This is a genomic window from Streptomyces sp. NRRL B-1347, assembly GCF_000720325.1.
GTDB lineage: Bacteria > Actinomycetota > Actinomycetes > Streptomycetales > Streptomycetaceae > Streptomyces.
The window spans coordinates 1-115,343 of sequence record NZ_JOJM01000015.1; the positions used below are offsets into that span (position 1 = coordinate 1).

At 72.5% G+C, this 115,343-nt stretch carries 88 protein-coding genes, 3 pseudogenes and 1 riboswitch (1 of these 92 running past the window's edge); of the genes and pseudogenes, 57 read left to right on the forward strand and 34 right to left on the reverse strand.

The annotated features are described in order from the left end of the window. The 6 genes and pseudogenes from glgB to IG74_RS0115440 form a co-directional block, all read right to left on the reverse strand. The coding region (gene glgB, locus IG74_RS0115415) for a 1,4-alpha-glucan branching enzyme (RefSeq protein WP_107058941.1) at positions 1-2,407 on the reverse strand (2,407 nt) is incomplete at its 3' end. A 47-nt stretch (positions 2,408-2,454) separates the two neighbouring features. Then, positions 2,455-3,906, reverse strand: coding sequence for a maltokinase N-terminal cap-like domain-containing protein (locus IG74_RS0115420; RefSeq protein WP_030676136.1), 1,452 nt, complete (start codon positions 3,904-3,906; stop codon positions 2,455-2,457). Positions 3,907-4,052: 146 nt separating this feature from the next. After that, positions 4,053-5,699 carry an alpha-amylase family glycosyl hydrolase gene (locus tag IG74_RS0115425; protein ID WP_030676139.1) on the reverse strand — a complete coding sequence of 549 codons (1,647 nt, stop codon included), beginning with the start codon at positions 5,697-5,699 and terminating at the stop codon, positions 4,053-4,055. Position 5,700: 1 nt separating this feature from the next. After that, positions 5,701-7,739 (reverse strand): annotated as a pseudogene (locus tag IG74_RS45870) (alpha-1,4-glucan--maltose-1-phosphate maltosyltransferase); the annotation flags it as partial. Positions 7,740-8,029: 290 nt separating this feature from the next. Next, positions 8,030-9,199, reverse strand: a complete 1,170-nt coding sequence (locus IG74_RS0115435) for a S8 family peptidase (RefSeq protein WP_030676142.1) — start codon at positions 9,197-9,199, stop codon at positions 8,030-8,032. 311 nt (positions 9,200-9,510) lie between these two features. Then, the gene (locus IG74_RS0115440; RefSeq protein ID WP_030676145.1) at positions 9,511-10,722 is read right to left on the reverse strand and encodes a S8 family peptidase; all 1,212 of its coding nucleotides are present in this window, start codon (positions 10,720-10,722) and stop codon (positions 9,511-9,513) included. Positions 10,723-11,130: 408 nt separating this feature from the next. Here IG74_RS0115440 and IG74_RS0115445 point away from each other — a divergent pair, with 408 nt between their 5' ends. The 5 genes from IG74_RS0115445 to glgP all read left to right on the forward strand — a co-directional run bounded on the left by IG74_RS0115445 (position 11,131) and on the right by glgP (position 20,492). Next, complete coding sequence (locus tag IG74_RS0115445) at positions 11,131-11,598, forward strand: nuclear transport factor 2 family protein (RefSeq protein ID WP_030676161.1); 468 nt, start codon at positions 11,131-11,133, stop codon at positions 11,596-11,598. A gap of 392 nt (positions 11,599-11,990) precedes the next feature. After that, entirely contained in the window at positions 11,991-12,506 is a 516-nt protein-coding gene (locus IG74_RS0115450) for a hemerythrin domain-containing protein (protein WP_051854921.1), read from the forward strand. A gap of 139 nt (positions 12,507-12,645) precedes the next feature. Beyond that, a complete protein-coding gene (locus tag IG74_RS0115455; protein ID WP_158857630.1) occupies positions 12,646-15,282 on the forward strand; it encodes a protein kinase domain-containing protein in 2,637 nt (878 codons plus the stop codon). Between the two features lie 43 nt (positions 15,283-15,325). Further along, a complete protein-coding gene (locus IG74_RS0115460; RefSeq protein WP_051854922.1) occupies positions 15,326-17,710 on the forward strand; it encodes a protein kinase domain-containing protein in 2,385 nt (794 codons plus the stop codon). Positions 17,711-17,834: 124 nt separating this feature from the next. Continuing rightward, on the forward strand, positions 17,835-20,492 hold the full coding sequence (gene glgP / locus IG74_RS0115465; protein ID WP_030676173.1) for an alpha-glucan family phosphorylase: 2,658 nt from the start codon (positions 17,835-17,837) through the stop codon (positions 20,490-20,492). A 70-nt stretch (positions 20,493-20,562) separates the two neighbouring features. Here the strand turns inward: glgP and IG74_RS0115470 are convergent, their stop codons facing one another. From IG74_RS0115470 to glgX, 7 genes are all read right to left on the reverse strand, one after another. Next, positions 20,563-22,203, reverse strand: a complete 1,641-nt coding sequence (locus IG74_RS0115470; protein ID WP_030676176.1) for a M4 family metallopeptidase — start codon at positions 22,201-22,203, stop codon at positions 20,563-20,565. Between the two features lie 286 nt (positions 22,204-22,489). Next, positions 22,490-24,169, reverse strand: a complete 1,680-nt coding sequence (locus IG74_RS0115475; protein ID WP_030676178.1) for a M4 family metallopeptidase — start codon at positions 24,167-24,169, stop codon at positions 22,490-22,492. A 315-nt stretch (positions 24,170-24,484) separates the two neighbouring features. Further along, positions 24,485-26,305 (reverse strand): ABC transporter ATP-binding protein, encoded by a 1,821-nt coding sequence (locus IG74_RS0115480; RefSeq protein WP_420709900.1) that lies wholly within the window; start codon positions 26,303-26,305, stop codon positions 24,485-24,487. Next, entirely contained in the window at positions 26,296-28,068 is a 1,773-nt protein-coding gene (locus IG74_RS0115485) for an ABC transporter ATP-binding protein (RefSeq protein WP_030676192.1), read from the reverse strand. Before IG74_RS0115485 ends, IG74_RS0115480 begins: the two co-directional genes overlap by 10 nt. 347 nt (positions 28,069-28,415) lie before the next feature. Then, the gene (locus IG74_RS0115490; RefSeq protein WP_051854924.1) at positions 28,416-29,801 is read right to left on the reverse strand and encodes a carbohydrate-binding protein; all 1,386 of its coding nucleotides are present in this window, start codon (positions 29,799-29,801) and stop codon (positions 28,416-28,418) included. Between the two features lie 176 nt (positions 29,802-29,977). Further along, positions 29,978-30,931, reverse strand: a complete 954-nt coding sequence (locus IG74_RS0115495) for a LysR family transcriptional regulator (RefSeq protein ID WP_030676200.1) — start codon at positions 30,929-30,931, stop codon at positions 29,978-29,980. 55 nt (positions 30,932-30,986) lie between these two features. After that, on the reverse strand, positions 30,987-33,290 hold the full coding sequence (gene glgX / locus IG74_RS0115500) for a glycogen debranching protein GlgX (protein ID WP_030676203.1): 2,304 nt from the start codon (positions 33,288-33,290) through the stop codon (positions 30,987-30,989). A gap of 208 nt (positions 33,291-33,498) precedes the next feature. Between glgX and IG74_RS0115505 the strand changes: the two genes are divergently transcribed. The 6 genes from IG74_RS0115505 to IG74_RS0115530 all read left to right on the forward strand — a co-directional run bounded on the left by IG74_RS0115505 (position 33,499) and on the right by IG74_RS0115530 (position 40,161). Then, complete coding sequence (locus tag IG74_RS0115505) at positions 33,499-34,728, forward strand: L,D-transpeptidase (protein ID WP_037825474.1); 1,230 nt, start codon at positions 33,499-33,501, stop codon at positions 34,726-34,728. A 176-nt stretch (positions 34,729-34,904) separates the two neighbouring features. After that, the gene (locus IG74_RS0115510) at positions 34,905-36,146 is read left to right on the forward strand and encodes a L,D-transpeptidase (protein ID WP_030676210.1); all 1,242 of its coding nucleotides are present in this window, start codon (positions 34,905-34,907) and stop codon (positions 36,144-36,146) included. Between the two features lie 144 nt (positions 36,147-36,290). Beyond that, complete coding sequence (locus IG74_RS0115515) at positions 36,291-37,061, forward strand: enoyl-CoA hydratase/isomerase family protein (protein WP_030676213.1); 771 nt, start codon at positions 36,291-36,293, stop codon at positions 37,059-37,061. Positions 37,062-37,325: 264 nt separating this feature from the next. Next, positions 37,326-37,829: an ATP-binding protein gene (locus IG74_RS0115520; protein WP_030676216.1), complete on the forward strand. Its 504-nt coding sequence runs from the start codon at positions 37,326-37,328 to the stop codon at positions 37,827-37,829. 374 nt (positions 37,830-38,203) lie between these two features. Then, on the forward strand, positions 38,204-38,965 hold the full coding sequence (locus IG74_RS0115525) for a polysaccharide deacetylase family protein (RefSeq protein ID WP_030676219.1): 762 nt from the start codon (positions 38,204-38,206) through the stop codon (positions 38,963-38,965). Beyond that, positions 38,965-40,161, forward strand: coding sequence for a YncE family protein (locus IG74_RS0115530; RefSeq protein WP_030676222.1), 1,197 nt, complete (start codon positions 38,965-38,967; stop codon positions 40,159-40,161). The genes IG74_RS0115525 and IG74_RS0115530 overlap by 1 nt, the downstream gene beginning before the upstream one ends. Positions 40,162-40,314: 153 nt before the next feature. Here the strand turns inward: IG74_RS0115530 and IG74_RS0115535 are convergent, their stop codons facing one another. Further along, complete coding sequence (locus tag IG74_RS0115535; RefSeq protein ID WP_030676224.1) at positions 40,315-40,974, reverse strand: GNAT family N-acetyltransferase; 660 nt, start codon at positions 40,972-40,974, stop codon at positions 40,315-40,317. Between the two features lie 82 nt (positions 40,975-41,056). Between IG74_RS0115535 and IG74_RS0115540 the strand changes: the two genes are divergently transcribed. Then, a complete protein-coding gene (locus IG74_RS0115540) occupies positions 41,057-41,272 on the forward strand; it encodes an EF-hand domain-containing protein (protein ID WP_030676228.1) in 216 nt (71 codons plus the stop codon). Between the two features lie 52 nt (positions 41,273-41,324). On the opposite strand, the gene leuA is transcribed toward IG74_RS0115540, so the two are convergent. Beyond that, positions 41,325-43,052, reverse strand: a complete 1,728-nt coding sequence (gene leuA, locus IG74_RS0115545) for a 2-isopropylmalate synthase (protein ID WP_199818835.1) — start codon at positions 43,050-43,052, stop codon at positions 41,325-41,327. Between the two features lie 104 nt (positions 43,053-43,156). Here leuA and IG74_RS0115550 point away from each other — a divergent pair, with 104 nt between their 5' ends. Next, on the forward strand, positions 43,157-43,873 hold the full coding sequence (locus tag IG74_RS0115550; RefSeq protein WP_030676233.1) for a FadR/GntR family transcriptional regulator: 717 nt from the start codon (positions 43,157-43,159) through the stop codon (positions 43,871-43,873). Here IG74_RS0115550 and IG74_RS0115555 read toward each other — a convergent pair. Beyond that, the gene (locus tag IG74_RS0115555) at positions 43,870-44,421 is read right to left on the reverse strand and encodes a glycoside hydrolase family 25 protein (protein WP_030676237.1); all 552 of its coding nucleotides are present in this window, start codon (positions 44,419-44,421) and stop codon (positions 43,870-43,872) included. The two genes, IG74_RS0115550 and IG74_RS0115555, sit on opposite strands and share 4 nt — an antisense overlap. Before the next feature lie 183 nt (positions 44,422-44,604). On the opposite strand from IG74_RS0115555, the gene IG74_RS0115560 reads away from it, so the two are divergent. Beyond that, positions 44,605-45,489 carry a phosphatidylinositol-specific phospholipase C gene (locus tag IG74_RS0115560; RefSeq protein WP_030676240.1) on the forward strand — a complete coding sequence of 295 codons (885 nt, stop codon included), beginning with the start codon at positions 44,605-44,607 and terminating at the stop codon, positions 45,487-45,489. A gap of 11 nt (positions 45,490-45,500) precedes the next feature. On the opposite strand, the gene IG74_RS0115565 is transcribed toward IG74_RS0115560, so the two are convergent. The 4 genes from IG74_RS0115565 to gcvT all read right to left on the reverse strand — a co-directional run bounded on the left by IG74_RS0115565 (position 45,501) and on the right by gcvT (position 50,022). Beyond that, positions 45,501-46,886: an L-serine ammonia-lyase gene (locus tag IG74_RS0115565; protein WP_030676243.1), complete on the reverse strand. Its 1,386-nt coding sequence runs from the start codon at positions 46,884-46,886 to the stop codon at positions 45,501-45,503. A gap of 193 nt (positions 46,887-47,079) precedes the next feature. Beyond that, a complete protein-coding gene (gene glyA / locus IG74_RS0115570) occupies positions 47,080-48,342 on the reverse strand; it encodes a serine hydroxymethyltransferase (RefSeq protein ID WP_030676246.1) in 1,263 nt (420 codons plus the stop codon). Between the two features lie 25 nt (positions 48,343-48,367). After that, positions 48,368-48,745: a glycine cleavage system protein GcvH gene (gene gcvH, locus IG74_RS0115575; RefSeq protein WP_030676249.1), complete on the reverse strand. Its 378-nt coding sequence runs from the start codon at positions 48,743-48,745 to the stop codon at positions 48,368-48,370. Positions 48,746-48,888: 143 nt separating this feature from the next. Continuing rightward, on the reverse strand, positions 48,889-50,022 hold the full coding sequence (gene gcvT, locus IG74_RS0115580; RefSeq protein ID WP_030676253.1) for a glycine cleavage system aminomethyltransferase GcvT: 1,134 nt from the start codon (positions 50,020-50,022) through the stop codon (positions 48,889-48,891). Between the two features lie 175 nt (positions 50,023-50,197). Then, positions 50,198-50,300, reverse strand: a riboswitch (glycine riboswitch). Positions 50,301-50,434: 134 nt separating this feature from the next. Between gcvT and IG74_RS0115585 the strand changes: the two genes are divergently transcribed. The 10 genes from IG74_RS0115585 (at position 50,435) to IG74_RS0115630 (ending at position 61,614) form a co-directional block, all read left to right on the forward strand. Then, positions 50,435-51,199: an AAA family ATPase gene (locus tag IG74_RS0115585; RefSeq protein WP_234334339.1), complete on the forward strand. Its 765-nt coding sequence runs from the start codon at positions 50,435-50,437 to the stop codon at positions 51,197-51,199. 71 nt (positions 51,200-51,270) lie between these two features. Beyond that, positions 51,271-52,056, forward strand: a complete 786-nt coding sequence (locus tag IG74_RS0115590) for an enhanced serine sensitivity protein SseB (protein WP_030676259.1) — start codon at positions 51,271-51,273, stop codon at positions 52,054-52,056. A 195-nt stretch (positions 52,057-52,251) separates the two neighbouring features. Further along, positions 52,252-53,028, forward strand: a complete 777-nt coding sequence (locus tag IG74_RS0115595; RefSeq protein WP_030676262.1) for an enhanced serine sensitivity protein SseB C-terminal domain-containing protein — start codon at positions 52,252-52,254, stop codon at positions 53,026-53,028. 393 nt (positions 53,029-53,421) lie between these two features. Further along, a complete protein-coding gene (locus IG74_RS0115600; protein WP_030676265.1) occupies positions 53,422-54,426 on the forward strand; it encodes an ABC transporter permease in 1,005 nt (334 codons plus the stop codon). A 102-nt stretch (positions 54,427-54,528) separates the two neighbouring features. Further along, complete coding sequence (locus tag IG74_RS0115605) at positions 54,529-56,301, forward strand: ABC transporter substrate-binding protein (protein WP_030676268.1); 1,773 nt, start codon at positions 54,529-54,531, stop codon at positions 56,299-56,301. Between the two features lie 165 nt (positions 56,302-56,466). Next, positions 56,467-57,468, forward strand: coding sequence for an ABC transporter permease (locus IG74_RS0115610; protein ID WP_030676272.1), 1,002 nt, complete (start codon positions 56,467-56,469; stop codon positions 57,466-57,468). Continuing rightward, a complete protein-coding gene (locus IG74_RS0115615) occupies positions 57,465-58,562 on the forward strand; it encodes an ABC transporter ATP-binding protein (protein ID WP_030676275.1) in 1,098 nt (365 codons plus the stop codon). Before IG74_RS0115610 ends, IG74_RS0115615 begins: the two co-directional genes overlap by 4 nt. Positions 58,563-58,618: 56 nt before the next feature. Then, the gene (locus tag IG74_RS0115620) at positions 58,619-59,899 is read left to right on the forward strand and encodes an ABC transporter ATP-binding protein (RefSeq protein ID WP_051854933.1); all 1,281 of its coding nucleotides are present in this window, start codon (positions 58,619-58,621) and stop codon (positions 59,897-59,899) included. Positions 59,900-60,023: 124 nt separating this feature from the next. Beyond that, on the forward strand, positions 60,024-60,686 hold the full coding sequence (locus tag IG74_RS0115625; protein WP_030676279.1) for a trimeric intracellular cation channel family protein: 663 nt from the start codon (positions 60,024-60,026) through the stop codon (positions 60,684-60,686). A gap of 67 nt (positions 60,687-60,753) precedes the next feature. Continuing rightward, on the forward strand, positions 60,754-61,614 hold the full coding sequence (locus IG74_RS0115630; protein WP_030676282.1) for a thioesterase family protein: 861 nt from the start codon (positions 60,754-60,756) through the stop codon (positions 61,612-61,614). A gap of 324 nt (positions 61,615-61,938) precedes the next feature. Here IG74_RS0115630 and IG74_RS0115635 read toward each other — a convergent pair whose 3' ends face one another. From IG74_RS0115635 to IG74_RS0115645, 3 genes are all read right to left on the reverse strand, one after another. Further along, positions 61,939-62,982, reverse strand: a complete 1,044-nt coding sequence (locus tag IG74_RS0115635; RefSeq protein ID WP_030676285.1) for a YeiH family protein — start codon at positions 62,980-62,982, stop codon at positions 61,939-61,941. Then, positions 62,982-63,557, reverse strand: coding sequence for a cysteine dioxygenase family protein (locus tag IG74_RS0115640; RefSeq protein WP_030676288.1), 576 nt, complete (start codon positions 63,555-63,557; stop codon positions 62,982-62,984). Before IG74_RS0115640 ends, IG74_RS0115635 begins: the two co-directional genes overlap by 1 nt. Before the next feature lie 120 nt (positions 63,558-63,677). After that, positions 63,678-64,583, reverse strand: a complete 906-nt coding sequence (locus IG74_RS0115645) for a LysR family transcriptional regulator (protein WP_030676292.1) — start codon at positions 64,581-64,583, stop codon at positions 63,678-63,680. Between the two features lie 212 nt (positions 64,584-64,795). Here IG74_RS0115645 and IG74_RS0115650 point away from each other — a divergent pair, with 212 nt between their 5' ends. Continuing rightward, positions 64,796-65,764 (forward strand): helix-turn-helix transcriptional regulator, encoded by a 969-nt coding sequence (locus IG74_RS0115650; RefSeq protein WP_030676295.1) that lies wholly within the window; start codon positions 64,796-64,798, stop codon positions 65,762-65,764. Here the strand turns inward: IG74_RS0115650 and IG74_RS0115655 are convergent. Both IG74_RS0115655 and IG74_RS0115660 read right to left on the reverse strand, forming a co-directional pair. Next, positions 65,758-66,624 carry an alpha/beta fold hydrolase gene (locus tag IG74_RS0115655; RefSeq protein ID WP_030676298.1) on the reverse strand — a complete coding sequence of 289 codons (867 nt, stop codon included), beginning with the start codon at positions 66,622-66,624 and terminating at the stop codon, positions 65,758-65,760. The genes IG74_RS0115650 and IG74_RS0115655 overlap by 7 nt on opposite strands. An 11-nt stretch (positions 66,625-66,635) precedes the next feature. Continuing rightward, positions 66,636-67,280, reverse strand: a complete 645-nt coding sequence (locus tag IG74_RS0115660; RefSeq protein WP_030676301.1) for a TetR family transcriptional regulator — start codon at positions 67,278-67,280, stop codon at positions 66,636-66,638. A 164-nt stretch (positions 67,281-67,444) separates the two neighbouring features. Between IG74_RS0115660 and IG74_RS52740 the strand changes: the two genes are divergently transcribed. The 3 genes from IG74_RS52740 to IG74_RS0115675 all read left to right on the forward strand — a co-directional run bounded on the left by IG74_RS52740 (position 67,445) and on the right by IG74_RS0115675 (position 69,302). Then, positions 67,445-67,597: a hypothetical protein gene (locus tag IG74_RS52740; RefSeq protein WP_030676304.1), complete on the forward strand. Its 153-nt coding sequence runs from the start codon at positions 67,445-67,447 to the stop codon at positions 67,595-67,597. Positions 67,598-67,738: 141 nt separating this feature from the next. Continuing rightward, positions 67,739-68,047 (forward strand): hypothetical protein, encoded by a 309-nt coding sequence (locus IG74_RS0115670; protein WP_030676307.1) that lies wholly within the window; start codon positions 67,739-67,741, stop codon positions 68,045-68,047. An 85-nt stretch (positions 68,048-68,132) separates the two neighbouring features. After that, the gene (locus tag IG74_RS0115675) at positions 68,133-69,302 is read left to right on the forward strand and encodes a cysteine desulfurase family protein (protein ID WP_030676309.1); all 1,170 of its coding nucleotides are present in this window, start codon (positions 68,133-68,135) and stop codon (positions 69,300-69,302) included. Here the strand turns inward: IG74_RS0115675 and IG74_RS0115680 are convergent. Next, entirely contained in the window at positions 69,295-70,014 is a 720-nt protein-coding gene (locus tag IG74_RS0115680; protein ID WP_051854926.1) for an N-acetylmuramoyl-L-alanine amidase, read from the reverse strand. The two genes, IG74_RS0115675 and IG74_RS0115680, sit on opposite strands and share 8 nt — an antisense overlap. A 61-nt stretch (positions 70,015-70,075) precedes the next feature. Between IG74_RS0115680 and mnmA the strand changes: the two genes are divergently transcribed. From mnmA to IG74_RS47940, 3 genes are all read left to right on the forward strand, one after another. Further along, positions 70,076-71,212, forward strand: a complete 1,137-nt coding sequence (gene mnmA, locus IG74_RS0115685) for a tRNA 2-thiouridine(34) synthase MnmA (RefSeq protein ID WP_030676313.1) — start codon at positions 70,076-70,078, stop codon at positions 71,210-71,212. A 64-nt stretch (positions 71,213-71,276) separates the two neighbouring features. Beyond that, complete coding sequence (locus IG74_RS47935; RefSeq protein ID WP_051854927.1) at positions 71,277-72,008, forward strand: hypothetical protein; 732 nt, start codon at positions 71,277-71,279, stop codon at positions 72,006-72,008. Continuing rightward, on the forward strand, positions 72,002-72,733 hold the full coding sequence (locus IG74_RS47940) for a hypothetical protein (RefSeq protein WP_158857632.1): 732 nt from the start codon (positions 72,002-72,004) through the stop codon (positions 72,731-72,733). Before IG74_RS47935 ends, IG74_RS47940 begins: the two co-directional genes overlap by 7 nt. Positions 72,734-72,778: 45 nt before the next feature. Here the strand turns inward: IG74_RS47940 and IG74_RS0115700 are convergent, their stop codons facing one another. Then, entirely contained in the window at positions 72,779-73,750 is a 972-nt protein-coding gene (locus IG74_RS0115700; protein WP_030676319.1) for an NADP-dependent oxidoreductase, read from the reverse strand. Between the two features lie 116 nt (positions 73,751-73,866). On the opposite strand from IG74_RS0115700, the gene IG74_RS0115705 reads away from it, so the two are divergent. Then, the gene (locus IG74_RS0115705; protein ID WP_051854929.1) at positions 73,867-74,886 is read left to right on the forward strand and encodes a GlxA family transcriptional regulator; all 1,020 of its coding nucleotides are present in this window, start codon (positions 73,867-73,869) and stop codon (positions 74,884-74,886) included. On the opposite strand, the gene IG74_RS0115710 is transcribed toward IG74_RS0115705, so the two are convergent. Further along, complete coding sequence (locus IG74_RS0115710; RefSeq protein ID WP_030676324.1) at positions 74,853-75,194, reverse strand: DUF427 domain-containing protein; 342 nt, start codon at positions 75,192-75,194, stop codon at positions 74,853-74,855. The two genes, IG74_RS0115705 and IG74_RS0115710, sit on opposite strands and share 34 nt — an antisense overlap. Before the next feature lie 144 nt (positions 75,195-75,338). Between IG74_RS0115710 and IG74_RS0115715 the strand changes: the two genes are divergently transcribed. The 4 genes from IG74_RS0115715 to ligA all read left to right on the forward strand — a co-directional run bounded on the left by IG74_RS0115715 (position 75,339) and on the right by ligA (position 79,965). Beyond that, a complete protein-coding gene (locus IG74_RS0115715) occupies positions 75,339-75,878 on the forward strand; it encodes a TIGR00730 family Rossman fold protein (RefSeq protein ID WP_030676328.1) in 540 nt (179 codons plus the stop codon). A gap of 169 nt (positions 75,879-76,047) precedes the next feature. Beyond that, positions 76,048-76,737 (forward strand): SDR family oxidoreductase, encoded by a 690-nt coding sequence (locus IG74_RS0115720; protein WP_030676331.1) that lies wholly within the window; start codon positions 76,048-76,050, stop codon positions 76,735-76,737. Next, entirely contained in the window at positions 76,734-77,750 is a 1,017-nt protein-coding gene (locus tag IG74_RS0115725; RefSeq protein ID WP_030676333.1) for a methionine synthase, read from the forward strand. The genes IG74_RS0115720 and IG74_RS0115725 overlap by 4 nt, the downstream gene beginning before the upstream one ends. A gap of 31 nt (positions 77,751-77,781) precedes the next feature. After that, positions 77,782-79,965 (forward strand): NAD-dependent DNA ligase LigA, encoded by a 2,184-nt coding sequence (ligA, locus tag IG74_RS0115730; protein WP_030676337.1) that lies wholly within the window; start codon positions 77,782-77,784, stop codon positions 79,963-79,965. A 283-nt stretch (positions 79,966-80,248) separates the two neighbouring features. Here the strand turns inward: ligA and IG74_RS52080 are convergent, their stop codons facing one another. Next, positions 80,249-80,404, reverse strand: coding sequence for a hypothetical protein (locus IG74_RS52080; RefSeq protein ID WP_158857634.1), 156 nt, complete (start codon positions 80,402-80,404; stop codon positions 80,249-80,251). A gap of 432 nt (positions 80,405-80,836) precedes the next feature. Here IG74_RS52080 and IG74_RS0115735 point away from each other — a divergent pair, with 432 nt between their 5' ends. After that, a complete protein-coding gene (locus IG74_RS0115735) occupies positions 80,837-82,918 on the forward strand; it encodes a putative bifunctional diguanylate cyclase/phosphodiesterase (protein WP_037825507.1) in 2,082 nt (693 codons plus the stop codon). 43 nt (positions 82,919-82,961) lie between these two features. Here the strand turns inward: IG74_RS0115735 and IG74_RS47945 are convergent, their stop codons facing one another. Beyond that, the gene (locus tag IG74_RS47945) at positions 82,962-84,287 is read right to left on the reverse strand and encodes a glycosyltransferase 87 family protein (protein ID WP_158857636.1); all 1,326 of its coding nucleotides are present in this window, start codon (positions 84,285-84,287) and stop codon (positions 82,962-82,964) included. A 415-nt stretch (positions 84,288-84,702) separates the two neighbouring features. Between IG74_RS47945 and gatC the strand changes: the two genes are divergently transcribed. The 11 genes from gatC to IG74_RS54675 all read left to right on the forward strand — a co-directional run bounded on the left by gatC (position 84,703) and on the right by IG74_RS54675 (position 98,491). Then, the gene (gene gatC / locus IG74_RS0115745; protein ID WP_016642027.1) at positions 84,703-84,999 is read left to right on the forward strand and encodes an Asp-tRNA(Asn)/Glu-tRNA(Gln) amidotransferase subunit GatC; all 297 of its coding nucleotides are present in this window, start codon (positions 84,703-84,705) and stop codon (positions 84,997-84,999) included. A 6-nt stretch (positions 85,000-85,005) separates the two neighbouring features. Continuing rightward, complete coding sequence (gene gatA, locus IG74_RS0115750) at positions 85,006-86,508, forward strand: Asp-tRNA(Asn)/Glu-tRNA(Gln) amidotransferase subunit GatA (RefSeq protein ID WP_030676349.1); 1,503 nt, start codon at positions 85,006-85,008, stop codon at positions 86,506-86,508. Further along, complete coding sequence (locus tag IG74_RS0115755; protein WP_030676354.1) at positions 86,505-86,750, forward strand: membrane protein; 246 nt, start codon at positions 86,505-86,507, stop codon at positions 86,748-86,750. Before gatA ends, IG74_RS0115755 begins: the two co-directional genes overlap by 4 nt. Positions 86,751-86,768: 18 nt before the next feature. Next, entirely contained in the window at positions 86,769-88,286 is a 1,518-nt protein-coding gene (gene gatB / locus IG74_RS0115760) for an Asp-tRNA(Asn)/Glu-tRNA(Gln) amidotransferase subunit GatB (protein ID WP_267885564.1), read from the forward strand. 259 nt (positions 88,287-88,545) lie between these two features. Beyond that, positions 88,546-90,642, forward strand: a complete 2,097-nt coding sequence (locus IG74_RS0115765; protein WP_107058945.1) for a phosphocholine-specific phospholipase C — start codon at positions 88,546-88,548, stop codon at positions 90,640-90,642. Between the two features lie 320 nt (positions 90,643-90,962). Further along, positions 90,963-93,182 (forward strand): MMPL family transporter, encoded by a 2,220-nt coding sequence (locus IG74_RS0115770; RefSeq protein ID WP_078868798.1) that lies wholly within the window; start codon positions 90,963-90,965, stop codon positions 93,180-93,182. 26 nt (positions 93,183-93,208) lie between these two features. Continuing rightward, a complete protein-coding gene (locus tag IG74_RS0115775) occupies positions 93,209-93,766 on the forward strand; it encodes a GNAT family N-acetyltransferase (protein WP_030676363.1) in 558 nt (185 codons plus the stop codon). A 35-nt stretch (positions 93,767-93,801) separates the two neighbouring features. Next, positions 93,802-94,458, forward strand: coding sequence for a hypothetical protein (locus IG74_RS0115780; RefSeq protein ID WP_030676366.1), 657 nt, complete (start codon positions 93,802-93,804; stop codon positions 94,456-94,458). Positions 94,459-94,611: 153 nt separating this feature from the next. Continuing rightward, complete coding sequence (locus IG74_RS0115785; protein WP_030676369.1) at positions 94,612-94,809, forward strand: hypothetical protein; 198 nt, start codon at positions 94,612-94,614, stop codon at positions 94,807-94,809. Positions 94,810-94,876: 67 nt separating this feature from the next. Beyond that, the gene (locus IG74_RS0115790; RefSeq protein ID WP_051854931.1) at positions 94,877-97,957 is read left to right on the forward strand and encodes a helix-turn-helix transcriptional regulator; all 3,081 of its coding nucleotides are present in this window, start codon (positions 94,877-94,879) and stop codon (positions 97,955-97,957) included. A 96-nt stretch (positions 97,958-98,053) separates the two neighbouring features. Then, positions 98,054-98,491, forward strand: coding sequence for a DUF6191 domain-containing protein (locus IG74_RS54675; protein WP_234334340.1), 438 nt, complete (start codon positions 98,054-98,056; stop codon positions 98,489-98,491). 13 nt (positions 98,492-98,504) lie between these two features. Here the strand turns inward: IG74_RS54675 and IG74_RS0115800 are convergent, their stop codons facing one another. Continuing rightward, the gene (locus IG74_RS0115800) at positions 98,505-99,659 is read right to left on the reverse strand and encodes a PQQ-dependent sugar dehydrogenase (RefSeq protein WP_030676375.1); all 1,155 of its coding nucleotides are present in this window, start codon (positions 99,657-99,659) and stop codon (positions 98,505-98,507) included. Positions 99,660-99,876: 217 nt separating this feature from the next. Next, positions 99,877-100,869, reverse strand: a complete 993-nt coding sequence (locus tag IG74_RS0115805; protein ID WP_030676379.1) for an aldo/keto reductase — start codon at positions 100,867-100,869, stop codon at positions 99,877-99,879. A gap of 126 nt (positions 100,870-100,995) precedes the next feature. On the opposite strand from IG74_RS0115805, the gene IG74_RS0115810 reads away from it, so the two are divergent. The 6 genes from IG74_RS0115810 (at position 100,996) to serA (ending at position 111,537) form a co-directional block, all read left to right on the forward strand. Then, positions 100,996-101,946 carry a 2-hydroxyacid dehydrogenase gene (locus IG74_RS0115810; protein ID WP_030676382.1) on the forward strand — a complete coding sequence of 317 codons (951 nt, stop codon included), beginning with the start codon at positions 100,996-100,998 and terminating at the stop codon, positions 101,944-101,946. Between the two features lie 834 nt (positions 101,947-102,780). Next, entirely contained in the window at positions 102,781-105,846 is a 3,066-nt protein-coding gene (locus tag IG74_RS0115815) for a putative bifunctional diguanylate cyclase/phosphodiesterase (RefSeq protein WP_234334342.1), read from the forward strand. Positions 105,847-106,109: 263 nt separating this feature from the next. Beyond that, positions 106,110-107,972, forward strand: coding sequence for an acetolactate synthase large subunit (locus IG74_RS0115820; protein WP_030676388.1), 1,863 nt, complete (start codon positions 106,110-106,112; stop codon positions 107,970-107,972). 44 nt (positions 107,973-108,016) lie between these two features. Then, positions 108,017-108,541 carry an acetolactate synthase small subunit gene (ilvN, locus tag IG74_RS0115825; RefSeq protein ID WP_030676392.1) on the forward strand — a complete coding sequence of 175 codons (525 nt, stop codon included), beginning with the start codon at positions 108,017-108,019 and terminating at the stop codon, positions 108,539-108,541. A gap of 86 nt (positions 108,542-108,627) precedes the next feature. Then, on the forward strand, positions 108,628-109,626 hold the full coding sequence (gene ilvC / locus IG74_RS0115830; RefSeq protein ID WP_030676395.1) for a ketol-acid reductoisomerase: 999 nt from the start codon (positions 108,628-108,630) through the stop codon (positions 109,624-109,626). A 306-nt stretch (positions 109,627-109,932) separates the two neighbouring features. Next, positions 109,933-111,537, forward strand: a complete 1,605-nt coding sequence (gene serA / locus IG74_RS0115835) for a phosphoglycerate dehydrogenase (RefSeq protein ID WP_030676398.1) — start codon at positions 109,933-109,935, stop codon at positions 111,535-111,537. A 127-nt stretch (positions 111,538-111,664) separates the two neighbouring features. Here the strand turns inward: serA and IG74_RS0115840 are convergent. Continuing rightward, positions 111,665-111,922: pseudogene (locus IG74_RS0115840) on the reverse strand (MFS transporter); the annotation flags it as partial. Here IG74_RS0115840 and IG74_RS54680 point away from each other — a divergent pair. Then, positions 111,920-112,201: pseudogene (locus IG74_RS54680) on the forward strand (hypothetical protein); the annotation flags it as partial. The pseudogenes IG74_RS0115840 and IG74_RS54680 overlap by 3 nt on opposite strands. On the opposite strand, the gene IG74_RS0115845 reads toward IG74_RS54680, so the two are convergent. After that, positions 112,187-113,356 (reverse strand): PucR family transcriptional regulator, encoded by a 1,170-nt coding sequence (locus IG74_RS0115845; RefSeq protein WP_030676405.1) that lies wholly within the window; start codon positions 113,354-113,356, stop codon positions 112,187-112,189. The pseudogene IG74_RS54680 and the gene IG74_RS0115845 sit on opposite strands and share 15 nt — an antisense overlap. 259 nt (positions 113,357-113,615) lie before the next feature. Between IG74_RS0115845 and IG74_RS0115850 the strand changes: the two genes are divergently transcribed. Both IG74_RS0115850 and pruA read left to right on the forward strand, forming a co-directional pair. Then, positions 113,616-114,542, forward strand: a complete 927-nt coding sequence (locus tag IG74_RS0115850) for a proline dehydrogenase family protein (RefSeq protein WP_030676407.1) — start codon at positions 113,616-113,618, stop codon at positions 114,540-114,542. Between the two features lie 55 nt (positions 114,543-114,597). After that, positions 114,598-115,343, forward strand: partial view of an L-glutamate gamma-semialdehyde dehydrogenase gene (gene pruA, locus IG74_RS0115855; RefSeq protein ID WP_030676411.1) — the 5' portion only. The gene runs 886 nt beyond the window's last position; 746 of the gene's 1,632 nt are visible here — the first part of the coding sequence; it begins with the start codon at positions 114,598-114,600; its stop codon lies beyond the right edge, outside the window.

The following is a 115,343-nucleotide window of genomic DNA, read 5'->3' on the forward strand; positions in this document are numbered from 1 at the left end:
GGGTGGGGGTGGGTTTGAGGGGGTCGGGGTTGAGGACGTTGCCGCCGCCGTAGGCCGCCGCGTCCGTGTTGAGGACCTCCTGCCACGCCGTGAAGTCGCCCGGCACCCCGACCCGGTACTCGTGCCGGACCACGGGGGAGAAGTGGGAGAGGCACAGGAGCGGCGAGGTGCCCTCGGTGCCGTACCTCAGGAAGGCGAAGACGTTGTCCTCGGCCGCGTCGCCCGCCACCCAGGCGAACCCGCCGGGCTCCGTGTCCCGCTGCCAGAGGGCGGGCTCGGCCCGGTAGCGGGAGTTGAGGTCGCGGACCAGGTCGCGCACGCCCCGGTGGTCCGCCTCCGCCCCGTACGCCGGATCGAGCAGCCACCAGTCGGGCCCGTGGCCCTCCGACCACTCCGCGCCCTGCGCGAACTCCTGCCCCATGAAGAGCAGCTGCTTGCCGGGGTGGGCCCACATGAAGCCCAGGTACGCGCGGTGGTCGGCCCGCCGCTGCCACCAGTCGCCCGGCATCTTCGACACCAGGGACCGCTTGCCGTGCACGACCTCGTCGTGGGAGATGGGCAGCACGTAGTTCTCGCTGTACGCGTACACCATCGAGAACGTCATCTCGTGGTGGTGGTGCTTGCGGTGGACGGGGTCCTTCGACATGTAGCCGAGGGAGTCGTGCATCCAGCCCATGTTCCACTTCAGGCCGAAGCCGAGGCCGCCGAAGCCGCCGGGGCCGACGTGATGGGTGGCGCGGGTGACGCCGTCCCAGGCCGTGGACTCCTCGGCGATCGTGACCACGCCGGGCGACCTGCGGTACACGGTGGCGTTCATCTCCTGGAGGAAGGACACCGCGTCCAGGTTCTCGCGGCCGCCGTGCACGTTCGGCGTCCACTCGCCGTGCTCGCGCGAGTAGTCCAGGTACAGCATGGACGCGACGGCGTCCACGCGGAGCCCGTCGATGTGGTACTCCTCGCACCAGTAACTGGCGTTGGCGACGAGGAAGTTGCGCACCTCCGCCCGGCCGTAGTCGAATTCGAGGGTGCCCCAGTCGGGGTGTGCCGCCCGCGCCGGGTCCGCGTGCTCGTACAGCGGCCGCCCGTCGAACTCCGCGAGCGCCCAGTCGTCGCGCGGGAAGTGCGCGGGCACCCAGTCCATGAGCACGCCGATCCCGGCCCGGTGCAGCGCGTCCACCAGGTACTTGAAGTCGTCGGGGGTGCCGAGCCGGGCCGTCGGCGCGTAGAAGCCGGTGACCTGGTAGCCCCAGGACCCGCCGAAGGGGTGCTCGGCGACCGGCATCAGCTCCACGTGCGTGAAGCCCAAGTCAGCGACGTAGGCAGGGAGTTGCTCGGCCAGCTGACGGTAGGTGAGGCCCGGGCGCCAGGACGGCAGGTGCACCTCGTACACCGAGAAGGGCGCCCGGTGCACCGGCGTCTCCTGGCGCCGCCGCAGCCACTCCTCGTCCCGCCACACGTGGTGCGAGGCGTGCACGACGGAGGAGTTCGCCGGGGGCACCTCCGTGCGCCGGGCCAGCGGGTCCGCGCGGAACGTCATGCTGCCGTCGGGCCGCGTGATCTGGAACTTGTACAGCTCGCCCGCGCCGACCGAGGGCACGAACAGCTCCCACACGCCGCTGCCGCCAAGGGACCGCATGGGGAAGCCCGCGCCGTCCCAGTAGTTGAAGTTCCCGACGACCCGGACGCCGAGTGCGTTCGGCGCCCACACGGTGAAGCGGGTGCCGATGACGCCCTGGTGCGTCATCGGGTGCGCCCCGAGCGCCTCCCACAGCTGCTCGTGCCGCCCCTCGCCGATCAGGTGCAGGTCGAACTCGCCGAGCGCGGGCAGGAACCGGTACGCGTCGTGGGTGTCCCACTCCGTGTCGTCGTACGTGATGTGCAGGCGGTAGTCATCGGGGACGGCGCGCAGCGGCAGGACGGCGGAGAAGAAGCCGTCGCCGTCGTCGAGCAGCGGGGCGCGCAGGTCCCCGGCGACGGCGGTCACGGAGCGCGCGTACGGCCGCAGGGCGCGGAACGCCACCCCGCCGGGCACGGCGTGCGCGCCGAGCACCCCGTGCGGGTCGTGGTGCGTGCCGGTCAGGAGCCGGACGCGGTCGGGCTCGGGGACGGGCGATGGGGCCGGTGTCCGCGGTGCCTCCGGTGCCTCTGGTGTCTCCGGTGACCTCTCGGGGGGAGGCGCCACCGCCTTCGCCGAGGCCGTCCGCTTCGCGGCGGTCGTCTTCTTGGCCGCCGCCGCCGCCGCCGTCGTCGTCTTCTTCTTCGGCCGGGCGGGCTTCGCGGACTTCGCCTCCTTGGCCGTCTTGGTCGCCTTGGCCGTCTTGGTCTGCTTGACCGGCGGCTTGCGCGGGGGGGTGACCTCCGGGTCGGGTTCGTTCTGCGGGGCGGAGGAAGGGGGACGGCGGGTCACGGAGGAGGCCTCCTGTCCGAAGGGAAGGGGAGCAGGCGCATGGGGGTTCAGCGGACGTCGTCGGGGCGGCAGGGCGCGCCGGTGGAGCGCCGCGGGCCCGCGGCGTCCGCGGCGAGCTGGTCGAGGGCGGCCAGCGGGACCGGCAGCCAGTCGGGGCGGTGGCGGGCCTCGTAGACCGCCTCGTAGACCGCCTTGTCGGTCTCGTGGGCGCGGAGCAGCACCGGCTCGGTGCGCGGGTCGCGGCCCGCGACGTCGGCGTAGCCGGTGCAGTACGCGGCCCGGCAGGCGTCCGCCCAGCTGGGGGACCACGGGCGGTAGGAGCGGGCGGCGTAGTCGAAGGAGCGCAGCATGCCCGCGACGTCGCGGGCCGCGGGCTGCGGCATGCGGCGCTCGGCGAGCGGCCGTGCGGGCTCGCCCTCGAAGTCGATGAGGTACCAGCCGCCGGACGGCGCCCGCAGGCACTGGCCCAGGTGCAGATCGCCGTGGACGCGCTGGGCCGTCCACGCGGTGCCGCTGTGGGTGCCGAGGTCGGCGAGCGCCTGGTACGCGGTGCGCAGCGCGGGCTCGTACGGGCGCAGGGCGGGCACCGCGCGGGCGGCCGCCTCCAGGCGCTCCGTCATGCCACGGGCGAGCAGCTCCACCTGGGCGCGGCCGAGCGAGACGGTGGGAAGGGCCGCGGCGAGCGCCGCGTGCACCTCGGCGGTGGCGCGGCCGAGCGCCCGCGCCTCGGCGCCGAAGTCCTCGCCCTTGGCGAGTGCTTGCAGGGCCAGCTCCCAGCCGTCGCAGGCGCCGCGCACGTACGGCTGGAGGACGCCGAGGACCAGCGGCTCGTCGACGCCGTCGGCCGTCAGCCAGGCGGCGGGCGAGGGCACGCGGGCGCAGTCCTGCCGGGCGAGGGCGAGCGGCAGCTCCAGGTCGGGATTGACGCCGGGCACCACCCGGCGGAACAGCTTCAGTATGAACGCGTCGCCGTACACGAGGGAGGAGTTGGACTGCTCGACGCTGCACGTGCGGGGGGCCAGCGAGGGCGGTATCTCGGTGTGCTCGGCGCGGGCGAAGCGCAGCACGCCGAGCCGCCCTGGCAGCCGCAGGCGCTCCAGGAGCAGCCCGGTCAGACGCGGGTCGAGCAGCGCCTCGTACACGGTCCTGCCCGCCAGGGCCCCCTGGGTGACGTGGCCGATGAGCGCGGGCGCGAGCGGCGGCGGCAGCTCGGCCCGCACCCCTATCAGGAGCTGGTAGCAGTCGGCGGGCAGCTCGTGCTCGGCGGCGGCGTCCGGGCTCGCGAGCAGCGGCTGGCGCACCCGGATCAGCAGGTGCAGCAGGCCGAGTTCCGCCCCGGGCGGCAGCAGTTCCGTGGCCGCCACAAGCTCGAAGCCCGTGACGGGCCGGCCCTTGCCCGCGAACCACCGCTGGCGCGGCAGCCAGCCGCGAAGGAGTGGGTCGAGCGACGCGATCAGCGCGCCTGCGTCGGCACTGGGGCGGGTGGCGGCTTCCGACATGGTGTCGTGTCCTTTCCGCGCCCTCGACGGGGGAGGTCAAGGGGAGGTGCCGGGGGTGCCGGGCAAGGGACGTGCCGTGGGCGAGTGCCCGGTGCGGCGTGACTCACGCCCGCCGCGGGCGGGTTCACAGCACTGTCACGGCGACCTTACGCCGGGTCCTCACGCAGCCGGAACCAGTAGAAGCCGTGCCCCGCGAGGGTGAGGAGGTACGGCAGTTCACCGATGGCCGGAAAGCGCACGCCACCGATCAGTTCGACCGGATGGCGGCCGTTGAAGACCCGCAGGTCCAGCTCGGTCGGCTGGGCGAAGCGGGAGAAGTTGTGCACGCACAGGACGAGGTCGTCGCCGTCCCCGCCGTCGGGGCCGGTGGACGGCGCCTCCCGCAGGAAGGCGAGAACGGCCGGATTCGACGAGGCAAGTTCGGTGTACGAGCCGAGGCCGAACGCCGGGTTCTGCTTGCGGATCTCGATCATCCGGCGGGTCCAGTGCAGCAGCGACGACGGCGAGGACATGGACGCCTCGACGTTCGTGACCTGGTAGCCGTAGACCGGGTCCATGATCGTGGGCAGGTAGAGACGGCCCGGGTCGCAGGACGAGAAGCCCGCGTTGCGGTCCGGCGTCCACTGCATGGGGGTGCGCACCGCGTCGCGGTCGCCGAGCCAGATGTTGTCGCCCATGCCGATCTCGTCGCCGTAGTAGAGGATCGGCGAGCCGGGCATGTTGGCGCGCATGCGCGGGTCCTTGGCGTACTCCGCGTACATGTAGTCGCGCTCCTCGTCGGTGACCATCTCCAGGGTCAGCTCGTCGTGGTTGCGCAGGAAGATGCCCCACTGACAGCCGGAAGGGATGCGCGGCGTCTTGGCGAGGATCTCCGAGACGGGGTAGCGCGACTCGCGGCGCACGGCCATGAAGATGCGCGGCATCACCGGGAAGTGGAAGGCCATGTGGCACTCGTCGCCGCCGTGCTCGAAGTCGCCGAAGTAGTCCACGACGTCCTCGGGCCACTGGTTGGCCTCGGCGAGGAGCACGGTGTCCGGGTAGTGGGCGTCGATCTCGGCGCGCACCCGCTTGAGCAGGTGGTGGGTGCGGGGGAGGTTCTCGCAGTTGGTGCCCTCCTCCGCGTACAGGTAGGGCACCGCGTCGAGCCGGAAGCCGTCGATGCCGAGGTCGAGCCAGAACCGCAGGGCGGAGATGATCTCGTCCTGGACGGCCGGGTTCTCGTAGTTGAGGTCCGGCTGGTGGGAGAAGAAGCGGTGCCAGTAGTACTGCTTGCGCACCGGGTCGAAGGTCCAGTTGGAGGCCTCGGTGTCGACGAAGATGATCCGGGCGTCCTGGTACTGCTTGTCGTCGTCCGCCCAGACGTAGTAGTCGCCGTAGGGGCCCTCGGGGTCGTTGCGCGAGGCCTGGAACCACGGGTGCTGGTCGCTGGTGTGGTTCATCACGAAGTCGATGATCACGCGCATGCCGCGCTGGTGGGCGCAGTCCACGAACTCCACGAAGTCCGCGAGGTCGCCGAACTCGGGCAGGACCGCCGTGTAGTCCGACACGTCGTAACCGCCGTCGCGCAGCGGCGACTTGAAGAACGGCGGCAGCCACAGGCAGTCCACGCCCAGCCATTGCAGATAGTCCAGCTTGGCGGTGAGGCCCTTGAGGTCTCCGATGCCGTCGCCGTTGCTGTCCTGGAAGGAGCGGACCAGGACCTCGTAGAAGACGGCGCGCTTGAACCACTCCGGATCGCGGTCCTTCGCGGGAGTGTCCTCGAAGGTGTCCGGGACGGGCTCGTTGACGATCATGTGTGGGTGACCCTCCGATCAGCGGTAGGACGGTCGCAGGACGAGTACGTGCGCGGGCGTGACGCCCGGATCCAGGCGCACGTAGTTGGCCCTGCCCCAGTGGTAGGTCTCGCCGGTGAGCTCGTCGCGCACCGGCACGGACTCGTGCCAGTCCAGGCCGAGCTGTGGCATGTTCAACGAGACCGTCGCTTCCTGGGTGTGGTGGGGGTCGAGGTTCACGACCACCAGAACCGTGTTCGAGCCGCCGGGGTGGCGCACGGTCTTGGAGTACGCGAGCACCGCGTCGTTGTCCGCTTCGTGGAAGTGCAGGTCACGCAGTTGGCCGAGGGCCGCGTTGGCGCGCCTTGCCGCGTTGAGCTTGGTGATGAGGGGCGCGAGGGAGCGGCCCTCGCGCTCGGCGGCCGCCCAGTCGCGCGGGCGCAGCTCGTACTTCTCCGAGTGCAGGTACTCCTCGCTGCCGGGGCGCAGCGGGACGTTCTCGTACAGCTCGAAGCCGCTGTAGACGCCCCAGGTCGGGGAGAGCGTCGCGGCGAGCACCGCGCGCACCGCGAAGGCGGGCGGCCCGCCGTCCTGGAGGTAGGCGTGCAGGATGTCCGGCGTGTTCACGAAGAAGTTGGGCCGCAGGTAGTGCGCGGTCTCGGTGGACAGCTCGACGAGGTAGTCGGTCAGCTCCCGCTTGTCGTTGCGCCAGGTGAAGTACGTGTACGACTGGTGGAAGCCGATCGCGGCGAGGGTTCGCAGCATCGCGGGCCGCGTGAACGCCTCGGCGAGGAAGAGGACGTCCGGATCCGTGCGGTGGATGTCGGCGAGCACCTCCTCCCAGAACGCGACGGGCTTGGTGTGCGGGTTGTCCACGCGGAAGACGCGCACGCCGTGCCCCATCCAGAAGCGCAGCAGCCGGATCGTCTCGGCGGTGATGCCCGCCGCGTCCCGGTCGAAGTGGAGGGGGTAGATGTCCTGGTACTTCTTCGGCGGGTTCTCCGCGTACGCGATGGAGCCGTCCGCGCGGTGGGCGAACCAGTCGGGGTGCTTCTCCACCCACGGGTGGTCGGGCGAGCACTGGAGGGCGAAGTCCAGGGCGACTTCGAGGCCGAGGCGGCCCGCCTCGCGCACGAACGCGTCGAAGTCGTCGAGGGTGCCGAGGTCCGGGTGCACGGCGTCGTGGCCGCCCTCGGGGGAGCCGATCGCCCAGGGCACGCCGACGTCGTGCGGCCCGGCCGACAGGGAGTTGTTCGCGCCCTTGCGGAAGGTGCTGCCGATGGGGTGGACGGGCGGCAGATAGACGATGTCGAAGCCCATGCCGGCGATCGCCGGGAGCCGCCGCGCCGCCGTGCGGAACGTCCCGGACACGGGCGGCTCGCCCGCGCGGACCACCGCGCCCTCGGAGCGCGGGAAGAACTCGTACCAGGAGCCGAAGAGGGCGCGCTCGCGGTCCACCCGCAGCGGGAAGTCCTCGGTGGAGGTGAGCAGCTCGCGCAGCGGATGGGCGGCGAGCACGGCGTCCGCGTCCGGGGTGAGCGCCCCCGCGAGCCGGGCGGAGGGCGCCCGCGCCGGGTCGCGCAGCGCCTCGACGGCGGCCCGCAGGGGGCCGCGCAGCTCGGCGGGCGCCCCGGCGGCGGCGCGCTCGTAGAGCCGGGAGCCCTCCAGGAGGACCAGGTCGGTGTCGATGCCCGCGGGTATCTTGATCTCCGCGTGGTGGCGCCAGGTCGCCAGGGGGTCGCTCCACGCCTGCACGGCGAACGACCAGTCGCCGAGGGCGTCCGGGGTGACGTCGGCGCCCCACCGGTCGGTGCCGGGCGCCAGCTCGCGCATCGGGGTCCAGGGCCCGGCGCGCCCGGCCGGGTCCCGCAGCACCACGTTCGCGGCGACCGCGTCGTGGCCTTCGCGGAAGACGGTGGCGCTGATCTGGAACGTCTCGCCGACGACGGCCTTGGCGGGACGCCGGCCGCCGAGCACCACGGGCTCGACGGCGAGGATGGGGATCCTTCCGGTGACCGGCACGGAGGTGAACTCCCTTACGTCCTTGCGGGGTTCGGGCATGACCGCTCCTGTTCCGCGTGTGCGTGGGCGGATTCTGGCTGTGGAGGGGTTCCGCGGGTGCGTGTGCACTCAGCCGCGCCGGGAGCGTGCACGCGCGTACCGGTGGAGCCTTCCCACGCTTCTTGGGTGGGCAATCCGGCGCTTTGTTAACTACTCGCGCGTAACGGCAGGCACAAGACCGGTCACAGCGAGACCGGGTGACCCGGCCGTCCCGCCGCGGCACACGACGAACCCCCGGCAGGCGAGGTGCGCCTGCCGGGGGCGGTGGTGCGGTGGTGACTGCGCGACGGCTACGACTTGACCTGGAGCAGTCGGTTGGGTGAGCCGGGGCCCACGTTGGTGAGCCGGTTTTTCGCGGACCGGTTGACGAGCATCCGCATCACCTCGGACGGCGGCGCGGAGCGCTTGTCGGCGAGGTACAGGGCCGCGGCCCCGGCGACGTGCGGCGCCGCCATCGACGTGCCGGAGAGCGTCGCGGTGGCGTTGTCGTTGGCGTTGGACGCCGACTTGATGGCCACGCCCGGCGCGAACAGGTCCACGCTGAGGCCGTAGTTGGAGAAGGCGGGCTTGGCGTCGCCGCGGTCGGACGCCGCGACGGTGAGCGCCTCGGCGACGCGCGCGGGCGAGGTGCCGCTCGCGGGCTGGCCGGAGTTCCCGGCCGCGACCGAGTACGTCACCCCGGACGCGATGGAGTTCCGCACGGCCTGGTCGAGCGTCGCGTTGGCGCCGCCGCCGAGGCTCATGTTCGCCACGGCGGGCTTGCGGGCGTTCCTGGTCACGAAGTCGATGCCCGCGATGACGCCGGACAGCGTGCCCGAGCCCTGGTTGTTGAGCACGCGCACGCCCACGACCCTGGCCTTCTTGGCGACGCCGTACTTCGTGCCCGCGATGGACCCGGCCACGTGCGTGCCGTGCCCGTTGCCGTCCTCGGCGATCGGGTCGTTGTCGACGAAGTCGAAGCCGGAGCGGGCGCGCCCGCCGAAGTCCTTGTGCGTGTTGCGCACGCCGGTGTCGATGACGTAGACGGTGACGCCCGCGCCCGCCGAGTTCGGGTAGCGGAACGTCCTGTCGAGCGGCAGCTTGGCCTGGTCGATGCGGTCCACGCCCCAGGCCGGCGGGTTGACCTGCTTGCCGTCCGCGTGGAGCGTGATGTCCTCGGTGACCGAGCTGACCGACGGGTCGGCGGCGAGAGCCTTCGCCTCCGCCGAACTTGCCTTCACCGCGAAGCCGTTGAGGGCCGAGCGGTAGGTGTGGCTGATCTTCGCGCCGTACTCGTCGGCGATGTCCCTGCCGTCCGCGGACGCCGCGCGGGTGTCCGACTTCAGGGTCACGATGTAGCCGTGCTCGGCGGCGCCGGGCGCGGCCTGCGACGACGGGGCCGCGACGGCGAAACCGCCGACGAGAGCGACGACCGTGATGGCCGAGACCCGCCGTATACGACGCGTGTGTGACAACTGCATGTGCTGGTTCCCTCCCCATTGGACGCGACCTTCCCTCCCCTGGGAAGCGGCCGAGTGCTGGGCCGCATCAGGTCGCGTTGTCCTGGAAGCGTGGCCTGCCCGGGTGAACCTCAACAAGCCTGTACGACAACGGGGAACCCGCGTTAACCCGTTCGGGGCGAGCCCTGCGGTAGGCGTACACGTGCAACTTGAGCGAAAGCGTGGAGAGGCGCCTGAGGACTTAGGTGGCGCTTGGGTGCCGGGTCGCGCAGAGTTACGACCCGGACCCCCGGCAGGGGCTGAGGATTCCCGCCGGGGGCAGCCGGTACCGGCTACTTAACTTGGAGCAGTCGGTTCGGCGAGCCCGCGCCGATGCCCGACAGCTTGTTCTTGGCCGACCGGTCGGTGAGCCACTTGCCGACCTTGGCGGGCTTGGCCGTGCGGTGGTCGGCGAGGTACAGGGCCGCGACCCCGGCGACGTGCGGCGCCGCCATCGACGTGCCGGAGTACGTGGCCGTGGCCGTGTTGCTCGTGTTGGACGCGGACTTGATCGCCACGCCCGGCGCGAACAGGTCGAGGCGCGAGCCGTAGTTGGAGAACGACGGGCGCTTGTCGCGCCGGTCGGACGCCCCGACCGTCAGGGCCTCCTTGACCCGGGCGGGCGAGGAGTTCGTCGCGGGCTCGCTCTCGTTGCCCGCCGCCACGGAGTACGTGACGCCGGACGCGACGGACTTGCGCACCGCGGCGTCAAGCGGCGCGAAGGCCGGGGTGCCGATGCTCATGTTGGCGACGGCGGGCTTGCGCGCGTTCCTGGTCACCCAGTCGACGCCCGCGATGATCCCGGCGAGGGTGCCGCCGCCCTCCGAGTCGAGCACGCGCACGGCCACGATCTTGGCCTTCTTGGCGACGCCGTACTTCGTGCCCGCGACGGTTCCGGCCACGTGCGTGCCGTGGCCGTTGGCGTCCTGGGCGACGGGGTCGTTGCCGATGAAGTCCCAGCCGGAGCGGGCCCGTCCGCCGAAGTCCTTGTGCGAGGTGCGCACGCCGGTGTCGATGACGTAGACGGTGACGCCCGCGCCCTTCGTCCGCGGCGCGGTGTACGACTTGTCGAGCGGCAGGTTCTTCTGGTCGATGCGGTCCAGACCCCACGACGGCGGGTTCGGCTGCCGCGCCGCGGCCTGCGGCGCCGCGGCCCGCGCGCCCAGGTCCACGTGGATCTTCCGGTCCGCGACCACGTCGGCGACCGACGGGTCGGCCGCGAGCCGGCGCGCCTCGGCGGCGGTGGCCCGCACGGCGTAGCCGTTGAGCGCCGCGCTGTAGGTGCGCTGGATGCGCGCGTCGTACTTCTCGGCCACGTCCTTGCCCGCGCCGGACGTGGACTTCGTGCCCGGCTTGAGCGTCACGATGTACGTGCCGCTGCGGCTCGCGTCCCCGGAGCCCGGTGCGGCGTGCGACGGCGGGGTCACGGCGGCCAGCAGGCCCACCGTGGCGACGGCCGCGACGGCCCCCGCCCGACGCCGTCCTCTGATGCGTTGCAGTTCCATGTACTGCGTTCCCTCCCCTGGAAACGGCTGGTGTCACGACGCCCTGTGCGCGCTGTGCGGTCGCAGGCGTGCTGGGCAGCGTCTCGTGTGCGGGTGAACGGTCACAAGCCGTGGAGCGGGGCGGAATCGGTCATATCGCCCGCCTTTTGGCTGGTTACGGCTCAACCCAAGTTCAGGCTTGGAAGCATGCTAGTAAATCCGAGGATTGACTTGGGATTTTCGCCTCCCCGATGATCAGTGAGGGCCCCGGGCGGCAACCCGCCCCGCCTTCGCCGGAGTCCGGACACCGGCGGGGGACGGGCGGGTGCCGACCCACCCGCACGACGCGGCCCGGCGGGTGTCCCGTGCGCCGAGGTGGACGTCCGAGGACCGCCAGCGCGCGGCCCCGCGGCGGGCCACCCTCGCCGCATGACCACCACGCCGCGCACCGACGCCCGCTCCGTGCTGACCGCCATGTACGCCGCCGAGACCCGCTATCTGGCCGCGGGCGGCCCCGGCCGCGCCTCCTTCGCCCCGCTCGCCCCCCACTTCGCGCCCGACGTCGTCCTGCACCAGGCGGCCGCCCTGCCGTACGGCGGCACGTGGCGCGGGCACTCCGGCCTCGAGCGGTTCTTCCTCGCGATGGCCGACACCTGGGCGGAGTTCGACATCGTGCGGCAGGAGTTCCTCGCGTCCGGCGGTGACGGCGGCGGCAGTGGCGGCACCGGCGGGCGGCAGACCGTCGTCGTGCACAGCGACATCCGCGCCCGCGCCCGGGCCACCGGGCGCCCGCTCGCCTTCCCGATCCTCCAGACCATCACCGTCGAGGAGGGCAGGATCCGCGAGGTCCGGCCGTTCTACTGGGACACGGCGGCGATCGCGGAGGCCTGCCGCTGAGCGGCGCGGCGCCGGTTCCGCGTTGACAGGGCGCGGGACCGGCGTCTGTAATGGTCCGCGTGCCGCGTGGCTTGGGCCAAAGAGCAGTGGGCAGGCCTTCGACCGGGCGAGCACTTCACCAAGGGACATGACCTTGCGTTCACTTCGTATCGCGTCGCCGCGCTGCGGCTGACGCGGCCGCGTACCCGGCGTAGCCCCGTACCCGAGGGAACGGCACGACGCCGTACCCGCCGGAACGGCACAGCCCCGTACCCGACGTAGCCGCGACCGCGTACCCGCGCCCGTCTCCCGGGCTCTGGGCCGCGCCCGCGCACCACCTTCACCTCTTCACCGCGTCCGCCGGTCCGTCACGCACGCGCGGACGCGCCACCCTGTCTGGAGACCCCATCCGCATGTCCACGCCCACGCCCACCGGCACCCCGCGCCCCCGCGAGGTCCGCACCCTCGCCGACAAGCTCCTGGAGGTCCACGACTGGCTGCGCGAGCAGCTCGGTCACCTCCGCGCCGAGGCCACCGCGCACCTCGCCGCCCGCGCCGCCCACCAGGGCCCCGGCGCACCGCCCGCGCCCGGCCTCGGCCTGCAGATCAGGCAGCGCTGCCTGGAGTTCTGCGACGCGCTCACCTTCCACCACACGGGCGAGGACGAGCACGTCTTCCCCGGGGTCCTCGAACACCACCCCGACCTGCGCGAACCCCTCGCCCGGCTCGGCGTCGAACACCGCGAGATCGCCCGCCTCAAGGAGCGCGTCCTCGCCCTGCTCGACGACGTCACGACCGCGGAGCCCGAGGCGTTCCTCACGGAGTTCGACGCCCTGGCGCGGCGCCTCACCGCCCACCTGGACCACGAGGAGGGCTGGCTCGTGCCGGTCCTGGCCGACGTGCCGTTCCCGCCCGGCCCGCCCGCCTGACTGCCGAACCCCCGGTGAACCGAGTAATCTGCCGGGGCGTTTCGTGAGGTGACGGCGTACGGCCGCCCGCGTCCAGCAGGGACGCGGCAGCAGCCGGGGCGACAAGGGCACAGGGGGACGGGGCGGGATGATCGGCCAGTTGAGGGACTCGTCCCCACGCAGGACGGGTCCGTACGAGACCGTCGCGCGGCTCGGCGCGGGCGGCATGGGCGAGGTCTTCCTCGCCGTGCCGCACGCAGCGTCCGCCGCCCCGGAAGGCCCCCGCGCCCCGTACGACCCGGACGGCCTCGTCGCCGTCAAGGCCATCCGGCGGGACGTCGTGGGCGAGCCCGCCTTCCGGGCCCGCTTCCGGCGCGAGATCGCCGTCGCCCGCTCCGTCGCCAGCCCGTACGTCGCCCGGCTCGTCGACGGTGACGCCGACGCCGAACAGCCCTGGCTCGCCACGGAGTACGTCGCAGGCCTCACCCTCGCCGAGGCGGTGCGGCGGCACGGCCCGCTGCCCGTGCCCGCCGTCGCCGCGCTCGGCACCGCCATGGCCGGGGCCCTCGCCGCCGTGCACGCGGCCGGGGCGCTGCACCGCGACCTGAAGCCCGCCAACGTCCTCATCGGCCCGGAAGGGCCGAAGCTCATCGACTTCGGCGTCGCCCGCATCCCCGGCGCCACCACCATGACCTCCACCGGCCTTCTCGTCGGCACCCCCGGCTTCATGTCGCCCGAACACGTCGCGGGCGGACGGCACGTGGTGGCCGCGTCCGACGTCTTCTGCCTCGCCTCCGTCCTGGTGTACGCGGCCGTCGGGCGCGACCCGTTCGGCGACGGGCCCGTGGCCGCCGTCCTGTACCGGGTCTCGCGCGCCGAGGCCGAACTCGACGACGTACCGGCGGAGTTGCGCGAGGTCCTTGCCGACTGCCTGGTCGTGGACGCGGCGGCGCGGCCGGGGCCCGAGGCGCTCGCCGAACGCCTCGCGGGCCTCGCCGGTGCGGGCCTCGCCGGTGCGGACGGCGCCGGTGCGGACGGCGCCTGTGCGGACGGTGTCGACTTCGCGTGGCCCGCGCCCGTCCAGGAGGCCATCGACGAGGTGCGGCGCGACGTCGCGCAGCTGTGCGCCGCCGGGCGGCCGCTGCTGCCCCTGCCCGCGCCGCCCGCCGCTCCGCCGGGTCAGGAGCCCACGCCCACCTGGTCGCCCACCGCCCTGAACGCCCCGGCCGCACCGGGCAGTCCGGCCGCCCACGAGCTGCCCACGATGGGGGCGGCCGCGCCCGCCGCTGCCACCGTGCCGGGGGCGCCCCGGCGGCGCGGCCGCCGCGCCGCGTTCGCCGTGGTCGCCGCCGTCGCCGTGGCCGGGGGTGCCGCCGGTGCCCTGCTCGCGCTGTTCGGCCCCGACTCGGGCTCCGGCTCCGGGGACGACGGTGCGCAGGGCGGCCCGGCCGGGCCCGGCGCGTCCGCGTCCAGCGGCCTCCCGCCCGCCCGGCTGATCGCCGCCGCCGGTGTGGACAAGGAGGGCACCGACGACCGCAGCGGCAGCGTCCCGCAGTACCCGGAGCAGCGCCCCAAGGGCTGGAAGCCGTGGCGCGGCTCCTTCTCGCACGCGCCCCTGCACTGCGCCGCCGACACCCGCGCCGTCGTGTGCCTGCTCACCAACGGCACGTACGAAGCGATCGGCGCGTCCGACGGCAAGCGCCGGTGGACCTCCGACGGGCGCACGGGCGACGACGGGGACACCGGCGGCGAGGCCTATGTGAGCCCCACCGGGAAGCTCTTCATGCCCGGCGACAGCCTGGCGCCCGTCGTGCGCGGCGGGACCTCCGTCATCGCCCACAAGGGGCTCCTCCAGGTGCGCGACTCCGCGTCCGGCGACGTGCGCTTGTCCGCGCGCCCGCCGGAGGGCCGGTACTTCAGCCGCGCGCTGCTCGGCGACGGCCTGATCCTCGTCACCGCCGAGGCCAAGCCGTACGCCGACGGCGGCCCCCAGGGCGCCATGCTCCTGGCGTACCCGCTGCGCGGCGGCGCGCCCCGGTGGACCGCGCCGCTCAGCACCCAGGAGCTGTCCGGCGCCGAGCTGAACGGCTTGTACGGCGCCGAAGTCGTCCGGAACGGCCGCGTCTACGCCTGGGCCGCGCAAGGCCTGATCGCCCTCGACGTCAAGACGGGCGCACGCGGCGGCAAGGCCTACGACGGCGAGCAGTGCCTCAGCGTGATGGCCGTGGGCCGGCAGATCCTGTGCTCGGCCGTGGTGACCGGCAGCTCCGACTTCGAGGACGCCGAGGAGGCCGGGACCCGGGTGACCCGGCTCAACGCCGGGACCCTGGCCGCGGAGGGCGCGTTCGCCTTCAAGGCGCCCCCGGTGGGGAAGGGCGGCATGGTGCCGCCGGACCTCGTGGTCACCGCCGTCGGCCCCGGCAGCGCGCTCGCCTACGACGCCGAGGGGGCGAAGCTCCTCGTCGCCGAGTCGAAGAAGGGGCGGATCATCCGCAAGGAGCCGCTGCCGGCCGCGGGCGACGGCAGCAAGCGCGTGCTCTCCTCGCGGCCGCTGCTCATCGGAGACCGGGCGCTCTTCGCCGACCACACCTCCTTGCGCACGGTGCCGCTCACCGCCTCCGGCGGGAGCCGCACGCTGCGGGTGCCGGGCGCGCCCGGCACCCGTGAGCCGAAGCAGGCGGGCGACGTCGGCGTCATCGCCGACCAGCTGCGGCCGCCGACGGTCCTGCCGCTCGGCGGGGTCGCGACGATCGTGTACGACCAGGGCACGGTCGTCTCCGTCCGCATCCCGTCCTGAACCCCACCGCTCCCCCCCACAGGACTGATCCCGAGGAGTCCCCGTGCTCGCACCGCTGACCGGGCCGCCGCGCCACGTCGGCCCGTACCGGCTGCTCGCCCGCATCGGCGCGGGCGGCATGGGGGAGGTCTTCCTCGCGCGCGCCCGCCCGGGCACGCCGCTGGTCGCCGTGAAGACCGTGCGCTCCGACCTCGACATCGACCACGAGTTCCGGGTCCGCTTCCGCCGGGAGATAGCCGCCGCGCGGGCCGTGTCCGGGCCCGGCACCGCGGCGCTCCTCGACGGCGACGCGGACGCCGAAGTGCCCTGGCTGGCCACGGAGTACGTGGCCGGGCCCGCGCTCGGGCAGACCGTGCGGCGGTGCGGTCCGCTGCCCGTCGGCGCGGTGCGCGCGCTCGGCGCCCGGCTCGCGCACGCCCTCGGCACCGTGCACCTCGCACAGGTCCTGCACCGCGACCTCAAGCCCGGCAACGTCCTGCTCGCCCCGGACGGGCCGCGGCTCATCGACTTCGGCATCGCGCAGGCCTTCGACGCGACGGCGCTCACCACCGCGGGCATGATCGTGGGCACGCCCGGCTACCTGGCGCCCGAGCAGCTCCTGGGCAGCCACGCCGTGGTGCCCGCGTCCGACGTGTTCGCGCTCGGGGCGGTGCTCGCGTACGCGGCGAGCGGGCGCGGCCCCTTCGACGACCAGGAGATCGCCTCCGTCATCTTCCGCATCACCCAGGGCGACGCCGATCTGTCCGGGGTGCCTCGGGACGAGGGGCTGCGGGAGACCGTGGCGGCCTGTCTGGCACCCGCCCCCGAGGACCGGCCCACCGCGGCGGAGCTGGCGGGCCGCCTGGAGGGGCCGTCGGCGGCGGTGCCCTGGCCTGCCGAGGTCCTGTCCCTCTTCGCCGAGCACCGCGAGGCCGTTCAGCGGTGTGAACAGGCCGTACGGGAAGGGGAGTTCGCGGCTGCCGACACGGTGACCGGCGGTTCGGCGACCGGCGGTTCGCCGGGGGAGGGCATCGCCGCCGCGCCTCCGCGCGCCCCCGCGCTTTCGTCCGCTCCCGCTCCGGTGGCCCCGCCCGCGCGCCCCCGGTGGCCGTGGATCGCCGCCGCCGCGCTCGCCGTGTCCGCCGTGACGCTCGCCGCCGTACTGCTGCCGGGTGGCGACAGCGGCGGAGGCGGCGGAGGCGCAGGCCGGGAAGCCGGTGCCTCCGGCGGCGCGGGCGGCGCAGGCTCCCCGGCGGGACCCGGCGGCGAGCGGCGCCCGCTCGTCGTGTCCGAGTACGGCAACGCGCACCGCACCGGCGACCACGGCCCCGAAGGCCTCCGCGCCGCCGCCCGGCCCAAGGGCTGGAAGCCCTGGTCGGTGCCCCGCCCCGAGGGCCTGGACGACCGGGGCGACGGCTGCGTCCTGGCCGGCGCCACGCTGGTGTGCCGCGACGGCAAGGGCGCGGCCGCGGGCCTCGACGCGGCGAGCGGACGGCACCGGTGGACGACGCGCGGCTTCCCCGGCCGCGCGGACGAGCTGACCGGCAACCAGGCGGTGCCGCCCGAGGCCGGCCCCGAGGGCCGTGCCGTGTACGTGCCGAGCGAACTCGGCGTCACCAAGGTCGACGTGGCCTCCGGCGCGGAGCGCTGGCGCAAGCCCACCGCCACGGGTTCGGGGGTGCTCGGCGTCGCGTACGCCAAGGACGTCGTGTACGTCGTCGAGTTCCGCCTCGGCGGCTCCGCCCCGGGCGAGGCGCCCGGCAGCAGCGTCGTCCGGGCCCGCGCCGCGTCCGACGGCCGCGAGCTGTGGCGGTCGAAGCCGCTGCCCAAGACGGCGGGCCCGCTGGTCGTCGACGGCGGCAGGGTGTTCACGGCCCTGGAGAAGGGCGGTGTGGTCCGCCTGGACGCGAAGAGCGGCCGCACCGCCCGCACCGCCTCCGTCCCCTGTGACGACCTCATGCTGCGCACCCCGTCGTCCCTGGCGTGCTGGAGCCGGGGGAGCAAGGGCGTGCGCGAGCTGGATCCCGCGACCCTGCGCACCCGGCGCGTCGTCGCGGCCGACGTGCGCCCCTCCGGGCCGCGCCCGGTGCTCGGCCCGCAGGGCGTCCTCGTCGTGGCGAGCGACAACCCCGATCCGACCGCCGTCATCGAACACGAGCTGAGCGCCTACGACTGGCGCACCGGCGACCGCCGCTGGCGCTACGGCGCCCCGAACGACCTGGTCACCCTGGCCCTCGCGGGCGACCGGGTGCTGTCCGCGGGCGCCTTCGAGCTGCGCGGCCTGCGCCTGGACGGCGACGTCGGCACCCTGCGCACCAAGGAGATCCCGAAGGCGGGACCCACCGGGAGCACGGACCCCTTCGCCACGTTCGGAAAGCCCCTCTACGCCGGTGGCGCCGTCTTCACCACGACCGCCGAGGGAAAGGTGCTCTCCGGCAACGCCCCCTGACCCCCGCACCCACAAGGGTCACAACTTGCCTTTGTCCGGGGCAAGTTCACGGTCCCGTGGTGGCGGGGCGGTCCGACCCCCTACCGTCGATGGGTCACGTACGTCCTCCGACAGAGGTGCCGCCGTGAAAGCCATCCGTCGTTTCACCGTACGTCCCGTCCTGCCCGCCGCCCTCGCCCCGCTCAGCGAACTCTCCCTCAATCTGCGCTGGTCCTGGCACACCGGGACCCGTGACCTCTTCCGCGACGTCGACCCCGCCCTGTGGGACGCCTCGGGCGGCGACCCCGTGCGCCTGCTCGGCTCCGTGCCCGCCGCCCGCCTCGCCGAGCTCGCCGCCGACGAGGACTTCCTGCGCCGCCTCGGCGAGGCCGCCGACGACCTGCGCGAGTACGTCACGGGGCCCCGCTGGTACCAGGAGCGGCAGGACGGGTCGCCCGACGGCGAGCTGCCCGCCGCGCCCGGCGGCGAACTCCCGGCCGCCGTCGCCTACTTCTCGCCCGAGTTCGGTGTCACGGCCGCCCTCCCGCAGTACTCCGGAGGCCTCGGCATCCTCGCGGGCGACCACCTGAAGGCGGCCAGCGACCTGGGCGTGCCCCTCATCGGTGTCGGACTGCTCTACCGGCACGGCTACTTCCGGCAGTCCCTCACCCGCGACGGCTGGCAGCAGGAGCACTACCCGCTGCTCGACCCGAACGAGCTGCCCCTGACCCTGCTCCGGGAGCCCGACGGCACCCCCGCCCTGGTGCGGCTCGCCCTGCCCGGCCACCGGGCCCTGCGCGCCCACGTCTGGCAGGCGCAGATCGGCCGCGTGCCGCTGCTGATGCTGGACTCCGACGTCGAGGAGAACGACCCCGGCGCCCGCGAGGTCACCGACCGGCTCTACGGCGGCGGCAGCGAGCACCGGCTGCTCCAGGAGATGCTGCTCGGCATCGGCGGCGTCCGGGCCGTGCGCACCTACTGCCGACTCACCGGGCACCCGGCGCCCGAGGTCTTCCACACCAACGAGGGCCACGCGGGCTTCCTCGGCCTGGAGCGCGTCCACGAACTGGTGCAGGGCGGGCTCGGCTTCGAGGGCGCCCTTGAGTCGGTGCGCGGCGGCACCGTCTTCACCACCCATACGCCGGTGCCCGCCGGGATCGACCGCTTCGACCGCGAGCTGGTCGCCCACCACTTCGGCCCCGACGCCGAACTGCCGGGCATCGACGTCGAGCTGATACTGCGCCTGGGCATGGAGACCTATCCGGGCGGCGACGCCAACGTGTTCAACATGGCCGTGATGGGGCTGCGCCTGGCCCGCGGCGCCAACGGCGTCTCCACGCTGCACGGCAAGGTCAGCCAGGAGATGTTCCAGGGCCTGTGGCCCGGGTTCGACCCCGAGGAGGTGCCGATCGCCTCCGTCACCAACGGCGTGCACGCGCCCACCTGGGTGGCCCCCGAGGTGTTCCGGCTCGGCGCCCGGCAGATCGGCGCGCGCCGCACCGACCGGGCCCTGTCCGTCGGCGGCTCCGAGCGCTGGGACGCCGTCGCCGACATCCAGGACTCCGACATCTGGCAGCTGCGCCGCGAGCTGCGCGCCCAGCTGGTGGACGAGGTGCGCCGCCGCCTGCACGTGTCGTGGCGGCAGCGCGGCGCCGCCACCGCCGAACTCGGCTGGATCGACGAGGTCCTCGACCCGGACGTCCTCACCATCGGCTTCGCGCGCCGCGTCCCCTCGTACAAGCGCCTGACGCTGATGCTGCGCGACCAGGACCGGCTCCTGGAGCTGCTCACGCACCCCGAGCGGCCGGTGCAGATCGTCGTCGCGGGCAAGGCGCACCCGGCCGACGACGGCGGCAAGCGGCTCATCCAGGACCTGGTGCGCTTCACCGACGACCCGCGGGTGCGGCACCGCGTCGTGTTCCTGCCCGACTACGGCATGGCGATGGCGCAGAAGCTGTACGCGGGCTGCGACGTGTGGCTGAACAATCCGCTGCGCCCCCTGGAGGCGTGCGGCACCTCCGGCATGAAGGCAGCGCTCAACGGCTGCCTCAACCTGTCGGTCCTGGACGGCTGGTGGGACGAATGGTTCGAGCCGGACTTCGGCTGGGCGATCCCCACGGCCGACGGCTCGGCCACCGACGACCACCGCCGCGACGACCTGGAGGCGGCCGCCCTGTACGACCTCCTGGAGCGGCGCGTCACCCCCCGTTTCTACGAGAACGGGCCCGAAGGGCTGCCCGACCGGTGGATCGAGATGGTGCGGCGCACCCTGACCCGGCTCGGCCCGAAGGTCCTCGCCGGGCGCATGGTGCGCGAGTACGTGGAGCGCCTGTACGTGCCCGCCGCGCGCTCCCACCGGGTGCTCGACGCGGACGCCGCCACGGGGTTCGCCGCGTGGAAGAACCGCGTCCGCGCGGCCTGGCCGGGCGTGGCCGTCGACCACGTCGAGGCCACGGCCGTGGGCGCCACCGCGGAGCTGGGCGCGACCCTCGCCCTGCGGGTGCGCGTACGGCTCGGCGAGCTCGCGTGCGACGACGTCGAGGTGCAGGCCATCGCGGGCCGCGTCGACCCCGAGGACCACATCGCGGGCGCCGTCCCGGTGCCCCTGAAGCCCGCGGGCGGCCCGGACGGCGAGGGCCGCCTCCTGTACGAGGGACCCCTGGCCCTGGACCGCACCGGCCCCTTCGGCTACACGGTCCGCATCCTCCCGTCCCACCGCCTCCTGGCCAGCAACGCGGAACTGGGCCTGGTGGCACTCCCGTCGGAGGCGACGGGGGAGGCGGCCGGGGTCTTGATGCGCTGAGGAGAAGCGCCCCGAACATGGTGCGGGCGGCACCCAGGGGGTCTCCCCGGATGCCGCCCGGCTCAGAGGGTTACTTGACGTTCACACCGGTCCAGGCGGCAGCGACCGCCTTCTGCTCGGCGGAGTTGGCGCCGTACAGGTCACCCGCGGCCTTCACCGTGTCCTTGCGCGCCTGCGCGTAGTCCGTGGTGGAGGTGAAGTACGTCGTCAGGGCCTTGAACCAGATCTTCTCGGCCTTGTCGCGCCCGATGCCGGTGACCTTGGAGCCGTCCTTGGTCGGGCTGTCGTACGTCACACCGTTGACCGTCTTCTTCCCGCTGCCTTCGCTCAGCAGGTAGAAGAAGTGGTTGGCGATGCCGGAGGAGTAGTGGACGTCGACGTTGCCGGCGTTGCTGCTCCAGTAGTCCAGGGACGAGCCGTCCTTGGAGGGCTTGTCCATGTAGCGCAGCGGGGTGCCGTCGCCGTTGATGTCGATCTTCTCGCCGACGAGGTAGTCGCCCTTGTCGAGGGTGTTGTTCGCCTTGAACTCGACGGCGGCGGCGAAGATATCGCTGGTGGCCTCGTTCAGGCCGCCGGACTCGCCGCTGTACTCCATGTTGCCGGTGGCCGAGGTGACGCCGTGGGTCATCTCGTGGGCGGCCACGTCGATGGAGGTGAGGGGCTTGGCGTTGCCCTCGCCGTCGCCGTACGTCATGCAGAAGCAGGAGTCCTGCCAGAACGCGTTGACGTAGGCGTTGCCGTAGTGCACGCGGGACGTGGCGCCCTTGCCGTCGCCCTTGATGCCGCTGCGGCCGTGCACGTTCTTGTAGTAGTCCCAGGTGAGGCCCGCGCCGTAGGCGGCGTCGACGGCGGCGGTCTGGGTGTTCGAGGGCTTGCCGGTGCCCCAGACGTCGTCGGCGTCGGTGTAGAGCTTGCCGCCGCTGGAGCCGTGGTTGAGGTCGTACGTCTTGTGGTTGCCGCGCCCGGAGTCGGTCAGCTGGAAGGTGCTGCCGCTCTTGACGGAGCCGACCGTGACCTTGCCGCTGTACTGGCTGTTGCCGGTGCCGGTCTCGATGGCCTGGTACTGGTACAGCTTCTTGCCGGTGGCCGCGTCGGTGATGACGTGCAGCTCGCTCGGCGTGCCGTCCTTCTGCACGCCGGTGACGACGGTCTCGAAGGCGAGGGTGGGCTTGCCGTCGGCGGCCCAGATGACCTTGCGCGGCGCGCGCGGGTCGGCCTTCGCGGTGTCGCCGGTCTTGGCGGCCGTCGACTTGGCGGCGGCGGCCACGGACTTCGGGGCCAGCTTCGCGTCGGTGGACGCGACCTTGATGGCGGCCTTGGTCGCCTTGCTGACGCCCTTGACCGAGCCGTCCTTCGCCGTGTGGACGACGAGGTCGCCGCCGAGGACGGGAAGGCCCGCGTAGGTGCGCTCGTAGCGCGTGTGGGTGGTGCCGTCCCGGTCCTTGACGACGTCGCGGACGACCAGCTTCTCCTTCTCCCCGAGGCCGATGCGGTCGGCGGTGGCCCCGGCCTTGTCCGCGGCGCCCTGGAGCAGGTCGGCGCGGGCGGAGGCGGAGAGCTGGGCGGGCGCGGCGGCGGGCGCCTGGGCGGCGGCTCTGGCGGTGTCGGGCTGTGCGGAAGCGCCGGTGGTCATTCCGGCGGCGAGCAGCGCTCCGGCGGCGACGGCGGTGGCGATGGCCAGAGTGGAACGCTTCGTTATGTGGGGGGTCACGCATGCTCCTTGTGTGTAGGCCCGGATGGCATGGGGGACCACCCGGGCCGAACTGGTGCTGTGCGGGTGAACTTGTGTGCCGTGCGTGAGCAGCGTGCCATTTGAGCCAGGTACATGTCAGGACCTTGATTGAATGTTGGCCAGATTATGTCCGTTGGCCGATGGTCAAGGTCCGCCATGCGAACACCGCGTGAACGGACCGCCGGATGCGATCACGCGGTGAACGGCGGCGCCGCCCCGGGGGGTTGGCGGTTCGGGCTCCCGGGGCGACGCCTGCCGGCGTCGGCTAGGGGCGTGCGCCGACGTTGACGGCCGCCCAGGCGTTAGCGACCGCGGTGTACTCGGGGCTCGACGTGCCGTAGAGCTCGCCGGCCGCGGCCAGCGTGCCGGTGCGCGCGGCCGCGTAGTTGGTGGTCGTGGTGAACTTCGTGGTGAGGGCCCTGAACCAGATCTTGGCGGCCTTGTCGATGCCGATTCCGGTCACAGGCTTGTTGTCATACGTCGGCGAGTCGTACGACACGCCGTTGACGACCTTCTTCCCGCTGCCTTCGCTCAGCAGGTAGAAGAAGTGGTTGGCGATGCCGGAGGAGTAGTGCACGTCGACGTTGCCCGCGCTGCTGCTCCAGTTGTCCAGCGAACGGCCGTCCTTGGAGGGCTTGTCCATGTAGCGCAGCGGGGTGCCGTTGCCCCGGATGTCGATCTTCTCGCCGACCAGGTAGTCGCCGACGTCGTTGGCGTTCTTGGCGTTGAACTCGACGGCCGCGGCGAAGATGTCGCTGGTCGCCTCGTTCAGACCGCCGGGCTCGCGGCTGTACTGCATGTTGCCGGTCGCGGCGGTGACGCCGTGGGTCATCTCGTGGGCGGCCACGTCGATGGACGTCAGCGGCTTGGCGTTGCCCGAGCCGTCGCCGTACGTCATGCAGAAGCAGGAGTCCTGCCAGAACGCGTTGACGTAGTTGTTGCCGTAGTGCACGCGTGAGGTGGCGCCGCGGCCGTCGTTCCTGATGCCGTTGCGGCCGTGCACGGTCTTGTAGTAGTCCCAGGTCAGGGCCGCGCCGTAGTGGGCGTCCGCGCCCGCGGTCTCGGCGTTGGAGGCCTGGCCGTTGCCCCAGACGTCGTCCGGGCCCGAGAACAGGGTGCCGTTGCCGGACGTGCCGCGGTTGAGGTTGGTCGTCTTGTGGTTGCCGCGCGCGGTGTCGGTGAGCGTGTACTGCGAGCCCGACTGCTGCGTGGTGAGCGGGACCTGGCCGCTGTACTGCGTGTTGCCGGTGCCCTGGTGGACGCCCTGCCACTCGCCGAGCTTCTTGCCGGTCCTGGCGTCGGTCACCACGTGCAGCTCGTTCGGCGTGCCGTCCTCCTGGAGGCCGCCGACCACGGTCTCGTACGCGAGCCTGGGGGCGCCGCCCTTGCTGTCGGCGGCCCAGACGACCTTGCGCGGCTTCTGGGAGGCCTTGAGCTTCGTGGAGCCGTCCGCCTTCGACGCGCCGAGCGCCTGCTTCTCCGCGCTGGCCGCCGTGACGTCGGCGCTCGTGCCGATGCCCGCGAACCGGGCGTCGGTGGCACGGTTGACGTCCTTGACCGCGCCCGACTTGTCGGTGGCGACGACGAGGTCGCCGCCGAGGACGGGGAGTCCGGCGTAGGTGCGCTCGTAGCGCGTGTGCGTGGTGCCGTCGCGGTCCTTGCTGACGTCGCGGACGACCAGCTTCTCCTTCGCGCCGATGCCGATGCGCTCGGCGGTGGCGGAGGTGGCGGCGTCCGCCGCGCGGATCAGCTCGGCACGCTGGGACGGGGAGAGCTTCTGCGGCAGGACACCGGAGTCGGCCTTGGTGCCCGTCGGCGCCTGGTCGGCGGACGCGGTGGTGGCCTGGACGGTGACGCCGAGCAGCGCGGCCGCGGCGACGAAGGCGCCGACGGCGGTGGCACGCCTGCGGGCGGGGGCTCTACGGGGTGTGGGGGATGTGCTCAACACGGACTCCTTCTGCGCGGCCGCGGGGGTGCACGGCCTGTGGCGACCCGGCGGCGGGTGACCGGCCGGGCAGAGCAGGGCAGTACGTGGTGCCTGGCGCGCGCCGTGCCGCCTGGGCGGACGCGCCGCGCGCGGGAGCCGCCGGCGCGGGGCGCCAGTGCGACTGGTGAGGGGAAGAGTGCCATTCGAGACAGGTACATGTCATTCAGTTGGCGTACTTTGGCTGGAATACGTCCGGTCCGTGGGTTCGGGCGTCCGTTATGCGGCGGGCCGGGGCGGGCGCCGCCCGCCCCTGGCCTGCCTTCTTCGGGGCGCTCAGCCCACCACGCTCTCCCGCCAGGCCCGGTGCAGCTGGGCGAACGGGCCCGTGGACGCGATGAGTTCGGCCGGAGTGCCGTCCTCCACGACGCGGCCGTGCTCCATGACCAGGACGCGGTCGGCGATCTCCACCGTGGACAGGCGGTGGGCGATCACGACTGCCGTGCGGCCCCGGAGCACCGTGTCCATCGCGCGCTGCACGGCCCGCTCGCCGGGGATGTCCAGGGAACTGGTGGCCTCGTCCAGGATCAGCACGGCCGGGTCGGCGAGCAACGCCCGCGCGAACGCCACCAGCTGGCGCTGCCCGGCCGAGATGCGGCCGCCCCGCTTGCGCACGTCCGTGTCGTAGCCGTCGGGCAGGGCCGCGATGAAGTCGTGGGCGCCGATGGCCTTCGCGGCGCGCTCGATCTCCTCGCGGGTGGCCTCCGGGCGGCCGATCGCGATGTTCTCCGCGACCGTGCCGGAGAACAGGAACGCCTCCTGGGTGACCATCACGACGCCGCGCCTGAGGTCGGCCGTCGCCAGGTCGCGCAGATCGACGCCGTCGAGCAGGACCTGGCCCTCCGTGGGGTCGTAGAACCGGGCGAGGAGCTTGGCGAGCGTCGACTTGCCCGCGCCCGTGGAGCCGACGACGGCGACGGTCTGCCCGGCGGGCAGCGTGAGGTCGAAGCGCGGCAGGACCTCGCCGCCCGTCCGGTACGCGAACCGCACGCCGTCGAACACGACCGTGCGGCCCGGGTGCTCGGAGGCCGGGCCGGGCAGCGGACGCGCGGCGGACTGCTCCGGCTCCGGCACGGTCGGCGTCTGCGCGAGCAGCCCCGCGATCTTCTCCAGGGAGGCCGCCGCCGACTGGTACGAGTTGAGGAACATCCCGAGCCGGTCGATCGGGTCGTACAGGCGCCGCAGGTACAGCACGGCCGCCGCGAGGACGCCCAGGGCGAGGGTGCCCTCCGCGACGCGGTGCGCGCCCCAGAGGACGATTCCGGCCACCGAGGTGTTCGCGACGAGCCGCGAGCCCACCACGTACCGGGCCATCTCCAGGAGCGCGTCGCCGTTCACGCGCTCGTGCTCCTTGTTCAGGGCGGCGAAGCGCTCGTCGTTGGCCCGCTCGCGGCGGAACGCCCGCACCGGGCGGATGCCGTTCATCGTCTCCGTGAACTTCACGATCACTGAGGCGATGGCCGTGGAGCGGACCCGGTAGACCTTGGCCGCGCGGTGCTGGAAGAGCCGGATCAGCAGGTACAGCGGCACGAACGAGGCCACCGCCACCGCGCCGAGGCCCAGGTCGAGCCAGAGCAGCAGAGCCGCGATGTACACGAACGACAGGATGACCGTGAGCAGCTCCTGGAGGCCCTCGCTGAGCAGCTCGCGCAGTGACTCGACGTCCGTCGTGGACCGGGAGATCAGCCGCCCGGACGTGTACCGCTCGTGGAAGTCCACGCTGAGCGCCTGCGCGTGCCGGAAGATCCGGCCGCGCAGATCGAGCAGCACGTCCTGGTTGACGCGGGCCGAGGCCAGGATGAAGGCGTACTGGAGCACGCCGGACAGGGCCGCGGACAGCGCGTAGGCGACGCCGACGGCGATCAGCGGGCCGTAGTCGTCCTTCCGCACGGCGGGCACGGCCGAGTCGATGGCGTACGCCACGAGCAGCGGGCCCGTCTGCACGGCGGCCTGCTGGAGGAGCAGCAGCACGGCGGCCAGCGTGACCCGGCCGCGGCGCGGCGCGAGCAGCGAGCGCAGCAGCCGCCGGGTCGCGCCGGGCGGCGCGGGCAGCGTGTCCTGGTCGAAGTCGTCGTGGCCCCGCGTACTCACTTCGATCCCCCCGACATCAGCCACGCGTACTCGGCGTTGTCCCGCAGCAGTTCCTGGTGCGTGCCCACGGCGGCTATGCGGCCGCCGGACAGCAGCGCGACGCGGTCCGCGAGCAGCACCGTCGACGGGCGGTGCGCCACCACCAGGGCCGTGGTGTCCTTCAGGACCCGCCGCAGCGCGGCCTCGACCAGCGCCTCCGTGTGCACGTCGAGCGCCGACAGCGGGTCGTCGAGCACCAGGAACCTCGGCCGTCCCACGACCGCGCGGGCAAGGGCGAGGCGCTGCCGCTGGCCGCCGGACAGGCTCAGGCCCTGCTCCCCGACCTGGGTGTCAGCGCCCTGCGGCAGCTCGTGCACGAAGTCGGCCTGCGCGACCGAAAGGGCGTGGTCGAGGTCCTGCTCCCCGGCGTCCGGCCCGGCCCCCATCAGGACGTTCTCGCCGACGGACGCCGAGAACAAGGTGGGCTCCTCGAAGGCCACCGACACCAGCTCCCGCACCCGCTGCCGGGGCAGGTGCGCGATGTCCTCGCCGTCGAGCGTGATGCGGCCGCCGCTGACGTCGTGCAGCCGGGGCACCAGGGCGGTCAGCGTGGTCTTGCCGCTGCCGGTGGCGCCCACCAGGGCCATCGTCTCGCCCGTACGGACGTGCAGGTCGATGCCCGTCAGGGTCGGCGGCGTGTCGTCGTCCGCGTCGGGATAGCGGAAGGACACCCCTTCGAAGCGCATCCCGTCGGCGGCGTCAGGGCCGCTCGCGGCCGCGGTGTCCGGGTCGGACTCCGGCTCCGCGTCGAGGACTTCGAAGTACCGCTCCGTGGCCGTCGCCGCCTCCTGGCTCATCGCGAGCAGGAAGCCCATCGACTCCACCGGCCAGCGCAGCGCGAGCGCCGTGGACAGGAACGCCACCAGCGTGCCCGCCGACAGGTCGCCGTCGGCGACCTGCACGGAGCCGAGCACGAGCGCCCCGCCGATGGCCAGCTCCGGGAGCGTCGTGATGACCCCCCAGATCGCGGCGAGCAGCCGGGCCTTGGCCAGCTCCGTGCCGCGCAGGGTGCGCGACAGGTCGCGGAACGCCCGCGCCTGACTGCGGTGCCGGCCGAAGCCCTTGATGATGCGGATGCCGAGCACGCTCTCCTCGACGACCGTCGTCAGATCGCCGACCTGGTCCTGCGCGCGCCGCGCCACGTCGGCGAACCGCGCCTCGAAGTACGACACGACGACCACGAGCGGCACCACCGGCGCGAGCAGCACCAGGCCGAGCGTCCAGTCCTGGGCGAGCAGGAGGGCCACGCCCACCAGGATCGTCGCGCCGTTCACCACCATGAACGTCAGGGGGAAGGCGAGGAACAGGCGGATCAGCATCAGGTCCGTCGTGCCGCGCGAGAGCAACTGGCCCGACGCCCAGCGGTCGTGGAACGCCACCGGCACCCGCTGGAGGTGCCGGTACAGGTCCGCCCGCATCGACGCCTCGACGCCCGCGAGCGGCCGCGCCACCAGCCACCGCCGGAAGCCGAAGAGCAGCGCCTCCGCGACGCCGAGGCCCAGCAGGAGCAGCGCCCCGAGCCAGACCCCCGCCGTGTCCCCTTCGGCCACCGGGCCGTCCACCATCCACTTCAGGACGAGCGGGAAGACGAGGCTCATACAGGAGGCCACGACGGCGACAAGGGCCGCCCAGAACAGGCGCTTTCGGACAGGGCGGACGTACGGCCACAGGCGCGTGAGCGTCCGGACGGCCGACCGGCCGCCCGCGGCGGATTCGAGTGTGGTGGACATCAGGGGCGAGCCTACGTTTCACCACTGACAGCGCCCACTGAGTTTCGTCCCGTACGCCGTCCTCCGCTGGTCCTAGGTCCCGTCCGGGGGCACGCGCGCGTGCCCCCGGCGCCGAGCCGCCGCGCTCCCGCGAACGGGAAGCGCTCGTACTCGTCACCGGGGGCACAAGACCCATCTCACCCATGTGTACGGCAAGCCGGGCGTCCAGGACCGGGCCGCGGCCGTATCGGAGGGTACCGCCGCGGCATCCTCGGCTGACCCCCCGTAGAGCGGGTCCAGCCGAGACCGGAATCCGGTCCTCGCGGGCCGCGCACCCCCCGGGGCGCGACCCGCTCAGCCCTGGGTCCTTACCCGCGCTCCCACAACGCGGGGGTGTTCGGGGGCTCCCAGCCCTCCTGCGCCTGGTGCGGCTGGAGGCAGCGGAAGGTCTCGCCGCCGTACGTGACCGAGTCACCGGCCGCGTAGACGGAGCCCGCGGCCCAGCTGCCGCTCGGGTCACCCGGACCGGGGCCGGGGCCCGGGTCCTCGCCGCCCGTGGTCCGCAGCGTCAGCTGGAACTGCTGGAGCAGCGGATTGATCGGCTGGTGGAACGTGGTGCCGCCGGAGCGGCAGTTGCCCGAGCCGCCCGAGGTGACGCCCTGCGCCTGGCTGCCGGAGATGTACGAGCCACCGGAGTCGCCGGGCTCGGCGCACACCGTCGTACGGGTCACGCCGCTGATGGTGCCCTCGGGGTAGGTGACGCTGGTGTTGTGCTGCGAGATCGTGCCGCAGTGCCATCCGGTGGTCGACCCGGAGCGGCAGATGGAGGCACCCACCGGCGACTGCGTCGAGCCCGCGACGCCCACGCGCGCGCCGCCCTGGCCCTTGACGTACGGGGTGGACGTCCACTGCGAGTTCGCGGCCACCCACGCCATGTCGCGGCCCGGGAAGATCGAGCCGCGGAAGGTGCCCTGGGCGACCCGGTTGAACCCTTGCGTGGCCGTGCCGACGCGGCCGCAGTGGCCCGCCGTGGCGAAGCCCTGCGTCGCGCCCTGCGTGATCGAGAACCCGACCGAGCAGCGGCCGCCCATGTAGTAAGCGTCACCGCCGACCAGGTCGTACAGCGGCTTCGGCCGGTCCTTGGTCTTCACCACGCGCACCAGGTCGCGGTCCACGCCCGCCGCGGCCACGAGGCCGTGGGCGGCGGAGGCCCGCACGGCGTTCACGACGACCGCGTTGGTCCTGACGTCGACGTACCAGACCGGGGCGTCCCGCGTCTTCGTCTTCTTCGCGGCCCGGTCGAGAGCGGTCTTGGCCGCGTCGAGCTGGGCGACGGTGTGCTCGACGACCAGGGCCTTCGCGCCCTTGGCCGTGATGGCGGGGACGTCCTTCCTGTCGGTCGTCGCGACCGTGAGCGTGCCCGAGGTGGCGCCGTGTACCCAGGCGCCCGCGAAGTCACGGCCGAGAGCGTTGCGCAGCGAGCCCGCGACGGCGCCGGCCTCCGCCTCGTTGACGAGGCGCGCCTCGGCCTGGGCGGGGGTGAGGCCGAGGTCGCGCTGCATGGCCTTGAGCACCGCGGGCGACGTCTTGGCCACGGCGGCGGTGTCGGCGGGGGACGGGGAGTCGGCGTGGGCGGAGCCGGGGATCGAAGCGAAGACGAGGGCTCCGGCGGCCGCGAACGCGGCGCCGGCCGCGGCCAGGCCGCGGCGCTCGGTACATTTCCTGATGAACGGGGAGGAATCTCTGAACTGCATGGGGGTCTCCTCGGTGTGTCATCGGGGAGCGGGGGATCCGTAGAGCGGGGAAGCGGGATCCGCCCTCTCTCCGGTCGCGAACACCGTAGAAGCCTCAACAGCCACCCAGTAGATGCCAGTTACCCCCCTGGCCCCGCGTTATGGCCCCCGTCGCGCCCGCGTCGCCCGGAGCGGCCCTAGGGTCGGTCCGCCCCGGGCGACGCCAGCCACGCCGAGTAGCTCTCGCTGCGGGCGGCGGCCTCCGCGTGCGCGGCCCGGGCGTGCGCGAACACCCCGGCCGCGGTGTCGTGCGCGTACGACTCGGGGTGCCACCCCAGCAGATGCCGCCAGTACAGCGGCGTCCCGGCGAGCGGCCGGGTCACGATCCCGCCCGTCGGCGGAAACGTCGCGCGGCACAGCCCCACCGCCCGCCCCACCTGCACCAGATGCACGCACGACGCGGTGTCGGTCTCGTACACGGAGGACGGCGTGAACCCCGCCCGCGCGCACGCCGCGGTGAAGCAGTCCCCGAAGCACCCGTCCCCCGGCACGTCCGTCCACGCCTCCTCCGCGAGGTCCGCCAGGCCGATCTCCGGCTCCCCGGCGAGCCGGTGCTCGGTGGCGAGCATGACGAACACCGGGTCCCGCGCCACCTCGCGCCACACGAGCCGCTCCCGCTCCGGCGGCGCGGCCGCCCCGCAGGTGCCGACGAGCGCGAAGTCGAGCCGCCCGTCCGCGACCTGGGCGGCGATCTCCCGCTCCGACCAGGAGGTGTACGTGGACACGGACTGCTCGGGGTGCGCGGCGGCGAGCCGGTCCACCAGGCCGCCGAGCAGCGGCCCGTGCGTGCCGCCGAGCCGGAATCCGCGCCGGTCCTGCCAGCCGCGGGTGAACCGCTCGGCCTCCTCCTGGAGTTCGCTGACGGCGGGCAGCACGATCCGGGCGCGGGCGAGCACGAACTCGCCGAGGGGCGTGGGCCGCACTCCGAACCTGCCGCGCTCGAACAGCTCGCCCCCGAGGGCCCGTTCGATCCGCTTCAGCTGGGCGCTGAGCGCGGGCTGCGCGAGGCCGAGCGCGGTGGCGGCCTTGGTCAGGCTGCCCGCGTCGGCGATCGCCCGGATCGTCTTCAGGTGCCGCAACTCCAGGTCCATGCGGTGAGCTTCGTCGGCCTCCGGGCCCGGGGCAATACTTTGGTACGGACCTGAATCACCCCGAGGGCGCGGGCACCGCCCTGAGCAGCAGCGCCGACCGCGCCTCCACGGTCACCTCCGCCCCCGCGGCGAGCAGCGTCCCCGGAGCCTCCCGCTGCTCCTCGCACGCGGTGTCCACCACCACCTCGTACGCGTCGGCCCACGGCGGCCCCGGCAGCGTGAAGGCCACCGCCCGGTCGGCGCCGTGCAGCACCGCGAGGAAGCTGTCGTCCGTCACCTGCGCCCCGCGCGCGTCCCGGCCCGGTATGTCGCGCCCCGACAAGTACATGCCGAGCGTCGCGGCGGGCGCGTACCAGTCGGCCTCCGTCATCTCCGTGCCGCGCGCGGTGAACCACGCCAGGTCCCGCAGGCCGTCCGCCGAGTGCGCGCGCCCGGAGAAGAAGGCGCGGCGCCTGAGCACCGGATGCCGGTGGCGCAGCGCGATAAGGCGGCGCGCGAGCGCGAGCAGACCGGCCCAGCCGGGGTCGTCGCGCAGCTCCCAGTCCACCCAGCTGATCCCGTTGTCCTGGCAGTACGCGTTGTTGTTGCCGCCCTGGGTGCGGCCCATCTCGTCGCCCGCGACCAGCATCGGCACGCCGGTGGAGAGCAGCAGCGTGGTCAGCAGGTTGCGCAGCTGGCGCCGGCGCAGCGCCGCCACCTCGGGGTCGTCCGTCTCGCCCTCGGCGCCGCAGTTCCAGGCGCGGTTGTCGTCGGCGCCGTCCCGGTTGCCCTCGCCGTTGGCCTCGTTGTGCTTGCGCTCGTAGCTCACCAGGTCGCGGAGCGTGAAGCCGTCGTGCGCGGTCACGAAGTTCACCGACGCGTACGGGCGCCGCCCGCCCCACGCGTAGAGGTCGCTCGACCCGGACAGGCGGTAGCCGAGGTCCCGCACGTCCGGCAGGGCGCCCCGCCAGAAGTCCCGCACCGCGTCGCGGTAGCGGTCGTTCCACTCCGTCCACAGCGGCGGGAACGCCCCCACCTGATAGCCGCCCGAGCCCACGTCCCACGGCTCGGCGATCAGCTTCACCCGCCGGAGCACCGGGTCCTGCGCGATCACCGCGAGGAACGGCGAGAGCATGTCGACGTCGTGGAAGGAGCGCGCGAGCGCCGCCGCCAGGTCGAAGCGGAAGCCGTCCACGCCCATCTCGCTCACCCAGTAGCGCAGCGAGTCCGTGATGAGCCGCAGCACCTGCGGCCGCACCACGTGCAGGGTGTTGCCGCAGCCCGTGTAGTCGGCGTACCGCCGGGCGTCCTGCTGGAGGTGGTAGTAGGCGTGGTTGTCGACGCCCTTCAGGGAGAGCGTCGGGCCCATCTCACCGGCCTCCGCCGTGTGGTTGTAGACGACGTCCAGGATCACCTCGATCCCCGCCTCGTGCAGGGCCCGCACCATCCGCCGGAACTCGCCGACCTGCTGCCCGGTGGTGCCGGACGCCGCGTACGCCGCGTGCGGGGCGAAGTAGCCGATCGAGTTGTACCCCCAGTAGTTGCGCAGGCCCCGCCGCAGCAGATGGTCCTCGTGCGCGAACTGGTGCACGGGCAGCAGCTCGACCGCCGTCACCCCGAGGCGTACGAGATGCTCTATGGCCGCCGGGTGCGCGAGCCCCGCGTACGTGCCGCGCAGCGGCTCGGGCACGTCCGGGTGGCGCATGGTGAAGCCGCGCACGTGCAGCTCGTAGATGACGGAGTCCGCCCACGGGGTCTTGGGGCGGCGGTCGTCGGCCCACTCGTCGTCCGGCGCGTCGTCGTGCACGACGACGCCCTTCGGTACGAACGGCGCCGAGTCCCGGTCGTCGCGCACGGTGTCCGCCACGTGCTGCTGCGGCCAGTCCCGCACGTGGCCGTACACCTCGGGCGGCAGCGATCCGTAGTCCTGCCCCGGCCCCGCGTCGACCGCGCGCGCGTACGGGTCGAGGAGCAGCTTCGCCGGGTTGAAGCGGGCACCGGTCCACGGGTCCCAGCGGCCGTGCACCCGGTAGCCATACCGCTGCCCGGGGAGCACACCGGGCACGAAGCCGTGCCAGATCTCGTGCGTCAGCTCGGTGAGCGGGCACCGCGTCTCCGTGCCGTCCGCGTCGAACAGGCACAGGTCCACGGCCTCGGCGCCGCCCGCCCACAGCGCGAAGTTCGTGCCCGTGACCCCGTCCGGACCCACCCGGAAGCGGGCGCCGAGCGGCGTCGGCGCCCCCGGCCACACCGGGCGCGTGGGGGCCGGACGGACCTTCCCGCCGCGCCCGCCGTTGCGCTCGGCCGCCGCGCTGCCGGGCCTGACCCGGTCCACGGCACGCGCCCCCTTGACCGCCCCCTGCTCGGGTGCACTCGACACCTGTCAGCCTCCCGCGGCTCGGCCCCGTCGGCGTACGGTCGGGGCATGCGGCGTCCCGGCCGCGGCTCCCCGGCCGACGTCCTTCCCCCTGTTCTGCCCAGCGGGCGCGTCGCACTCACGTTTCCCGGGGCGGGGCAGCCTCGTTGGGCCCGACGTGAGACAGGGAACGAGGCGCGCTCGGCGCGCACGGACCGCGCTGACCGCTGCGGTGGCATGGACTGGACTGGTACTCGCGGCCACGGGCTGCTCCGGCACGGCGCTCGACGGGGTGCTCGGCCGCCCCCGTTCGCCCGCCGACGCGATCCGGGTCACCCCCGGCGACGGGAAGAAGGGCGTGCGGCCCGAGCAGCGCCTGAAGGTCGAGGTGCCGGACGGGCGCCTGGAGTCGGTGCGCGTCGTCCGCTCCCAGGACGCGCAGGAGACCGAGGTGAAGGGCCGCATGTCGGCCGACGGCATGAGCTGGCGCCCCCTGAAGGACCGGAAGGGACAGAAGGAAGGGGACGGCAGGCTGGCGCTCGCCGCCAAGTACACGGTCGACGCCGTCGCGCTCGACGGCCACGGCCGCCGCTCCGCGCGCCACACCACGTTCACCACGTACGTCCCCGAGGAGCGCTTCATCGGGTACGTCACGCCCGAGCACCGCGCCACGGTCGGCACCGGCATGATCGTCTCGCTGGAGTTCAACCGCGAGATCGCCGACCGCGCCGCCGTGCAGCGCGCCATCCACGTCACGGCCGAGCCCGCCGTGGAGGTCCGCCCGCACTGGTTCGGCACCACCCGCGTCGACTTCCGCCCCGAGCGCTACTGGAAGCCCGGCACCAAGGTCACCGTCGCCCTGAAGCTGCGTGACGTGGAGGCCGCGCCCGGTGTCTACGGCCTGCAGGAGAAGTCCTTCTCCTTCACCGTCGGCCGCAGCCAGGTGAGCCTCGTCGACGCCGCCGCGCACACCATGCAGGTGCGCCGCGACGGCGAGCTGATCTCCACCGTCCCGATCACCGCGGGCGCCCCGAAGACGACGACGTACAACGGCAAGATGGTGGTCACCGAGATGCTGGAAGTGACCCGCATGAACAGCCGCACCGTCGGCTTCGGCGGGGAGTACGACATCCCGGACGTGCCGCACGCCATGCGCCTGACCACCTCGGGTACCTTCCTGCACGGCAACTACTGGGCCCCGAACGCGCCGGGCAACACCAATGTCAGCCACGGCTGCGTGGGCCTGCGCGACGTGAAGGGCGGCAGCTCGAAGACCCCGGCGGGCTGGTTCTTCGACCGCAGCCTCATCGGTGACGTCGTCGAGGTCGTCAACAGCCATGACAAGAAAGTCGCTCCTGACAACGGCCTCGGGGGCTGGAACATGGGATGGGAGGAATGGAAGAGCGGAAAGAAGGCGGCACACGGGAGCAAGAAGGACAAGGGGGAGCGTTCCGCCCGCTGACGCCACCACAGGCCCACATCATCGGCACAGTTGGGACTGAACGGTGACATTGGCGGGGATCCATCGGTGTGGGCCGTGTGGTTATCTAGCGCAGTGCGCGAGACGGATGGTCTTTCCCGGTCGCGCGGCGACGGATGAGTGCGGGCCTGTCGGGGCCGTGCGAGGGGAGAAACATCGTGAACGGGCGACCGATATCGGGGGCGTCGGCCCATGCGCGAAAGCGCGCGGGACGGCGGGGCGCCAAGGGACTGACCGCGGTGGTGTCGGGGGCGACGCTGCTGCTCGTGGCCGCGTGCGGGGGCGGCTCGGACTCGGGGGACGGGGGCGGGGGCAAGGACAAGGCGGACGCCAACAAGCCGTCCCAGGCCGTCGTCACCATCGCCCCCAAGGACGGCGCGGACGCCGTGGCGACCAACGGGGCGCTGCGGATAACGGCCGCCAAGGGCAAGCTGACCGAGGTCACGGTCAAGGACCCCAAGGGCAAGACGGTGCCCGGGAAGATCGTCGCGGATGGCGCGAAATGGTCCCCCGAGCGGCATCTCGCCTCCGGCACCAAGTACAAGGTCCACGCGATCGCCAAGGACGCGGACGGCCGCGTCGCCGCCAAGGACTCGTCGTTCACGACGCTCGTGCCGAAGAACACCTTCGTCGGCCAGTTCACGCCGGAGGACGGCACGAAGGTCGGCGTCGGCATGCCGTTCTCGGTGCGCTTCACGCGCGGCATCACCGCGCCGGACGCCGTCGAGAAGGCCATCGACATCAAGACCGAGCCGTCGGTGCCGGTCGAGGGCCACTGGTTCGGCAACGACCGCCTGGACTTCCGCCCCGAGAAGTACTGGAAGCCGGGCACCAAGGTCACCGTCACGATGAACCTCGACGGGGTCGAGGGCCGCCCGGGCGTCTACGGCAAGCAGGCCAAGACCCTGCGCTTCGAGATCGGCCGCAGCCAGGTCTCCGTCGTCGACGTCAAGACCAAGCAGATGACCGTCAAGCGCGACGGCAAGGTCATCAAGAAGATCCCCGTCACCACGGGCAAGCCCGGGTACGAGACGTGGAACGGCCAGATGGTCATCAGCGAGCGCCTCAAGGTGACCCGCATGAACGGCGAGACCGTCGGCTACGGCGGCGAGTACGACATCAAGGACGTGCCGCACGCCCAGCGCCTGTCCACCTCCGGCACCTTCATCCACGGCAACTACTGGGGCGGCGGCGCCTTCGGCAACTACAACGCCTCGCACGGCTGCATCGGCCTGCGCGACGTCCGCGGCGGCTACGACAAGAACGTCTCCGCGGCCTGGTTCTTCGACCGCTCGATGATCGGCGACGTGGTGGTCGTCAAGAACTCCAACGACAAGATCATCGCCCCGGACAACGGCTACAACGGCTGGAACATGTCCTGGGAGAAGTGGAAGGCCTGAGCCTTCGCCACGCACTCCCGGAAGGGCCCGGCGCACTGTGTGACCAAGTGCACCGGGCCCTCCCGTCGCCCACCACCGCCCTTTCAAGGAAGGCCCTCCGGGCCGCCCCTCCCTTTTGCATGAACGACCGCTAACGTGCCCCGCATGACAACTGTGCATCTCGAAGTCGCCGACGGCGTCGGTACGATCCGCCTCGACCGGCCCCCGCTGAATGCCCTGGACATCGAGCTCCAGGACCGCCTGAAGGAGCTCGCGGCGGAGGTGACCGACCGCGACGACGTCCGCGCCGTCGTCCTCTACGGCGGCGAGAAGGTGTTCGCGGCGGGCGCGGACATCAAGGAGATGCAGGACATGGACCACCGGGCCATGGTCCTGCGCTCGCGGGCCCTCCAGGACTCCTTCACCGCGATCGCCCGGATCCCCAAGCCCGTCGTCGCCGCCGTCACCGGCTACGCCCTCGGCGGCGGCTGCGAGCTCGCGCTCTGCGCGGACTTCCGCATCGCCGCCGACAACGCCAAGCTCGGCCAGCCGGAGATCCTGCTCGGCCTGATCCCGGGCGCGGGCGGCACCCAGCGCCTGCCGCGCCTGGTCGGCCCCTCCAAGGCGAAGGACCTCATCTTCACCGGCCGTCAGGTCAAGGCGGACGAGGCCCTCGCCATCGGTCTGGTGGACCGCGTGGTGCCCGCCGCCGAGGTGTACACGGAGGCCCACGCGTGGGCGGCGCGGCTCGCGCGCGGCCCCGCGCTCGCGCTGCGCGCCGCGAAGGAGGCGGTCGACCAGGGCCTGGAGGCGGACATCGACACCGGGCTCGCCGTGGAGCGCACCTGGTTCGCGGGCCTGTTCGCGACCGAGGACCGCGAGCGCGGCATGAGCAGCTTCGTGGCGGACGGGCCAGGTAAGGCTAAGTTCCTCTGATATCCGGCCAGTTGAGGTTCCGTCAGCCAAAGTTTCCCCCGAAGGGGCTGATTATCACAGGCTTAAGAGAGCCTTAAGTCCATCGCGGTCGAGGCGCTCTGTGATCTCTTGTGAGCGGGAAGTCACCGCAGGTCAGCCCGGTTGTACCGGACCTCTAACTGCCCATGGCATATGACGTGCCGGCCCCCTGGAACGGAAGCTTCCGGGGGGCTCATTCCGCCGGAACGGCCCCAATGGGGTCCGGGGGCGGCCATGATGGGGGGCATGGCGGGGCAGGAGGGCTTTGAACAGTCGCGGCGGCGCGCAGGCGCCACCGCCGCGCGCTGGTCGCCGGCGGTGGAGGACGAACACGCCCTGAAGGCCCTGGAGTTGTTCGGCAACCCGACCGACGCCGAGGTCCAGCTGCCGTCCCGCCCGGAGTCCGCCGCCATCGCCCGCCGCCTCGCCCAGGTCGTCGTCCTGCGCCACTGGGGCCTGTCGCCGAAGCTCACCGAGGACGTCGTGCTCCTCGTCTCCGAGCTCGTCGGCAACGCCGTGCGGCACACCGGCGCCCGCGTCTTCGGCCTGCGCACGCACCGGCGGCGCGGCTGGATCCGGGTCGAGGTCCGCGACCCCTCGCGCGGCCTGCCGTGCCTGATGCCGGTCCACGAGCTCGACATCAGCGGCCGCGGCCTGTTCCTCGTCGACAAGCTCGCCGACCGCTGGGGCGTGGACCTGCTGCCGCGCGGCAAGACGACGTGGTTCGAGATGCGGATCACCGACCGCTAGCGCTCGCGCGCACCGGGGCCGCTGACACGCGAAAGCCCCCGGGGCCGTGGGTAGCGGCGCTGTCGGGGGCCTTCGAGCGGGGCCGGGACCGGTGTGGGTGTGGTCCGCAGCCCGTAAGGCGACGTAGCTCGGGTCAAAGAGGGTCGCTTCCTCGACTATGGCAGACGGGGGCCTCTGATCCAAAAGTCTACATTCGGGCATTCGTGGGCATAGCGTGACAGTTTAGAGGTGAATCCTTGGTGAGATAGAGCACGCACCTTGTAAACGATGGCTAAACAGCACCTGTGAGGGTCCATCGCGAGCCTAAGCGGAATCTCTTGGTCTGGACCGAGCCTCATGTCAATCAGCGGCTTTCGGACGCCGCCGCCCTATAAATGGGTCGCGTGACTTCGACCGACCGGCGCGGCGCGCTGCGCATCGGGACCGGGCTCGCCCTCACTGCCCTCGCGGGCTGTGCCCCCGCGGGAGGCCGCGAGCCGCGCCCCGCGAGACGGCCGCACCGGGCGCCCGCGCCGGGCCCCCGGGCCTTCCCCGGCCTGCCCGCGCAGATCGCGCACAGCCCGCGCGGGCGGCCCGAGGTGGCGCTCACCTTCCACGGCCAGGGCGACCCGGCCACCGCCCGCGCGCTGCTCGGCGAGGCCGAGCGGGCGGGCGCCCGCGTCACCGTCCTCGCCGTCGGCACCTGGCTCGACGAACACCCCGCCCTGGCCCGGCGCGTCCTCGACGGCGGCCACGACCTGGGCAACCACACCCTGCGCCACCGCACCATCAACAGCCTCCCCGAAGCCGATGCCTACGCCGAGATCACCGGCTGCGCGGACCGCCTGCGCCGCCTCACCGGCGGCATCGGCAGCTGGTTCCGCCCCTCGCGGGCCGAGCGCGCCACCCCGCTCGTCGCCCGTCTGGCCCGGCGCGCGGGCTATCCGCACGTCCTCTCCTACGACGTCGACTCACTCGACTTCACCTCGCCCGGCGCCCCGGCCGTCACCCGCAAGGTCGCCGCCGAGGCCCGTGCGGGCTCCGTGGTGAGCCTGCACTTCGGGTACGCGGACACGGTCGCCGCGCTCCCCGCCGTCCTGGAAGAACTCGACCGCCGCGGCCTGCGCGCCGTCACGACCACGGAGCTGCTCACCTGATGCGAAACCTGACCCGGGCCACGCGCGCCGCGGCCCTCCTCGCCGCGACCGCCGCCCTCACCGCCCTCGCGGGCTGCGGCACCGAGCGCGCCGACCGCGCGGACAAGACGGACAAGGCGCTCGCGACCAAGGCCCCCGCCAAGCCCGCCGAGCCGAAGAAGATCTACGGCCTGCCCGGCATGCCGCCCGTCCTCGACCCCAAGGACGTCTACGCCGCCGACCGCCCGAACAAGCTCTCCCCGGCGGTCAGGGATTTCCCGTCCCGGGTCTACGTCCCCAACACCAACTCCAACACCGTCTCGGTCATCGACCCCAAGACGTACAAGGTGATCGACACGATCCCGGTCGGCGTCCAGCCCCAGCACGTCGTCCCGTCCTGGGACATGAAGACGCTCTGGGTCAACAACAACCGCGGCCACACCCTCACGCCCATCGACCCCAGGACCGGCGACGCGGGCAAGCCGGTCGAGGTCCACGACCCGTACAACCTCTACTTCACGCCCAACGGAAAGTACGCCGTCGTCATGGCGTCGCTGGACCGCGAGCTGGTCTTCCGCGATCCGCACACCATGAAGCGGAAGAAGACCGTCCCGGTCAGCTGCTACGGCGTGAACCACGCCGACTTCTCCCTCGACGGCCGCTACTTCATCGTGTCCTGCGAGTTCAGCGGTGAGCTGCTGAAGGTCGACACCGAGAAGATGAAAGTCGTCGGCCAGCAGAAGCTGCCCTTCGACGGGGCCATGCCGCAGGACGTCAAGATGTCCCCCGACGGCAAGAAGTTCTACGTCGCCGACATGATGGCCGACGGCATGTGGGTCCTCGACGGCGACACCTTCGGCAAGCCGAAGCTGCTGCCCACCGGCAAGGGCTGCCACGGCCTGTACGTCAGCCGCGACTCCCGCGAGATGTACGTGTCCAACCGGGGCGAGGGCACCGTCTCCGTCTTCGACTTCCCCCGCAACAAGCTCACCAAGAAGTGGCACCTGCCGGACGGCGGGAGCCCCGACATGGGTGGGGTCTCGGCCGACGGCAACACCCTGTGGCTCTCCGGCCGCTACGACTCCGAGGTCTACGCCATCGACACCCGGACCGGCGTCCAGGTGGCCCGCATCCCCGTGGGCGGGGGCCCGCACGGCCTGGCCGTGTATCCGCAGCCAGGCCGGTACTCACTGGGTCACACCGGCATCTTCCGCTGACCGGCATACGCGGTGAACGCCGTCCACGCCGTGGGGGAGAGGGCGAGTTCGGGGCCCCTACGGCCTTGGAGTCACGGACGTGGACGGCTTCCGGGCCGGCGGCTTCCAGCAGCTGCGAAGGCCCTGCCCGGCAGGCGACCGACGCGGAACCTGCTAGCGCGCGAAGAAGAGGGCCTCCGACCCCACGGGCCGGTACCCCGCCGCCTGGAAGGCGCGCACGCTGCGGGCGTTCCCCGGGGCCTGCTGGGCCCACACCTGTGTGCCCTCGGGGGCCAGGCACCGCGCCGCCGAGGCGAGTGCCCGGCCGAGTCCTCGGTGGCGTGCCGACTCGTCGACCTCCACGGACGCCTCCCAGCGCCCGGCGACCCCGCGCCCGAGGACGACGACGCCGCCCGCGCCGGACGTCCACACCCGGACGTCGTCGCGCCGCTTGAGGGCCCGCGCCACGCGGGGGTGGTCGGGGTCGTCCAGTTCGCGAAGGCCGAGGGCCGGGTCCGGCGGCCCGGGCACGGCGGACGCCACGGTGACGAGGTCGATGGTGTCGACCGCGCGGCCGGTCCGCTGCCCGAACGCGGTGAGGAACGCCGGATTCATCGTCGCGGCCAGCGGGTCACAGCCGACGGCGGCCACGGCGGCGCGCACCCAGTCCGGGTCCTCGTCGGTGAAGACGACCGAGTGCGCGGTGAACGACATCACTCCCGCGTCGCGCGGGGAGGGCTGCGGAACCACGGTCGTGGCGCCGTCGGCGGGCGGGAAGTCGCCGTGGGCGGCCGCGACGAGGATGTCCCCGAACGTCACTGATGCGCTGGCCATGGCCGGACTCCTTGCAATCGTCACCCAGATCGGCCGTTACCCTAACCCCCGTTAGTTAGGACACGAAGAAGGGGCGGACCCGGTGGCGGACATCGAGGAAGCACGCAAGCAGTTCGACCGGTTCGACGCGGACGGCGACGGCTTCATCACGGCGGCGGAGTACAAGACCGCCATGGCGCAGATGGGGGACTGGAACGTCACCGAGTCGGTGGCCGAGGCCATCATCAAGTCCAAGGACGAGAACGGTGACAAGCTGCTCTCCTTCGACGAGTTCTGGGCGAGCCTGAACAAGGCCTGAGCAGACCTCGCACCACCGGACGGGCCAGGGTTCCCCTGGCCCGTCCGACGTTTCACGCCTGCGACGTCCGGTGTCGGAGCCCCCGGTTCACCGCCGACACCACCGCCTGGACCGACGCCGTGAGGAGCGAGGTGTCCACGCCCGCGCCCCAGACGTCGTCGGCTCCGCCGACGCGGCAGCGCGCGTAGGCCGCCGCCTCGCTGGTACCGCCCGAGGCCAGGGCGTGCTCGCTGTAGTCGAGGACGTCGACGGCGATGCCCGCGGCGCCGAGCGCGGCGACGAAGGCGGACAGCGGGCCGTTGCCGACGCCCTCGAAGTCGCCGGGCCGGCCGTGCACGTCCAGGGTGCACACACAGCGGTGCAGGCCGTCGGGGGCGGTGTCCGCGGCCCATGACAGGACCGACACCGGGCCGCCGGAACCCGGCCTGCCCGGCGCCAGGTACGTGCTGCGGAACAGCTCGTACAGCTCGTCGGGGCGGGCTTCGCGGCCGCTGCCGTCGGTCGTCTCCTGCACCACGCGGGCCACGTCGGGGCGCATCCCGGCGGGCAGGTCGAGCCCGTGCCGGGTCCGCAGCAGATACGCGGTGCCGCCCTTGCCGGACTGGGAGTTGACCCGGATCACGGCCTCGTACGAGCGGCCGACGTCGGCCGGGTCGATCGGCAGGTACGGCACGCTCCAGGGCGCGTGGCCCGGCTCCACGCCGAGGTCGGCGGCCCGCTTGGCGTGGTGGGCCAGGCCCTTGGCGATGGCGTCCTGGTGGGTGCCGGAGAACGCGGTGTGCACGAGGTCGCCCGCGTACGGGTGGCGCGGGTGCACGGGGAGCCGGTTGCAGTGCTCGACGACCTCGCGGACCGCGTCGATGTCGGACAGGTCGAGCATGGGGTCGACGCCCTGCGCGTACAGGTTGAGCGCGAGCGTCACCAGGTCGACGTTGCCGGTGCGCTCGCCGTTGCCGAACAGACAGCCCTCGACGCGCTGGGCCCCGGCGAGCAGCGCGAGTTCGGCGCAGGCGACGCCGGTGCCGCGGTCGTTGTGCGGGTGCACGGACAGGATGACGGAGTCGCGCCGGGCCAGGTGCCGGTGCATGTACTCGATCTGGTCGGCGTACACGTTCGGCGTTGCTATCTCCACGGTCGCGGGGAGGTTGTGCGTGACGGGCCGGTCCGGGCTCGCGTCCCACAGCTCGGTGAGGGAGTCGCACAGCTCCAGGACGTAGTCGGGCTCGGTGAGGTTGAAGGTCTCCGGCGCGAACTGGAAGCGGATGTCGGCGTCCGGGCGCGCGTCCGCGAGGCGGGCCATGCGGGCGGCGGCCTCCAGGGCGGTGGCGGCGACCGCGGCGCGGTCCTTGCCGAGCACGACCTCGCGCCACACCGGCGAGGTGGCGATGTACAGGTGGACCACGACGCGCGGGAGCCCCGCGACGGCCTCGAAGGTGCGGTCGATGAGCTCGGGGCGGGCTGGGGTGAACACGACGGGCGTGACGTCGTCCGGTACGGCTCCGGAGCGCACCAGCTCCACCAGGTGCCGGACGAAGTCGAAGTCCGCCCGGCTCGCCGACGGATAGCCGACCTCGATCTCCTTGAACCCCAGGGACACGAGCAGGTCGAAGAGGCGGCGCTTGCGCGCGGTGTCCATCGGCTCGGCCAGGGCCTGATTGCCGTCGCGCAGGTCGACGGGGACCCACAGGGGCGCGCGGGTGAGCGTGTTGGCGGGCCAGCGGCGCTCCCGGAGCGGGACGTCGACCCGGTCCTCGAACGGCACGTAGCGGTGCGTGGGCATGGGGCTGGGGCGCTGGGGATTCCACGGGTACGAGATCACGCGCCCCAGCGTAGGCAGACCTCAGGTCCTCAGACAAGTACTCCTCAGACAAGTACACTCCTGGAGTGACCTCACCGAAGCCCCCGGCGCCGCAGCTCGGCGCCCTCCGCGCCAGCCCCCTCGTCGAACAGGCCACGGAGCGGCTGCGCGACCAGATCACCGGGGGCGGGTGGCCGGTCGGCGCGAAGCTTCCCGGTGAGACGACCCTCGCCAAGGAGCTGGGCGTCGGCCGCTCCACGGTCCGCGAGGCGCTGCGCGCGCTCGCCGGGGCCGGGCTCGTGCAGGCGCGGCAGGGCGCCGGGGTCTTCGTCACCGCCACCGAGCCTGTCGAGGACTGGCCCGCCCGGCTGCGGGCCGCCGCGATCGGTGACGTGTACGAGGTGCGGGCCCTCGTCGAGGTGCAGGCGGCGCGGCTCGCGGCCGCCCGCCGCACGCCCGCGGACGTCACGGCGATGCGGGCCGCGCTCACGGCGCGCCGGGCCGCGGCGGGCGGGGGCGACGCCGCGTTCATCGACGCGGACATCGCCCTGCACGCCACCGTGGTCGCGGCCGCGCACAACCCCGTCCTCACGGACCTGTTCGCCCAGTTCGCGCCCGCCCTCCGGCAGGGCCTCATCGACCTGCTCGACCTCATCGACGTCCGCCGGGAGGAGTCCGACCACGGGGACGAGGCGCACGACGCACTCGTACGGGCCGTCGAGTCCGGGGACGGCGACGAGGCGGAGCGGGTGGCACGGGCGGAGCTGGAAGTGACGCTGGGGCGCCTTACGGGCCGGGGCTAGGGCGTGGCCCAGTCCCGCATCGCGTCCTTGGTCGCGAAGTCCGCCACGTTCTTGTCCAGGGGCGTGGACGTGTACTGGTGGATGCGCCACTCGGCGCGGATGCGGGGCTTGCCCGCCGTCACGTAGTCGGCGATCCAGAGGCCGTCGCCCGCGTACGACGTCGTGTCCCGGTTCAGCCAGAAGTCGCGGTTCGTGTACAGGATCGTCCGGAGGTTCGGGCGCAGGCGCTTCACCTCCTTGATGAAGCGGTCCTTCTCCGCGTTCGTCGCGGCCGTGTGGTCGCCCGTCCACTCCCAGTCGACCGCCAGGAAGTCGCCCGCCTTCTCCGGGGCCTTGGCCACGAAGTACTCCGCCTGGGCCGTGATGTTGCCCGGCCACAGGAAGTGGTAGAAGCCCGTGACGCAGCCGGCGTCACGGGCGCGTTTCGTCTGGGCCGACAGGCGTGGGTTGATGTAGGTGCGGCCTTCGGTGGCCTTGACGATGACGAAGGAGACGCCTTCGGTCGAGAAGGACGACTGGTGGGAACTGACGTCGATGCCGCGGAGCACGGGTGACCTCCGGAGGTGGGGGGAGGGAAGCGGGTCGCGGCCGGGGAACGTGGGCCGTGGGGGGTTCGCCCCGGCGGTCAGTGAAACGTGAACTGTTGACTGTGGATTGACCGTTCCCCGCTACAGGCGTTCCCATCCATACTGAGGGCCCTTCCCACACCCCCCACCCCCACGGGAACCCACATGGCCCTCAGCCGTCGCACCTTCCTCGCCGCCACCGGTGCCACCGCGTCCGCCGCCCTCGTCGGCACGTCCGCCGCGCGGGCCGTCGCCCGCCCTCTCGACGGCCGCGACTGGCTGGCGGGGATCGACGCCTCAACTCCCCTGCAGCGCCTCACGATTCCCGGCACGCACGACTCCGGCGCCCGGTTCGGCGGCTGGTGGGTGGAGTGCCAGAACACCACGCTCGGGCAGCAACTGGCCTCCGGCATACGGTTCCTCGACATCCGGTGCCGGGCCTTCGAGGGCTCCTTCACCATCCACCACGCGGCGTTCTACCAGAACCTGAACTTCGACGACGTGCTCGGCGCCTGCCGGGACTTCCTCGCCGCCCAGCCCGCGGAGACCGTCCTCATGCGGGTCAAGCAGGAGTACTCGCAAGAGAGCGACGGCACGTTCCGCGCGATCTTCGACGACTATCTGGACCGGCGGGGCTGGCGCTCCCTCTTCCACATCGGCCAGGCCTGGCCGCGCCTGGGCGATGTGCGCGGCCGCGTCGTGCTCATCGCCGACAACGGCGGCCTGCCGGGCGGCATCCGGTGGGGCGACGGCGGCCTCTTCGACCTCCAGGACGACTGGAACGCCGCCCCGGCGGCGAAGTACCCGAAGATCGAGGCCCACTTCCGGAAGGCCGCGAGCCAGCCGGGAAAGCAGTACGTCAACTTCGTGAGCACGGCGGCGGGCCTGCCGCCGCGCTGGAACGCCGACGCCCTCAACCCGAAGGCGCACGCCCTCCTGGAGAGCGCGGAGGGCCGCGCCTGGCGCGGGCTCGGGATCGTACCGATGGACTACCCGAACACCCGCGCCGGCCTGGTGGAGTCACTCATCGCCCACAACCAGGCCCCCTGAGGGGCTCCGGCTCAGCACTCGATGATGTTCACGGCGAGGCCGCCGCGCGCCGTCTCCTTGTACTTCACGCTCATGTCGGCGCCGGTCTCCTTCATGGTCTTGATGACCTTGTCGAGGGACACCTTGTGGGAGCCGTCGCCGCGCATGGCCATGCGGGCGGCGGTGACGGCCTTCACCGCGGCCATGCCGTTGCGCTCGATGCACGGGATCTGGACGAGGCCGCCGACCGGGTCGCAGGTCAGGCCGAGGTTGTGCTCCATGCCGATTTCGGCGGCGTTCTCCACCTGCTCCGGGGAGCCGCCGAGGACCTCGGCGAGGGCGCCCGCGGCCATCGAGCAGGCGGAGCCGACCTCGCCCTGGCAGCCGACCTCGGCGCCGGAGATGGAGGCGTTCTCCTTGAAGAGCATGCCGATGGCACCGGCCGCGAGGAGGAAGCGGACGACGCCCTCCTCGTCGGCGCCGGGCACGAAGTTCATGTAGTAGTGCAGGACGGCCGGGATGATGCCCGCGGCGCCGTTCGTCGGGGCGGTCACGACGCGGCCGCCCGCGGCGTTCTCCTCGTTCACCGCCATCGCGTAGAGCGTGATCCACTCCATCGCGCGCGCCTGCGGGTCGCCCTCGGCGCGCAGCTGGCGCGCGGAGTGCGCGGCCCGGCGGCGGACCTTCAGGCCGCCCGGCAGGATGCCCTCGCGGGACATGCCGCGCGAGACGCAGGCCTGCATGACGCCCCAGATGTCGAGGAGCCCGGCACGGATCTCCTCCTCCGTGCGCCACGCCTTCTCGTTCTCCAGCATCAGGGCGGAGATGGAAAGGCCGGTCTCGGAGGCCAGGCGCAGCAGCTCGTCACCCGTGCGGAAGGGGTGCTTCAGGACCGTGTCGTCGGGGACGATCGGGTTCTCCCCGGTCGCGCCCTCTTGATTGAGAACGGTCTCGTCCACGACGAAGCCGCCGCCGACCGAGTAGTACGTCTTCTCCAGGACGAGGGCGCCCTCGCGGTCGTACGCGAAGATCGTCATGCCGTTGGCGTGGTACGGCAGGGCCTTGCGGCGGTGCAGGACCAGGTCCTCGTCGAAGTCGAAGTCGATCTCGTGCATGCCGAGCAGGTTGATGCGGCCGCTGCTCTTGATCTCCTCGACGCGGTCGTCGGCCGACTCCACGTTCACCGTGCGCGGGGACTCGCCCTCCAGGCCGAGCAGGACCGCCTTGGGCGTGCCGTGGCCGTGGCCGGTGGCGCCGAGGGAGCCGTACAGCTCGGCCCGTATGGCCGTGGTGTGGGCCAGCAGGCCCTCGTTCTTGAGGCGGCGGGCGAACATGCGCGCCGCGCGCATCGGACCGACCGTGTGGGAGCTGGACGGGCCGATGCCGATCGAGAACAGGTCGAAGACCGAGATGGCCACGAGAGAACTCCAATGGTGGGTGGTAGACGCCGTTGTCTGCCGGTCGTGCGAGGGCGGTGCTACGGGCTCGGCGGTGCTACGCGGGCTTTGCGGGACTGCTGGTGGGACACGTGGTGCGGGGCACCGCGTACACCGTCCTCATGTCCAGTGTGCGCGGTGCCCCGGAAGTCCGTACCAATAAAAGCGTACGAAACTACTTCAGGCCGGGGTACAGCGGGTGCTTCGCGGCCAGAGCGGACACCCGGGCCGCGAGGGCCGCGGCGTCGAAGTCCGGCTTGAGGGTCTCGGCGATGACGTCCGCGACCTCGCGGAAGTCCTCGGCCCCGAAACCGCGGGTGGCGAGCGCGGGCGTGCCGATGCGCAGGCCGGAGGTGACCATGGGCGGGCGCGGGTCGTTCGGGACCGCGTTGCGGTTGACCGTGATGCCGACCTCGTGGAGGCGGTCCTCGGCCTGCTGGCCGTCGAGCTCGCTGTTGCGCAGGTCCACCAGGACCAGGTGCACGTCCGTGCCGCCGGACAGGACCGCGACGCCGTGCTCCTTGACGTCGTCCTGGACCAGGCGCTCGGCCAGGATCCGGGCGCCGTCCAGGGTGCGCTCCTGTCGCTCCTTGAAGTCGTCCGAGGCCGCGACCTTGAAGGAGACGGCCTTGGCCGCGATCACGTGCTCGAGGGGGCCGCCCTGGAAGCCCGGGAAGACCGCCGAGTTCAGCTTCTTCGCGAAGTCCTTGTTGCGGGCCAGGATGATGCCGCCGCGCGGGCCGCCGAGCGTCTTGTGCGTGGTGGAGGTGACCACGTCCGCGAACGGCACCGGGTTCGGGTGCAGGCCCGCGGCGACGAGACCGGCGAAGTGCGCCATGTCGACCCACAGGTACGCGCCGACCTCGTCGGCGATCCGGCGGAACTCGGCGAAGTCGAGCTGGCGCGGGTAGGCGGACCAGCCCGCGATGATCACCTTGGGGCTGTTCTCCTTGGCCAGGCGCTCGACCTCGGCCATGTCGACCAGGCCGGCCTCGTCCACGTGGTACGCGACCACGTTGAACTGCTTGCCGGAGAAGTTCAGGCGCATGCCGTGGGTGAGGTGGCCGCCGTGCGCCAGGTCCAGGCCGAGGATCGTGTCGCCGGGCTTGGCGATCGCGAAGAGGGCGGCCTGGTTGGCGGAGGCGCCGGAGTGCGGCTGGACGTTGGCGTACTCGGCGCCGAACAGGTCCTTGACCCGGTCGATCGCGATCTGCTCGGTGACGTCGACGTGCTCGCAGCCGCCGTAGTAGCGGCGGCCCGGGTAGCCCTCGGCGTACTTGTTGGTGAGGACCGTGCCCTGGGCCTCCATGACCGCGACCGGAGCGAAGTTCTCCGAGGCGATCATTTCCAGGGTGGACTGCTGGCGGTGGAGCTCGGCGTCGACGGCCGCGGCCACGTCCGGGTCGAGCTCGTGGAGAGGAGTGTTCAGAAGCGACATCGGAAGATCAGTCCTTACGCCGTGGTCAGCTGCCTGCGAACGCGGTGTACTCGTCGGCGGAGAGCAGGTCGCCCGGCTCCTCCGAGACGCGCACCTTGAACAGCCAGCCGCCCTCGAAGGGGGCCGAGTTCACCAGGGAAGGGTCGTCCACAACGTCCTGGTTGGCCTCGACGACCTCACCCGAAACCGGCGAGTACAGATCGCTGACCGACTTCGTCGACTCCAGCTCGCCGCAGGTCTCACCCGCGGTGACGGTGTCGCCGACGGACGGCAGGTCGGCGTAGACGACGTCACCGAGCGCGTTGGCCGCGAACTCGGTGATGCCGACCGTCGCCACACCGTCCTCGGTGGCCGACAGCCACTCGTGCTCCTTGCTGTAACGCAGCTGCTGGGGGTTGCTCATGGCGTGAATTCTCCTGTACGCGGGCGTGTGCTGATGAACGCGGGGATGTGCAGTCTTACGGAGTGAGACGGGACGGACGGGACACCGGCGGACGAAACCGGGCCCGGCGCCTCCGCTGTGATCAGTCCGGCGCGGGGCGCGCGCTACTTCTGCCGCTTGTAGAACGGCAGCGCCACGACCTCGTACGGCTCGTGGGTGCCGCGGATGTCCACGCCCACGCCCGCCGTGCCCGGCTCGGCGTGGGCCGGGTCGACGTACGCCATCGCGATCGGCTTGCCGAGCGTCGGCGACGGGGCGCCGGAGGTGACCTTGCCGATGACCTCGCCGTTCGCCACGACGTCCATGCCCGAGCGCGGGACCCGGCGGCCCTCGGCGATCAGGCCGACGAGCTTGCGCGGGGGCGCGCCCGCGGCGCGCTCCGCGGCGGCCTTCAGGGCGTCGTGGCCCACGAAGTCGCCGGCGTGGGTCGTCTTGTCGAACTTCACGACCCGGCCGAGGCCCGCGTCGAAGGGGGTGAGCGACGTCGTCAGCTCGTTCCCGTACAGCGGCATGCCCGCCTCCAGGCGGAGCGTGTCGCGGCAGGAGAGACCGCATGGCACGAGCCCGACGGGGGTACCCGCGTCCGTGAGCGCCCGCCACAGCTTCTCGGCGTGCTCCGGCCGCACGAACAGCTCGAAGCCGTCCTCGCCGGTGTAGCCCGTGCGGGCGATCAGGGCGGAGACGCCCGCCACGGTGCCCGGCAGGCCCGCGTAGTACTTCAGGCCGTCCAGGTCGGCGTCCGTGAGGGACTTCAGGATGCCGGGGGACTCCGGGCCCTGCACGGCGATCAGGGCGTAGGCGTCGCGGTCGTCGCGGACCTCGGCGTCGAAGCCCGCGGCGCGCTCGGTGAGGGCGTCCAGGACCGTCTGGGCGTTGGAGGCGTTGGCCACGACCATGTACTCGGTCTCGGCCAGGCGGTAGACGATCAGGTCGTCCAGGATGCCGCCGTCCTGCTGACAGATCATGGTGTACCGGGCGCGGCCCACGGAGACGGAGCCGATGTTGCCGACGAGCGCGAAGTTCAGCAGGTCCACGGCCTGGGCGCCGGTCACGGTGATCTCGCCCATGTGGGAGAGGTCGAAGAGGCCGGCCTTGGTGCGCACGGCGTTGTGCTCGTCGCGCTCGCTGCCGTACCGCAGCGGCATGTCCCAGCCCGCGAAGTCGGTCATGGTGGCGCCCAGGGAACGGTGCAGGGCGTCGAGGGCGGTCTGACGTGGGGCGCTTGCGGTCTGACTCATCAGTACTGGCTCCAGGGCATGACGGGCGAGGTCTGTCCTCCCCATCTGTCATAAACCTGAGAGGTTCACCATGCCCCGCGCGTATAACGGAGCATGACTTGCACCTTGGGTGGAGCCGCCCCGCTGGCCGCGCTGGACGCGCGCGTCGGGGGAGTGGCTCGCTTTTCAGATGTGCCTCGCCCGCGCGGTACGGGGCCTGAGAGATTCAAGGGAGGAACTTGCTCCTTCGGCGCCCCACGACGCTCACGCGTCACCGGGGACTCTCCCGCGCGGATTCAAGCGGCCGGTATGGAGTTGGCGCGCACATCATTGCACGCGCCCCCGCTTCACAACAGCCGCAACCAGGGAGTCCCCCGTTGTCGTCTTCGTAAGGCATTACCTTCTCTTTACAGTCGACGGAGAAGTACTGGGGATGAGTGACGTGACGAGCATGGGGAGGCCGATCACGGTGCGCAGGAGCAGTGCTTACGCGACGACCACGGGCGTCTCGCTGCCCAAGGCGGGGGCAGTGCTGCCCGGCGCGGGCGTCGCGCTGCCCCCGCAGCCGGGCGCCCCCGCGGGTCCGGCGCGCGAGGCCGCCACGGGCTCCCCGCGGGCCGTGGTGCGCGACCTCAGGGACCGCGCCGGGCGCGGCCCGCGCCGCCTGGTGTTCGCCGCGGGCGACGTCGTGGTGGTCTCCGGACTGCCCGGCAGCGGCAAGTCCACGCTGATGCGGCGCGCCGTCGCGGGCCCGCGCGTGGACTCCCAGGACACCCGCGACCGCTGGGCGGCCCGCGTGCCGCGCCGGATCCCGTACGCGCTCTACCGCCCCCTCGTCCGCGTCGCGCACTACGCACACCTGCGCCGCACCCTGCGCGCGGGCACCGGCGTCGTCGTCCACGACTGCGGTACGCAGCCCTGGGTGCGCCGCTGGCTCGCCCGCGCGGCGGCCCGGCGCGGGGCCACGCTGCACCTGCTGCTGCTCGACGTGCCCGCGCCGGTCGCCCTCGACGGCCAGCGCGCCCGCGGCCGCGGCGTCTCGCGGTACGCCTTCGCGCGGCACCGCAGGACGGTCGGCCGCCTGGTCGGGGCCGCCGAGCGCGGGCAGCTGCCGCGCGGCTGCGGCGCGGCCGTGCTGCTCGACCGGGAGGCGGCGGGGGCGCTGCACGAGCTGGGCTTCGAGGGCCAGGACGGGTAGGCCGTGCCGCGCGTGCCGGCCGGCGTTAGGGTCGGGCCGCAGGACAGCACGGAGAGCAGGGGTCGAGACAGATGGAATTTCCGGGGGACGTACCGGCACAGGCGCACGCCCATCCGTACGGCGGCTGGCCCGCCAACGAACTGGAGGAGGTGCTCGCCGCCTCGCTCGGCGCGCCGCCGTCCGAGGCGACGGGCGCCCGCATGATCGAGGTGCTCGGCCGCAGCACGCTGTGGATCCCGCTGCCGAACGGGGGCGGGCCCGACAGCGGCACGCTCGACCTGCCGACGCTGGAGCTCGACGGGCAGGCGTACGTGCCCGTCTTCACCTCCGAGCAGGAGTTCCAGCAGGCCACCGGGGGGCGGATGAGCTGCACGGTGGCGCCGGCGGTGGAGTTCGCGCGCGGCCTGGCGCCGGAGCTCGGCATCGCGCTGAACCCGGAGGGCACGGTCGCGGTGCCGCTGCCGCCCGCCGCGGTGGCCGTGCTGTGCCGGGCGGGCCGGACGGAGCTGGACGGGCCCGCGAGCGGCGGCCGGGTGCGGCTCTACGAACCGGACTGGCAGGACGACCCGGTGGACTTCCTGTCCGCCGCGGCCCAGGAGTTCGAGGCGACGGGCGCGGTGCTCGGCGCGCGGCGCTGCCTCGCCACCGTCGAGGACGAGGCGCCCACCCTCTTCATCGGCGTCGAGCTGTCCTCCTGGGAGGGGGACGCCAGGGAGCTGCCCATGCAGGCCCTGGGCCGCGCCCTCGGCCGGGCCCCGGTCCCGTGGCCGGTCAACCTGGTCCTCCTGGACGTGGCACAGGACCCGGTGGGCGACTGGATGAAGGCCCGCCTCCGCCCGTTCTTCACCGCGGGCTAGCGGGGGCGGCGCCCCGAAGGGGCGCGGGGAACTGCGCGACCAGCCACAACGAGGCCGCAGATGCCCGACGGCACAGCACGGCACAGCACGGCAAAGCCGTTCAAGCGCTAAGTCGCGACGTCCCGCTTAAGCTGTTCCCGGTGACGCGGTCGGCGCAACGACCGCGCAGGGCACGTCGCGAAGGGGCGGTTACGGGTGAGCGCGTCGGGCACCGCTGCGGCCGGACAGGTCGAGCACATGCTGCGGCAGGTGACGCCGGGGCGCTATGACGCGTACGAGGCGCTCCTGCACGCTCTCGCCGACGACAAGGTGTGGATGCTGCTCTGGCACGGCCAGGCCGGATCCCCCGACGCCCAGTACGGGAACATGGAGGTGGAGGGGTACGGCTACGCACCGTGCGTGACCTCCGCCCAGGAGCTCTCCGCGAGCGGCTGGAACCGGGGCTACGAGGTGGTGGGCGGCCTCGACGTGGCGCGCGCCCTGTACCCGGACCACTACGGCCTGTGGCTCAATCCGCACGCCCCGGGCGGCGGCGTCGGCGTCCCCTGGCTCGATCTGCGGCGCATCGCGAGCGGCCTCGCGGCCCAGCCCGCGGGCCCGCTGCGGCTTGCCGATCCGACCATCGAACTCCCGCAGTTCTACGCGCTGTTGAGCCAGAACGCGCACCGCACCCCGGCCGTCCGCGCGCTGCGCCGCGCCTGGGTGCAGCCGGTGCTCGGCGCCCCCTATCTGGCCATCGGCCTGGACGTGTACGACACCTCGCCCGCGTCCGTCGACTCGGTGCGCGCGATGATGCAGCAGTCCATCGGCGCCGTCCCCGAGGGCCTGCCCGTCTCGACCGTCGCGATGGCCGATCCGCACGACCCGGTCGCGCTGTGGCTGCGCGCCAACGCCCGGCCGTTCTACGACCGCGACGCGCAGGCGTCCCCGGCCCCCGCCGCAGGCGGATACGGCTATCCCGCCCAATACTGAGACATATTGGACCTAAGCGGCAGCAATCCCCTCGCGTGCCCCGCGCCGTGCATCACGGGTGGTGGCTGGATTCCGCTTCCTGGTGATGGCCTGATCAGCGTCGACGTGCACGATGTCCCCTTCTGGGGCAGGAGTGAGCGTATGGACGCGCGTGGTGCCTGTGCCCACAACTGCCCCGTGTTCGCCCGGCGTTCAGTGACGTCCGGATAACGGAACACCTCGATCAGCATCACGGTTGCGCATCCATTCCCCGACAAGTCTGGTAACAGATCACGACCCCGTTGAAGACTCCCGCTCCAAGGGGCCTTCGCCCCTGTGTACGACGGACTGATCACGTCGCTACAGCGGCAAGTGCGGGCCGGTCACCGCCGGTTGAGAGGGGTCCCTGCCACGATGACGGCGCCATTGCATGACACACCTGCGGACGCGAAACCCACGGAGGAAGTCGCCCCCGCAGCTGGTGCAGGGGGGAAGAAGGTCGAGGGGCGCTCCCTCACGCAGATCGCCTGGAACCGCCTGAAGCGCGACAAGGTCGCCCTCGCGGGCGGCATCACGGTGGTCCTCCTGGTCCTCGTGGCGGTGTTCGCACCCCTGATCGTCAGCGTGCTCGGACACCCGCCGAACGACTTCCACCAGGAGAAGCTGGACCCGCTGACGAACCTGCCCACGGGCTCGTTCGGCGGCGTGAGCAGCGACTACCTCTTCGGAGTCGAGCCCAACAAGGGCCGCGACGTGTTCAGCCGGATCGTCTACGGAGCACGCATCTCGCTGCTCGTGGCCTTCCTCGCGGCGATCGTCGCCGTCGTGCTCGGCACCCTCTTCGGGATCATCGCCGGCTACTTCGGCGGCTGGATCGACGCCCTGATCAGCCGCGTGATGGACGTGCTGCTCTCCTTCCCGCAGCTGCTGTTCATCATCTCCCTGGTCTCGGTCCTTCCCGACGACTTCCTCGGGCTCGAAGGGACGAGCGTGCGCGTCGCGATCCTCGTCCTGGTCATCGGCTTCTTCGGCTGGCCGTACATCGGGCGCATCGTGCGCGGCCAGACGCTCTCGCTCAGGGAACGCGAGTACGTGGAGGCCGCCAAGAGCCTCGGCGGCGGCCGGCGCCACATCCTGTTCCGCGAACTCCTGCCGAACCTCGTGGCCCCCATCACCGTCTACGCGACGCTGATGATCCCCACGAACATCCTCACGGAGGCCGCCCTCAGCTTCCTGGGCGCGGGTGTCAAGCCGCCGACCGCCTCCTGGGGAGGCATGCTGCGCGACGCCCTCGAAACGTACGAGCACGACCCCATGTTCATGGTCTTCCCGGGTGTGACGATCTTCATCACGGTGCTCGCCTTCAACCTCTTCGGGGACGGTCTGCGCGACGCGCTCGACCCCAAGGGAACCCGCTAGCAGACCCGACCGACTTGCCCCTGCCGCTGGTCAGGTGGCTCTTTCCATGGTTCTTCGGCAGCGATAAGCCAGGGAACCGCGAATCTGGAAGGTTGCGAGAAAATGCCCACACTTCCCCCGAAAAGGCGGCTCGCCGCGGGCGCGGCCCTCGTCGTCGCGGCGCTGGTGACCACCACGGCCTGCGGCGGTGGCGACGGTGACGGCGACGGCGACGGGAAGGGCGCCGGCTACAACGCCGCCCTGAACAAGGTCGCCAAGCCCTCCAAGAAGACCGGCGGCACCCTGCGCATGGTCGGCAAGCAGGACCTCGACTCGGCCGACCCGCAGCGCGCGTACTACGGCATGTCCTGGGACTTCATGCGCTTCTACACCCGCCAGCTGGTGTCGTACGACACCAAGCCGGGCAAGGCGGGCACGAAGCTGGTGCCGGACCTCGCCAAGTCCACCGCGAAGATCTCGGCCGACGGCAAGACCTACACGTACGAGCTGCGTGACGGCCTCACCTGGGAGGACGGCTCGCCGCTGACCTCCAAGGACATCAAGTACGGGATCGAGCGCATCTGGGCCAAGGACACCATCACCGGCGGCCCCGGCTACCTGCGCCAGGCGCTCGACCCCAAGGGCGAGTACCCGGGTCCCTACAAGGACAAGTCGGCGGACAAGCTCGGTCTGAAGGCGATCCAGACGCCGAACGACAAGACCATCATCTTCAAGCTGCCCAAGCGCAACGGTGACTTCGAGCAGTTCCTCGCGATGCCGTCCGGCTCCCCGGTCAAGGCGGCGAAGGACACCAAGGCGAAGTACACCTCGCGGCCGTTCTCCGCGGGCCCGTACAAGTTCGAGACGTACAAGCCCGGCAAGAAGATCGTGCTCGTGCGCAACGACAAGTGGAAGAAGGCCTCGGACCCGATCCGCCCGGCCCTGCCGGACAAGATCGACGTCACCATCTCCGCCAACCTGGAGGAGAACGACAAGCGTCTGATGGCCGGCGACTACGACGTCGACCTCAACGGCACCGGCATGACCCAGTCCGGCCGCGTCACCGCCGTCCAGAAGCACCGCGACAGCGTCGACAACATGCACACGTCCTTCGTGCGCTACGTCGCCCTGATCCACACGGCGAAGCCGTTCGACAACGTCCACTGCCGCAAGGCCGTCTTCTACGCCACGGACTTCGCGAGCCTCCAGCAGACCCGCGGCGGCAAGCTCGCCGCCGGTGACATCGCCAACAGCACCTTCCCCAAGGCGATCCCGGGCTACAGCGACTACGACCCCTACGGCGTCCTGGAGCGCAAGGGCAAGCCGGACCTGGCCAAGGCCAAGGACGAGCTCAAGCAGTGCGACAAGCCGAACGGCTTCAGCGCCAAGCTGACCGCCCGCAACAACAACCCGGGTGAGGTCGACGCCGCCGAGGCGCTGCAGGCCCAGCTGAAGAAGGCGAACATCAACATCGACGTCGAGTCCCTCGACGGCGCCGACTCCGCCAGCATCACCGGTTCGCCCTCCGTGGTGAAGAAGCGCGGCTACAGCATGCAGATGTCCGGCTGGGGCCCCGACTTCCCGTCCGGCCAGGGCTACGCGCAGCCGCTGTTCGACTCGCGCTACCTGGTCGAGAACGGCAACTACAACGAGTCCCAGATCAAGGACAAGAAGATCGACGGGCTGTTCGACAAGGCGATCGCCGAGACCGACCCGGTCAAGGCCGGTGAGATCTACAAGCAGCTCGACAAGCGCATCCTCGACGACGCCGACTGGATGCCGTTCCTGTACGAGAAGAACATCACCTGGCGCGGACCGCGGCTGACCAACGCCTACATGTCCGACGCCTACAACGGCCGGTACGACTACGTCTCGCTCGGCGTCAGCAGCAAGTAACGCCCGACCGCCACGGCGGGCTTCCCCCGCCGTGGCACCCGTAGTTGATTGACCGTCACACCGCCGCCGCCGATATCCGCCAGTCCGAAGGGCAGGTGATGGCCCCGGGCGGTGGCCCCGCACCCCTCACGAGGGGGCCGCGGAGCCACCGCCGGGCCGCGCACAGTGCTTGCTTACCTCATCCGGCGCCTGATCGCCGTCATCATCATGGTGCTGGTCGTACTGCTCGCGACCTTCACCGTCTTCTTCATGCTGCCCAAGTGGGCTGGACAGGACATCGCCGTCCTCTTCGCCGGCAAGCAGGCCGGAGCCGAGCAGCTCGACGGCATCCGGACCAAGCTCGGCCTGGACGACCCGCTGATCGTCCAGTTCTGGGACTTCATCAAGGGCATCCCGATGGGCCGGGACTACAGCAACGGCAGTGACGTCACGCACTGCCCGGCGCCCTGCTTCGGCTACTCCTTCCGCACCGAGGCCCCTGTCTGGGAGACCCTCAAGGACGCCCTGCCCGTGACCGGCGCGCTCGCCGCCGGCGCCTGTGTGCTGTGGCTCGCCGCCGGTGTCGCCACCGGTGTGGTCTCCGCGCTCAAGCGGGGCACCGTCTGGGACCGCGCCGCGATGACCACCGCCCTCGGCGGCGTCTCGCTGCCCGTCTTCTTCACCGGCATGGTCGCCATGGGCATCTTCGTCCACAACCTGGGCTGGGTGAAGATCGCCGACAGCCTCTCGACGGATGACAGCATCGACGTCTGGTTCCAGACGCTGATCCTGCCGTGGATCGTGCTCGCCTTCCTCAACGCCGCGATGTACGCGCGCCTCACCCGCGCCACCATGATGGAGGTCCTGGGCGAGGACTACATCCGCACCGCGCGCGCCAAGGGCCTCGGCGAGGCCGTCGTCATCCGCAGACACGCCCTGCGCTCCGCGATGACGCCGATCCTCACCGTCTTCGGACTCGACCTCGGCGTCCTCATGGGCGGCGCCGTGCTCACCGAGTCCACCTTCAACCTTCCGGGCCTCGGCCTCGAAGCGGTCAGGGCCATCAGCAGCAAGGACCTGCCCGTGATCCTCGGCGTCACCCTGTGCGCGGCCCTCGCCATCGCCGTCGCCAACCTCGTCGTGGACCTTCTGTACGCCGTCATTGACCCGCGAGTGAGGCTGGGATGACCGAACTGAGCAAGAGCGGCGCCGCGGTGGGCGAGCCCACCACCGGTTCCGCGGCACCCAGCGCCTTCCTCGAGGTCCGCGATCTCAAGGTGCACTTCCCGACCGACGACGGCCTGGTGAAGTCCGTCGACGGCCTGAGCTTCACCCTGGAGAAGGGCCGCACCCTCGGCATCGTCGGCGAGTCCGGGTCCGGCAAGTCCGTGACCTCGCTCGGCATCCTCGGCCTGCACACGGCCGGGCAGTACGGCCGCCGCAAGCCGCAGCTGTCCGGCGAGATCTGGCTGAACGGGACCGAGCTGCTCAGCGCGCCCGCGGACGAGGTGCGCAAGCTGCGCGGCCGCGAGATGGCGATGATCTTCCAGGACCCGCTGTCCGCGCTGCACCCGTACTACTCCATCGGCAAGCAGATCACCGAGGCGTACCGCGTCCACCACGACGTGGACAAGAAGGTCGCCCGCAAGCGCGCCATCGAGATGCTCGACCGGGTGGGCATCCCGCAGCCGGACAAGCGGGTGGACTCCTACCCGCACGAGTTCTCCGGCGGCATGCGCCAACGCGCGATGATCGCGATGGCGCTCGTCAACAACCCGGAGCTGCTGATCGCCGACGAGCCCACGACGGCGCTCGACGTGACGGTCCAGGCCCAGATCCTGGACCTGATCAGGGACCTGCAGAAGGAGTTCGGCTCCGCGGTCATCATGATCACCCACGACCTGGGCGTGGTGGCGGAGATGGCCGACGAGCTCCTCGTGATGTACGGCGGGCGCTGCGTCGAGCGCGGCTCGGCCCAGGAGGTCTTCTACGAGCCCCAGCACCCCTACACCTGGGGCCTGCTCGGCTCGATGCCGCGCATCGACCGCGAGGAGACCGAGCGCCTCGTCCCGGTCAAGGGCTCCCCGCCCAGCCTCATCAACCTGCCGAGCGGCTGCGCCTTCAACCCCCGGTGCCCCTACGCCGACGTGCCCAAGGACAACATCACGCGGACGGAGCGCCCCGAACTGACCGAGGTCGGCTCCGGCCACTTCTCGGCCTGCCACATGTCGCGCGAGGAGCGCACCCGGATCTGGACCGAAGAGATTGCGCCGAAGCTGTGACCGAGAAACGTGACGCGGCGCGGGACGAAGCCGCAGTGCCGGAGAAAGCCGAACAGATGACGATCCCGGAGCAGACGAAGAAGTCGTCGGAGGCGAAGTCCGCGGAGACGCTGCTCAAGGTCGAGGGCCTGGTCAAGCACTTCCCGATCAAGAAGGGGCTGCTCCAGCGCCAGGTCGCGGCCGTGCAGGCCGTCGACGGCCTCACCTTCGACGTGCGGTCCGGCGAAACCCTCGGCGTCGTCGGCGAGTCCGGCTGCGGCAAGTCGACCATGGGCCGGCTCATCACGCGGCTGCTCGAACCGACCAGCGGGCGCGTCGAGTTCGAGGGCGTGGACATCACCCACCTGGGCACGGCACGGATGCGGCCGCTGCGCCGCGACGTCCAGATGATCTTCCAGGACCCGTACTCCTCGCTGAACCCGCGCCACACCATCGGCACGATCGTGGGCGCGCCGTTCAAGCTCCAGGGCGTCAAGCCCGAGGGCGGCATCAAGAAGACCGTCCAGGAGATGCTGGAGCGCGTCGGCCTGAACCCGGAGCACTACAACCGCTACCCGCACGAGTTCTCCGGCGGTCAGCGCCAGCGCATCGGCATCGCGCGGGCGCTCGCCCTGAAGCCGAAGCTGGTGGTGGCCGACGAGCCGGTGTCCGCGCTCGACGTGTCCATCCAGGCGCAGGTCGTCAACCTCCTCGACGACCTCCAGGACGAGCTCGGCCTCACCTACGTGATCATCGCGCACGACCTGTCGGTCATCCGGCACGTGTCCGACCGGATCGCGGTGATGTACCTCGGCAAGATGGTCGAGCTCGCGGACCGCAAGGACCTCTACACCAAGCCGATGCACCCGTACACCAAGGCGCTGCTCTCCGCGGTGCCGGTGCCGGACCCCAAGCGGCGCGGTGGCAAGAGCGAGCGCATCCTGCTGCGCGGCGACGTGCCCTCGCCGATCGACCCGCCCACCGGCTGCCGCTTCCACACGCGCTGCTGGAAGGCGACGGAGATCTGCGCGGTCAAGGAGCCGGCGTTCCTCGCGCTCGAAACCGGCCACCAGGTGGCCTGCCACCACCCGGAGAACGCGCCCGACCAGGCTCCCGAGGACACGAAGCTGCTCTCGGTGGCGCGGGAGGCGATCGACGTGGTGACGGTCACGACGGCGGCCGACGAGGCGGAGACGGAGGCCGCGCCCGCGGCGGAGGCCGAGCCTGCCGCTGCCGCTGAGGCCGCGCCGGAGGCTTCGGGTGCTGACGCTTCGGGGGAGGCTTCGGCTGACTCCGAGACCGAGGCCGAGACCGAGGCCGAGGTCCCGGCCCCCAAGAAGGTCACCGGCAAGGACTGAGGCCGGACGCAGGGTGGGCGGGCCGCCCCGCCCACCCACCCGTTCCGCGCCGCCCGGGGCCCCGCCGGGGGAGGGGCGGGCGCGGCCCGGCAGGGGGAGCTCACCCGACGGGTGAGAATGACGCGTGCTTCAGGATTTGTTCAGCCCCTCCGTCCAGCATGCTCTGGACATCGCCGGAATCTTCGTCTTCGCGATCTCCGGTGCCCTGCTCGCCGTCCGCAAGAACTTCGACGTCTTCGGCATCGCCGTGCTCGCCGAGGTCACCGCGCTGGGCGGCGGGCTCTTCCGGGACCTGGTGATCGGCGCGGTCCCGCCCGCCGCCTTCACCGACCTCGGCTACTTCCTCACCCCGCTGCTCGCCGCGCTCCTCGTGTTCTTCCTGCACCCGGTGGTCGAGCGCACCCAGCTCGCCGTGAACATCTTCGACGCGGCGGGCCTCGGTCTGTTCTGCGTCACCGGGACCACGAAGGCGTACGACTACGGGCTCGGCCTCACCGCGTCCGCCACGCTCGGCCTCGCCACCGCCGTGGGCGGCGGCGTCCTGCGCGACATCGTCGCCAACGAGGTGCCGTCCCTGGTGCGCTGGGACCGCGACCTGTACGCGGTGCCGGCGATCGTGGGCGCGGCGATCGTCGCCCTGTGCCTGCGCTACGACGCCCTGAACGGCTTCACGACCGGGCTCGCGATCGTCACGGCCTTCGTGCTGCGGCTGCTCGCGATGCGCTACCACTGGCGGGCGCCCAGGGCGTGGAACCGGCGGTCTTCGGCCGCGGAGGACGGGGCCTGAGGGCAGCGCCCGGGAGTGCGGGAGAGAAAAGCTACCGCTTAGTAGTTACATGTTGTACGTTGTCGGCATGGCGGAAACAGCTGCGGCGCCCGCGCCGCGCGCGACGATCGGCAACAGCGAGTTCGACCGCGACACCGAGGTCTTCGCGCGCGAACCCGGCGTCTACGACACCGAGCTCTCGGCGGGCTGGACCATCATCAGCGCCGTCAACGGCGGCTACCTCCTGGCCCTCGTCGGCCGCGCCCTCGCGCACGCGCTGCCGCACTCCGACCCGTTCACGGTCTCCGCGCACTATCTGACCGCCTCCGAGCCGGGGCCCGCGGTCGTCCGTACGCAGACCGTGCGCGCCGGGCGCGGCCTGTCGACCGGGCAGGCCTCCCTGTACCAGGAGGAGGGCGGGCGCGAGGTCGAGCGCCTTCGCGTCGTCGCCTCGTACGGCGACCTCGACGCGCTGCCCGACGACGTGCGCACCTCGGCGCTTCCGCCCGGCCTGCCGCCCGTCGAGCAGTGCTTCGGCCCCGACGACGCCCCGGACCGCGGGGCGGTGCCCGGCAGCTCCGCGATCGCGGACCGGCTCTGGCTGAAACTCGACCCGGCGACGCTCGGGTGGGCGCTCGGCGCGCCGTCCGGGAAGGGCGAGATGCGCGGCTGGTTCGGCCTCGCGGACGGGCGTGACCCGGATCCGCTGTCGCTGCTCCTCGCGGTGGACGCGCTGCCGCCGACGGCGTTCGAGATGGGGCTCTCCGGCTGGGTGCCGACCATCGAGCTGACCGCCCACATCCGCGCCAGGCCCGCGCCCGGGCCGCTGCGGGTGTCCATCACCACGCGCAACCTGGCCGGCGGCTTCCTTGAGGAGGACGCGGAGGTCTGGGACACGGCCGACCGCCTGGTCGCCCAGTCCCGCCAACTGGCCCGAGTCCGCCTCTGACGGGCCCCTGCCTTCCCTTCCCGCCCGAATCTCCCCGGTGTTGCGAGGCGGAGGCCCGACGCTTCGCCCTGCGGGTGGTGCCTCGACTTGGTGGGGGCGGGTGGGTGGGACTTTCCCCGGCCGCGCGGAGCGCGGGGTTGTCCGCCGGGGCCGAGGGTGGGGCCGGTCCGCTGACGGCCCGCAGCCGACGCCCCGCTGTGGGCAATCGTCCCGCAGGGCGAGTGGGGCATCCCCTGCTCGAGCGGAGCCGAGAGCTTGGGGAGGGGTGGGCACAGCGCCAGGTGCCGAGCAACCGCTCCACCAGGGCCCGCCCCAGTCAAGGGCTCACGCCGTCACGCAGACGCCCGCGTAGGAGACCCCCGCCACCACCACCCACGCGCACAGCCCCACCAGGGCCACCCGGCCCCCCGTGCGGGCCAGCGACCGCAGGTCCACCGCGCTGCCCAGGCCGAAGAGCGCCGCGCCGAGCAGGAGCTCCTGGGCGAGTCCGGCCGCGTCGAGGGCGGAGCCGGGCAGCAGGCCCGTGCTGCGGACGCCCACCATCACCAGGAACCCCGCGACGAAGAGCGGCACCACGGCGGGCCGCCGCTCGCCCGGCGCGGCCGCGCCCCGCGCCCGTACGGAGACGGCGACCGCGGCGACGAGCGGCGCGAGCACGGCCACCCGCATCAGCTTGACGAGCACGCCCTCACCGAGGGCGTCGCCCCCGGCGGTCTGCGCGGTGGCCACCACCTGCCCCACGTCGTGCACGCTGGCCCCCACCCACCGCCCGAACTCCGCGTCGCTGAGCCCCAACGGCCCCTGGAGCAGCGGAAGCACGGCGATCGCGAGCGTGCCGCAGAGCGTGACGACGGCCACGGACACGGCCGTGTCCCGCTCCTCGCTCTTGGAGACGTCACCGACCGCGCCGATCGCGGACGCGCCGCAGATCGAGTAGCCGGTGGCGATCAGCAGCGGCTGGTCACCGGGCAGCCCGAGCCGCCGGCCGAGCCACCAGGTGCCGAAGAACGTCGCGGCCACCGTCACGAGCACCATCGCGACGGTCTGCCAGCCGACGCCGAGCACGTCGTCGAGGCTGAGCTTCAGGCCGAGGAGCACGATGCCGACCCGCATCAGGCGCTTCGCCGCGAAGGTGAGCCCGGCCTTGGCGGGACCCCGCACCCAGGCGCGCGTACCGGGCACGTGCGCGGCGATCAGGCCGAGCACGATGGCGACGGTCAGCATCGGCAGACCGGGCAGCAGCCGGTGCGTCAGCCAGGCGAGCGCCACCGCGGCCGCGGCGAGGGCGAGCCCCGGCCAGGGGCCGGGCGGGGCCGCGGGCCCGGTGGCGGGCACGGTCTTCGCCGGGCGCTGGCCGAGCAGCGCCATCAGCGGTCGGCCGGCAGGTCGTACACCCGCCGCACGCTGGTGCCGAGGCGGGAGATGTCCGCGCCGTAGACGTGCAGGGATATCGCGCGCCCCGCGCCCGCGTTCCACACCCGGTGGATGTCGCCGGGGGGCGCGAAGCCGCACACCGCGCCGGTGGGGTTGACGACGTCCTCGGTGGCGATGAGCCGCGCGGACGTGCCGGGTCCCGCCGCGGGCACGAGCCGGTAGCGGCGCTCGTGCTCCTCGCCCTCGTGCACACCGGTCACGCACCAGGAGACGTGGTCGTGCACGGAGGTGCGCTGGCCGGGCAGCCAGACGAGCGCGACGACGGAGAAGCTGCCGTCGGCCTCCGCGTGCAGGAGGTGCTGGCGGTAGCGGTCGGCGTCGCCCTCGCACTGCTCGGGGGTGAGCAGGTCGGCCGCGCCGAGGTGCGGCGCGAGCCGCTCGCCGACGAGGTAGGCGGTCAGGTCAGGCGGCAGCCCGCGGCCGACGGCCTCGCGGATGTCGGCGACGAGCGCGTCGGTCCGCTCGGTGGTGCGGGCCGCAGGGGCGTGGTGCGCGGTGGGGGTGGTCATACCAGCAGAGTCGGCCCGCACCATCCATCACGTCCAACGACAGTTTCTTCGCGATGGGTTAAAAACTGCTTATGGGTTGAGGGTTCGACGGGGCCGGTCGGCCGGTGCCGGTGCTCCGGGTCAGCAGCCCATCCGGTTCGCCGCCACTGCCTTCAGCTCGTCCAGGACGAGGGCCGTCGCGGGGATCCTCAAGTGCTCGCGCAGCACGTACGCGGACACCTGGCGCCGCGACGCCGGGTCCAGGGGGCGGCCCGTGACGGAGCGGTGGCACAGGAAGTTGAGGACGAGCCCCGGCATCATCGCGATGCCGAGCCCTTCGGAGACGAGGCTCTGGATGACCAGGTTGTCGTCGGTGGTGAAGGCGATGTCGGGGGCGAAGCCCTGCTCGGCGCACTCGTGCAGGAAGTTGGCCCGGCAGCGCAGGCAGCCGGCGATCCAGCGCTCGTCGGACAGGTCGGCCAGGCGCACCGAGCGGCGCCTGGCCAGCGGGTGCCCGGTCGGCAGCAGGACCGTCAACTGGTCCTCCATCAGCGGCACTTCGACGACCTCGTCCGGCACGTCCTCGCGCAGGCCGGGGTAGGTGAAGGCCAGCGTGATGTCGGCGTCGCCGTGCACGAGGCGCTGGAGCGACTCCGGCGGCTCGTACTCCTGGAGCTCGACGCGGATGCCGCGGTGGCCGCGGGCGAGCCGGGCGAGGGCCTCCGGTATCAGCGTGGCGGTGGCGCTCGGGAACGCGCAGAGGCGGACGCGGCCGGTGCGCAGGCGCGTGATCGCGTTCATCTGCTGCTGGGCGGCGTCGATGTTGCCGAGGATGACTCCCGCGTGCCGGGACAGGGCCTCGCCCGCCTCGGTCAGGCGCATGCGGCGGCCGACGCGGGTGAACAGGACCGTGCCCACGGACCGTTCGAGCGCCTTCATCTGCTGGGTGATCGCGGGCTGCGTATAGCCGAGCGAGCGGGCCGCCGCCGAGTACGAGCCGGTGCGGACCACTTCGTGGAAGGACCTGATGTGCCGGGAGTCGAACACCCACGAATCATAAGCAGGATTTGGGAAGTCCTGATGAGTGTTTCCCGTCGCTTTTGGATCCGGCGGAGATCCGGCGCGCGGTACGCGGATGGGGCGCGGGGCACGGCGCGCGGCGGCGGGGGCGGCTGGGACGGGCGACGGGGGGCGCGCGGGGCGCCGTGGGCGCGGGCCGCGCATGAGGTCGCGGCCGGGGCTGCGCGATCCTTGTGCCCGTGAAGTCCGACCGGTTGCTGTCCATCCTGCTGCTGCTCCAGACCCGTGGGCAGGTGCCCGCGCACGAGCTCGCCGAGCGCCTTGAGGTGTCCGTCCGCACCATCTACCGCGACGTCGAGGCGCTGTCCGCGGCCGGCGTCCCGGTGTACGCCGAGCGCGGGCGGCACGGCGGCATCGCGCTGCTGCCCGGTTACCGCACGGACGTCACGGGGCTGACCGCCGACGAGTCCCGCGCGCTGTTCCTGCTGGCCGCCCGGGGCGCGCACGCGGCGCTCGGTCTGGACGCCGCGCTCGGCTCGGCCCTGCGCAAGGTGATGGCGGCGCTGCCCGAACCGCACCGGCCCGCCGCCGAGCTGACCAGCCGTCGCGTCCTGGTGGACGCCGAGCGCTGGACGCGCGGTCCGGGCGCGGGGCTGCCCGTGGACCACCTCGGGGTGCTCCAGGACGCCGTCTTCGCGGACCGGCGGCTGCGCGTGGGCTACCGGCACAGCGGCGCGAGCGAGCCGCGGACGTACACCGTCGATCCGTACGGACTCGTGTCCAAGGCGGGCGTCTGGTACCTGGTGGCCGACAGCGGCGGCGAGCCGCGGCTGTTCCGCGCCGACCGGGTGCGCGCGGCGCAACTGACCGATGAGCCCGTCAGGCGCCGGGCGGGCGTCGAGCTCGCGCACGTCTGGGAGGAGCTGAAGCGGCGGGTGGAGCGGCGCGCGGGCGGCGTGGAGGTGACCGTGCGGGTGCGGCGCGAGCGCTACGAGCAGTTCCTGCGGCTGCACGTCGGCTCGCTCACGCGGGTGGCCGAGGACGACGGCGCGGGGGAGTGGGTCACCGTCCTGCTCGAACTGGAGGCGGTGGGGGCGGCGCGCATGCTGCTGCCCTTCGCCGCCTCCGTGGAGGTCGTGTCTCCCCCGGAGGTGCGTGCGGACTTGGCGCGGGCCGCCGCGGCCGTCACTGACCTCTATCGTCAGTGAGCTCCGGAGAGGCCCGCGTTCAGGAAACGACTGACCTCGCCGGTGAGTTCCGCCGGAGCGTCCTCCTGTACGAGATGTCCGGCGCCCTCGATGAGGCGCAGCTCGGCGCCGGGCAGGAGTCCGGCCAGTTCGTGCCCGCGCGCCACCGGGATCCAGGTGTCCTCGGTGCCCCAGCAGACGAGCACGGGCGGCTCGACCTCGCCGTACCGGCCCTGGATCTCGTCGGTGAAGCGCTGGTCGTTCTGCGCGATCTGCCGGTAGAACGCGGGCCTGCCCGCCTCGGTGCACCAGGGCGCGACGAGGCGGTCGAGGACGGCCGGGTGCAGCCCGCGGTGGCTCGCGGAGCCGACGTACTCCCGTACAAGCGCCTCGTGCAGCGCGGGCGGCAGCTGCCCGAACACCTCGGCGTGCGCGCCGAGCAGCCGGTACGCGGGCGAGCCCCAGGGCGCGAGCGCCACCGGGTCGACCAGCGCGAGCCGGGCGTAGCGGGCGCCGTGCAGGAGGTGGGCGCGCAGTGCCACGCAGCCGCCGAAGTCGTGGGCGACGACGGCCGGGCGCCGCTCGCCGTCCAGGCCCCAGTGGGCGAGCAGTTCGGTGAGCACGCGGCCCTGCGCGGCGAGCGACACGTCCTGTCCCGCGCGCATCTCCGACGCGCCGTACCCGGGCAGGTCCCACACGTACACGCGGTGGTCGCGCGCCAGCGCCCTGGCGGCGCCCCGCCACACGTACGACGAGAAGGGCGTGCCGTGGACGAGGACGACGGGGCTCGCGTCCGCGGGCCCGAGCGCGGCCCAGCGGACGGCGCCGGACGAGGAGGCGAAGGTCCGGTCGAGGGTCCAGTCGGCGTGCGTGTCTGTCATGGGTGTTGAGGCTAGTTGCCCCTTACCGGCGTGTCGAGCCAGTGGCTGCGGCCGAGTCCCACCAGGCGCAGCTGGCTGCGGGCCGTGCCGGTGACCTCGGCCTCGTCCTCGGTCTCCAGGAGCGCGGAGGCCGTCATCACCATGTGGTCCACGTACATCCGCGCGAGCATCAGGAGGTCGGCCTCGCTCCAGCCCGCGGCCTCCGGTTCCTCGGCGAACTGCGCCGCCACTTCCCGTGCGAACAGCGCGAGCTGGTCGCCGATGGCCTCCCGCACGGCCTTCACTCCGCCGTGCCGCTCGCGGGCGATGAAGCGCACGTGCGCCGGGTACGCGCGTACGTACGTGGCGATCAGCTCGACGGCGCCCGCGATGCGCTCCTCGCCGTCCCCGGTGGCCGTGAGCATCGCCGCGAGCGTCGTGTGCAGGCTGCCGAGGGCCTCCTCGACGAGCGCCACGCCCAGGTCGGCGGTGTCGCGGAAGTGCCGGTAGAAGGCGGTGGGTGTCACGCCCGCGGCGCGGGTGACCTCGCGCAGGCCCAGGCTGGACAGGCTCTGCTCCGCGAGCAGGCGCAGCGCGGCGTCCAGGAGGGCCTGCCGGGTCTTCTGCTTCTGGGCCTGCCGGATGCCGACGGGCCGGTCGCCGAGGGTGTGACTCATGCCATGCAGTTAACAACTGTTCTCCGAGTTTTGGAAGCCGGGAGGTGAGTAGACTCAGAAGTCAGTGAACAGTTGTAACCACAAGCGTTCACCGGGCTTGCCGGGCTTGCCGAGTCCGCCGGATTCACCGGATTCACCGGGTTCACCGAAGAGAGGGGTTCTTCATGCTGTTCCTCGTCGCCGCGCTCCTGCTCCTCGGCGTCGCCATGGGCACCGTGGCGCACGTCCCGCTGCCCGTCACGTTCGTCATGGCCGCGGTCATCGGGCTGTGGCTCCTCGTCTTCGCGGTGCGCGAGCGCCGCGCGCGCCACCGCTGACGCGGTGGGCCCCGCCCTCGCCCCCGTCAAGTCCCGTCGCGTCCCGTCTCGTACGACATCCGCCTCACCATGAGGAGTCGCACCATGGAACTCACCGCGCTGAAGCCCACCGAAGATCCGGTCGTGAAGCCGTCCGCAGAGATGTGGGCAGAGGCCTCCGCAGAGCCGTCGGCAGAGCCGTCGGCGGTGTCGTCCGGCGAGCGGCCCGTCGGTGGCCGGGACACCGACGGGATGGCCGTCGCCTCCTTCGTCCTCGGGCTTCTCGGCCTGCTCGTCCTGAACGTCGTGCTCGGCCCCGTCGCGATCGCGCTCGCCTGCGTCGCCCTGCGGCGGGGCACCGCCCGGCGCGGCCGCGCGCTGCTCGGCCTCGGGCTCGGCGTCGCCGACCTCGTGGTTCTCGCCGCGCTCGTCTCCCTGGACGGTACGGTCTCCTGGAGCCTGGCGGGCTGACCCGGCGCGAGCACGGCGGATCCCGGCCGGACGGGGGCCACCGGGGTCCGGGCGCCCGGGTGCGGCTCGTAGAATCGTGCCCACCATGGCCTACCTCGACCACGCCGCGACCACGCCCATGCTTCCCGAGGCGATCGCGGCGATGACCGCGCAGCTCGCCGTCACCGGAAACGCCTCCTCGCTGCACGCGGCCGGGCGCCGGGCCCGGCGCACCGTCGAGGAGTCCCGCGAGACGCTCGCCGACGCGCTCGGCGCCCGCCCCAGCGAGGTGGTGTTCACCTCCGGCGGCACGGAGGCCGACAACCTCGCCGTGAAGGGCCTGTACTGGGCGCGCCGCGACGCCGACCCGGCCCGCGTCCGCGTTCTCGCCAGCCCCGTCGAGCACCACGCCGTCCTGGACGCCGTCGACTGGCTCGGCGAGCACGAGGGCGCCACCGTCGAGTACCTCCCCGTCGACGCGCACGGGCGCGTGCACCCCGAGGCGCTCCGCGAGGCCATCGCCCGCAACCCCGAAGACGTCGCCCTCGCCACCGTCATGTGGGCCAACAACGAGATCGGCACCCTCCAGCCGGTGCGCGAACTGGCCGATGTCTGCGCCGAGTTCGACGTGCCGCTGCACGCCGACGCCGTGCAGGCCTTCGGGCAGGTGCCCGTCGATTTCGGCGCCTCCGGGCTCGCCGCGATGACCGTCTCCGGCCACAAGGTCGGCGGCCCCTACGGCATCGGCGCGCTGCTGCTCGGGCGCGCCTACAGCCCCGTGCCCGTGCTGCACGGCGGCGGCCAGGAGCGGCACGTGCGCTCCGGCACGCTCGACGTGCCCGCCGTCGCCGCCTTCGCCGTGGCCGGGCGGCTCGCCGCCGAGCGCCGCGAGTGGTTCGCCCGCGAGGTCGGGGCGCTCCGCGACGCACTGGTCGACGCCGTCCGCGCCACCGTCCCCGACGCGATCCTGGGCGGCGACCCGGACCCGGCGGGCCGGCTGCCCGCCAACGCCCACTTCACCTTCCCCGGCTGCGAGGGCGACTCGCTGCTGCTGCTCCTGGACGCGCAGGGCATCGAGTGCTCGACCGGCTCGGCGTGCACGGCGGGCGTCGCCCAGCCCAGCCACGTGCTGCTCGCCACCGGCACCGACCCCGACCTCGCGCGCGGGACGCTGCGCTTCTCGCTCGGCCACACGTCGACGAAGGCGGACGTGGACGCGGTGGCGGCGGCGATCGGCCCGGCGGTGGAGCGGGCGCGCTCGGCGGGGCTCAGCTAGGCGTCGCGCCCGCCCCGGAGCGGGCGGGCCGGGGCCGGTCCCGGGCCCGCCGCACCAGGCGCAGATACCGGTCCCAGTCCCAGTGCGGCCCGGGGTCGGTGTGGTCCGTGCCGTCGACCTCCACGTGCCCGATGATGTGCTCCCGGTCCACCGGGATGTCGTACCGCTCACAGATCCCGGCGGTGAGCCGCGCCGACGACGCGTACATGGCGTCGGTGAACGAGGCCTTCTTGTCGACGAAGCCCTCGTGCTCGATGCCCACGCTGCGCTCGTTCATGTCCCGGTTGCCCGCGTGGTAGGCCACGTCGAGCTCGCGGATCATCTGGGCGACGTGGCCGTCCTTGCGGACCACGTAGTGGGCGGCGGCGCCGTGGCCGGGGTCCTTGAAGACCTTCAGGGCCGTCGCGTACCCGCCCTGGACCACGTGGATCACCACGCGGTCGATGTCGTAGTCGGAGGGGCGGTCGGCGCGGCGCCAGTTCGCACTGGAGGCCGCTATCCACTGGGCTCCCGGGGCGTCCACCTCGCCCTCCTTGCGCTTCTTCACCACTCCGGGCAGGCGCCACCACAGCCGGCCCAGCTCGTCGCGGGCCAGCACGGCGGCGCCGAGGCCCGCCGCGGCGCCGCCGATCAGCAGCGCGCGCCTGCCCGGCCCGCGCCGGGGCTCCGGCGGTGCGCCCGCGCTCCCGTCCTGCTCGCTCTCGTCCCCCATGTGATCGTCAACGGATACGCACGGGCGGGAGGTTCCCGTCGCCCCGTACCCTGTTAGAGCTATGACTTCGCAGACCCCGCAGCGCACCAGCCGCCCGCTCCGTGTCCTCGCCGCCATGTCCGGCGGTGTGGACTCCGCCGTCGCCGCCGCCCGAGCCGCCGAAGCCGGGCACGACGTGACCGGAGTGCACCTGGCGCTCTCGGCGAACCCGCAGTCGTTCCGGACCGGCGCGCGCGGGTGCTGCACCATCGAGGACTCCCGCGACGCGCGCCGCGCCGCGGACGTCATCGGCATCCCGTTCTACGTGTGGGACCTCGCCGAGCGGTTCCGCGAGGACGTGGTCGAGGACTTCATCGCCGAGTACGAGGCGGGGCGCACGCCCAACCCGTGCCTGCGCTGCAACGAGAAGATCAAGTTCGCCGCGCTCCTGGACAAGGCGCTCGCCCTCGGCTTCGACGCGGTCTGCACCGGCCACTACGCGCAGGTGATCGTGGGCGAGGACGGCTCGCGCGAGCTGCACCGCGCCTCGGACATGGCCAAGGACCAGTCGTACGTGCTCGGCGTCCTGGACGACCGCCAGCTCGCCCACGCGCTGTTCCCGCTCGGCGACACGGTGACGACGAAGGACGAGATCCGCGCGGAGGCCGAGCGCCGGGGCCTCGCGGTCGCCAAGAAGCCCGACTCGCACGACATCTGCTTCATCGCCGACGGCGACACCCAGGGCTTCCTCGCCTCCCGCCTCGGCAAGGCCGAGGGCGACATCGTCGACGAGTCCGGCGCCGTCCTCGGCACCCACGAGGGCGCGTTCGGCTTCACCATCGGCCAGCGCAAGGGCCTCAGGATCGGCACGCCCGCCCCCGACGGCAAGCCGCGCTACGTCCTCGACATCTCGCCGGTGAACAACACGGTGACGGTCGGCCCCGCCGCCGCCCTCGACGTGACCGCCCTGACGGCTGTCAAGCCCCGCTGGTGCGGCGCCGCCCCCTCCGGAGCGGGCACGTACACCGCCCAGCTGCGCGCCCACGGCGACGAGACGCCGGTCACGGCGGAGCTGACGTCCGAGGGCGAGCTGCGGGTCTCCTTCACGGAGCCCGTCCGCGGCGTCGCCCCCGGCCAGGCGATCGTCCTGTACGACGGCACGCGCGTGGTGGGCTCGGCGACCATCGCCACGACCCACCGGGCCGCGGCGGCCGTCTGACCCCCCAGGGGCCCGTTTACCGCGCGTTGACCCGCTGTGGACCGCCGTGCGGTGCCATGGCGGCATGATCCTCAGAAGAACCCCGGCGGGCGGCGCCCGACGCGGGGCGCCGCTGTTCACCGCGGCCCTCGCCGCCGTCCTCGCCATCGGTCCGCTGGCGACCGGCTCCGTGGCCCAAGCGCGCCCGGACACCGCCTCGCCGTCCGCGCCCACGGCACTGCACCCGGGCCCGCCCAAGTCCGCCCAGCCCAAGAAGGGCGACAAGGTCCCCACGCTGCCGTCGGCGTCCCTCAAGGGCCTGCCCACGCTCCAGGAGGCCAAGAAGAGGGGCCTCGTCTCGGGGCCGGTCAAGTCCCGGGGCGGGGTGAAGGTGCGGTCCTTCCCCGACGCGAACTGCTCCGAACCGCCGCAGGGCTGGGGCTACCACGACTACCTGAAGCCCGGTGAGTGCCTGACCCCGGGCAAGTTCATCGCCGCCCACATCGGCACCCTGGCGTGGTACGAGCTGTGGGTCCAGGAGGACGGCAACGTCGTCCTCTACAAGAACGACGCGGGTTACCGATGGGTCTGGCAGACCAACACCCGCGGCTGGAACGTGTCGCTGTGGATGCAGCGGGACGGCAACGTCGTCGCCTACGACGGGCGCGGCAACCCCCTGTGGAACCTGGGGACGCACGGGTGCGGCGACTGGGGCGCGTGGCTGCGGGTCCAGGCCGACGCCAACCTGGTCCTCTACGACCGTGACTGGGGCCCGCTCTGGGCGCGCTTCAGCGGCCCCTCCACCCGCCCGTGCTGACGAAAGCCGACGCCCCCATGAACCGCCGCACCACCCTGATCACCACGGTGCTCGCCGCCGTGCTCGCCCTGGGCTGTCTGGCTCCCGCCGCCACGGCCGAGCCGCGCCCCGACGCTGCCCGGGCGACGGCGCCCACGGTGTCCCACCCGGTCCCTCCGAAGTCCGTACGGCCGAAGAAGGGCGACAAGGTCCCCACGCTGCCGTCGGCGCCCCTGAAGGGCCTGCCCACGCTCCAGGAGGCCAGGAAGAAGGGGCTCCTCTCCGGACCGGTGAAGTCCCAGGGCGCCGTGCGGCCGCTGGCCTTCCCCGACTCCGGCTGCTCCACACCCCCGCAGGGCTCGGGCTACCACGACTACCTGAAGCCCGGTGAGTGCCTGACGAAGAACAAGTACATCGCGGTGAGCATCGAGCTGGGGTGGCACTGGTACGAGCTGTGGGTCCAGGAAGACGGCAACGTCGTCCTCTACAACCATGACGTCACCAACTACATCCCGGTCTGGGAGACCGACACCCGCGGCTGGAACGTGTCGCTGTGGATGCAGCGGGACGGCAACGTCGTCCTCTACGACGGGCAGGGCAATCCCCTGTGGTCCCTGGGGACACACGGGTGCGGCAGCAGGGGGGCGTGGCTGCGGGTCCAGAAGGACGCCAACATCGTCCTGTACGACCGCGACTGGCGGGCGCTCTGGGCACGCTACGACGGCCCCTCGTCGCGGCCCTGCTGAGCCCCTGAGCCCCTGAGCGCCACCTGAAGCCGGGGGCGCGGCCGGTCAGGTCACCTGGAGCACGATCTTGCCCTGGGTGCGGCCGCGCTCGCCGTAGGCGTGGGCCTCGGCCGCGTCCTTCAGGGGCAGGACCTTCGCGATCTCCGCGCGGAGCTTGCCCTCCGCCACCAGGCGGGCGATCTCCAGCATGCCGTGGCGGTCGGGCTCGACGACCGTCCAGCCGGTGTGCACGCCCAGGGCCTCGGCCCGCGCGGCGTCGGGGAGCCCGCCCGGGTCGGGCAGGGTGACCAGGTGGCCGCCCCGGCGCAGCACGGGCAGCGACCGGGGGCCGTACTCGCCGCCGACGCCGTCCAGGACGACGTCCACGTCCCGCACCGCCGCCGCGAAGTCCGTCGCCGTGTAGTCGATCAGCTCGTCCGCGCCCAGGCCCCGCAGGAAGGCGTGCTTGTCGGCGCGTGCCGTGCCGATGACGTACGCGCCGTGCGCCTTGGCGATCTGCACGGCGAGGTGGCCCACGCCGCCCGCGGCCGCGTGGATCAGGACCCGCTGCCCGGCGCGCAGGCCCGCCGTCTCGATCAGGCCCTGCCATGCGGTCAGCGCGGCCAGCGGCAGGGCGGCCGCCTGGACGTGGTCGACGGCGGCGGGCTTGGGGGCGAAGCGGCGCGCGGGCGCGGTCACGTACTCGGCGTAGCCGCCCGCCTGCTCCGGGAAGCGCGGCATGCCGAACACCTCGTCGCCCGGCGCGAAGAGGGTCACCCCGGGGCCCACGGCCTCGACGGTCCCCGAGACGTCGTAGCCGAGGATCGGCGTGTCGCCCCAGGTGCCGAACGCGCCCGCGGCGCGGGTCTTCCAGTCGACGGGGTTCACGCCCGCCGCGTGCACCTTGACCAGGATCTCGGTGAGACCGGGCTCCGGGCGGTCCACCTCCACGGGGACCAGCACGTCGGGGGTGCCCCACGCGCGCGGGCTGACGGCACGCATGGTCGGGCGGGTCGGGCGGTCGCTGAGCGAGCTCATTGATCTTGTCCTTCGTGGTGAGTGATCACCGGAGTTCCGGCGAACGGTCACCAGCGTGCGGCCCGGCGGCCCGCCGTGGTGCTGGCAGTTTGGTCATCATGTGACAGGATCTGGCCATGAGCTCGTTCACCGCACCCGGCCGCCCCCACCGCGTCGCCGTCCTCGCCCTGGACGGCGTGTACTCCTTCGAGCTGGGCATCGCCCCACGCGTCTTCGGCAACGCCGAGGACGCCGCGGGGCGGCCGCTGTACGAGGTCGTGGTGTGCACGGCGGACGGGCGCCCGGTGCGGACCGACGCGGGCTTCTCCGTGGCCGTCGAGCACGGCCCCGAGGCGCTCGCCGACGCCGACACCGTGGTGATCCCGCCCGCCGCCCCCTGCGACCGGGCGTCGGCGGCCGACGGCCTGCCCGCGCCGCTGGCCGCCGCGTTCGCGAAGGTGCGCCCGGGCACGCGCCTGGTGTCGTTCTGCAGCGCCTCGTTCGTCCTCGCGGCGGCCGGTCTCCTGGACGGGCGGCCCGCGACGACGCACTGGCAGGTCGCCGAGCAGTTCCGGCGCGAGTTCCCGCGCGTACGGCTCGACGAGGACGTGCTGTTCGTCGACGACGGCGACATCCTCACCTCCGCGGGCGTCGCCGCGGGCGTCGACCTCTGTCTGCACCTGGTGCGCCGCGACCACGGCAGCGCCGTCGCCAACCACGTGGCCCGGCGCTGCGTCGTGCCCCCGTGGCGCGACGGCGGGCAGGCGCAGTACATCGAACGGCCCGTCCCGGAGCCGACGGTCGCCACCACGGCCCCCACGCGCGCGTGGGCGCTCGAACGCCTCCAGGAGCCGCTGACGCTCGGCGAGATGGCCGACCACGCGCGCATGAGCCTGCGCACGTTCACGCGCAGGTTCCGCGACGAGGTGGGCACCACGCCGGGCCGCTGGCTCACGGCCCAGCGCATCGAGGTGGCCCGTCACCTCCTGGAGAGCAGCGACCTGCCCATCGACCTGGTGGCCCACCGCGCGGGCTTCGGCACCGCCAACTCCCTGCGGCAGCACATGCGGTCGGTGCTCGGGGTGTCACCGGCGGCGTACCGCAGGACGTTCACGGCCGTCCCTCAGGAGGCCTTCGCCACCTCCTCGGTCTCGTAGAAGCACAGGTGGTCCTTGATCTCGGCCACCTCGGCCTTGGGCTCCGGATACGCCCACACCTGGTCCTCGCCGCCCGGCAGCGACCAGTAGGAGGCCGTGCCCTTGAACGGGCAGTACGTGTGCGTCCCCGAGGGCGTCAGCAGATCCGTGCGCACGTCCTCCGGCGGCAGGTAGTAGCGCACCGGACAGCCCGTCTCGCGCAGCACCAGGGGGCGCTTGCTCTCCGCCACGACCTGCCCGTCGTGCTCCACGCGCACGTGCTGCGTGCCCTGCTCGATGGTGATGCGATGTCCTGCGGTCACGGTCATCCCTTTCGCCGGGGTCGCCTCGTACGGCCTCGTACGGCTTCGTGCTGTCTCGTTGGTCCTCGTGCTGCCTCGTACAGCGCGCGCGGCGGCGGACTTCTTCCGCCGCCCGCCGGCCTTTCGGCGGCGGAACGTACCGTGGAGCGCATGAACATCTGCGTCTTCCTCTCTGCCGCCGATCTGCCCGAGACCTACACCCGCCCCGCCCGCGAGTTCGCCGAGCTGCTCGGCAAGGGCGGCCACACCCTGGTGTGGGGCGGCTCCGACGTGGGCCTGATGAAGGTCGTGGCCGACGGCGTGCAGGAGGCGGGCGGGCGGCTCACCGGCGTGTCGGTGGACTTCCTCGCCGCCAAGGCCCGGCCCGGCGTCGACGACATGGTGATAGCCAAGGACCTCGCCGAGCGGAAGGCGCTGCTCCTGGAGCGGGCCGACGCGGTCGTCATCATGGTCGGCGGCACCGGCACCCTCGACGAGGCCACGGAGATCCTGGAGCTGAAGAAGCACGGCCGCACCACCAAGCCGGTCGTCCTGCTCAACACGGCGGGGTTCTACGACGGGTTGCGGGAGCAGTTCCGCCGCATGGAGGACGAGGGCTTCCTGCCGGTGCCGCTGGCCGACCTGGTCTTCTTCGCGGAGGAGCCGGTGGGCGCCCTGGCGTATCTGGAGGAGTCGCTGGGGGTGCGCTGAGGCGCCGGGGCCCCCGGGACGGGGCGGGAGGCGCGTAGGGGCACCCGGGACCTGCGGGAGCGGCCCACTGCCACCGGCTCGTTCCCGGCCGCCCGCCACGCCCCGCCGCCGGCCGCCCCGCCCCCGGCTCGCATCCGGGAGCACGCGGCCGGAATGCGACCATAAGCGCATGGCAACTCATGTGATCACCGGGGCGGGCTCCGGCATCGGGGCCGCAGTGGCCCGCCGTCTCCACGCGCGCGGGGACGCCCTCGTGCTGCACGCGCGCGACGCGGGCCGCGCCAAGGAGCTCGCCGCCGAGTTCCCGGGCGCGAGCACCCTCGTCGGCGACCTGAACGACCCGGACCGGCTCTCCTGGGCCTTCTCGCACCAGCCGCTCCCGGACCGCGTGGACTCCCTGCTGCACATCGCGGGCGTCGTCGACCTCGGCCCGGTCGGCGACCTCACCCCCAAGGCCTGGCGCCACCAGCTGAACGTGAACCTGATCGCGCCCGCCGAGCTGACCCGGCACTTCCTGCCCCAACTCCGCGTCACCCAGGGGCACGTGGTCTTCGTGAACTCCGGCGCGGGCCTTCGCGCGAGCGCCGACTGGTCCGCGTACGCCGCCTCCAAGCACGGTCTGAAGGCCCTCGCGGACTCCCTGCGCCACGAGGAGCACGGCAACGGCGTCCGCGTCACCTCCGTCTACCCCGGCCGCACCGCGAGCCCCATGCAGGTCAAGGTGCACCAGCAGGAGGGCAAGGAGTACGACGCCGAGAAGTGGATCGACCCCGAGTCCGTGGCGACGACGATCGTGATGGCCCTCGACCTGCCGCGCGACGCGGAGGTCAACGACCTGACGGTGCGGCCCGGCCGATGAGCACCGACGACACCTGGTCCTTGGGCCCGGCCACCGGCGTCGGCTCGATGCCGGGGGGCGACGCCCGCGAGAGCGCGAAGACCGTCACCGGCACCTTCGAGACCCCCGAGCAGGGCATCCCGTACCTGGCCGAGCTGCCCGCGCGCGGCCCCGGCGCCGACATGATCGGCCGCACCGCCGGGCTGCTCGTCGAGCTGTACGCGCGCGTGGAGCCCAGCGGCTGGCGGGTCGGCGACCGGCCGGGACGCGACACGCGGCGCGCGGTGTCCTGGCTCGGCGAGGACCTCGACGCCCTGGAGGAGTTCACCCAGGGCTACGAGGGGCCCCTGAAGGTGCAGGCCGTCGGCCCGTGGACGCTCGCCGCCGCCCTGGAGCTGAAGAACGGCGAGGCGATGGTCTCCGACCCCGGCGCCTGCCGGGACCTGGTCGGCTCCCTGGCCGAGGGCCTCAGGGCCCACCTCGCGCAGGTCCGCAAGCGAGTGCCGGGCGCCCGGCTCGTGCTCCAGCTCGACGAGCCGTCCCTGACCGCCGTGCTGCGCGGCCGGATCAAGACGGCGAGCGAGTACCGCACCCACCGCGCCGTGGACCGCCAGGTTGTGGAGAGCGCCCTGCGCGACGTCATGGCCGTGCACGACGGCCCCGTCGTCGTGCACTCCTGCGCGCCCGACGTGCCGTTCGCGCTGCTGCGCAGGGCGGGCGCGCACGGCCTGTCGTTCGACTTCTCGCTTCTCACCGAGCGTGACGACGAGGTGCTCGGGGAGGCCGTCGAGGCCGGGGCGAAGCTGTTCGCCGGTGTCGTACCGGGCACGGACGGCCCATTGTCAGACCCTGCCGGTAGCGTCATGGGTGTCAGGACGCTGGGGCGCAGGCTGGGGCTGAATCCGGGGTCGCTCGCGGAAGCGGTCACGATCACGCCGGCGTGCGGTCTCGCGGGCGCTTCGCCCGCATATGCCCGAGCGGCGCTCGCGCACTGCGTCCGGGCGGCGAGATCACTCGCGGACAACCCTGAGTAACTGGGTCAGAAGGTAACGGGAGGACGAAACGGTGGCTGTCGAACAGGAAGGCGCGGTGCCGGCCGAGGCGCGCGAGCAGCACGCCCAGCTGGCCGAGCGGATCGAGGAGCACCGCTTCCGGTACTACGTGAAGGACCAGCCGGTCATCAGCGACGCCGAGTTCGACAAGCTCCTGCGCTCGCTGGAGGCCCTGGAGGAGCGCCACCCGGAGCTGCGCACCCCGGACTCGCCGACCCAGAAGGTCGCCGGTTCGTACGAGACGGACTTCGCCTCGGTCGAGCACCGCGAGCGCATGCTCTCCCTGGACAACGCCTTCGACGACGAGGAGCTGGCCGCCTGGGCCGAGCGCGTCGCCAAGGACGTCGGCTCCCCGGACTACCACCTGCTCTGCGAGCTCAAGGTCGACGGCCTCGCGGTCAATCTGACGTACGAGCAGGGCAGGCTGACCCGCGCCGCCACCCGCGGCGACGGCCGCACCGGCGAGGACATCACGCCGAACGTGCGCACCATCGCCGACATCCCCGACCGCCTCCAGGGCGACCGCGTCCCGGCGCTCGTGGAGATCCGCGGCGAGGTCTTCTTCCCGATGGAGAAGTTCCAGGAGCTCAACGCCCGCCTGGTCGAGGCGGGCGACAAGCCCTTCGCCAACCCGCGCAACGCGGCGGCGGGTTCGCTGCGCCAGAAGGACCCCCGCGTCACCGCCACGCGCCCGCTGCACATGGTGGTGCACGGCATCGGCGCCCGCGAGGGCCTCGACATCGACCGCCTCTCGCAGGCGTACGGCCTGCTGCGCGAGTGGGGCCTGCCCACCGCCCGGCACAACAGGGTCGTCGACGGCCTCGACGGCGTGCGCGACTTCATCACGTACTTCGGGGAGAACCGCCACTCCGTGGAGCACGAGATCGACGGCGTCGTCGTCAAGCTCGACGAGATCCCGCTCCAGGGCCGCCTCGGCTCCACCTCGCGCGCCCCGCGCTGGGCCATCGCCTGGAAGTACGCGCCGGAGGAGGTCAACACTAAGTTGATCGACATCAGGGTCGGTGTCGGCCGCACGGGCCGCGTCACGCCCTACGCCCAGGTCGAGCCCGTCACCGTCGCGGGCTCCGAGGTCGAGTTCGCCACGCTGCACAACCAGGACGTGGTCAAGGCCAAGGGCGTCTTCATCGGCGACACAGTCGTGATCCGCAAGGCGGGCGACGTCATCCCGGAGATCCTCGGCCCCGTCGTCGACCTGCGCGACGGCAGCGAGCGCGAGTTCGTGATGCCCACCGAGTGCCCCGAGTGCGGCACGGCCCTGCGGGCCATGAAGGAGGGCGACATCGACCTCCGCTGCCCGAACGGCCAGACCTGCCCCGCCCAGCTGCGCGAGCGCCTGTTCTATCTGGCGGGCCGCAAGTGCCTGGACATCGAGAACTTCGGATACGTGGCCGCGGCCGCGCTCACCCGCCCCCTGGAGCCCGCGACGCCCCCGATCCTCGACGAGGGCGACATCTTCGACCTGAAGGTCGAGGAGCTGCTCCCCATCAAGTCGTACGTCCTCGACCAGGACTCGGGCCTGCCCAAGCGGGACCCGAAGACCGGCGAGGAGAAGGTCGTGACCTTCTTCGCCAACCAGAAGGGCGAGCCGAAGAAGAACACCCTCGCCATGCTGGAGAACATCCAGGCCGCCAAGGAGCGCCCGCTGGCCCGGATCCTCACCGGCCTGTCCATCCGCCACGTGGGCCCCGTGGCCGCCGAGGCGCTCGCCCGCGAGTTCCGCTCCATCGACCGCATCGAGCAGGCCACGGAGGAGGAGCTGGCCGCCGTCGAGGGTGTCGGCCCGACCATCGCCGCCTCCCTCAAGGAGTGGTTCGCCGAAGGCTGGCACCAGGAGATCATCCGCAAGTGGCGGGCCGCGGGCGTCCGGATGGAGGAAGAAGGCAGCGGCGAGGACGAGGGCCCGCGCCCGCTCGAAGGCCTCACCGTCGTCGTCACCGGAACGCTGCAGAACTACACGCGGGATGGCGCGAAAGAGGCGCTCCAGAGCCGCGGAGCCAAAGTCACCGGTTCCGTTTCAAAGAAGACCGGATTCGTCGTGGTGGGGGACAACCCCGGCTCGAAGTACGACAAGGCCATGCAAGTGAAGGTTCCCGTACTCGACGAGGACGGCTTCGCGGTCCTGTTGGAACAAGGGGCGGACGCCGCCCGGGAAGCCGCGCTTCCGACCGAAGAATAGCGGTTGAAGGCCACCCGTTCAGCGCATACCAGATGCATACGGGTGGCCGGGTCGCATTCGGGCAACCGTAGACGACCGCTGCCCGTGGAAGCCTTCTGCGGCCTACTGTTGAGGTGTGCGCCTGCCGTGCCCCGCATGCGGACGGGGTGTCCCCTGCTCGTGTCGTGGAGAGCCGGGGGAAGGGTTTTCAGACGCGGCTGTCAGGACGTGAGTCCGCGTGGCGTGGGCACCGCCGGCTGTGAGAGGGACGGGAATGGAACCGACCGAGAGCGTCGCCCCGGACTCATGGCTGCGGTCGCGCCTGCGGCGCGGGCTCGGCGCGCTGCGGTGCCGCCGCGCCGCCCGGTCGGCCGCGGGCGCCCTCCCCGACGGTGACGAGCAGGCCGAACGGCCCGCCCAGGCACCCGAGTTCCGCCCCCGCGAGCGGGCCTGGACGCACGGCGGCACCCTCGTCGACGACCCCGTTCCACCGGCCTGGGGGTCGTCTCCCGGCTGCGGAACAGGCTTTTCCGGCCCAGCTGGCGCCGTACAGGGGGGAGTAACGGGTGTACGGGGTACGGCTGTTGGTGAGGGACCGGAAGCGGGCGGGCGGGACGCGCCCGGGCGGGGCGGCGGAGGTCGAGGAACGTCAGGCCCGGCGGAGGCTGGTGTGACGGCGAGTGCCGAAGACGCGCGGCGGAGTGCGACAGGCGGAAGTGCCCCCGGAGCGCGGGGCGGTGCGGGTGGTGCGGGCGGGCCTTCCGGCGTGCGGGGCGCGGTGAGCGCGGCTGCCGGCGGATCCGTCGCCGGGCGCCGCGGGCGCCGGCGCGGCGGGCCCGCGGCGCACGAGCGCGCCGTGGACCAGCCGGACGGGCTCGACGGCCTGGACGGCATGGAGCAGGACGGCCGCGGCTGGCAGCTGCTGCCCATGGCCGTCGTCGCGGCCGCCGCGATCGTGCTCGGCACCGGCTTCTTCCACGCCTTCACCGGCGGCCACCCGCTGTTCCCCTCCGGCACGGTCGGCTGGTCGCTCGCCGTCCTGACCGGCCTCATCGTCGGCCACCTCGTCGCGCTCGGCCGCGACCGCTGGTGGGGCGGCACGGGCTCCGGCGGCGCGCTCACCGTCGCGGTCCTCCTGCTGTACGGCTGGATGCCCGCGGGCATGGTCAGCCTCACCGTCGTCGTCCTCGTGGGCGTCGCCCGCCGCCACCGCTGGCGCCAAGGCGTGCTGCACGGCGCCGTCGACATCCTGGGCATCGGCGCGGGCGCGCTCACGCTCGCCGCGTTCGGCACCGCACCGGCCGCCGACTCGCCCTGGAATCCCGAGAGTTGGGACCTGTACACGGCCCCGGAGGTGGGCCTCGTCGCCGTCGCGTACCTGGCCGTCACCCGCGTCCTGCTCTGGTACGTGCACGCCCCGCGCACCGGCGCGCTGCCCACCGTCACCCGCACCGCGCTGGTCCGCCAGGGCCTGCTCGGCGTGGCCCTGCTCGGCATCGCCCCGCTGATCTGCGTCGTCGCGATGTCGCTCCCGCTGCTCCTGCCGCTGTTCACCATCCCGCTCGTCGCGCTCGACTCGACGCTGTGGATCGCCCGGGCCAGAGCCGAGGAGCAGCTGCGCGACCCGCTCACCGGCCTTCCCAACCGGCAGTGGCTCCTGGAGCGGACCTGGACGGCCCTGGACGACGCCGAGCGCATCGGCGCCCGCTCCGCCCTGATGCTGATCGACATGGACCGCTTCCGCTCGGTCAACGACACCCTCGGGCACCTCGCGGGCGACCGGCTCCTGCTCCAGATCGCCGACCGGCTGCGGCTCGCGCTCCCGCGCGGCGCGGAGGCGGCCCGGCTCGGCGGCGACGAGTTCGCGGTGCTCCTTCCCGTCGCCGACTCCACGACGTCCGCGCAGCGCGTCGCCCGCCAGCTCGTCGGCGCTCTCGGTTCCCCGTTGGACCTCGACGGCCTCACCCTGGTCCTGGAGGCCAGCGCCGGACTCGCCGTCTTCCCCGACCACGCGCTCGACGCGGAGGGCCTGCTGCGCCGCGCGGACGTCGCGATGTACCAGGCCAAGCGGGACCGCACGGGCGTGGAGGTGTACGAGTCCAAGCGTGACTCCAACACCCCTGACCGCCTGGGCCTGTTGGGCGATCTGCGCCGCGCCCTGGACGCGGGCGACGTGGAGCTGCACTACCAGCCGAAGGTCCGCTTCGACGGCGAGGTGGCGGGCCTGGAGGCGCTGGTGCGCTGGGTGCACCCCGAGCGCGGCAAGGTGCCGCCGGACGAGTTCATCGCCATCGCCGAGTCGTCGGGCCTCATGCCGCACCTGACCGAGTACGTCCTGGAGTCGGCCCTCGCCCAGGTCGCCAGATGGCGCTCCCAGGGCCTGAACGTCCCCGTCGCGGTGAACGTGTCCCCGCGCGACGTGCACACCCCCGGTTTCGCGGGCGCCGTCGCCGCGCGGCTCGCCCGCCACGGCGTGCCCGCGGGCGCGCTCCAGCTGGAGATAACGGAACACGTGCTCCTGGAGGACCCGCAGCGCGCCGCCGACACCCTCGCCGGGCTCACCGGGCACGGCGTGAAGATGTCCCTCGACGACTTCGGCACCGGGTACTCCTCCCTGGTGCACCTGCGCCGCCTGCCGGTGAGCGAGCTGAAGATCGACCGCTCCTTCGTGGCCCGGCTCGCCGTCGACACCGAGGACGCCGAGATCGTCCGCTGCACCGTCGACCTCGCGCACTCCCTCGGGCTGCTCGTCGTCGCCGAGGGCGTCGAGGACGACGAGACCTGGGAGCGGCTCCGCGACCTCGGCTGCGACGCGGTGCAGGGGTGGCTCGTCGCCGCGGCCATGCCGCCGAGCGAGACCACGGCGTGGCTGCGGGCCCGCGGCGAGGGCGCCACGCACCGGCCCGTCGACCCGGCGCCCGGCCCCGCAGCCCCGGACCCGACGCCGCCGTCGCCGAGCCGCGCCGTGCAGTGACCCGGCGGGGGCGGGCCGCGTCCGCCGTGCTGCCCGCCCGCCCTCAGACGCCGGACGTGCTCTTCTCCCGCTGCCCGGCCTCGTCCCCGAGCAGGGGGCGCTCGAGGCTCCGCGGACGTGAAGGCCGCGCCCGGTGGGTGACGGCCGCCCACACCACGTAGCCGACCCCCAGCCACACGTACGCGTTGCCGACGACCACGTGGAACGGGTCCCACTGGAGCTCGCGCTGCCAGTGCGGCACGTACCAGAGCAGGCCGTAGGGGAGGAGCGGGCGGGACGGGTCCCAGGTGCCGAAGCCATCGATACGGATCGGCCACGCCGCGAACAGCGCGAACAGGCCAGCCGCCCACAGCCACGCGGACGCCGTGCGCCGCCGGAGCGCCGCGTCCGCCGCCAGGACGAGCCCGGGCACGATCCACACCCAGTGGTGGGTCCACGACAGCGGCGAGCAGACCAGCATCAGGGCGCCCACCACGCACACCGCGACCAGCTCACGCCCCCGCCGCGAGGCCCGTGCCGCCGCGCCGAACCCGGCCACGGCGAGCACCCCGCACACCGCTCCCCACCCGGGCCCGCCGACGCCGTCGCCGCCGAGGCCGAAGCGGACGAAGAGCCCGTTCAGGGACTGGTTCGCCAGATACTCGCGGCCGCCCGCGCTGCCCGCGAACGCCCCGCCCCAGAAGTCCGCCGACGCCTCCGGCAGCGCCCACCAGCCGCCCGCGACCGTCGCCGCGAAGACGGCCGACGCCACGCCCGCCGCCCGGTAGCGCCGGGTGAGCAGCAGATACACGACGAAAAGGCCGGGGGTGAGCTTCAGACCCGCCGCGAGGCCGATGCCCACGCCCTTCCAGAGGCGGCGGTCGGGCGTGGCCAGGTCGGTCAGGACGAGCGCGAGCAGGACCAGGTTGACCTGCCCGAAGTCCAGGTTCTGCAGCACCGGCTCGGTCCACAGCGCGAGGCCGCACACCGCGAGCGCGCACCCGGCGGTGGCCGGTCCCGGGCGCCGCCCGGCCATCCGGGCCGCCGCCCAGGCGGCAAGGGCCATCGCCGCGAGGGAGATGCCCGCCATCAGCCGGGCGGCGACGGTCAGGTCCAGATCGCTCAGGGCGCGGAAGGGGAGCAGGGCGACGGGCGGATAGAGGTACGGCAGCGCGTGCACGCCGAACTTCCCGCCGTAGAGCTCGTGCTCCGGCGCGGTCGCCGCGTCCAGGTAGACGCTGAGGTCCGCGGGGGTGCGGTGGGCCGCGTAGGTCGGGTCGTTGATCAGGCTCCACCACGCGGTGAGCGACAGGGCCAGGGCGAGGGCTCCGGCGCCGAGCACCGCGGGTCCTGGCCAGGGGCCTTTCGCCCCGGGGAATTGCATGCGCATGCCGCGCATGCTGCGCTGCCTCGGGCCGGGCGGGGGTGCAGCGCACCGGGGCCGGCCAATTGTCGTACCGCGACATCCCTCGCGGGGCGCCCCAGGCCCGCCCCTTCCCGAACAAGGGGGCTCCGCCCCCTTGGACCCCCGAATCGGCGCTCCGCGCCTCGTCCTCAAACGCCGGACGGGCTGAAAGATCTCCGCTGCGCGCTCGTTCCTGTCTGCGGCCCGCAGCGGCACTGATCAGCCCGTCCGGCGTTTGAGGACGAGCGCGTCTGCGCGGTGAAAGGGCGGGTGGGTGGGGGAAAGCCCGGGCTTCGCCCGTCGAGCGCGCCCCCGCGAGAGGAAAGCGTTTCGCGGTCAGCGGGGCCCGCCCCATAGGATTGGGTCCAAATCCATCACGCTCACCCCAGAGGATCGCTGCATGCCTGGCATCACGCGCGAGGAGGTCGCTCACCTCGCCCGCCTTGCACGTCTGGAGTTGAAGGACGAAGAGCTCGACCACTTCGCCGGACAGCTCGACGACATCATCGGCGCGGTCGCCCGCGTCTCGGAGGTCGCCGACCAAGACGTACCGCCGACCTCCCACCCGCTGCCGCTGACGAACGTCATGCGCGCGGACGAGGTCCGTCCGTCGCTCACCCCCGAGCAGGCGCTCTCGGGCGCCCCGGCCCAGGAGCAGCAGCGTTTCAAGGTGCCGCAGATCCTGGGGGAGGACTAACCGAACATGACGGACCAGAACCAGATCATCAAGCTCACCGCCGCCGAGATCGCTGCGAACATCGCTTCCGGCGTGCTCACCGCGGTCGAGGTCACCGAGGCCCACCTGGCCCGCATCGAGGCCGTCGACGAGAAGGTGCACGCCTTCCTGCACGTCGACCGCGAGGGCGCGCTCGCGCAGGCCCGCGCCGTGGACGAGAAGCGCGCCAAGGGCGAGAAGCTCGGCCCGCTGGCCGGCGTGCCGCTCGCGCTCAAGGACATCTTCACCACCGAGGGCGTTCCGACGACCGTCGGTTCGAAGATCCTCGAAGGGTGGATCCCGCCGTACGACGCCACCGTGACGAAGCGGCTCAAGGAAGCCGGCGTCGTCATCCTCGGCAAGACCAACATGGACGAGTTCGCCATGGGGTCCTCCACCGAGAACAGCGCTTACGGGCCGACCGGCAACCCGTGGGACCTCACCCGGATCCCCGGCGGCTCCGGCGGCGGCTCCAGCGCGGCCCTCGCCGCGTACGAGGCCCCGCTCGCCATCGGCACCGACACCGGCGGCTCCATCCGCCAGCCCGCGGCCGTCACCGGCACGGTCGGCGTCAAGCCGACGTATGGCGGCGTCTCGCGCTACGGCATGGTGGCCTTCTCCAGCTCCCTGGACCAGGGCGGCCCCTGCGCCCGCACCGTCCTCGACGCGGCGCTCCTGCACGAGGCCATCGCCGGGCACGACCCGCTCGACTCCACCTCCATCGACGCCCCGGTCCCGCAGGTCGTCGAGGCCGCGCGCAACGGCTCGGTGGACGGCATGCGCGTCGGCGTCGTCAAGCAGTTCTCCGGCGAGGGCTACCAGGCCGGTGTCGTCCAGCGCTTCAACGAGTCCGTCGAGCTGCTGAAGTCGCTCGGCGCCACCGTCGTCGAGCTGGACTGCCCGTCCTTCGACCTGGGCCTGTCGGCGTACTACCTGATCGCGCCGTCCGAGTGCTCCTCGAACCTGGCCCGCTTCGACGCCATGCGCTACGGCCTGCGCGTCGGCGACGACGGTACGAAGTCCGCCGAGGAGGTCACCGCGCTGACCCGCGAGGCCGGCTTCGGCGACGAGGTCAAGCGCCGCGTCATGCTCGGTACGTACGCGCTCAGCTCCGGCTACTACGACGCGTACTACGGCTCCGCGCAGAAGGTCCGCACGCTGATCACGCGGGACTTCGAGAAGGCCTTCGAGCAGGTCGACGTCATCGTGTCGCCGACCACGCCGACCACCGCCTTCCCGATCGGCGAGCGCGCCGACGACCCGATGGCGATGTACCTGGCGGACCTGTGCACCATCCCGACCAACCTGGCGGGCAACGCCGCCATGTCGCTGCCCTGCGGCCTCGCGCCGGAGGACGGGCTTCCGGTCGGTCTGCAGATCATCGCCCCCGCCATGAAGGACGACCGCCTGTACAAGGTGGGCGCCGCCGTCGAGGCCGCCTTCGTGGAAAAGTGGGGCCACCCGCTGCTTGAGGAGGCACCGTCGCTGTGAGCAACAAGACGCTGGCCAAGGCCAAGGGCTTCAAGAAGTCCAGGACCGGCACGTATCTGTCCATCGGCACCACCGCCTTCGGTGCGCTCAGCACGCTCAAGCAGGTCAAGAAGGCCCGTGCCGAGCACGACGCGCTGCAGCTCGTCGACGCCGTCGTCTCCGCGGCCGCCATCGTCACCGGCATCGCCATCCTGGTGCGCGAGCTCAAGCGCATCGGTGACGACGACGTTCTGCTCGGCTGAGAGGGAAGTTCCAACACCGTGACTGTCACGACCACCCCCGAGCTGATGTCGTACGAGGACGCGCTCGCGTCGTACGACCCCGTCATGGGCCTCGAGGTCCACGTCGAGCTCGGCACCAAGACGAAGATGTTCTGCGGCTGCTCCACTGAGCTCAAGCAGGACGCCAACTCGCAGACCTGCCCGACCTGCCTCGGCCTGCCCGGCGCCCTGCCGGTCGTCAACGCCGTCGGCGTCGAGTCCGCGATCAAGATCGGTCTCGCGCTGCACTGCGAGATCGCCGAGTGGTGCCGCTTCGCCCGGAAGAACTACTTCTATCCGGACATGCCGAAGAACTTCCAGACCTCCCAGTACGACGAGCCGATCGCCTTCAACGGCTATCTGGACGTCCAGCTGGAGGACGGCGAGGTCTTCCGCGTGGAGATCGAGCGCGCCCACATGGAGGAGGACACCGGCAAGTCGACGCACGTCGGCGGTGCCACCGGCCGCATCCACGGCGCCTCGCACTCGCTGCTCGACTACAACCGCGCGGGCATCCCCCTCATCGAGATCGTCACCAAGCCGATCGTCGGTGCCGGGGAGCGCGCCCCCGAGGTCGCCAAGGCGTACGTCGCCGAGCTGCGCGAGCTCATCAAGGCGCTCGGCGTCTCCGAGGCCCGCATGGAGCAGGGCCAGATGCGCTGCGACGTGAACCTCTCGCTGCGGCCGCACGGCCGGGAGAAGTTCGGCACCCGCTCCGAGACGAAGAACGTGAACTCGCTGCGGTCCGTGGAGCGCGCCGCGCGCTACGAGATCCAGCGGCACGCGGCCGTGCTCTCCTCCGGCGGCACGATCATCCAGGAGACCCGGCACTTCCACGAGGACGACGGCTCCACCACGTCGGGCCGGGTGAAGGAGGAGGCGGAGGACTACCGCTACTTCCCCGAGCCCGACCTGGTGCCGGTGGCCCCGTCCCGCGAGTGGGTCGAGGCCCTGCGCGCGGAGCTGCCGGAGCTGCCGCTCGCCCAGCGCAACCGGCTGCGCGAGGAGTGGGGCGTCTCCGCCCACGACATGCAGTCGATCCTCAACGCCGGTGCGATCGGCCCGATCGTCGCCACCATCAACGCGGGCGCGGACGCCGTGTCGGCGCGCAAGTGGTGGATGGGCGAGCTCGCGCGCAACGCGAACGAGCAGGGCGTCGACCTCGGCGCGCTGCCCATCACGCCGGAGCAGGTGGCCCGCGTGAGCGAGCTCGTCGCCTCCGGTGACCTGAACGACAAGCTGGCCCGTCAGGTCATCGACGGCGTGCTCAAGGGCGAGGGCGACCCCGACCAGGTCGTCGAGAAGCGCGGCCTGAAGGTCGTCTCGGACGACGGCGCCCTGACGGCGGCCGTCGAGGAGGCCATCGCGGGCAACCCGGCCATCGCGGACAAGATCCGCGGCGGCAAGGTCGCCGCGGCCGGCGCGCTGGTCGGCGCGGTCATGAAGGCCACCCGTGGCCAGGCCGACGCGGCCCGCGTCAGGGAGCTCATCCTGGAGCAGCTGGGCGTCGAGGGCTGACACCCGCGCTTCTCCGCGCACGACAGGGGCGCCGCATCCGGATCGGGTGCGGCGCCCCTTCGCGTGCGCGGGGGCCGGGGCGGCTTCGCGTGTGCGGCGCCCCTTCGCGTGTGCGGGGCCCCAGGGCGGCGGCAAAGCGCCGACGTTCACCGCGACTTCGGTCCTCGGCCTTCCCTCTGCAACCAGGAGTCACTACCGTCCCAGCTCAGCAGACCAATGGATCACCGGACAACCATTGGGTGTCGACTGGAGGTTGGGCGTGGCAGCGGAGATTTCGCGCAGACGGTTGATGGCAGTGGGCGGTGGCGCGCTCGGCGCCGCCACGGTCGGGTCCTTCCTGCCGCCGTCGCTTCAGGAAGCGCTCGCGAAGGAGCCGCCGAAGGGCGGGCTCGACGCCATCGAGCACGTCGTCATCCTGATGCAGGAGAACCGGTCCTTCGACCACTACTTCGGCACCCTGCGGGGCGTACGCGGCTTCGGCGACCGCAACGCCATCCAACTGCCCAGCGGCAAGAGCGTGTTCGAGCAGCCCGGCGCGGGGAGGGCCGTGCTGCCGTTCCCGGTGCGCGACGCCGCCGCCACGCAGAAGAAGGACCTCCAGTACATCGGCGCCCTCGACCACTCCTGGAAGGGCGGCGCCAAGGCCTGGCACGACGGCTGGATGGACGGCTGGGTGACGGCCAAGACCGCCGCCACGATGGCGTACTACACGCGCCAGGACATCCCGCTGCACTACGAACTCGCCGACACCTTCACGATCTGCGACGCCTACCACTCGTCCATCCACACCTCCACCAGCCCCAACCGCAACCACCTGTGGAGCGGCAAGACGGGCTTCGAGGCGACCGGAAAGCGGGCCGTCGACAACGACGCGTACGACGAGGGCAAGCACCCCGGCTACGACTGGGGGACGTACGCCGAGCGCCTGGAGAAGGCGGGCGTGAGCTGGCAGACGTACACCGAGTGGGAGAACTTCACCGACAACCAGATCGAGTTCTTCACCACCTTCAAGGCCATCGCCCGCAAGGCGCTCGCCACGACGGAATTCACGTTCATGGAGGCCTTCTACGCCAAGGTCCGCGACGCCAAGGACGAGACGGAGCGGGCCAAGCTGCTCGCCGCGCTCGACGCCGGGGTCAAGACGCTGACCCGGCGCGAGCGCTCGCTCTTCGAGCGGGGCCTCAGGCGGGTGCCGACCGGCACGCTGGCCGAGACGTTCGCGCGGGACGTCGCGCGCGGCAAGCTGGCGAAGGTCAGCTACCTGGTGCCGTCCGCCCTGGACTCCGAGCACCCTTCCGTCTCCTCGCCGATCCACAGCGCCACCATCGTCTACAAGGTCCTGGACGCGCTCGCCTCGCACCCCGAGGTGTGGCGGCGCACCGCCGTGTTCATCAACTACGACGAGAACGACGGCTTCTTCGACCACGTGCCGCCGCCCGTGCCGGGCGCCGACGACCCCGACGGCGCCGAGGAGCGCTGGCAGGGCCTGCCGACCGGGCTCGGCGCCCGCGTGCCGATGCTCGTCGTGTCGCCCTGGAGCGTCGGCGGGTACGTGTCGTCCGAGGTCTTCGACCACACCTCCGTGGTGCGCTTCCTGGAGCGGTGGACCGGCGTGCGCGAGCCCAACATCGGCGCCTGGCGCCGCCAGGTCGCCGGCGATCTGACCGGAGCCTTCGACTTCGACCGCGGCCACCGGCAGCCGGAGGTGGAGCAGCCCGGCGCGATCCCGCCGTTCAGCGGCCGCTGGCAGCCGCAGCCGCCGGTCCAGCAGACGATGCCGCGCCAGGAGCCGGGCGTGCGCCGGGCGCGCCCGCTGCCCTACCAGCCGGACGCCGACGCCCGGCCCGCCAAGGACGGCACGCTCACGGTGCGGCTGCGCAACGGCGGCCGGCGCAGCGCGCACTTCGCGCTGTACCCGTACGCCGGGGAGTTCCCGATACCGCAGCACCAGGACGTCCGGCACGAGGGCCGCTGGTCCGTGCCGCTGCGGGGGGACGCCTACCGCTTCACGGTCACCGGGCCGAACGGGTTCCGGCGCGAGTTCGCGGGCGGCAAGGACGGCGTCGCCGCGCTCTCCTCGGCGATCACCCGGCGCGAGCTGCACCTCACCGTCGCCAACCGGGGCAAGGAGCCGCTGGTCTTCACCGTCAAGCCGCTCGGGTACGTGGACGAGGACGACGTCCGGCGGCGCACCCGGACGGTGCGCGTGCGGCCGGGCAGCAGCCGCACCCTCGCCTGGCGGACGTCGGACGAGCGCGGCTGGTACGACGTCGAGGTGACGGCCGCGGGCGACGAGACCTTCCGGCGGCGGCTGATGGGCCACATCGAGAACGGCCGCGCCGGCGTGTCGGGCTGACCCGCCCGACGGCCGTGGTGCGGGGGCATACGGGCGTGGCCCGTGTGCCCCTGTGTGACGTCCGGGGTGCGTGGGCCTGAACGGAGCTGCCTGAGCTGTTGTGAGGCTGGACACGAAACGGACTAAGGATCTCCGGTGGCTGTCAGAGTGGCTCCGCATGGCCCATCCCGGTCATGTCGCCGCACAAGCGGCCACATGATCTTTACCTGTCCATGCCGATCATGTAGTACTTCAAGCAGTAGACGTGTTCTTTTCGGGTCAAATCCGATGCTTCCCGGCTGCCCCGACGAGGATCCACGAGTCACTCAGGGAGCCAGTCCGTGGCAGCACTCGCCCGGTGGTGCGTCCAGCACCGCCTCGTCGCCGTACTGCTCTGGCTCCTCGCACTCGGCGGCACCGCCGCCGCTGCCGCCGCCGTCGGATCGGCGTACTCGAACGACTACGAGGTGCCCGGCACCGAGTCCAACCGCGCCAGCCAGCTCCTGAAGGACGGCTTCCCCAGCCTCGGCGGCGACAGCAACACCGTCGTCTGGCACACCGGCGGGGACCAGTCCGTGCGCTCCGCCGCCGTCGAACAGACGATGACCGAGACGCTCGACGAGATCGCCGAGCTGCCCGGTGTGGCCTCCGTCACCAGCCCGTACACCGAGCGCGGCGCCACCCGGATCAGCGAGGACGGCCGCACCGCCTACGCCACGGTCACCTTCCGCGACCAGCTGGACTCCGTCACCCCCGGCGAGGCGCGCGCCGTCGTGCGGACGGCCGAGTCCGCCCAGACCCGGGGCCTGGACGTGGCCCTCGGCGGCGGCGCCATCGGCCTCACCGAGACCAAGAGCGCCAAGACCGCCGAGATCGTCGGCGTGGCCGTCGCCGCCGTCGTGCTGTTCCTCGCCTTCGGCTCGCTCGCCGCGTCGGCGCTGCCCATCGCCACGGCCGTCGTCTCCGTCGGCACGGCGTACGCGGGCATAGTGCTGCTCGGCCACGTCATGACGGTCGCCGACTTCGCGCCGATGCTCGGCACCCTGATCGGGCTCGGCGTCGGCATCGACTACGCGCTGTTCATCGTCACGCGCCACCGCAAGGGCCTCAAACGCGGCCTGCCGGTCGCCGAGGCCGCCGAACGGGCCGTCGCCACCACCGGCCGGGCCGTCGTCTTCGCGGGCGCCACCGTCTGCATCGCGCTGCTCGGCATGCTGATCCTGCGCCTGAGCTTCCTCAACGGCGTCGCCATCGCCGCCTCCCTGACCGTCGTCCTCACCGTCGCCGCGTCCGTGACGCTGCTGCCCGCGCTCCTCTCGTTCATCGGGCCGCGCGCGCTCAGCCGCCGCGAGCGGCGCAGGCTCGCCGAGCGCGGGCCCGAGCCGGAGGTGCCCACCGGGCTCGCCGCCCGCTGGTCGGCGTTCGTGGAGCGGCACCCGAAGCTGCTCGGCGCCCTCGCGGTGGTGGTGATGGCGGTCCTCGCCGTGCCGACGCTCTCGCTCCGCCTCGGCACCTCCGACCAGGGCAACAACGCCGCGACCGCCACCACCCGGCAGGCCTACGACCTGCTCGCCGACGGCTTCGGCCCCGGCGTGAACGGCCCGCTCACCCTCGTCACGGACGTCCGCGGCGCCCCCGACCGGCTCGCCCTCGACAACCTCGGCGCGACCCTGGAGTCCACCCCGGGCGTCGCCTCCGTGAGCCCCGTGACCTACGCCGAGGGCGGCGACGCGGCCTTCCTCACCGTCGTACCGGAATCCGCGCCCCAGTCGAAGGCCACCAGCGACCTCGTCGACCGGCTCCGCGGCGACGTCCTGCCGCGCGCCGAGTCCGGCACCTCCCTCGACCTCCACGTCGGCGGCGTCACGGCGGGCTACGACGACTTCGCGGAGATCATCGTCGGCAAGCTGCCGCTGTTCGTGGGCGTCGTCATCGGCCTGGGCTGTGTGCTGCTGCTCCTCGCCTTCCGCTCCGTCGGCATACCGCTGAAGGCCGCCGTCATGAACGTCGCGGCGGTCGCGGCCGCCTTCGGCGTCGTGGTCGCGGTCTTCCAGTGGGGCTGGGGCAGCGAGCTGATGGGCCTGGGGCGCGCGGGCCCCATCGAGCCCTTCCTGCCCGTCATCATGGTCTCGGTCCTCTTCGGCCTCTCCATGGACTACCAGGTCTTCCTGGTCAGCAGGATGTACGAGGAGTGGCTGGAGACCGGCGACAACCGCGTGGCCGTCCGCGTCGGCCTCGCCGAGACCAGCCGCGTCATCAACTCCGCGGCCGTCATCATGATCTCGGTGTTCCTCGCCTTCGTGCTCAGCGGGGACCGGGTGATCGCGATGTTCGGCATCGCCCTCGCGGCGGCTGTCGCCCTCGACGCGTTCGTCCTGCGCACCCTGCTCGTGCCCGCCCTCATGCACATGCTCGGCGGCGCCAACTGGTGGCTGCCGCGCCGCCTGGACCGCTGGCTGCCGCGGATCAGTATTGAGGTGCCCGAGCACCGGACACGTGCGAAGATCCCGGGGCACCGCGAGCGCGACGAGATCGCGTACGCGCAGTTGGAGAAGCGCTAGCCGCACCACCGCTGAGGGAGAGCCGGATGTTCGCGATACCCGTGGGGGAGGGGGCCGAACTGCGGCCCCTGGAGCCGTGGAACGCCGAGGAGTTCCTGGAACACGTCGACCGCGCGCGGGAGTTCGCCGGTCCGTGGGTGCCGATGACGGTCAAGGTCACGGACCTGGACTCCGCCCGTGAACTCCTCCAGCGGTACGCCGACAAGCAGGCCGCGGACACCGGCCGCCTGTACGGCATCTGGCTGGACGGCACGCTCGTCGGCGGGGTGTTCTTCCGGGTCTTCGACGTCGGGAGCGACTCCTGCGAGGTCGGCGTCTGGCTCGAACCCTCCGCCACCGGCCGCGGCCTCATCACCACCGCCGCCGGCGTCCTCGTCGACTGGGCCGTCGACCAGCGCGGCATGCACCGCGTCGAGTGGCTCGTCTCCTCCCGCAACGACCCCAGCAAGGCCGTGGCCAAGCGGCTCGGCATGGTCCGCGACGGGGTGCTGCGGGAGAGCTTCCCCTGGCAGGGCATCCGCCACGACATGGAGGTCTGGTCGGTGCTCGCGCCCGAGTGGCGGGCGGCCCGCGCCGCGCGTTAAGGGGCCTCTCAGACTCCGTCCGTACGGTGCGGAGCATGGGAACGAAGAGCGCCAACGAGACGGACGAGACGGCAGCGACGGACGAGGCGCCTAAGGAGGTACCTCAGACCCCGGAGCCGTCTAAGGCCCCTGCCGAGGCGGCGGCCGAGGGGCCCGCGGCGGCCGCGGAGCCCTTGGCAACCGGGGAGCCCTTGGAAACCGAGGAGTCCGGCGAGTCCGGCGAGCCCGGCGAGCCCGGTGAATCCGGTGAATCCGGTGAGGACGAACTCGCTCCCGAGGAGACCGTCCCCGCCGCCTCGGCGGGCGTCGGGCAGGGCGCGGCCGCCGTCGTCGCCGCCGCGCTCGGCCTGATCGGCCTCTCCGGCGGCTGGCTCGGCACGGTCGCCTCGGCCCGCGAGTCCCTGATCGGCCAGCTCAACACCTCCCAGGGCGCGAGCGTGGCCCGCCAGGTCGAAGAGGTCTACGGCGACTCCTGGAAGACGACGGCCCTGGTGGCGGGCGCCTTCGCGCTGGCCGCCCTGGTGGTCGGCGTGGCCGTCCTGCTGCGCCCCGCCTTCGGCGCCCCCGACCGCGTCCAGGCCCCCTGGACCAAGTCGGTGGCCTGGGCGGGCGTCACCCTCGGAGCCATCGGCCTGGCCCTGGCGGTGGCCAAGTACACGGACCTGTTCCTGGGCTTGCCGTCGACCAGTTAGGCCCTGACGTGTGATGGATAAGGCACCCCCTCACACCTAAGGCCCCCCACCCCCCGCAAGATGCGGAACCTTCCCGATGTGCCGGACCCCCCTGGGAAACGAAAGTGGAGTCATCGCAGAGAGCGAGACACCGCAACCCAGGGGGACACGAAAATGTTCGACTACGAACTCCACCAGTTCCGCACCGCCGAGCTCGCCGCCCAGGCCGCCCGCCACGGCCTCGTACGGGAGGCGCTCAAGGCCGCGAAGACGCGCAGGGCGCTCGGCCGGGAGGCCGCCGAGGCCCGCCTGACCGCCCGGCGCACCGAGCCCACCGCCCGTCAGACCGACCGCTACACCCACGCGGCCTGACGGCGGCCCCGGCCCTCCCATGTCGCGCACAGCGAAACCCACTCCCACAAAACCGCAGCTCTGTGCGATGCTCACCGCTGTGGAGACCAGGTCCGTCAGCCCCGTCTTCGTCGGCAGAGCCGACGAACTGCGCGTACTGAACGACGCGCTCGCCCGTGCCGCCGCACCCGCCGCGGGCGAGCCGCAAGCCTTGCTGCTCGGCGGTGAGGCAGGCGTCGGCAAAACGCGCCTCCTGGAGGAGTTCGAGGCCGCGGCCGTCGCCGCGGGCGCGCTCGTGGTGGTCGGCGGCTGTGTGGAGATCGGCGCCGACGGCCTGCCCTTCGCCCCCTTCTCCTCCGCCCTGCGCGCCCTGCGCGAGCAGCTGCCCGCCGAGTTCGCGGCGGCCGCGGCTGGTCAGGAGGAGGAACTGGCGCGGCTGCTTCCGGAGTTGTGCGAGGGTGCCCCGCGCCCGCAGTCCGCCGGTGGCGGCAGGCACGGCGAGGAGGCCATGGCCCGGCTCTTCGAGCTCACCGCCCGCCTCCTGGAGCACGTGGCCGCCGACCGCACCGTCGTGATGATCCTCGAGGACCTGCACTGGGCGGACGCCTCCACCCGCCACCTGCTCTCGTACCTGTTCCGCACGCTGCGCAGCGGCCACCTCGTCGTCCTCGCCAGCTACCGCGCCGACGACATCCACCGCCGCCACCCGCTGCGCCCGCTGCTCGCCGAGCTGGACCGCCTCCGCACGGTCCGCCGCGTCGAACTCGCCCGCTTCAGCCGGGACGAAGTGGCCCGCCAGATGGCCGGGATCCTCGCTGCCGAGCCCGCCCCCAAACTGGTCGACGACGTCTTCGAGCGCTCCGACGGCAACGCCTTCTTCGTCGAGGAACTCGCCGTCGCCTCCCACGGCAGCAGCTGCGCCTCCCTCACCGACTCGCTCCGCGACCTGCTCCTCGTCCGCGTCGAGGAGCTGCCCGACGACGCCCAGAAGGTGGCGCGGATCGTCGCCGAGGGCGGCTCGACCGTCGAGTACGACCTGCTCGCCGCGGTCGCCGACCTCACCGAGGACGACCTGATCGACGCGCTGCGGGCCGCCGTCGGCGCCAACATCCTCCTCGCCTCGCCCGGCGGCGACGGCTACCGCTTCCGGCACTCCCTCGTGCGCGAGGCCGTCGGCGACGACCTGCTGCCCGGCGAGCGCTCCCGCATCAACCGCCGCTTCGCCACCGTCCTGGAGGCCGACCCGGGCCTCGTCGCCGCCGACCAGCGCGCCGCCCGCCTCGCCAGCTACTGGTACTGCGCCCACGACGCCGCGAAGGCGCTGCCCGCCGTCCTCAACGCCTCCGTCGAGGCCCGCAGCCGGCACGCCTACGCCGAGCAACTGCGCCTCCTGGAGCGGGCGATGGACCTGTGGGACGCGGCCCCCGACGAGGTGCGCGCCCTGCTGCGCCCCGTCGACTACACCGAGGTCTACCCGCCCTGCGGCTGCGACCCCGCCGCCACTCCGCTGCACTATCTGGACCTGATGGCCGAGGCGGCCGTCGCGGGCCGCCACTGCGGCGAGCGCGAACGCGCCCTGAAGATCACCAAGCGTGCCCTGCGCCTCCTGGAGGACGAGCAGGACCCGCTGCGCTCCGCCTGGTTCTGGGTGCAGCGCTCCCGCCTCATGCAGAGCCTCGCCCGCGGCGACGGCTGGAAGGAACTCGCCACCGCACAGGACCTCGTGCGCGGCCATCCGCCGTCGGAGGTGCACGCCGAGGTGCTCACCATGGTCGCGGGCTGGCAGATGCTGCACCAGCCGGGCCCCGAGAGCCTCACCGCCGCCGAGCAGGCCGTCGAGTACGCCCGCATGGTCGGCGCCCACGAGATCGAGCTGAACGCCCGGCTCACCCTGGGCGGCCTGGTCGTCGACACGGGCGACATCGACGCGGGGCTCGCCGAGATGTACGCGGTCCGGGACCGGGTCACCGCCGAGGAGATCGTCGGCGTGCTCTGCCGCTGCTACATCAACCTGCCCTCCGTCCTCGAAGGCATCGGCCGCCACCGCGAGTCCCTCGCCCTCCTCGACGAGGGCATCCAGTACGCCCAGCGGTACGGCCTGCGTGATTCCGAGGCCTGGATGTGGGCCAACCGCTCCGAGTCCCTGTACTCCCTCGGCCGCTGGGACGACGCCGTCGACTCGGCGAGCCGCGCCGTCCTCAGCGCCAAGCCGCGCGGCGGCGCCGGGGTGCGCCTGGCCTACTTCGCGCTCGCCCGCGGCGACATGGCCGAGGCCGCCCGCCACCACGCCGAGGCCTGGCGGCACTTCGGCACGCACGACTCCATACCCCAGAACACCCTTCCCCTGGCCCGCATCGCCCTCGGCATCGCCGCGGGCGAGGGCCGCATCCTCGACGCCCGCGCCGAGCTCCGCCGAGCCGTCGCCGACGGCCTCCCGCCCGGCACCCAGCGGTACGGCTGGCCGCTGGTCCTCGCGGCCGCCACCGCCGAGGCCGACACCCGCGGCCTCGCGGTCGCCGCGCCGGGCCGCGACGAGTCCCTGCACCTGATCCGCACCACCGCGAAGTCCCTGGCCACCCGCGTGCCCGTCTGGCAGGCGTACGAACGCTGGGTCCGCGCCGAACTCCTGCGCGCCGAGGGCCACGCGACCTCCGACGACTGGCTGGAGGTCCTCACCGCCATCGCGCCTCTCGAACGCCCCTACGACCTCGCGCGCGTCCGGCACCGCCTCGCGGAGGCGCTGCTCACGGCCGGGGCCGGGGGCGGCAGGGCCGCCGCGGGCGACACCGACCGGGACCGGGCCGCCGAACTGCTGCGGCAGGCGGCCGCGGTGGCCGAGCACCTCAGTGCCCGCCCCCTCGTCGAGGCCGTCACCCAGCTCGCCCAGCGGGCCCGCCTCGCACTGACCGGAGCGACTTCCTCCGCTCCGGCCGACCCCGCCGAGGAGCTCGGCCTGACCACCCGCGAGCGCGCCGTGCTCCGCCTGGTGGCCGCGGGCCGCAGCAACCGCCAGATCGCCGAGGAGCTGTTCATCTCCCCGAAGACGGCGAGCGTCCACGTCTCCAACATCCTCGCCAAGCTGGGCGTCGCGGGCCGCGGCGAGGCGGCCGCCCTCGCGCACCGGCTCGGCCTCTTCACCGCGGACGAGGAGCCCCTGGTCGCCGGGTGAGCGGGCGCCCGCCCGGGCCCGGACCGTTTCCCGGGCGCTCGCTTACCCTGGGAAACAGGACCGTCGTCAGCCTTTTCGGGAGGCACTGTGTTCAACGTGTTCGAGCAGCTCTTCGCGCCCGGGCGCAAGCACACCGACGACGAGAAGAAGCGGCTTGAGCTGACGCGCGTCGACGTGGACGACGGGGACCCCGGCAAAGGACCCATAGACCTGTCCTCCGGCAAGGTGGTGGTACGGGTCCCGAAGCAGGGAGCGGATGCCGCCCGGCCCGCCTCGGATGCCGCCCAGCCCTCCGGCTCCGACGCTGTCCCCGGCTCTGATGCCGGCCCCAGCTCTGACGCCGTCCCTGGGTCCGATGCCGCCTCCGGCCTCGACGCCGTCCCCGGCTCCGGCGCTGACCCCGGGCCCGCTCCCGCCTCCGGATCCGGCTCCGCTTCTGCTTCCGCTTCTGCCTCCGGATCCGGCCCCGGCCCCGGCCCCGGATGCGGCCCCGGCCCCGGTGCCCGCCCGGACGAGGCGCCGCCCGCCGCCTGAGTGTGCGCTCGCGCTACTCCACCTCCACCTCCAGGATCTTGTCGTCGCCCTTCTCCGGGGTGCCCCGCGAATCCGTCTCGCTCGTCACCAGCCACAGCTTGTCGCCGCCCGCCGCGAGGACCGTGCGCAGTCTGCCGTGCTCCTCGGTGAGGAACGCCTCCGTCTCCGGCTCCCCGCCCGCCCCGCGCACCGGGACGCGCCACAGCCGCTGGCCGCGCAGACCCGCCATCCAGACCGAGCCCTCCGCATAGGCGACGCCGCTCGGTGAGGCCTCGGACGTCTTCCACTGGGCCACCGGGTCGTGGAAGCCCTCCTCCTTGGCGTCCGCATCGCCCTTGCCCTCGACCTCGGGCCAGCCGTAGTTGTCGCCCGCCTTGATCTCGTTGAGCTCGTCCCAGGTGTCCTGGCCGAACTCCGAGGCCCACAGGCGCTTCTGCTCGTCCCAGGCGAGACCCTGGACGTTCCGGTGGCCGTACGAGTACACCGGGGAGTTCTCGAAGGGGTTGCCCGGCGCCGGCTCGCCGTCCGGGGTCAGGCGGAGGATCTTGCCGCCGAGGGACTTCTTGTCCTGGGCGAGGCCGGTGTCGCCGGTCTCGCCCGTGCCCACGTACAGCAGCTTGTCGGGGCCGAAGGCGATCCGGCCGCCGTTGTGGATCATGCCTTTGGGGATGCCCTTGAAGATCGTGTCGGGCGCGCCGAGGCGCTGGCCCTCGGGCTTCGCCTCGTCGTAGAGCATGCGGGCCACGCGGTTGTCGGAAGCCGTCGTGAAGTACGCGTACACGAAGTGGTCCGAGGCGTAGGTCGGGGACAGGGCGAGGCCCATCAGGCCGCCCTCGCCGCCGGGGGCCACCCCGGGCACCTTGCCGACCTCCGTCTTCTTGCCGGTGCCGCCGTCCACGTGGGTGATCGTGCCCTCGTCCCGGGACGAGACGAGCAGGTCGCCGCCCGGGAGCGCGGCCAGCCCCCACGGTGACTTCAGGCCCGTGGCCAGGGTCTTGGTGACCTTGGCCGAGCCCTTCTCCGGGGGTGGTGTCGCGCCGTCGTCCGACGGGGAGCCGGTGGGGCCGGAGGCGGTGGACTCGGTGCGCTTGCCGCCGTCCGCGGCGTCGCCGTCGTCCGACGAGCATCCGGTGGCCAGGAGGAGGGCGGTGGCCAAGGTGGCTGTCACGGCGAAACGTTGAGGACTCAGCACGGTGGGGATCCCTTCGGTACGGCGCTTCTCCTGTTCATACACCGCCCGAGCCCCGCAGGTTCCCAAGCCCTCGCGGGACGCCCCTGACCCGCCCCTTTCCGATTCCTGAGGGCTCCGCCCCCAGACCCTCACTCCTCAAACGCCGGAGGGGCTGAGATCTCCGCCGAGAGCGGCACCATCCGGCCCGATCGCCTCAGTCCCACGAGCCTTGCGCGGCGGGCAGGGCCGCCAGGTCCGTCAAGTCCCGTGGGGAGAGGCGGATCCCCGCCGCCCCGGCGTTCTCGCGTGCCCAGCGGTCCCGTTTGGCGCCGGGGATCGGGACCACCTGGGTGCCCTGTGCGAGGACCCATGCCAGGGCCACCTGCGCGGGGGTCGCGCCGTGCCGGGCCGCGACCCGGCGCAGGCCCACCACCAGGGGCTGGTTGGCGGCCATCATCTCGGCGGTGAAGCGCGGGTGCCGGGCGCGCAGGTCGTCCGGCTCGAAGCCCTGTCCCGGCGTCAGCGTGCCCGTGAGGAAGCCGTTGCCCAGCGGCATCGCGGCCAGCAGGCCGATGCCCCGCGCCGCGCACCACGGGAGCAGCGCGTCGAGGGCCTCGGGCGACCACACCGAGAGCTCGGCCTCCACCGCCGTCACGGGGAAGACCTGCTGGACCCGTTCGAGCTGGCGGATCGTGGTGTCGTGCATCCCGCCGCCGGACCGCCGCCGCGCCCGCGCTCCGACCGCGCACAGGCCGAGCGCCCGCACCTTCCCGGCCGTGACCAGGTCGGCCATCGCGCCCCAGGTCTCCTCGATCGGCACCTCGGGGTCGGCGCGGTGCAGCTGGTAGAGGTCGATGATGTCGGTCTGGAGCCGCCGCAGCGACGCGTCGCACGCGCGCTTCACATAGCCGGGGCGGCCGTTGGCGACGACGTGCTGATCCCCCACGAGCAGCCCGCACTTCGTCGACACGAAGGCCTCGGCGCGCCGCTCCTTGAGCACCCTGCCGACGAGCAGTTCGTTGGTGAACGGGCCGTACATGTCCGCCGTGTCGAGGAGCGTCGTGCCCTGGTCGAGCGCCGCGTGCACGGTCTGCATCGAGGCGTCACCGCGCTGTCGCGAGCCGGAGTACGCCCAGCTCATCGGCATACAGCCGAGTCCGACGGCGCCCACCCCGAGCGCCCCGGCGCCGATCGTCCTGCGCTCCACCTGGTCGAACCCTCCCGCTGTCCCGCGATCCCTCGACTGTCCGTGATCTTTCGTCCGGGCGGCACCAAACGTAACCTCTGCGTCCCGGCACGCGGCGTGCACCCTGTTCGCATTAGCCTCCTGACCATGACAACTGACGTATGGCTGCCGTTCGAAGAGACCGACGTCGAGGGTCTGCCCGCCGCGTCCGACGCCGGTCTGACGTACCGCTGCTGGGACGGCGGTCCTGACTACCCCGCCGATCCGGCCGACTGCGCGTTCTACGTGGTGCCGTACATGAAGAGCACCGACGTGGTGGTGCCCCCGATGACCGCCATGACGTCCCTGCGGGTCGTGCAGACGCTGACGGCGGGCATCGACGCCCTGGAGCCGGGTCTGAAGTTCCTGCGGCCCGGTGTCCAGCTGTGCAACGCGCGCGGCGTGCACGAGGCCAGCACCGCCGAGCTCGCGCTGACCCTGATCCTCGCCTCCTTGCGGGGCGTTCCGCGGTTCGTGGAGGGGCAGCGGGTGCAGGAGTGGCGCTCGGGCTTCTATCCGGCCCTCGCCGACAAGTCCGTGCTCATCGTGGGGTACGGATCGATCGGCTCCGCGATCGAGGACCGGCTCGCGCCCTTTGAGTGCGCGCGGGTGGCGCGCGTCGCGCGCACCGAGCGCACCACGGCGCGCGGTCCGGTGCACTCGCTCGACGAATTGCCCCGACTGCTTCCCGAAGCGGACGTGGTGGTGCTGTCCACGCCCCTCACGGAGGCCACCCGGGGTCTGGTGGACGCCGATTTCCTGGCACGCATGAAGGACGGCGCGCTGCTCGTGAACGTGGCCCGCGGCCCGGTGGTCGACACCAAGGCGCTGGTCCCCGAGCTGGAGAGCGGCCGCCTCACCGCCGCCCTGGACGTCACGGACCCGGAGCCGCTGCCCGCCGGTCACCCGCTGTGGGGGAGCCCCGGCGTGCTGATCAGCCCGCACGTGGGGGGCTCGTCGTCCGCTTTCCCGCCGCGCGCCCGGCGCCTGTTGACCGCCCAGCTGCGGCGGTACGTCACCGGGGAGCCGCTGTCCAACGTCGTTCTGACGACGTCGTGACCCCGATGCCCTCGTGAGCCCAAGGGTGTCGTAACCCGTCGCAATCCCAATATTCAGGGCTTCGGAGCCCGGCCCTCCGGCCTGCGGCGGCTTCACAAGTCGGTCAGGAACGGTCGATATCCGGCGCACCGTGACCGCCTGGAACCGGCGTTGCGCCTTCTGTGCACGCTCCGCACTCACTCGCGTGCGCCGCGTGTCCATATTGACGGGCGTAGTCACGCAGCGTAGAGCAGACCTGTCCCTGAGTGACGAGGCTGGTGTATCGTCCCGACAGGGGCTGCGCCGTGCACCGTTCGGCGCCGGGGATCGAGTACCGAGACTGCGAGGGGGGCGACGGGCGATGCACGGCCTATGGGCGAACGATCCGAAGCGGCGGGACCACCGCCCGCGACTCTCGCGCACACCGGCCCGCAGACGCGGGCACTGCGCCCGGCGGCACCGGCACCCGCACCGCGCCGCACGGCGCCGTCCGCAGCAGTCGGAGGCCGTCGCATGGCAGCCGTCAGGGCGGACGAGCGACCGCCGCAGCACGGACCCGGCACCCCCCGGCGGCCGGCCGCGGGCCAAGTGTCCCCCCGCTGTCCCGTCGACGGGACCGGGATGCTATGGGCCGGTGCCGGGTGGGGCCCGTGGTGCGACGAAGGGGCCTCCGCACCCGGGCGCGAGGGAAGGCTTCCCGCGTCCGGGCGCGACGGACCGCGCGGCGCGCGGACGCGGCGCGCGTGGCCGTGGCACCGGCGTGCGGAGCGGGGTGGCCCGGTGAGCGGGCAGACGGCCTCCGCGTCCGTGCTTGACGGCGGGCTCGGCGCCCCCCTGCCCTCGCCGGGCGCGCCCATGGCCCGGCGCCCCGCGCCGAGCGGCGGCACGGGCCTGCTGTCACAGGTCTTCCTGCTGCTGATCTGCGGCGGCTATGCGACCGGCTCCGCCCTCGGCTGGGGCTCGGACCGGCTCGCGCTCATCATGGGCGACTTCGGTCTCAGCGCCGCCGCCGCGGCCGCCGCCGTGTCCTGCTTCTTCTACTCCCGCACCCGGCGCAGCCGCTTTCGACCCGCGTGGCTGCTGTTCGCGCTCTCCTCCGCGATGGCGGCCTGCGGAAACGCGGTGTGGGGATGGCACGAGGTCGTCCTGGGGCAGTCCGTGCCCGAGCGCGGCTTCGCGGACCTGTTCTTCCTGTGCTTCGCGCCGCCCGCCATCATCGGGCTGCTCGTGCTCGCCAAGCGCCCGGTCACCAAGGCCGGATGGGTGTGCCTCGGGCTCGACGCGTGGCTCATCGGCGGCTCGCTGCTCACGCTCTCCTGGAGCCTGGCCCTCGCGCACACCGCCCAGTTCGACGGCCCGGGCGTCGCGCACGCCGCGCTGTCGCTCGCGTACCCGCTCCTGGACATCGCCCTCGTCAGCATGGTCCTGGCCCTGCACTTCAGGCGGTCCTCGGCGAACCGCACCGCCGTGAACACCGCGATCGGGGCCCTCGCGCTGACCGTCATGTGCGACGCCCTGTTCACCTCGCCGCTGCTGCACGCCAGCTACCGCTCCGGCCAGCTGCTCGACGCCGGCTGGTTCGCCGGTTCCCTGCTCCTCGCGTACGCCCCGTGGGCGACGCCCCGGCAGGGACGCGCCGACACGGACCCCACGCGCGTGGGCCACCGCCCGTACGACAGGCCGCGCCCCGCGGGCGCGCGCGACGTACGAGGAGCCCGCGATGTCCACGACGTGCGGGACGTGCGGGACGTACATCGGGATGTACATGTCGTACGAGATCCACGTGACCTGCGCGATCCGCGTGACGTACGGGATGTGCGGGACGGACGTGATCTGCGCGACCACGAGCGGGGCGACGACGGACGGTACGCGACGACGCGGCCCATCGCCGGCTCCCTCGCCGCCCTCACGCCGTACCTGGCCGCGGCCGTCTGCACGCTCGGGATCCTCTACAACGTCCTGAACGGGCGCAGTGTCGACGAGGTCGTGCTCTTCACCGCGGGCACCGTCGTCCTCGCCCTCGTCGTGCGCCAGGGCATCATGCTGCTCGACAACATCACGCTCACCCAGGAACTGGCCCAGAAGGAGAACCACTTCCGCTCCCTGGTGCAGGGTTCCAGCGACGTCATCATGATCGCCGCCCCGAGCGGCATCCTGAGGTACGTCAGCCCGGCCGCCGCCGGGGTCTACGGCCGCGAGGCGGACGACCTCGTCGGCTCCGAGCTCGCCACGCTCATGCACCCGGAGGACCTCGGCCGCGTGGTCCACGAGGTGCGCCGCTTCCTCGCCGCCAACCCCGTGGAGGAGCCCACCACGCGGATCGAGTGCCGCTTCAAGTCCGGCAGCGGTGAATGGCTCAATGTGGAGTCCACCGTCAACCGCCACCACGGCGGTCTCATCTTCAACAGCCGGGACGTCACCGAACGGGTGCGCCTGCAGGCGCAGTTGCAGCACAACGCCGAGCACGATCCGCTCACGGACCTGCCCAACAGGGCACTTTTCACCCGCCGAGTCGCGCAAGCGCTCGGCGGTCGCAGAGTCACCGACCGGGGCACGGCCGTACTCTTCATCGACCTCGACGGCTTCAAGGCGGTCAACGACACCATCGGCCACCAGGCGGGCGACGAACTCCTCGTGATGGCCGCCCAGCGCCTCCAGGAGGCCGTCCGCGCGTCGGACACCGCGTCGCGCCTCGGCGGCGACGAGTTCGCCGCCCTCATCGTCGGCGACGGCACCCGCGACCAGGCCGCGCGCGAGAAGCACATCATGGAGCTCGCCGACCGGCTGCGGCTCAGACTCTCGCAGCCGTACGACATCGACGGCAACGATGTCCGGGTCGCCGCCTCCATCGGCGTCGCCTTCGCCGAACCGGGCGTCGGCGCGGGCGAGCTGCTGCGCAACGCCGACCTCGCGATGTACCGCGCGAAGGCGGCGGGCAAGGGCCGCGTGGAGCTGTACGCACCCCAGATGCAGGCCGACGTCGCCCGCAAGGCCGAGCTCGCCACGCGGCTGCGCAGCGCCCTGCACGAAGGCGAGTTCACGCTCCTGCACCAGCCCGTCGTGGCCCTCGACAGCGGCCGGATCACCTCGGTCGCGGCCCAGGCGCGGTGGCGCTCGGCCCAGGGCATCATGTTCACGCCCGGCGAGTTCCTGCGCACCGCGGAGGACGGCGACCGCACCGCCGAGCTGGGCCGCTGGCTGCTCCAGGAGGCCGTCGAGCAGGCCGCCGAGCGCGCTCTCGCCGGGCACGCGGTGCCCGTCTCCGTGCGGATCGGCGCGCGCCGCCTGGTCGACCGCTCCCTGCCGCTCGGCTCCCTGGAGACCCTGCTCACCCGGCACGGGCTGCCCTCCGGCGCGCTCGTCATCGAGCTCGCGGACAGCGACCCGCGGGTCTCCCTCGACGAGCTGGAGCGCCGTCTGACCTCCCTGCGGAGGCTCGGCGTCCGGGTCGCGCTCGACGGCTTCGGCAGCGGCTGCGCGGCGATCACGGCGCTGCGGCGGCTCCCCGTCGACGTCCTGAAGCTGGACCGCGGGCTCGTCGAGGGCGTCGTGGAGTCCGCGCGCCTGCACAAGATCACGGCCGGTCTCCTGCGCATCGCCACCGACCTCGGCCTCGACTCCGTCGCCGACGGCGTGGACCACCCCGAGCAGGTCGTGGCGCTGCGCGCGATGGGCTGCACGCACGGGCAGGGCATGGCGTTCTCCGGCCCGCTCGACGAGTACCGGCTGCGCCGGGCGCTCACGATGGGGGAGTACCCGGTGCCGCGCGGGCCCGTCGAGCCGGTGTGCGTGGGCGGCCCCGCCGCGGCACCCCCCAACGCCGCCTTCGGCGGTGCGAGCGCGGCCTACGCGGCCGGGACGGTGGCGGGGACCACCCCGTTCGGCCGCTCACATGCTGAGACGCCCGTCCCACCTACTTGACAGTCAGGGCGCGCCGGGGGGAGGGTCAGTGCCATGCGCACCCGAATTCTCGTACTTGGAAAGCGCGTCGGCTGAAGCTGGTGAGCCCGGTCCCGATACCGGAGGAACCCAGCGACCGCACCCGGCGCGCTCCCCTCGCTTGCCCCACGGCACGAGGGGTTTTTTGTTGCACCAGCACTGCCAAACCCAGGCAAAAACCCCGCTAAATCCCCGCCGAACGTTTCAAGCGGGACCTCAGCGAATCCCTCAGCTTCGAGAAGAGAATGCCGATGACCGAGCAGGCCACCGGGGCCAGCCATCCGCAGCCGCGGCCCCGATCCTCTGGACAGCAGCAGTCCGCGCCCGTCGAGCACGTCACGGGTGCGCAGTCCCTGATCCGTTCGCTCGAGGAAGTCGGGGCCGACACCGTATTCGGCATTCCCGGAGGCGCGATCCTCCCGGCGTACGACCCGATGATGGACTCCACGCGGGTCCGGCACATCCTCGTCCGCCACGAGCAGGGCGCGGGTCACGCGGCCACCGGCTACGCCCAGGCCACCGGCAGGGTCGGCGTGTGCATGGCCACCTCGGGCCCCGGCGCCACCAACCTGGTCACGCCCATCGCGGACGCCCACATGGACTCCGTCCCGCTGGTCGCGATCACCGGCCAGGTGGCGTCCAAGGCGATCGGCACGGACGCCTTCCAGGAGGCGGACATCGTCGGCATCACGATGCCGATCACCAAGCACAACTTCCTGGTCACCAAGGCCGAGGACATCCCGCGCACCATCGCGGAGGCCTTCCACATCGCCTCCACGGGCCGTCCGGGCCCCGTCCTCGTCGACATCGCCAAGGACGCGCTGCAGGCACGGACCACGTTCTCCTGGCCGCCGCAGCAGGAGCTGCCCGGCTACCGCCCGGTGACCAAGCCGCACGCCAAGCAGATCCGCGAGGCCGCGAAGCTCATCACCGCCGCGAAGCGCCCCGTCCTGTACGTCGGCGGCGGCGTCATCAAGTCCGGCGCCACCGCCGAGCTGAAGGTCCTCGCCGAGCTCACCGGCGCGCCCGTCACCACCACCCTGATGGCGCTCGGCTCGTTCCCCGACAGCCACCCGCTGCACGTGGGCATGCCGGGCATGCACGGGGCGGTCACCGCCGTCACCGCGCTGCAGAAGGCCGACCTGATCGTCGCCCTTGGCGCCCGCTTCGACGACCGCGTCACCGGCAAGCTGGACAGCTTCGCCCCGTTCGCGAAGATCGTGCACGCCGACATCGACCCGGCCGAGATCGGCAAGAACCGCGCCGCCGACGTGCCGATCGTCGGCGACGCCCGCGAGGTCATCGCCGACCTCGTCCAGGCCATCCAGGCCGAGCACACCGCGGGCCACACCGGCGACTACACCGCCTGGTGGGCCGACCTGAACCGCTGGCGCGACACCTACCCGCTCGGCTACGGCCACCCCGACAACGGCCAGCTCGCGCCGCAGCAGGTCATCGAGCGCATCGGCCAACTGGCTCCCGAGGGAACGATCTTCGCCGCGGGCGTCGGCCAGCACCAGATGTGGGCCGCGCACTTCATCCAGTACGAGCAGCCCGCGACCTGGCTCAACTCCGGCGGCGCCGGGACGATGGGCTACGCCGTCCCGGCCGCGATGGGCGCCAAGGCCGGCCAGCCGGACCGGACCGTCTGGGCGATCGACGGCGACGGCTGCTTCCAGATGACCAATCAGGAGCTCACCACCTGCGCCCTGAACAACATCCCGATCAAGGTCGCCATCATCAACAACGGCGCCCTGGGGATGGTCCGCCAGTGGCAGACGCTGTTCTACAACCAGCGCTACTCCAACACCGTGCTGCACAGCGGCCCGGACGCGGACGGCAAGCAGCCGAGCGCCGGCACCCGCGTCCCGGACTTCGTCAAGCTGTCCGAGGCGATGGGCTGCTACGCGATCCGCTGTGAGGACCCGGCCGACCTCGACAAGGTCATCGAAGAGGCCAACGCCGTCAACGACCGGCCCGTCGTGATCGACTTCATCGTCCACGAGGACGCCCAGGTCTGGCCGATGGTCGCGGCGGGCACCTCGAACGACGAGGTCATGGCCGCCCGGGGCGTGCGCCCCGACTTCGGCGACGGCGAAGACGACTGACGGCCCACGGAACACGAGGCAGAGGCACGAGACCCATGACTCCCATGTCGAAGCACACGCTCTCCGTCCTGGTGGAGAACACCCCCGGCATCCTGGCCAGGATCGCCGCCCTCTTTTCCCGCCGCGGCTTCAACATCGACTCCCTTGCCGTCGGCGTCACCGAGCACCCCGACATCTCCCGCATCACCATTGTGGTGAATGTCGAGGAACTGCCGCTCGAACAGGTCACGAAGCAGCTCAACAAGCTGGTGAACGTCCTGAAGATCGTCGAACTGGAGCCGGGCTCCGCCGTTCAGCGCGAACTCGTCCTGGTGAAGGTGCGCGCTGACAACGAGACCCGCTCCCAGATCGTCGAGATCGTCCAGCTGTTCCGCGCCAAGACCGTGGACGTCGCACCCGAGGCCGTGACCATCGAGGCCACCGGGTCGAGCGACAAGCTGGAGGCCATGCTCAAGATGCTCGAACCCTTCGGCATCAAGGAGCTGGTGCAGTCCGGCACCATCGCGATCGGCCGCGGCTCGCGCTCGATCACGGACCGCAGCCTGCGTGCCCTCGACCGCACCGCCTGACGTTCCGCATTCCGGAACCCCCCGACCTTCCTGACCGAGCCCGCCGTACGGTGGGACGCAACATCAGCACACATAGGAGATATCCAGTGGCCGAGCTGTTCTACGACGCCGACGCAGACCTGTCCATCATCCAGGGCCGCAAGGTCGCGGTCATCGGTTACGGCAGCCAGGGTCACGCCCACGCCCTTTCGCTGCGCGACTCCGGTGTGGACGTCCGGGTCGGCCTGCACGAGGGCTCCAAGTCGAAGGCCAAGGCCGAGGAGCAGGGCCTGCGCGTGGTCACGCCCGCCGAGGCCGCCGCCGAGGCCGACGTCATCATGATCCTGGTCCCGGACCCCATCCAGGCCCAGGTCTACGAGGAGTCCATCAAGGACAACCTGAAGGAGGGCGACGCGCTCTTCTTCGGCCACGGCCTGAACATCCGCTTCGGCTTCATCAAGCCCCCGGCGGGCGTCGACGTCTGCATGGTCGCCCCCAAGGGCCCGGGCCACCTGGTGCGCCGTCAGTACGAAGAGGGCCGCGGCGTCCCGTGCATCGCGGCGGTCGAGCAGGACGCCACCGGCAAGGGCTTCGAGCTGGCCCTGTCGTACGCCAAGGGCATCGGCGGCACCCGCGCGGGCGTCATCAAGACGACCTTCACCGAGGAGACCGAGACCGACCTGTTCGGTGAGCAGGCCGTGCTCTGCGGCGGCACCGCCGCCCTGGTCAAGGCGGGCTTCGAGACCCTCGTCGAGGCCGGCTACCAGCCGGAGATCGCCTACTTCGAGTGCCTGCACGAGCTGAAGCTGATCGTCGACCTCATGTACGAGGGCGGCCTGGAGAAGATGCGCTGGTCGGTCTCCGAGACCGCCGAGTGGGGCGACTACGTCACGGGCCCGCGCATCATCACGGACGCCACCAAGGCCGAGATGAAGAAGGTCCTCGCCGAGATCCAGGACGGCACGTTCGCGAAGCAGTGGATGGACGAGTACCACGGCGGTCTGAAGAAGTACAACGAGTACAAGCAGCAGGACCAGGACCACCTGCTGGAGACCACGGGCAAGGAGCTGCGCAAGCTCATGTCCTGGGTCAACGACAACGAGTAGGGCGTACTCCGGCGGGGCCGGGGCGCATCGCCCCGGCCCCCCGGGCACGAGGACACGGGGCTCCGCCCCGGACCCCGCTCCTCAAACGCCGGAGGGGCTGGATCTCGCCTTCCGCGGTTGTCCGCCGTGTCCAGCCACGTCCGGGTGATCCTTCCAGTCAGGCGCATAAGGCCCCCGCAGCCGCCACTACACTGCAAACCACATTCGCGTCAGGCCCACAGCGTCGTGCGTCTTCCACGCGGCTAGCCACCTCCACCGCCTGCGGCCGTCGGGACGGCCGTCCGCATTGGACTTGTGAGGACTCACGTGAGCACTGCTGCCAACGGCAAACCGGTCGTACTCATCGCTGAAGAGCTGTCGCCCGCGACCGTCGAAGCCCTGGGCCCGGACTTCGAGATCCGGCACTGCAACGGCGCGGACCGCGCGGAGCTGCTGCCCGCCATCGCCGACGTCGACGCCATCCTGGTCCGCTCCGCGACCAAGGTCGACGCCGAGGCCATCGCCGCCGCCCGCAAGCTGCGGGTCGTCGCCCGCGCGGGCGTCGGCCTCGACAACGTCGACGTCTCCGCCGCCACCAAGGCGGGCGTCATGGTGGTGAACGCGCCCACCTCGAACATCGTCACCGCCGCCGACCTGGCCTGCGGTCTGATCCTCGCCACCGCCCGCAACATCCCGCAGGCCAACACCGCGCTGAAGAACGGCGAGTGGAAGCGCTCCAAGTACACCGGTGTGGAGCTGGCCGAGAAGACCCTCGGCGTCGTCGGCCTCGGCCGCATCGGCGCGCTCGTGGCGCAGCGGATGTCCGCGTTCGGCATGAAGGTCGTCGCCTACGACCCGTACGTGCAGCCCGCGCGCGCCGCGCAGATGGGCGTGAAGGTGCTCTCGCTCGACGAGCTCTTGGAGGCCTCGGACTTCATCACCGTGCACCTGCCGAAGACGCCCGAGACCGTGGGTCTCATCGGCGACGAGGCGCTGCACAAGGTCAAGCCCGCCGTCCGCATCGTGAACGCCGCCCGCGGCGGCATCGTCGACGAGGAAGCGCTGTACTCGGCGCTCAAGGAGGGCCGCGTCGCGGGCGCCGGCCTCGACGTGTACGCGAAGGAGCCGTGCACCGACTCCCCGCTGTTCGAGCTCGACCAGGTCGTGTGCACCCCGCACCTCGGCGCGTCCACCGACGAGGCGCAGGAGAAGGCGGGCATCTCGGTCGCCAAGTCCGTACGGCTCGCGCTCGCGGGCGAGCTGGTCCCCGACGCGGTGAACGTGCAGGGCGGTGTCATCGCCGAGGACGTGCGCCCCGGCCTGCCGCTCGCCGAGAAGCTCGGCCGGATCTTCACCGCCCTCGCGGGCGAGGTCGCGGTGCGCCTCGACGTCGAGGTGTACGGCGAGATCACCCAGCACGACGTGAAGGTGCTCGAACTGTCCGCCCTCAAGGGCGTGTTCGAGGACGTCGTGGACGAGACCGTCTCGTACGTGAACGCGCCGCTGTTCGCGCAGGAGCGCGGTGTCGAGGTGCGGCTCACCACCTCCTCCGAGTCGCCCGACCACCGCAACGTGGTCACCGTGCGCGGCACGCTCGGCGACGGCGAGGAGGTCGCGGTCTCCGGCACGCTCGCCGGACCCAAGAACCACCAGAAGATCGTCGCGGTCGGCGAGTACGACGTGGACCTGGCGCTCGCCGACCACATGGTCGTGCTGCGGTACGCGGACCGGCCGGGTGTCGTCGGCACCGTCGGGCGCGTCCTCGGCGAGGCCGGGATCAACATCGCGGGCATGCAGGTCGCTCGCGCTGACGTGGGCGGGGAGGCGCTGGCCGTCCTCACCGTCGACGACACCGTGCCGCCCGCGGTGCTCGCGGAGGTCGCCGCCGAGATCGGGGCGACGTCCGCCCGCTCGGTGAACCTGGCCGACTGACAGGCCTCGCTCCATCGGCGCTGCGCGCCGCGTCCTCAAACGCCGGACGGGCTGGAAACCTCCAGCCCGTCCGGCGTTCGGCGTGTCAGCGCAGGGACTTGGCGGCCAGGCCCGCGGCCAGCAGGAGCACCGCCGCGCCGATGGAGCCCAGGACCGCCATCCCGAGGGCGCCGCCGAACTCCTGGCCCGTCTCCAGGAGGGAGGAGGCCGCGCCCGCCTTCTCCGCGGGGGCCGCCCCGAGCGCCAGGTCCGTCAGCTGGGAGCCCACGGCCACGGCCCCGCAGGCGAGCACCCCGGCCCCGGTGAGCACCGTCCACATCGCGTCCGTACCGGCGGCGAAGAGCAGGCCGTAGCCGCAGGCCGAGAGCACGAAGCCGCCCGCGAGGGGCGGCTCTACACCACCCTGCTCAACGGCCTCATGGTGCAGTGGCTCTTCGACCCGGGCTCGGCCACCACCGCCGGGCAGCTCACGGAGGGGCTGCGGCGGGTGGCGGAGCGGGTCTCGGCGGACGAGGGCCGGCGTCTAAGCGGGCATGATGAAGTCCGCCGCATGCTGGAAGCGCCCCGAAGGGGCGCGGGGAACTGCGCGACCAGCCTCGACGAACCCGCAGGCGAACGACGGCATGGCACGGCGGATCCAGCGGAGCGCTTAGCGCAGCCGTGACGCCTTCAGGGCCATGTGCAGGAGCAGCCGGTCCTCGCCCTCGTCCAGGTCCAGCTTCGTGAGCTGCTCCACGCGCGAGAGGCGGTAGTACAGCGTCTGGCGGTGGATGCCCAGTTCCGCCGCGGCCCGGCCCGCCTGGCCCGCGCAGTCGAGGAACACCTCGGCGGTGCGGGCCAGTTCGCGGTGCGCGGGGGCCAGCAGCGCCCGGGCCACGGCGTCCTGCGCGGCCTCCGCGGGCAGCGCGGTGAGCAGCCGGTAGGGGCCGATGTCCGACCAGCGGGCGAGCGGCCCGAGCCGGGGCTCGGCGAGCGCCGCGCGGGCCGCCGCCGACGCCTCCGCCCAGGCCGCGCCCAGCTCCTCCAGGCCGTGCCGGGCGCCCGCGACCCCGGCCGTCGCGCCGCCGCCCGCCGACTCCGCGAGGCGGGCCGCCGTCGTGAGCGCGGGGGTCAGGGCGTCCGCCGAGCGCAGCCGCACCAGCACCGCGAGCGACTGCCCCACGGCACCCGTCGTGATCCACGGCACCGTGCACAGGGCCGTCGCCCCCGGCACGGTCCGCAGCGCGGGCGCGTCCTCCGGGCCCGCCGCGGGCCACGGCGCCACGCACACCACCGCGTGCAGGCCCTCGCCGCGCGCCCCCAGCGCCGTGCGGAGCGCCGCCACCGCCATGTCCCGCTGCCAGCCGCGCTCCGCCGTCAGGGCCGCCCGGAACTCGCGGGTCAGGTCGGCGCCCGCCTGCGCCTCGTCGGCGAGCAGCGCGCCGATCCGGGCGGCCACCTCCATCGCGGCGCCGAGCCGCGCCTCCGTGGGGCCCGGCTCGCCGTCGAGCAGCCACACATAGCCCAGGGCGTAACCCCGGTGGCGTACCGGCAGGCAGATCCGGCCGCGGTGCACGCCCGCCTCCGGGGTCGGCGGGATGCGGACCGGGGCGGTGGCGCGCGTGATGCCGAAGCTCTCGAACCAGGAGCGGACCGCCGCCGTGGAGCGGCGGGTGAGGATCGAGCGGGTGCGGACCGGGTCGAGGTCCGCCGCCTCGAAGCCGTCGCCGCCGTCGTGGGCGCCGAAGGCGATCAGTTCGAAGTCGCGGTTCTCCAGGGTCGCGGGCGCGCCGAGCAGGGCCGAGATCTCGTCGACCAGTTCCTGGTAGTCGCCCTTCACCCGGGCCCTTCCTTCGCTCCGTGCGGGCTGTGCCGCCTGCCCGGTTCCCTCGTCGTCAATGCTTTCGAAGGCCATTCTCGCGCAGTCCGGCACCGGACTCAGACATCTGTCTGAGATCCAGCCCACGGATGCGTGACAGGTGTCGATAGCTCAGGATCGGAGGGATCCTTAGGTTTCACGGTGGTTCTCCGTGCCGTACCAGTTTTGTCGCAAAAATGATGCCGGTACGGCTTCGTTCGTACTCCCGTGGAGGTGCCCCGTGCTGGGTCCCGTGATCCTTGCCGCGTCGCGCAGTGACAAGATGCGCCGTTTCGTTTCGGCGGCGCCGGGCACCAAGCAGGTCGTCGACCGCTTCATCGCCGGTGAGACCGTCGACCAGGTCGTCCCGATCGTCGAGGACGCGGTCGGCAAGGGCCTGGAGGTCACCCTCGACGTCGTCGGTGAGGACATCACCACCGTCGAGCAGTCGTACGCCGCGCGCGACGCGTACCTGGAGCTCATCGACCGCCTCAAGGACCTCGGCTTCGGCGAGAAGGCCGAGATGTCCGTGAAGCTGTCGATGTTCGGCCAGGCGCTGGAGAACGGCCACGAGCTGGCCCTCGCCAACGTCCGCCCGGTCGTCGAGGCCGCCGCCGCCATCGGCACCACCGTGACCCTCGACGCCGAGGACCACACCACCCTCGACTCGATGTTCGCCATCCACGACGAGCTGCGGAAGGACTTCCCGCAGACCGGCTGCGTCATCCAGGCGTACCTCTTCCGCACCGAGGACGACGCCCGTCGCCTGGCCGAGAACGGCAGCCGCGTGCGCATCGTGAAGGGCGCCTACAAGGAGCCCGCCGAGGTCGCGTACCAGGACAAGGCGGAGATCGACAAGGCGTACGTCCGCATCCTGAAGATCCTGATGGAGGGCGACGGCTACCCGATGATCGGGTCCCACGACCCGCGCCTGATCGCCATCACCCAGGAGCTGGCGCGGCGCGCCGGGCGCAAACTGGACGAGTACGAATTCCAGATGCTGTACGGCATCCGCAGCGAGGAGCACCTGCGGCTCGCCGCGGAGGGCCACCGGATGCGCGTGTACACCGCCTACGGCACCGACTGGTACGGCTACTTCATGCGCCGCCTGGCGGAGAAGCCGGCGAACCTGCTGTTCTTCGGCCGCTCCATCCTCACCAAGGGCTGAGCCGCCCGCACCCTCCACGCACAGAGCCCCCCGCACAGAAGGAGCTAAGGAACTCATGGACGCTGTGACCCAGGTCCCCGCCCCGGTCAACGAGCCGGTACACGGCTACGCCCCGGGCTCCCCGGAGCGCGCCCGGCTCGAGGCCAAGCTCAAGGAGCTGTCCGAGAACCCGATCGAGCTGCCGATGACCATCGGCGGCGTCAAGCGCCTCGGCGGCGGCGAGCCCTTCCAGGTCGTCCAGCCGCACAACCACAAGGCCGTCATCGGCACCGGCCGCGGCGCCAGCCAGCAGGACGCGCAGGACGCGATCGACGCCGCGCTCGCCGCCGCCCCGGCCTGGCGCGCGATGTCCTTCGACGACCGCGCCGCGATCATCCTGCGCGCCGCCGAGCTGCTCTCGGGCCCCTGGCGCGAGACCCTCGCGGCCTCCACCATGCTGGGCCAGTCGAAGACCGCGCAGCAGGCCGAGATCGACACCCCCTGCGAGCTCGTCGACTTCTGGCGCTTCAACGTCGCCTACGCCCGCGAGATCCTGGCCGAGCAGCCCCCGGCCAACTCGCCCGGCGTGTGGAACCGCATGGACCACCGCCCGCTGGAGGGCTTCGTCTACGCGATCACCCCCTTCAACTTCACCGCGATCGCGGGCAACCTGCCGACCGCCCCCGCCCTGATGGGCAACGTGGTCGTGTGGAAGCCGTCCCCGACGCAGACGCACGCCGCCGTGCTGCTGATGCAGCTCCTGGAGGAGGCCGGTCTCCCCAAGGGCGTCATCAACCTGGTGACCGGCGACGGCATCGCCGT

Bases quoted from the DNA above. Each gene is read 5' to 3' on its own strand.
- IG74_RS0115420 (WP_030676136.1), bottom strand. From the start codon at position 3,906: ATGTCGGAAGCCGCCACCCGCCCCAGTGCCGACGCAGGCGCGCTGATC.
- IG74_RS0115425 (WP_030676139.1), bottom strand. From the start codon at position 5,699: ATGATCGTCAACGAGCCCGTCCCGGACACCTTCGAGGACACTCCCGCG.
- IG74_RS0115435 (WP_030676142.1), bottom strand. From the start codon at position 9,199: ATGCAGTTGTCACACACGCGTCGTATACGGCGGGTCTCGGCCATCACG.
- IG74_RS0115440 (WP_030676145.1), bottom strand. From the start codon at position 10,722: ATGGAACTGCAACGCATCAGAGGACGGCGTCGGGCGGGGGCCGTCGCG.
- IG74_RS0115445 (WP_030676161.1), top strand. From the start codon at position 11,131: ATGACCACCACGCCGCGCACCGACGCCCGCTCCGTGCTGACCGCCATG.
- IG74_RS0115450 (WP_051854921.1), top strand. From the start codon at position 11,991: ATGTCCACGCCCACGCCCACCGGCACCCCGCGCCCCCGCGAGGTCCGC.
- IG74_RS0115485 (WP_030676192.1), bottom strand. From the start codon at position 28,068: ATGTCCACCACACTCGAATCCGCCGCGGGCGGCCGGTCGGCCGTCCGG.
- IG74_RS0115490 (WP_051854924.1), bottom strand. From the start codon at position 29,801: ATGCAGTTCAGAGATTCCTCCCCGTTCATCAGGAAATGTACCGAGCGC.
- IG74_RS0115495 (WP_030676200.1), bottom strand. From the start codon at position 30,931: ATGGACCTGGAGTTGCGGCACCTGAAGACGATCCGGGCGATCGCCGAC.
- IG74_RS0115515 (WP_030676213.1), top strand. From the start codon at position 36,291: ATGACAACTGTGCATCTCGAAGTCGCCGACGGCGTCGGTACGATCCGC.
- IG74_RS0115520 (WP_030676216.1), top strand. From the start codon at position 37,326: ATGGCGGGGCAGGAGGGCTTTGAACAGTCGCGGCGGCGCGCAGGCGCC.
- IG74_RS0115525 (WP_030676219.1), top strand. From the start codon at position 38,204: ATGGGTCGCGTGACTTCGACCGACCGGCGCGGCGCGCTGCGCATCGGG.
- IG74_RS0115530 (WP_030676222.1), top strand. From the start codon at position 38,965: ATGCGAAACCTGACCCGGGCCACGCGCGCCGCGGCCCTCCTCGCCGCG.
- IG74_RS0115535 (WP_030676224.1), bottom strand. From the start codon at position 40,974: ATGGCCAGCGCATCAGTGACGTTCGGGGACATCCTCGTCGCGGCCGCC.
- leuA (WP_199818835.1), bottom strand. From the start codon at position 43,052: ATGCCCACGCACCGCTACGTGCCGTTCGAGGACCGGGTCGACGTCCCG.
- IG74_RS0115560 (WP_030676240.1), top strand. From the start codon at position 44,605: ATGGCCCTCAGCCGTCGCACCTTCCTCGCCGCCACCGGTGCCACCGCG.
- glyA (WP_030676246.1), bottom strand. From the start codon at position 48,342: ATGTCGCTTCTGAACACTCCTCTCCACGAGCTCGACCCGGACGTGGCC.
- gcvH (WP_030676249.1), bottom strand. From the start codon at position 48,745: ATGAGCAACCCCCAGCAGCTGCGTTACAGCAAGGAGCACGAGTGGCTG.
- gcvT (WP_030676253.1), bottom strand. From the start codon at position 50,022: ATGAGTCAGACCGCAAGCGCCCCACGTCAGACCGCCCTCGACGCCCTG.
- IG74_RS0115585 (WP_234334339.1), top strand. From the start codon at position 50,435: ATGAGTGACGTGACGAGCATGGGGAGGCCGATCACGGTGCGCAGGAGC.
- IG74_RS0115590 (WP_030676259.1), top strand. From the start codon at position 51,271: ATGGAATTTCCGGGGGACGTACCGGCACAGGCGCACGCCCATCCGTAC.
- IG74_RS0115600 (WP_030676265.1), top strand. From the start codon at position 53,422: ATGACGGCGCCATTGCATGACACACCTGCGGACGCGAAACCCACGGAG.
- IG74_RS0115605 (WP_030676268.1), top strand. From the start codon at position 54,529: ATGCCCACACTTCCCCCGAAAAGGCGGCTCGCCGCGGGCGCGGCCCTC.
- IG74_RS0115615 (WP_030676275.1), top strand. From the start codon at position 57,465: ATGACCGAACTGAGCAAGAGCGGCGCCGCGGTGGGCGAGCCCACCACC.
- IG74_RS0115620 (WP_051854933.1), top strand. From the start codon at position 58,619: ATGACGATCCCGGAGCAGACGAAGAAGTCGTCGGAGGCGAAGTCCGCG.
- IG74_RS0115630 (WP_030676282.1), top strand. From the start codon at position 60,754: ATGGCGGAAACAGCTGCGGCGCCCGCGCCGCGCGCGACGATCGGCAAC.
- IG74_RS0115635 (WP_030676285.1), bottom strand. From the start codon at position 62,982: ATGGCGCTGCTCGGCCAGCGCCCGGCGAAGACCGTGCCCGCCACCGGG.
- IG74_RS0115640 (WP_030676288.1), bottom strand. From the start codon at position 63,557: ATGACCACCCCCACCGCGCACCACGCCCCTGCGGCCCGCACCACCGAG.
- IG74_RS0115655 (WP_030676298.1), bottom strand. From the start codon at position 66,624: ATGACAGACACGCACGCCGACTGGACCCTCGACCGGACCTTCGCCTCC.
- IG74_RS0115660 (WP_030676301.1), bottom strand. From the start codon at position 67,280: ATGAGTCACACCCTCGGCGACCGGCCCGTCGGCATCCGGCAGGCCCAG.
- IG74_RS52740 (WP_030676304.1), top strand. From the start codon at position 67,445: ATGCTGTTCCTCGTCGCCGCGCTCCTGCTCCTCGGCGTCGCCATGGGC.
- IG74_RS0115670 (WP_030676307.1), top strand. From the start codon at position 67,739: ATGTGGGCAGAGGCCTCCGCAGAGCCGTCGGCAGAGCCGTCGGCGGTG.
- IG74_RS0115675 (WP_030676309.1), top strand. From the start codon at position 68,133: ATGGCCTACCTCGACCACGCCGCGACCACGCCCATGCTTCCCGAGGCG.
- IG74_RS0115680 (WP_051854926.1), bottom strand. From the start codon at position 70,014: ATGGGGGACGAGAGCGAGCAGGACGGGAGCGCGGGCGCACCGCCGGAG.
- mnmA (WP_030676313.1), top strand. From the start codon at position 70,076: ATGACTTCGCAGACCCCGCAGCGCACCAGCCGCCCGCTCCGTGTCCTC.
- IG74_RS47935 (WP_051854927.1), top strand. From the start codon at position 71,277: ATGATCCTCAGAAGAACCCCGGCGGGCGGCGCCCGACGCGGGGCGCCG.
- IG74_RS0115700 (WP_030676319.1), bottom strand. From the start codon at position 73,750: ATGAGCTCGCTCAGCGACCGCCCGACCCGCCCGACCATGCGTGCCGTC.
- IG74_RS0115705 (WP_051854929.1), top strand. From the start codon at position 73,867: ATGAGCTCGTTCACCGCACCCGGCCGCCCCCACCGCGTCGCCGTCCTC.
- IG74_RS0115710 (WP_030676324.1), bottom strand. From the start codon at position 75,194: ATGACCGTGACCGCAGGACATCGCATCACCATCGAGCAGGGCACGCAG.
- IG74_RS0115715 (WP_030676328.1), top strand. From the start codon at position 75,339: ATGAACATCTGCGTCTTCCTCTCTGCCGCCGATCTGCCCGAGACCTAC.
- IG74_RS0115720 (WP_030676331.1), top strand. From the start codon at position 76,048: ATGGCAACTCATGTGATCACCGGGGCGGGCTCCGGCATCGGGGCCGCA.
- IG74_RS0115725 (WP_030676333.1), top strand. From the start codon at position 76,734: ATGAGCACCGACGACACCTGGTCCTTGGGCCCGGCCACCGGCGTCGGC.
- IG74_RS0115735 (WP_037825507.1), top strand. From the start codon at position 80,837: ATGGAGCAGGACGGCCGCGGCTGGCAGCTGCTGCCCATGGCCGTCGTC.
- IG74_RS47945 (WP_158857636.1), bottom strand. From the start codon at position 84,287: ATGCGCATGCAATTCCCCGGGGCGAAAGGCCCCTGGCCAGGACCCGCG.
- gatC (WP_016642027.1), top strand. From the start codon at position 84,703: ATGCCTGGCATCACGCGCGAGGAGGTCGCTCACCTCGCCCGCCTTGCA.
- gatA (WP_030676349.1), top strand. From the start codon at position 85,006: ATGACGGACCAGAACCAGATCATCAAGCTCACCGCCGCCGAGATCGCT.
- IG74_RS0115775 (WP_030676363.1), top strand. From the start codon at position 93,209: ATGTTCGCGATACCCGTGGGGGAGGGGGCCGAACTGCGGCCCCTGGAG.
- IG74_RS0115780 (WP_030676366.1), top strand. From the start codon at position 93,802: ATGGGAACGAAGAGCGCCAACGAGACGGACGAGACGGCAGCGACGGAC.
- IG74_RS0115785 (WP_030676369.1), top strand. From the start codon at position 94,612: ATGTTCGACTACGAACTCCACCAGTTCCGCACCGCCGAGCTCGCCGCC.
- IG74_RS0115790 (WP_051854931.1), top strand. From the start codon at position 94,877: ATGCTCACCGCTGTGGAGACCAGGTCCGTCAGCCCCGTCTTCGTCGGC.
- IG74_RS0115810 (WP_030676382.1), top strand. From the start codon at position 100,996: ATGACAACTGACGTATGGCTGCCGTTCGAAGAGACCGACGTCGAGGGT.
- IG74_RS0115815 (WP_234334342.1), top strand. From the start codon at position 102,781: ATGGCCCGGCGCCCCGCGCCGAGCGGCGGCACGGGCCTGCTGTCACAG.
- IG74_RS0115820 (WP_030676388.1), top strand. From the start codon at position 106,110: ATGCCGATGACCGAGCAGGCCACCGGGGCCAGCCATCCGCAGCCGCGG.
- ilvN (WP_030676392.1), top strand. From the start codon at position 108,017: ATGTCGAAGCACACGCTCTCCGTCCTGGTGGAGAACACCCCCGGCATC.